At 73.2% G+C, this 115,343-nt stretch carries 97 protein-coding genes, 1 rRNA gene, 2 pseudogenes and 2 riboswitches (1 of these 102 running past the window's edge); of the genes and pseudogenes, 55 read left to right on the top strand and 45 right to left on the bottom strand.

From position 1 onward, the window contains the following. Positions 1-111 (bottom strand): 16S ribosomal RNA (locus B124_RS15965); the annotation flags it as partial. Positions 112-503: 392 nt separating this feature from the next. Further along, on the bottom strand, positions 504-1,082 hold the full coding sequence (locus B124_RS15970; RefSeq protein ID WP_496503504.1) for a MarR family winged helix-turn-helix transcriptional regulator: 579 nt from the start codon (positions 1,080-1,082) through the stop codon (positions 504-506). A 136-nt stretch (positions 1,083-1,218) separates the two neighbouring features. On the opposite strand from B124_RS15970, the gene B124_RS15975 reads away from it, so the two are divergent. Then, on the top strand, positions 1,219-2,529 hold the full coding sequence (locus tag B124_RS15975) for an MFS transporter (RefSeq protein ID WP_496503505.1): 1,311 nt from the start codon (positions 1,219-1,221) through the stop codon (positions 2,527-2,529). 119 nt (positions 2,530-2,648) lie between these two features. Here B124_RS15975 and B124_RS15980 read toward each other — a convergent pair whose 3' ends face one another. Beyond that, on the bottom strand, positions 2,649-4,364 hold the full coding sequence (locus tag B124_RS15980) for an ATP-binding SpoIIE family protein phosphatase (protein WP_496503506.1): 1,716 nt from the start codon (positions 4,362-4,364) through the stop codon (positions 2,649-2,651). A gap of 665 nt (positions 4,365-5,029) precedes the next feature. Here B124_RS15980 and B124_RS15985 point away from each other — a divergent pair. Together B124_RS15985 and B124_RS15990 are read left to right on the top strand one after the other, a co-directional pair. Further along, a complete protein-coding gene (locus B124_RS15985) occupies positions 5,030-5,755 on the top strand; it encodes a TetR/AcrR family transcriptional regulator (RefSeq protein WP_496503507.1) in 726 nt (241 codons plus the stop codon). A 350-nt stretch (positions 5,756-6,105) separates the two neighbouring features. After that, a complete protein-coding gene (locus B124_RS15990; protein WP_496503508.1) occupies positions 6,106-7,986 on the top strand; it encodes a sigma-70 family RNA polymerase sigma factor in 1,881 nt (626 codons plus the stop codon). 163 nt (positions 7,987-8,149) lie between these two features. On the opposite strand, the gene B124_RS15995 is transcribed toward B124_RS15990, so the two are convergent. Beyond that, the gene (locus B124_RS15995) at positions 8,150-9,595 is read right to left on the bottom strand and encodes an NsdA family TPR-like regulatory protein (RefSeq protein WP_496503509.1); all 1,446 of its coding nucleotides are present in this window, start codon (positions 9,593-9,595) and stop codon (positions 8,150-8,152) included. 764 nt (positions 9,596-10,359) lie between these two features. Between B124_RS15995 and B124_RS16000 the strand changes: the two genes are divergently transcribed. From B124_RS16000 to B124_RS16025, 6 genes are all read left to right on the top strand, one after another. Next, positions 10,360-12,462: an asparagine synthase-related protein gene (locus B124_RS16000; RefSeq protein ID WP_496503510.1), complete on the top strand. Its 2,103-nt coding sequence runs from the start codon at positions 10,360-10,362 to the stop codon at positions 12,460-12,462. Positions 12,463-12,601: 139 nt separating this feature from the next. After that, positions 12,602-13,855, top strand: coding sequence for an L-2-hydroxyglutarate oxidase (lhgO, locus tag B124_RS16005; RefSeq protein WP_496503511.1), 1,254 nt, complete (start codon positions 12,602-12,604; stop codon positions 13,853-13,855). A gap of 98 nt (positions 13,856-13,953) precedes the next feature. Then, positions 13,954-14,730 (top strand): tRNA (guanosine(46)-N7)-methyltransferase TrmB, encoded by a 777-nt coding sequence (gene trmB, locus B124_RS16010; protein ID WP_496503512.1) that lies wholly within the window; start codon positions 13,954-13,956, stop codon positions 14,728-14,730. A gap of 63 nt (positions 14,731-14,793) precedes the next feature. Then, entirely contained in the window at positions 14,794-16,146 is a 1,353-nt protein-coding gene (locus B124_RS16015; protein WP_496503602.1) for a PrsW family intramembrane metalloprotease, read from the top strand. 139 nt (positions 16,147-16,285) lie between these two features. Then, positions 16,286-17,287 carry a putative endonuclease domain-containing protein gene (locus B124_RS16020; protein WP_496503513.1) on the top strand — a complete coding sequence of 334 codons (1,002 nt, stop codon included), beginning with the start codon at positions 16,286-16,288 and terminating at the stop codon, positions 17,285-17,287. 40 nt (positions 17,288-17,327) lie between these two features. Then, positions 17,328-17,693 (top strand): VOC family protein, encoded by a 366-nt coding sequence (locus tag B124_RS16025; protein ID WP_496503514.1) that lies wholly within the window; start codon positions 17,328-17,330, stop codon positions 17,691-17,693. 264 nt (positions 17,694-17,957) lie between these two features. On the opposite strand, the gene B124_RS16030 is transcribed toward B124_RS16025, so the two are convergent. From B124_RS16030 to B124_RS16060, 7 genes are all read right to left on the bottom strand, one after another. Beyond that, the gene (locus B124_RS16030; RefSeq protein WP_496503515.1) at positions 17,958-19,088 is read right to left on the bottom strand and encodes a M23 family metallopeptidase; all 1,131 of its coding nucleotides are present in this window, start codon (positions 19,086-19,088) and stop codon (positions 17,958-17,960) included. 11 nt (positions 19,089-19,099) lie between these two features. Beyond that, positions 19,100-19,242: riboswitch (cyclic di-AMP (ydaO/yuaA leader) on the bottom strand. Positions 19,243-19,592: 350 nt separating this feature from the next. Next, positions 19,593-20,864 carry a cytochrome P450 family protein gene (locus tag B124_RS16035; RefSeq protein ID WP_496503516.1) on the bottom strand — a complete coding sequence of 424 codons (1,272 nt, stop codon included), beginning with the start codon at positions 20,862-20,864 and terminating at the stop codon, positions 19,593-19,595. Next, complete coding sequence (locus B124_RS16040; protein ID WP_496503603.1) at positions 20,861-22,219, bottom strand: cytochrome P450 family protein; 1,359 nt, start codon at positions 22,217-22,219, stop codon at positions 20,861-20,863. Before B124_RS16040 ends, B124_RS16035 begins: the two co-directional genes overlap by 4 nt. Positions 22,220-22,536: 317 nt before the next feature. Beyond that, a complete protein-coding gene (locus B124_RS16045) occupies positions 22,537-23,205 on the bottom strand; it encodes a GTP-binding protein (protein ID WP_496503517.1) in 669 nt (222 codons plus the stop codon). Then, positions 23,186-23,554 carry a DUF742 domain-containing protein gene (locus B124_RS16050; protein WP_496503518.1) on the bottom strand — a complete coding sequence of 123 codons (369 nt, stop codon included), beginning with the start codon at positions 23,552-23,554 and terminating at the stop codon, positions 23,186-23,188. Before B124_RS16050 ends, B124_RS16045 begins: the two co-directional genes overlap by 20 nt. Beyond that, positions 23,551-23,988, bottom strand: coding sequence for a roadblock/LC7 domain-containing protein (locus tag B124_RS16055; protein WP_496503519.1), 438 nt, complete (start codon positions 23,986-23,988; stop codon positions 23,551-23,553). The genes B124_RS16050 and B124_RS16055 overlap by 4 nt, the downstream gene beginning before the upstream one ends. Then, positions 23,985-25,898: a sensor histidine kinase gene (locus tag B124_RS16060; RefSeq protein ID WP_496503520.1), complete on the bottom strand. Its 1,914-nt coding sequence runs from the start codon at positions 25,896-25,898 to the stop codon at positions 23,985-23,987. The genes B124_RS16055 and B124_RS16060 overlap by 4 nt, the downstream gene beginning before the upstream one ends. A gap of 507 nt (positions 25,899-26,405) precedes the next feature. On the opposite strand from B124_RS16060, the gene B124_RS16065 reads away from it, so the two are divergent. The 4 genes from B124_RS16065 (at position 26,406) to B124_RS16080 (ending at position 31,098) form a co-directional block, all read left to right on the top strand. Then, positions 26,406-27,884 carry an arylsulfotransferase family protein gene (locus B124_RS16065; protein WP_496503521.1) on the top strand — a complete coding sequence of 493 codons (1,479 nt, stop codon included), beginning with the start codon at positions 26,406-26,408 and terminating at the stop codon, positions 27,882-27,884. 39 nt (positions 27,885-27,923) lie between these two features. Then, positions 27,924-28,997, top strand: coding sequence for a 3-oxoacyl-[acyl-carrier-protein] synthase III C-terminal domain-containing protein (locus tag B124_RS16070; RefSeq protein ID WP_496503522.1), 1,074 nt, complete (start codon positions 27,924-27,926; stop codon positions 28,995-28,997). A 103-nt stretch (positions 28,998-29,100) separates the two neighbouring features. Further along, positions 29,101-29,766 carry a sulfotransferase family protein gene (locus B124_RS16075; RefSeq protein WP_496503523.1) on the top strand — a complete coding sequence of 222 codons (666 nt, stop codon included), beginning with the start codon at positions 29,101-29,103 and terminating at the stop codon, positions 29,764-29,766. 399 nt (positions 29,767-30,165) lie between these two features. Beyond that, positions 30,166-31,098 carry a potassium channel family protein gene (locus B124_RS16080; protein ID WP_496503524.1) on the top strand — a complete coding sequence of 311 codons (933 nt, stop codon included), beginning with the start codon at positions 30,166-30,168 and terminating at the stop codon, positions 31,096-31,098. A gap of 218 nt (positions 31,099-31,316) precedes the next feature. Here the strand turns inward: B124_RS16080 and B124_RS16085 are convergent, their stop codons facing one another. Both B124_RS16085 and B124_RS16090 read right to left on the bottom strand, forming a co-directional pair. Beyond that, entirely contained in the window at positions 31,317-31,520 is a 204-nt protein-coding gene (locus tag B124_RS16085; RefSeq protein WP_496503525.1) for a hypothetical protein, read from the bottom strand. A 93-nt stretch (positions 31,521-31,613) separates the two neighbouring features. Next, complete coding sequence (locus tag B124_RS16090) at positions 31,614-32,114, bottom strand: ATP-binding protein (protein WP_496503526.1); 501 nt, start codon at positions 32,112-32,114, stop codon at positions 31,614-31,616. 152 nt (positions 32,115-32,266) lie between these two features. Here B124_RS16090 and B124_RS16095 point away from each other — a divergent pair, with 152 nt between their 5' ends. Beyond that, positions 32,267-33,100, top strand: coding sequence for a helix-turn-helix domain-containing protein (locus B124_RS16095; RefSeq protein ID WP_496503527.1), 834 nt, complete (start codon positions 32,267-32,269; stop codon positions 33,098-33,100). After that, on the top strand, positions 33,097-33,345 hold the full coding sequence (locus tag B124_RS16100; protein WP_496503528.1) for a DUF397 domain-containing protein: 249 nt from the start codon (positions 33,097-33,099) through the stop codon (positions 33,343-33,345). The genes B124_RS16095 and B124_RS16100 overlap by 4 nt, the downstream gene beginning before the upstream one ends. 1,303 nt (positions 33,346-34,648) lie before the next feature. Here the strand turns inward: B124_RS16100 and B124_RS16105 are convergent. Then, positions 34,649-35,608: a glycoside hydrolase family 43 protein gene (locus tag B124_RS16105; protein WP_496503604.1), complete on the bottom strand. Its 960-nt coding sequence runs from the start codon at positions 35,606-35,608 to the stop codon at positions 34,649-34,651. Between the two features lie 327 nt (positions 35,609-35,935). Here B124_RS16105 and B124_RS16110 point away from each other — a divergent pair, with 327 nt between their 5' ends. Next, positions 35,936-36,448: a GNAT family N-acetyltransferase gene (locus tag B124_RS16110; RefSeq protein ID WP_496503529.1), complete on the top strand. Its 513-nt coding sequence runs from the start codon at positions 35,936-35,938 to the stop codon at positions 36,446-36,448. A gap of 84 nt (positions 36,449-36,532) precedes the next feature. On the opposite strand, the gene B124_RS16115 is transcribed toward B124_RS16110, so the two are convergent. Beyond that, positions 36,533-36,895 carry a hypothetical protein gene (locus tag B124_RS16115; protein ID WP_496503530.1) on the bottom strand — a complete coding sequence of 121 codons (363 nt, stop codon included), beginning with the start codon at positions 36,893-36,895 and terminating at the stop codon, positions 36,533-36,535. Between the two features lie 440 nt (positions 36,896-37,335). On the opposite strand from B124_RS16115, the gene B124_RS16120 reads away from it, so the two are divergent. Both B124_RS16120 and B124_RS16125 read left to right on the top strand, forming a co-directional pair. After that, positions 37,336-39,342 (top strand): HelD family protein, encoded by a 2,007-nt coding sequence (locus B124_RS16120; RefSeq protein WP_496503605.1) that lies wholly within the window; start codon positions 37,336-37,338, stop codon positions 39,340-39,342. 275 nt (positions 39,343-39,617) lie between these two features. Continuing rightward, positions 39,618-41,474: a WD40 repeat domain-containing serine/threonine protein kinase gene (locus B124_RS16125; protein ID WP_496503531.1), complete on the top strand. Its 1,857-nt coding sequence runs from the start codon at positions 39,618-39,620 to the stop codon at positions 41,472-41,474. A gap of 78 nt (positions 41,475-41,552) precedes the next feature. Here the strand turns inward: B124_RS16125 and B124_RS16130 are convergent, their stop codons facing one another. The 8 genes from B124_RS16130 to B124_RS16165 all read right to left on the bottom strand — a co-directional run bounded on the left by B124_RS16130 (position 41,553) and on the right by B124_RS16165 (position 50,675). After that, positions 41,553-42,539, bottom strand: a complete 987-nt coding sequence (locus tag B124_RS16130) for a hypothetical protein (RefSeq protein ID WP_496503532.1) — start codon at positions 42,537-42,539, stop codon at positions 41,553-41,555. Next, positions 42,521-43,168 (bottom strand): hypothetical protein, encoded by a 648-nt coding sequence (locus tag B124_RS16135; protein WP_496503533.1) that lies wholly within the window; start codon positions 43,166-43,168, stop codon positions 42,521-42,523. The genes B124_RS16130 and B124_RS16135 overlap by 19 nt, the downstream gene beginning before the upstream one ends. Before the next feature lie 142 nt (positions 43,169-43,310). After that, on the bottom strand, positions 43,311-44,816 hold the full coding sequence (locus B124_RS16140; RefSeq protein WP_496503534.1) for an FGGY-family carbohydrate kinase: 1,506 nt from the start codon (positions 44,814-44,816) through the stop codon (positions 43,311-43,313). 4 nt (positions 44,817-44,820) lie between these two features. Continuing rightward, complete coding sequence (locus B124_RS16145; RefSeq protein ID WP_496503535.1) at positions 44,821-46,239, bottom strand: L-fucose/L-arabinose isomerase family protein; 1,419 nt, start codon at positions 46,237-46,239, stop codon at positions 44,821-44,823. Positions 46,240-46,296: 57 nt separating this feature from the next. After that, positions 46,297-47,166 carry a carbohydrate ABC transporter permease gene (locus B124_RS16150; protein ID WP_496503536.1) on the bottom strand — a complete coding sequence of 290 codons (870 nt, stop codon included), beginning with the start codon at positions 47,164-47,166 and terminating at the stop codon, positions 46,297-46,299. Further along, the gene (locus tag B124_RS16155) at positions 47,156-48,121 is read right to left on the bottom strand and encodes a carbohydrate ABC transporter permease (RefSeq protein WP_496503537.1); all 966 of its coding nucleotides are present in this window, start codon (positions 48,119-48,121) and stop codon (positions 47,156-47,158) included. Before B124_RS16155 ends, B124_RS16150 begins: the two co-directional genes overlap by 11 nt. Next, a complete protein-coding gene (locus B124_RS16160; RefSeq protein ID WP_496503538.1) occupies positions 48,118-49,488 on the bottom strand; it encodes an ABC transporter substrate-binding protein in 1,371 nt (456 codons plus the stop codon). The genes B124_RS16155 and B124_RS16160 overlap by 4 nt, the downstream gene beginning before the upstream one ends. Before the next feature lie 83 nt (positions 49,489-49,571). Further along, a complete protein-coding gene (locus B124_RS16165; protein ID WP_496503539.1) occupies positions 49,572-50,675 on the bottom strand; it encodes a glycoside hydrolase family 172 protein in 1,104 nt (367 codons plus the stop codon). A 365-nt stretch (positions 50,676-51,040) separates the two neighbouring features. Between B124_RS16165 and B124_RS16170 the strand changes: the two genes are divergently transcribed. After that, positions 51,041-52,054 (top strand): LacI family DNA-binding transcriptional regulator, encoded by a 1,014-nt coding sequence (locus B124_RS16170; RefSeq protein WP_496503540.1) that lies wholly within the window; start codon positions 51,041-51,043, stop codon positions 52,052-52,054. 215 nt (positions 52,055-52,269) lie between these two features. Here B124_RS16170 and B124_RS16175 read toward each other — a convergent pair whose 3' ends face one another. Then, the gene (locus B124_RS16175; RefSeq protein ID WP_496503541.1) at positions 52,270-52,968 is read right to left on the bottom strand and encodes a copper homeostasis protein CutC; all 699 of its coding nucleotides are present in this window, start codon (positions 52,966-52,968) and stop codon (positions 52,270-52,272) included. A 27-nt stretch (positions 52,969-52,995) separates the two neighbouring features. Between B124_RS16175 and B124_RS16180 the strand changes: the two genes are divergently transcribed. Then, positions 52,996-53,691: an HD domain-containing protein gene (locus B124_RS16180; RefSeq protein ID WP_496503542.1), complete on the top strand. Its 696-nt coding sequence runs from the start codon at positions 52,996-52,998 to the stop codon at positions 53,689-53,691. Positions 53,692-53,707: 16 nt separating this feature from the next. On the opposite strand, the gene B124_RS16185 is transcribed toward B124_RS16180, so the two are convergent. Continuing rightward, positions 53,708-56,806, bottom strand: a complete 3,099-nt coding sequence (locus B124_RS16185; protein ID WP_496503543.1) for an NACHT domain-containing protein — start codon at positions 56,804-56,806, stop codon at positions 53,708-53,710. A gap of 68 nt (positions 56,807-56,874) precedes the next feature. After that, the gene (locus B124_RS16190; protein ID WP_496503544.1) at positions 56,875-58,221 is read right to left on the bottom strand and encodes a Cmx/CmrA family chloramphenicol efflux MFS transporter; all 1,347 of its coding nucleotides are present in this window, start codon (positions 58,219-58,221) and stop codon (positions 56,875-56,877) included. Between the two features lie 379 nt (positions 58,222-58,600). Between B124_RS16190 and B124_RS16195 the strand changes: the two genes are divergently transcribed. Genes B124_RS16195 through B124_RS16225 form a run of 7 tightly spaced genes read left to right on the top strand, consistent with a single transcriptional unit; the run spans position 58,601 to position 67,157 of the window. Next, on the top strand, positions 58,601-60,736 hold the full coding sequence (locus B124_RS16195) for a TIGR03986 family type III CRISPR-associated RAMP protein (protein ID WP_496503545.1): 2,136 nt from the start codon (positions 58,601-58,603) through the stop codon (positions 60,734-60,736). Further along, positions 60,733-62,238, top strand: a complete 1,506-nt coding sequence (locus B124_RS16200; protein ID WP_496503546.1) for a Cas10/Cmr2 second palm domain-containing protein — start codon at positions 60,733-60,735, stop codon at positions 62,236-62,238. Before B124_RS16195 ends, B124_RS16200 begins: the two co-directional genes overlap by 4 nt. After that, a complete protein-coding gene (locus B124_RS16205) occupies positions 62,229-62,810 on the top strand; it encodes an RAMP superfamily CRISPR-associated protein (protein WP_496503547.1) in 582 nt (193 codons plus the stop codon). Before B124_RS16200 ends, B124_RS16205 begins: the two co-directional genes overlap by 10 nt. Next, positions 62,803-64,209 (top strand): hypothetical protein, encoded by a 1,407-nt coding sequence (locus B124_RS16210; RefSeq protein WP_496503548.1) that lies wholly within the window; start codon positions 62,803-62,805, stop codon positions 64,207-64,209. The genes B124_RS16205 and B124_RS16210 overlap by 8 nt, the downstream gene beginning before the upstream one ends. Then, complete coding sequence (locus B124_RS16215; RefSeq protein WP_496503549.1) at positions 64,206-65,606, top strand: RAMP superfamily CRISPR-associated protein; 1,401 nt, start codon at positions 64,206-64,208, stop codon at positions 65,604-65,606. The genes B124_RS16210 and B124_RS16215 overlap by 4 nt, the downstream gene beginning before the upstream one ends. Continuing rightward, entirely contained in the window at positions 65,603-66,046 is a 444-nt protein-coding gene (locus tag B124_RS16220; protein WP_496503550.1) for a hypothetical protein, read from the top strand. Before B124_RS16215 ends, B124_RS16220 begins: the two co-directional genes overlap by 4 nt. A 10-nt stretch (positions 66,047-66,056) precedes the next feature. Beyond that, positions 66,057-67,157, top strand: a complete 1,101-nt coding sequence (locus B124_RS16225; protein ID WP_496503551.1) for a hypothetical protein — start codon at positions 66,057-66,059, stop codon at positions 67,155-67,157. Positions 67,158-67,580: 423 nt separating this feature from the next. On the opposite strand, the gene B124_RS16230 is transcribed toward B124_RS16225, so the two are convergent. Together B124_RS16230 and B124_RS16235 are read right to left on the bottom strand one after the other, a co-directional pair. Further along, the gene (locus B124_RS16230) at positions 67,581-67,853 is read right to left on the bottom strand and encodes a DUF4031 domain-containing protein (RefSeq protein ID WP_496503552.1); all 273 of its coding nucleotides are present in this window, start codon (positions 67,851-67,853) and stop codon (positions 67,581-67,583) included. After that, positions 67,850-68,230: a DUF8819 family protein gene (locus tag B124_RS16235; RefSeq protein WP_496503553.1), complete on the bottom strand. Its 381-nt coding sequence runs from the start codon at positions 68,228-68,230 to the stop codon at positions 67,850-67,852. The genes B124_RS16230 and B124_RS16235 overlap by 4 nt, the downstream gene beginning before the upstream one ends. Positions 68,231-68,416: 186 nt before the next feature. Here B124_RS16235 and B124_RS16240 point away from each other — a divergent pair, with 186 nt between their 5' ends. Then, the gene (locus B124_RS16240) at positions 68,417-69,355 is read left to right on the top strand and encodes a MurR/RpiR family transcriptional regulator (protein WP_496503554.1); all 939 of its coding nucleotides are present in this window, start codon (positions 68,417-68,419) and stop codon (positions 69,353-69,355) included. A 639-nt stretch (positions 69,356-69,994) separates the two neighbouring features. Next, positions 69,995-70,930 carry an N-acetylmuramic acid 6-phosphate etherase gene (gene murQ / locus B124_RS16245; protein ID WP_496503555.1) on the top strand — a complete coding sequence of 312 codons (936 nt, stop codon included), beginning with the start codon at positions 69,995-69,997 and terminating at the stop codon, positions 70,928-70,930. A 256-nt stretch (positions 70,931-71,186) separates the two neighbouring features. Here the strand turns inward: murQ and groL are convergent, their stop codons facing one another. The 4 genes from groL to thrC all read right to left on the bottom strand — a co-directional run bounded on the left by groL (position 71,187) and on the right by thrC (position 75,412). Further along, the gene (gene groL / locus B124_RS16250; RefSeq protein ID WP_496503556.1) at positions 71,187-72,809 is read right to left on the bottom strand and encodes a chaperonin GroEL; all 1,623 of its coding nucleotides are present in this window, start codon (positions 72,807-72,809) and stop codon (positions 71,187-71,189) included. 414 nt (positions 72,810-73,223) lie between these two features. Beyond that, complete coding sequence (locus tag B124_RS16255; RefSeq protein WP_018839739.1) at positions 73,224-73,427, bottom strand: cold-shock protein; 204 nt, start codon at positions 73,425-73,427, stop codon at positions 73,224-73,226. Positions 73,428-73,823: 396 nt separating this feature from the next. Then, a complete protein-coding gene (locus B124_RS16260) occupies positions 73,824-74,102 on the bottom strand; it encodes a MoaD/ThiS family protein (protein WP_047017340.1) in 279 nt (92 codons plus the stop codon). Beyond that, positions 74,099-75,412, bottom strand: coding sequence for a threonine synthase (thrC, locus tag B124_RS16265; RefSeq protein ID WP_496503557.1), 1,314 nt, complete (start codon positions 75,410-75,412; stop codon positions 74,099-74,101). Before thrC ends, B124_RS16260 begins: the two co-directional genes overlap by 4 nt. Positions 75,413-75,429: 17 nt before the next feature. Then, positions 75,430-75,569: riboswitch (SAM riboswitch) on the bottom strand. A 181-nt stretch (positions 75,570-75,750) separates the two neighbouring features. Here thrC and B124_RS16270 point away from each other — a divergent pair. The 4 genes and pseudogenes from B124_RS16270 (at position 75,751) to B124_RS16285 (ending at position 78,948) form a co-directional block, all read left to right on the top strand. Next, a complete protein-coding gene (locus B124_RS16270) occupies positions 75,751-76,782 on the top strand; it encodes a glucosyl-3-phosphoglycerate synthase (protein WP_496503558.1) in 1,032 nt (343 codons plus the stop codon). A gap of 234 nt (positions 76,783-77,016) precedes the next feature. Beyond that, positions 77,017-78,477, top strand: coding sequence for an alpha,alpha-trehalose-phosphate synthase (UDP-forming) (locus B124_RS16275; protein ID WP_496503559.1), 1,461 nt, complete (start codon positions 77,017-77,019; stop codon positions 78,475-78,477). A gap of 50 nt (positions 78,478-78,527) precedes the next feature. After that, positions 78,528-78,767 (top strand): annotated as a pseudogene (locus B124_RS16280) (Scr1 family TA system antitoxin-like transcriptional regulator); the annotation flags it as partial. Next, the gene (locus B124_RS16285; RefSeq protein WP_496503560.1) at positions 78,757-78,948 is read left to right on the top strand and encodes a DUF397 domain-containing protein; all 192 of its coding nucleotides are present in this window, start codon (positions 78,757-78,759) and stop codon (positions 78,946-78,948) included. The pseudogene B124_RS16280 and the gene B124_RS16285, both read left to right, overlap by 11 nt. 155 nt (positions 78,949-79,103) lie before the next feature. Here the strand turns inward: B124_RS16285 and otsB are convergent, their stop codons facing one another. After that, positions 79,104-79,964 carry a trehalose-phosphatase gene (gene otsB, locus B124_RS16290; RefSeq protein ID WP_496503561.1) on the bottom strand — a complete coding sequence of 287 codons (861 nt, stop codon included), beginning with the start codon at positions 79,962-79,964 and terminating at the stop codon, positions 79,104-79,106. 37 nt (positions 79,965-80,001) lie between these two features. Here otsB and B124_RS16295 point away from each other — a divergent pair, with 37 nt between their 5' ends. After that, on the top strand, positions 80,002-80,247 hold the full coding sequence (locus B124_RS16295) for a DUF3263 domain-containing protein (RefSeq protein ID WP_496503562.1): 246 nt from the start codon (positions 80,002-80,004) through the stop codon (positions 80,245-80,247). A 48-nt stretch (positions 80,248-80,295) separates the two neighbouring features. Here the strand turns inward: B124_RS16295 and B124_RS16300 are convergent, their stop codons facing one another. Further along, positions 80,296-81,576 (bottom strand): ABC transporter substrate-binding protein, encoded by a 1,281-nt coding sequence (locus B124_RS16300; protein ID WP_496503563.1) that lies wholly within the window; start codon positions 81,574-81,576, stop codon positions 80,296-80,298. Positions 81,577-81,830: 254 nt separating this feature from the next. Here B124_RS16300 and B124_RS16305 point away from each other — a divergent pair, with 254 nt between their 5' ends. The 5 genes from B124_RS16305 (at position 81,831) to B124_RS16325 (ending at position 87,162) form a co-directional block, all read left to right on the top strand. Further along, positions 81,831-82,769, top strand: a complete 939-nt coding sequence (locus B124_RS16305; protein WP_496503564.1) for an SIS domain-containing protein — start codon at positions 81,831-81,833, stop codon at positions 82,767-82,769. Between the two features lie 380 nt (positions 82,770-83,149). Further along, a complete protein-coding gene (locus B124_RS16310) occupies positions 83,150-84,079 on the top strand; it encodes an ROK family protein (protein WP_496503565.1) in 930 nt (309 codons plus the stop codon). Then, entirely contained in the window at positions 84,079-85,263 is a 1,185-nt protein-coding gene (gene nagA, locus B124_RS16315; RefSeq protein WP_496503566.1) for an N-acetylglucosamine-6-phosphate deacetylase, read from the top strand. The genes B124_RS16310 and nagA overlap by 1 nt, the downstream gene beginning before the upstream one ends. A gap of 63 nt (positions 85,264-85,326) precedes the next feature. Continuing rightward, positions 85,327-86,307: a 1-phosphofructokinase family hexose kinase gene (locus tag B124_RS16320; RefSeq protein WP_496503567.1), complete on the top strand. Its 981-nt coding sequence runs from the start codon at positions 85,327-85,329 to the stop codon at positions 86,305-86,307. A 3-nt stretch (positions 86,308-86,310) separates the two neighbouring features. Continuing rightward, on the top strand, positions 86,311-87,162 hold the full coding sequence (locus B124_RS16325; RefSeq protein ID WP_496503568.1) for a class II fructose-bisphosphate aldolase: 852 nt from the start codon (positions 86,311-86,313) through the stop codon (positions 87,160-87,162). 133 nt (positions 87,163-87,295) lie between these two features. Here the strand turns inward: B124_RS16325 and B124_RS16330 are convergent, their stop codons facing one another. Both B124_RS16330 and cdgB read right to left on the bottom strand, forming a co-directional pair. Beyond that, entirely contained in the window at positions 87,296-88,279 is a 984-nt protein-coding gene (locus B124_RS16330; RefSeq protein WP_496503569.1) for a carbohydrate-binding protein, read from the bottom strand. Positions 88,280-88,463: 184 nt separating this feature from the next. Next, on the bottom strand, positions 88,464-90,158 hold the full coding sequence (gene cdgB / locus B124_RS16335; RefSeq protein ID WP_496503570.1) for a diguanylate cyclase CdgB: 1,695 nt from the start codon (positions 90,156-90,158) through the stop codon (positions 88,464-88,466). 393 nt (positions 90,159-90,551) lie between these two features. Here cdgB and B124_RS16340 point away from each other — a divergent pair, with 393 nt between their 5' ends. Next, a complete protein-coding gene (locus B124_RS16340) occupies positions 90,552-91,025 on the top strand; it encodes a flavin reductase family protein (protein WP_496503606.1) in 474 nt (157 codons plus the stop codon). A gap of 149 nt (positions 91,026-91,174) precedes the next feature. On the opposite strand, the gene arfB is transcribed toward B124_RS16340, so the two are convergent. Continuing rightward, complete coding sequence (arfB, locus tag B124_RS16345) at positions 91,175-91,606, bottom strand: alternative ribosome rescue aminoacyl-tRNA hydrolase ArfB (protein WP_496503571.1); 432 nt, start codon at positions 91,604-91,606, stop codon at positions 91,175-91,177. A 170-nt stretch (positions 91,607-91,776) separates the two neighbouring features. Here arfB and B124_RS16350 point away from each other — a divergent pair, with 170 nt between their 5' ends. Then, the gene (locus B124_RS16350; RefSeq protein WP_496503572.1) at positions 91,777-92,352 is read left to right on the top strand and encodes a TerD family protein; all 576 of its coding nucleotides are present in this window, start codon (positions 91,777-91,779) and stop codon (positions 92,350-92,352) included. A 75-nt stretch (positions 92,353-92,427) separates the two neighbouring features. Here the strand turns inward: B124_RS16350 and B124_RS16355 are convergent, their stop codons facing one another. Further along, a complete protein-coding gene (locus B124_RS16355) occupies positions 92,428-93,006 on the bottom strand; it encodes a Uma2 family endonuclease (protein WP_496503573.1) in 579 nt (192 codons plus the stop codon). 84 nt (positions 93,007-93,090) lie between these two features. Then, positions 93,091-93,825, bottom strand: coding sequence for a pentapeptide repeat-containing protein (locus tag B124_RS16360; protein WP_496503574.1), 735 nt, complete (start codon positions 93,823-93,825; stop codon positions 93,091-93,093). Between the two features lie 68 nt (positions 93,826-93,893). Between B124_RS16360 and B124_RS16365 the strand changes: the two genes are divergently transcribed. Beyond that, a complete protein-coding gene (locus tag B124_RS16365) occupies positions 93,894-94,883 on the top strand; it encodes a zinc-binding dehydrogenase (RefSeq protein WP_496503575.1) in 990 nt (329 codons plus the stop codon). Positions 94,884-95,156: 273 nt separating this feature from the next. Here the strand turns inward: B124_RS16365 and B124_RS16370 are convergent, their stop codons facing one another. Together B124_RS16370 and B124_RS16375 are read right to left on the bottom strand one after the other, a co-directional pair. Continuing rightward, positions 95,157-96,581 (bottom strand): MFS transporter, encoded by a 1,425-nt coding sequence (locus B124_RS16370; protein ID WP_496503576.1) that lies wholly within the window; start codon positions 96,579-96,581, stop codon positions 95,157-95,159. Further along, a complete protein-coding gene (locus B124_RS16375; RefSeq protein WP_496503577.1) occupies positions 96,578-98,005 on the bottom strand; it encodes an FAD-binding protein in 1,428 nt (475 codons plus the stop codon). The genes B124_RS16370 and B124_RS16375 overlap by 4 nt, the downstream gene beginning before the upstream one ends. 99 nt (positions 98,006-98,104) lie before the next feature. On the opposite strand from B124_RS16375, the gene B124_RS16380 reads away from it, so the two are divergent. The 3 genes from B124_RS16380 to B124_RS16390 are packed head-to-tail and all read left to right on the top strand — an operon-like array spanning position 98,105 to position 101,575. Then, positions 98,105-99,382, top strand: a complete 1,278-nt coding sequence (locus B124_RS16380; protein WP_496503578.1) for a LuxR C-terminal-related transcriptional regulator — start codon at positions 98,105-98,107, stop codon at positions 99,380-99,382. Between the two features lie 31 nt (positions 99,383-99,413). Beyond that, entirely contained in the window at positions 99,414-99,932 is a 519-nt protein-coding gene (locus tag B124_RS16385) for a PH domain-containing protein (protein WP_496503579.1), read from the top strand. After that, positions 99,929-101,575, top strand: a complete 1,647-nt coding sequence (locus tag B124_RS16390) for a PH domain-containing protein (protein ID WP_496503580.1) — start codon at positions 99,929-99,931, stop codon at positions 101,573-101,575. Before B124_RS16385 ends, B124_RS16390 begins: the two co-directional genes overlap by 4 nt. A gap of 92 nt (positions 101,576-101,667) precedes the next feature. On the opposite strand, the gene B124_RS16395 is transcribed toward B124_RS16390, so the two are convergent. The 3 genes from B124_RS16395 to B124_RS16405 all read right to left on the bottom strand — a co-directional run bounded on the left by B124_RS16395 (position 101,668) and on the right by B124_RS16405 (position 103,720). Beyond that, a complete protein-coding gene (locus tag B124_RS16395; RefSeq protein ID WP_496503581.1) occupies positions 101,668-102,165 on the bottom strand; it encodes a GNAT family N-acetyltransferase in 498 nt (165 codons plus the stop codon). A gap of 9 nt (positions 102,166-102,174) precedes the next feature. Continuing rightward, positions 102,175-102,936, bottom strand: coding sequence for a class I SAM-dependent methyltransferase (locus tag B124_RS16400; RefSeq protein ID WP_496503607.1), 762 nt, complete (start codon positions 102,934-102,936; stop codon positions 102,175-102,177). Between the two features lie 343 nt (positions 102,937-103,279). After that, complete coding sequence (locus tag B124_RS16405) at positions 103,280-103,720, bottom strand: hypothetical protein (RefSeq protein ID WP_496503582.1); 441 nt, start codon at positions 103,718-103,720, stop codon at positions 103,280-103,282. 630 nt (positions 103,721-104,350) lie between these two features. Between B124_RS16405 and B124_RS16410 the strand changes: the two genes are divergently transcribed. Then, a complete protein-coding gene (locus B124_RS16410) occupies positions 104,351-104,881 on the top strand; it encodes a GNAT family N-acetyltransferase (protein ID WP_496503583.1) in 531 nt (176 codons plus the stop codon). Between the two features lie 54 nt (positions 104,882-104,935). On the opposite strand, the gene B124_RS16415 is transcribed toward B124_RS16410, so the two are convergent. Continuing rightward, positions 104,936-105,727, bottom strand: a complete 792-nt coding sequence (locus B124_RS16415) for a class I SAM-dependent methyltransferase (protein WP_496503584.1) — start codon at positions 105,725-105,727, stop codon at positions 104,936-104,938. 191 nt (positions 105,728-105,918) lie between these two features. On the opposite strand from B124_RS16415, the gene B124_RS16420 reads away from it, so the two are divergent. From B124_RS16420 to B124_RS16460, 9 genes and pseudogenes are all read left to right on the top strand, one after another. Next, complete coding sequence (locus B124_RS16420) at positions 105,919-106,701, top strand: class I SAM-dependent methyltransferase (protein WP_496503585.1); 783 nt, start codon at positions 105,919-105,921, stop codon at positions 106,699-106,701. Further along, the gene (locus tag B124_RS16425) at positions 106,698-106,973 is read left to right on the top strand and encodes an FAD-binding oxidoreductase (protein WP_496503586.1); all 276 of its coding nucleotides are present in this window, start codon (positions 106,698-106,700) and stop codon (positions 106,971-106,973) included. The genes B124_RS16420 and B124_RS16425 overlap by 4 nt, the downstream gene beginning before the upstream one ends. An 18-nt stretch (positions 106,974-106,991) precedes the next feature. Then, positions 106,992-107,396: pseudogene (locus B124_RS16430) on the top strand (GNAT family N-acetyltransferase); the annotation flags it as partial. Positions 107,397-107,464: 68 nt separating this feature from the next. Further along, a complete protein-coding gene (locus tag B124_RS16435) occupies positions 107,465-108,256 on the top strand; it encodes a hypothetical protein (RefSeq protein ID WP_496503587.1) in 792 nt (263 codons plus the stop codon). Positions 108,257-108,677: 421 nt separating this feature from the next. Further along, on the top strand, positions 108,678-109,562 hold the full coding sequence (locus B124_RS16440; protein WP_496503588.1) for a hypothetical protein: 885 nt from the start codon (positions 108,678-108,680) through the stop codon (positions 109,560-109,562). Positions 109,563-110,273: 711 nt separating this feature from the next. Continuing rightward, positions 110,274-111,464, top strand: coding sequence for a serine/threonine-protein kinase (locus B124_RS16445; RefSeq protein WP_496503589.1), 1,191 nt, complete (start codon positions 110,274-110,276; stop codon positions 111,462-111,464). Next, complete coding sequence (locus B124_RS16450) at positions 111,461-112,651, top strand: hypothetical protein (RefSeq protein ID WP_496503590.1); 1,191 nt, start codon at positions 111,461-111,463, stop codon at positions 112,649-112,651. Before B124_RS16445 ends, B124_RS16450 begins: the two co-directional genes overlap by 4 nt. 29 nt (positions 112,652-112,680) lie before the next feature. Beyond that, positions 112,681-113,340: a hypothetical protein gene (locus B124_RS16455; protein WP_496503591.1), complete on the top strand. Its 660-nt coding sequence runs from the start codon at positions 112,681-112,683 to the stop codon at positions 113,338-113,340. Beyond that, positions 113,337-115,343, top strand: the 5' portion of a protein-coding gene (locus B124_RS16460; protein WP_496503592.1) for an Hsp70 family protein. It continues 492 nt past the right edge of the window; 2,007 of the gene's 2,499 nt are visible here — the first part of the coding sequence; it begins with the start codon at positions 113,337-113,339; the stop codon falls past the right edge of the window. Before B124_RS16455 ends, B124_RS16460 begins: the two co-directional genes overlap by 4 nt.

Below are 115,343 nucleotides of genomic sequence, written 5' to 3' on the forward strand. Positions count from 1 at the left end.
TACTCACCCGTTCGCCACTAATCCCCGGCCGAAACCGGATCATCGTTCGACTTGCATGTGTTAAGCACGCCGCCAGCGTTCGTCCTGAGCCAGGATCAAACTCTCCGTAAATGCATACAAAAGAATGCAGCACTACAGAACGAGTCTGCCTCGCTACTGCTGTGTCACTACATCAAACACTTGGCATCAATTACTTGGCACACTGTTGAGTTCTCAAAGAACGGACACTACCTTCAAAACCCTCACCGGGCTTCTCCGGGCGTTTCCCTTCGGTGTTCCATAACCGTAGCGGATTGTCCCGGCGGCGCAAAATCCGGCCACCCGCCGAAAAGAACCGGGCATGCCGATTCAACCCCGACGAAAGGGAGTCGATCACACTACGAGTAGATGGGACGAGCCGCCCCTCAGGGACGGCCACCGTCGCACTCCAGAACCGAACCGGCTCCGTGGCAACCCGAAGAACTTTACGGAGCGTTCCGTTTGGTGTCAAGCGCGATCAAGGGCTAGTCCAGGTCGGACAGTCGGCCGCTCGCGTCCGGCTGGGCGTCCTCCACGCGGCGGAGGAGGCGGGTCAGCAGTTCGCCGAGGAGGGTGCGCTCGGTCGGGGTGAGGTCCTGGAGCAGGTCCCCCTCCCAGTCCGTGCCCATGCGCATGCCCGCGAACCACTTGTCCCGGCCGAGCTCGGTGATGCCGACGATGACGCGGACGCGGTTCGTCTCGTCGCGTTCGCGGGTGACCAGGCCGTCGCCGACCATGCGGTCGATGCGGTGGGTCATCGCGGCGGGGGTGAGGCCGAGGCGCTTGGCGAGTTCGCCGGGGCCGAGCTGGTAGGGGGCGCCGGCGAGGACGAGGGCCTTGAGCACCTCCCACTCGGCGCTGCTGATGCCGATGTCGGCGAGGTGGCGGCCGTAGGCGACGGTCATGCGGCGGTTGAGTCGGCTGAGGGCCGAGACGATCTGCTCGACCTGGGGGTCGAGGTCGTGGAACTCCCGCTGGTAGAGGGCGATCTGCTCGTCGAGCGAGCGCAGCTCCTGGGTGGGCGTCCGTTCGGCTTCGGTGGCCGGGACGTCGCTGTCGGACATGACGCGCAGTATTCCACCTATCTCGTTCGCGTCGAAGTTCTCAGTGATGTACTCTTTAGGTCCGAACTTTAGCATCTAAGTCTTCGACCCGGTAGCTCACCGGCTCCGGGTCGCACGTGTGCATGGGTGGTGAGCAGTGACGAGCGAGACCGGCACCGGGGCCCTCCGCCGGATCCAGGTGGGCAACGCGCTGAGTGCCTTCGGCAACGGCTTCACGGTGCCGTACACGTTTCTGTACGTATCGCGGGTGCGGGAGCTGGGTTCGACCACGGCGGGTGTCGCGCTCGCCGGGTTCGCCATGGCCGCGTTGCTCGTGCTGCCCTTCACCGGGCGGGCCATCGACCGGCGCGGGCCGCTGCCCGTGGCGCTCGTCGGTGCGGTTACCGCCGCGACCGGGGCGTTGTCTCTGGGGCTGGCCTCGACGGCGCCGATGGTGCTCGCGTCGACGCTGGTCATGGGCGCCGGGATCGCGGTCATCCAGCCCGCGCTGGCGACGATGATCGTGTGGTGCTCGACGACGGCGACGCGGTCGCGGGCGTTCGCGACGCAGTTCTTCCTGAACAACCTCGGGCTCGGCGTCGGGGGTCTGCTCGGCGGGCTGCTCGTGGACGAGGAGCACGCGGGATCCTTCGTGCGGCTCTTCGCCATCGAATCGGTGATGTTCCTGGTGCTCGGTGCCGTGGTCGCCACGGTGCGGATGCCGGGCGGGGCGCGGGCGGCGGAGCCTGCTTCCGCGGGCGAGGGGGCCCGGGGGCGGTGGCGGGTGCTGCTCGCCGACCGGGCGATGGTGTGGCTCTCTGTGCTGGGCTTCGTGATGTTCTTCGCCTGCTACGGGCAGTTCGAGTCCGGGCTGTCGGCGTTCGCGGTCGAGGTCTCGGGGATATCCCCGTCGACGCTCGGGGTGGCGCTGGCGGCGAACACCGCGGTGATCGTCGTGGCGCAGTTCGCCGTGCTGCGGCTGGTGGAGCGGCGGCGGCGCAGCCGGGTCATCGCCGCGGTCGGGCTCATATGGACGGTCGCCTGGCTGGTGGCCGGGGCCCCGGGGTGGGTTGCCGGCGGGCAGGCGATGGCGACGGCGGCGATCATCTCCACGTACGCGCTCTTCGGGCTCGGCGAGGCGATGCTGTCGCCGACCGTGTCGCCGCTGGTGGCCGATCTGGCGCCGAGTTCACACATCGGGCAGTACAACTCGGTGTTCGCGCTGGTCAAGCAGTTGGCGTTGGCCATCGGGCCGGCGGTCGGCGGGCTGCTTGTCGGGGCCGGGGCGTACGGGGCGTATCTCGCGATGCTCGTCGTGTGCTCGCTGAGCATCACGGTGATGGGGCTGCGGCTGGGCCGGCGGCTGACGCCGGTGCAGGACTGCCCGCGGCTCGCGGGCACCGTGCAGGTGGCGTCTCACAAGCCGGCGGCGGCCGTGGCGGAGCCGGCGCCTGTGCAGGCGGCCTAGCCGGGCGGGCCCACCTGCGCGGGCGGATCTGCCTGCACGGGCGGGCCTGCCTGGCGCGGCTGGCGCGTGGCTGCGTGGGTGGAGCGTGCTGCGCGGGCGGGCGCCTTGCGTACGGAGCTTCAGTGGCCGCGGTCGCCGGGCAGGGCGAACTCGCACCACACCGCCTTGCCGCCGCCCACCGTGCGGCGTGAGCCCCAGGTTGAGGCGATCGTGGCGACGATGGAGATGCCCCGGCCGTTCTCGTCGCCCAGCTTCGCCTGGCGGCGGCGGGGCAGGCGGTCGTCGCCGTCGGTGACCTCGACGATCAGCCTCCGGTCCGTACGCCGCAGCCGCAGCCGCATCGGCGGGGCGCCGTGCTGCAGGGAGTTGGCGACCAGTTCGCTGGCCGCCAGGACTCCCAGCTCGCGCAGCTCCGCCGGGAAGCGCCAGCTCGCCAGGACGCCGTCGGCGAAGGCGCGGGCACGCGGGGCCGCCTCGACGCCTCCGAGGAGGTCCAGCGCCGCGCTGCGGAACAGCTCGGCCTCGCCGTTGTCGCGCAGCGGGTGCTCCAGCACCAGCACGGCCACGTCGTCGTCGTGCTCCGCGGTGACGCCCAGGGAGCGGATGAGGCGGTCGCAGACGACGCCGGGGGCGCCGGTGGCGCCGGCGAACGCGCTCGCGAGCGCGTTGACGCCCTCGTAGATGTCCTGCCCGCGGCGTTCGATGAGGCCGTCGGTGTAGAGGACGGCGGTCGAGCCGGGCGGGAAGGGCAGTTCGGCGGAGCTGTGCATCCAGCCGCCGGTGCCGAGCGGCGGGCCGGTGGGCTCGTCGACGCGGCGTACGGTGCCGTCCGCGTCGCGGATGAGGATCGGCAGGTGGCCGGCGGAGGCGTGCACCAGGCGGCCCTCGTGCGGGTCGTGGACGGCGTACGCGCACGTGGCGATCTGGTTCGGGTCGATCTCCGAGGCGAGGCCGTCGAGGAGTTGCAGCACCTCGTGCGGCGGGAGGTCCAGGCGCGCGTACGCGCGTACCGCGGTGCGCAACTGGCCCATGATGGCGGCGGCGCGGACGCCGCGGCCCATGACGTCGCCGATGACCATCGCCGTACGGCCGGCGCCGAGGGTGATGACGTCGTACCAGTCGCCGCCGACGGCTGCGTCGGTGCCGCCCGGCTGGTACTTGGCCGCGACCCGCAGGTCGTCCGGGTGCTCCAGCTTCTCCGGCAGCAGGCTGCGCTGGAGCGCCACCGCCGCCTCGCGCTGCATGCGCTCGCCGGCGCGCAGCCGCTCGGCCGCCTCCACCTGGTCGGTGACGTCGGCGGCGGAGACGAGGACGCCGCCGCTCTCGCCGACGTCGATGGGGCTGCAAGTGAACGTGTACGAGCGGGTGTCGGGGGCGCGGCGGGCCTTGACGGTGCGCGGAGTGCCGCTGCGCAGCACCTGGTCCATCAGCGGCAGCAGCCCCAGCTCGGCGAGTTCGGGCAGCGCGTCGCGGGCCGGGCGGCCCGGGGAGCGGGCGCCGAAGACGGCGGCGTAGGCGTCGTTGACGTACGCGATGCGGTGGTCGGGGCCGTGGACGACCGCGACGGGTGCGGGCAGCCGGCCGAGGGTGGCGCTGACGGGCAGCTCGATGCCGGGGTCGACGTCGTGTCCTGTGTCGGGTTCCGGGCCCGCGTTGCCGCCGCCCGCCGTACCGCCGGGGTCGGCGTCCGGCTCGACGCCAGGGGGCGGTTCCGCCGCGGCGCGGCGGCTCTGCCGTCCGGGGCGGGCGGAGGGGACGGCACCGCGGATTCCCCGCGCGGCGGCTGTGCGGCGCGGGGATCCGGGGAGCCGGGGGCTCCAGCGCGTGAAGTTCAAGCGTGCCAGTCCCAGGTCCACTCGTTGGTCGTTCGTTTCGCTCCGTGCCGTTTCGTGCCCGTCCATGGTCACATGCCCGCCTCAGTCGCCGTCGGAGCCGTGGCCGGGCCGGGTGGCGGGTGCGCGTTCCACCCCGCGGGCGTGTGGGCCCTGCGGCCCGCGGCGGGGAGATTGCCCGGGTGGTACGCACGGTGCATGAGCCAGGCAGGGTAGCCCTTCAGCCGGTGGCCGTACACAGAGGCGCAGCCGCGTTGCCACGGCCGTCCCGGCGCTGCCGCCACCGACGACGGGCACCCACGTCGGATCCGTCATGGCAACCTCCTGCCTGGGTCCCGCCCCGGGGCCCGGCCTCGCCGCACGCCGCCGGTGGCGGTGCGGGCCCGGGGCGAGGCCGCCGACGGCGGCCTCGGAACACCCATGACGCACCGTGTTCGGACTTTTGTCCACAGGCGGGGAGAGGATTTCCGGTGCCCGAGGTGTCCGACCCGCGGCCCTTCCTTATCCACAGCCCCTTCTCTCTTGACTTCTGCTGAACTATGTTCGTACGAGCCGGAGTGGCCCGACCAGATGCACTCCGGTAAGCAGGGTGGGGAGTCTCCGGGGGGAGACTGTCATAACCGGGGGAAACAGAGATGCAGGTTCAGAGCAGTCGTCTGTCAGCAAACATGACGGGATCGGACACTTCGGGCGAACTGTCGACGAATGGCCGGTCGGCGCTGCGGGTTGATGCGCAGCGCAATCTGGAGCACGTCCTGCGCGCCGCGCGCGAGGTCTTCGGGGAGCTGGGCTACGGCGCCCCGATGGAGGACGTCGCCCGCCGCGCCAGGGTCGGCGTAGGCACGGTGTACCGCCGCTTCCCGAGCAAGGAAGTGCTGGTCAAGCGCATCGCCGAGGCGGAGACCGCGCGGCTGACCGAGCAGGCTCGGGCGGCGTTGCAGCAGGAGGACGAGCCGTGGGCCGCGCTGGCCCGCTTCCTCCGCGCCTCCGTCGACTCCGGCGCCGGGCGGCTGCTGCCGCCGCAGGTGCTCGGGGTGACGGCGAAGGCGCCGGAGGACGAGCCGCGGGTGCCGCAGCAGCGGCCCTCGCCGGAGGGCTCGGAGCCGCAGGTCAGCGGGCACGACGGGGCGGTCACGGGCGCGAGCGGGGACGCGGGTGCGCAGAGCGCGGGCGTCGGCGGTACGGACGCGGCGGCGCTGCTCGGCGTCGTCGGGCAGTTGGTCGCGCGCGCCCGGGACGCGGGGGCGCTGCGCGCGGACGTATCGGTGTCGGACGTGCTGCTGGTGATAGCCACCGCGGCGCCGGCCCTGCCGGACCCGGAGCAGCAGGCGGTCGCGTCCGCGCGGTTGCTGGACATCCTGCTCGACGGGCTGCGACCGCACGCGGAGGGGTGAGCAGGCCGGTCGCCTGACGGGTGTGCCAGGGGGCCTCGGCCGCCCGGCGCAGCATGCCCTGACGGCTTGAGCGGGGTTCCCCTTGACGGGTGGCCTCGTCGGCGGTGGTTCATGTTGACGGGGTCGCCCGTCAGGGTGTCTTTTGGCCGGGAGTCCGGACCCGTGGCCGGCGCGCCGGCCCCTTCGTCAAGCGATTCGGGCGCCTACCCCGAAAGCGTGGCCGCCGGTGCGCTATGCCCGGGAAAACCCTCCAACGGGTGGTTGGCCGTTCAACGCGGACAGCACGCAGGACCCGTTGTGTCACGCTCACCCGGTGATCGGCAGGACGGGCGGCTACGGGGGCTGGCGGCATGGCGGTTGACGATCGGGACGATCGCAGGCGTGCCATGGACGGCGGTGGTTCGGGCGGGTCGTCCGGCGATGCCGGCGAGGCCGTGGGGGCGATTCCGAAGCAGCGTGAGCGGCGGGACGAGGGGGTCACCAGCGCGCTGCCCTCCGACGCCGAACTGGTCGCCCGGATGCGTACCGGCGACGACAGCGCGTACGAGGAGCTGTACCAGCGGCACGCCCCGGCGGTCCGCCGGTACGCGCGCACCTGCTGCCGCGACTCCCACACCGCCGACGACCTCACCGCCGAGGTGTTCGCCCGCACGCTGCAAGCGGTACGCGGCGGCGCCGGGCCCCAGACCGCCGTACGGGCGTATCTGCTGACCACCGTGCGGCGGGCCGCCGCCGCCTGGGCGAAGACCGCCAGGCGCGAGCAACTCGTCGACGACTTCGCCGTCTTCGCCACCCAGGCCGCGGGGCCGGCCTCCGACGACGACACCCTCGACCTCGGCGCCGACGTACGGGCCATGCACGAAGCCGAGCAGTCGATGGCCGTGCAGGCGTTCCGCAGTCTGCCCGAGCGCTGGCAGACCGTGCTGTGGCACACGACGGTGGAGGACGAGTCGCCCAGCCAGGTCGCGCCGCTGCTCGGGCTCAGCGCCAACGCCACCGCCGTGCTCGCGCACCGCGCCCGCGAGGGGCTCAAGCAGGCGTACCTCCAGGCGCACGTCTCCACCGCGCTCACCGTCGGCGGCGACTGCGCCCGGTACGCGGACCGGCTCGGCGCGTACGCCCGCGGGGGGCTGCGGATGCGTGCCGAGCGGGGGCTGCGCAAGCACCTGGACGACTGCGTGCGGTGCCGTATGGCGGCCGTTGAGGTCGCGGACGTCAACTCCCGGCTCAGCGCGGTGCTTCCGATCGCGGTGGTCGGCTGGTTCGCGTCGGCCGCGGCGGGCAAGGGCGCCGGGTTCGCGGGTATCGGCGCGGGCGCGGGGGCGTCGGGTGCCGCAGGGGCGGGGGCCGCGGCGGCGGCGAGCGGCGGGGCCGGGGCGGGTTCGGGTGCGGCCGGTGGTGCCGGGGCGGCTGCGGGTGAGGGCGTCGGGGCGCCGGTCAAGGCCGCTGCCGCGGCGGGTGTGGTCGTAGCGGCGTCGGCTGTGGCGCTGGTGCTCGTGCTGTCCGGCGGCGACGGCGGGAAGGAGCCGGTCGCCAACCCGCCCGCCACCTCGGCCCCGGCGCCGCCTCCGGCGCCTCCGCCGGCGGACAAGCCGGAGCCGGCTCCCCCGCCTCCCGACCCGGAGCCGGCGGAGCCCACGCCGACGCCGAGGCCCACCCCGAGGCCCACTCCGAAGCCGAAGCCGACGCCCACGCCCACGCCGACGCCCACGCCCGAGGCGCCGTCCCCCAGCCCGACCCCCACCCCCACCCCGACTCCGACGCCCACACCGCCGCCGAGCACGCCGCCCCCCACCGAGCCCTACCGCGTCGCCGGACTCGACGCGGACGTCAGGGGCGACGGCACCGAACCGGAGATCGTGATGAACCGCAGCGGCTGGTGGTGGCAACGCGACGAGTTGAGCATCGGCGGCCGGACGTACGACCACGGCGTGACGGTGCACGCGAAGTCGTCGCTGGTGATCGAGCTGAACCGCTCCTGCACGCGGTACCGGGCGGCGGCCGGGATCGACGACATGATGTACCGGCTGGGCGCGGCCAGGTTCAGCGTCTACGGGGACGACTCCCGCCTGTGGCGCTCCGACTGGGTCCGCGCAGGCGAGGAAGCGGTCGCGGTCGACATGCGACTGCCGGCCGGCACGGAGACGATCCGGCTCGAAGCAGAGCCGGAGCACCCGGTGTACACGGCGATGCTGACGGACTGGGCGGACTCGGTCATCGACTGCCGCTGAGCGCCCCGCAACAGCGCCAGGCGCGTACGGCCATTGCCAGGCGCTCAACCCGCACGCACGACCCGCTGCCCGGCGCGTACGAGCTGCGGAGCCGACTCGTACACCGCCCAACCGCCCGTGCGTCCGTGCGTCCGTGCGTCCGGCACAGCCCGGCCGGCGAGGTCTACGCCGGCGCGACCAGCAGCGGACGCGCCCGCTCGCGCAACTCCGCGACCATCGGCTCGTCCCCGTACGGCTCCAGCCGCGCCAGCAGGTCCTTCACGTACTCCGTCGTCCGCGCCGACGAGATCCGCCCCGCGACCTCCACCGCCCGCGTGCCCTGCGCGCACGCCGCGTCCAGGTTGCCCGACTCCAGCTCCGCGACCGCCGCCACGATCAGCCGCAGCCCGTGCGAGCGTACGAACGCCTCCGTCGGCCGCGCCAGCGCCTGCTCCGTGAACCGCCGCACCTGCCGCGGCACCCGCAGGTCGCGGTAGCACTCGGCGGCGTCGGCGGCCAGCCGGTCGTAGGCGTAGAAGTCGAGCCAGGCCGGGTCGGGATCGCCCTCGCGGGCCCGCTCCAGCCAGCTCTCCGCCGCCGCCAGGGCCGTGCCGCAGGACGCCTCGTCCTGTGCGCGGGCGTGCGCCCGCGCCTCGACGAGGTGGAAGAAGCTCATCGCACGCGCCGTCGCCAACCCCCTGTTGCGCTCGATCGCGGCCTGGGCGAGGTCCACGCCCTCGTCGGCGAAGCCGCGGTACGTCGCCTGGAGCGACATCGACGCCAGCACATACCCCCCGAGCGGCACGTCCGCCGCCGCCCGCGCCAGCCGCAGCGCCTGGATGTAGTACCGCTGCGCCGCCTCCTGCTGGCCCGTGTCGAAGGCCATCCACCCGGCGAGCCGGGTCAGTTCCGCGGTCGCGCCGAAGAGGGAGCGCCCGACCTCGTCCGTGTACGCGCCGAGCAGCAGCGGCGTCGCGTCCACGCGCAGGCACTCCGGCACCATCGACGCGCGCCAGTCGCCGCCCCCGTACTTGGAGTCCCAGCGCCGCGCCTCCTCCGCCGCGTCGCGCAGCTTGGCGACGTCACTGTGGCCCACGCGCCGCGGCCCGGGGCCGTCGGCGGCGGGCGCGTGGTGCGGGTCGGCGCCGTCGAGGCCGCGGGCGACCGAGCCGTCGGCCGGGGTGATCAGCCAGCGGGAGGCGGGCGTCGCGTACGCGCTGACGGCGAAGGACCCGGCGAGGCTCTGCCAGATGCCGCCGCTGCCGGCGCGCCGGCCGGCGAGGTCGAGCCGGTACAGCTCGGTGGCCGAGCGCACCGCCTCGCCGACGTCGCGCGGGAAGGCGAGGCCGACTTCGGGCGCCGGGTCGGTGTCGGCGAGCCCTATCTCGTGCAGCGGCACGGGGCGGCCGAGCTTGCCGGCGATGGCGGTGGCGATGAGGTGGGGCGCGGCGCCCTGCGGCACCATCCCCTTCGTCACCCAGCGGGCGACGGACGTCTTGTCGTACCGAAGCGTCATGCCGCGCTGCGCGCCGAGGTCATTGACCCGGCGGGCGAGTCCGGCGTTGCTGATCCCGGCGAGCGCGAGCATGTGGCCCAGCTTCTCGTTCGGCCCGCGTGGCGTCCTGGACATGCACACCCCTCGACCACCGACGGCTCCCGTCCGGCAGGTGGGGTTCCGGCCGGGTCGCATATGCACCCAGCGTAGTTCGCCGGATCCCGACCGTTAAGAGGAATGTTCCCGGATGGCGGGATTACAGCGCGCGTGCTCCGGGGTCGTGTGGCGGTGCGCCGTACGTGCGCTCTGCACCCAACGGACCGCGCACGCTTGGCTGGTTGTCCGTGGGTCGGCTCGCCGTGCCTGGGAAACCGGCGGGCCTGGGGAACTCCGCCGTCATTCATCCCCGCGGGCGGCGGCCCACGGTCCGGGGAGCGCGGGACGCTTCCCGGACCGCACAAGCCCGTGTGACGGGCTCGTTGACCGGTATTGCGCCGTGTACAGAATGGCTGAATGACGCCCCTCGCGACGGGTGCAGATCGGGCGTACGGGACGGCTGTGACGGGGTCCGGGCGCCGCCCGGGCGCGTGCGCCGGGTTCCGGACGGTGCGTGGGGGCCGGTCCGTAAAGGCAGTTGATCCTCTTCCACGGCCGGGGCGCGCTGCTCCCGCGGCCGGCCGCACGGTGGTCCGCGTGGTGATCCGCGGGGGCGCTTCCGGCCGTGCCGGACAGACTCCCGCACGACCGCATCCACTCACATGCGCCCCTCTCGTGGCAGCATTGGTCCTGACGATGCGGCAGTACGCCCTGTGCGTGGCGAAGTTGACGCTGATCGACCGGCTCGCCTGGCTCGCTTGGCATATGCCGATACGTCCCCAGTTGCCCACGAGGAGGCGCGCATGCGGTGGTTGGTGGGATGGAGCAGTTCCGCCGCCGCGCCCTCGTTCCTCGACGGCGCACAGTCCGCCGACGACTACGACCTGCACCCCGTCGGCGCCCAACTCGTCTGGGGCGGCCCCGATCCGCTGTGGGCCGTCGGCGACTGGCGGCCGGACGAGATCCGCGTCGTGGACGTCGCGCCGCTGATCCGGCTGGCGGTCTTCGGCACCTGCGGCGCCAGCGACGACCAGTTGCGCGTGGGCCTGCTGTCCGCCCGCGGCGGCGCCGTACGGCACCTGAGCGCCTGGCCCGGCGGGTACACGGCCGTCGCGCAGGTCGGCCGCCGCACCACCGTGCTCGGCGACCTCGCCGGCGCCCGCCCCGTCTTCCACGCCGCCTGGGACGGCAGCACGGCGTACGCGACCGCCGCGCTGCCGCTCGCCGACCTGATCGAAGCCGAACTGGACGTCTCCCACCTCGCCGCCCAACTCGCCTGCCCCGACGTGCCGGAGGCGCTGGGCGACGGCACGCCGTACGCCGGCGTGCACCGCGTGCCCCCCGGGCACGCGCTCATCCTCCGCGAGGGCGCAAAGGAGATCACCGGCTACGAGCCGCGCGCCTCCCTCGCCGTCGCCGCCCCGTCGCTGGACACCGAACCGGCGGTGGAGGGCGTACGCGACGCGCTGGTGGAGTCCGTACGCGCCCGGCTGGCCGCCCCGCGCCACGCGCCCGAGCCCGGCTACGGCGGCCTCGACCCCGGCCCCGTACCCGGCATGGGCCCGGCCGACCGGCGCGCCTCTCGGGGGCCCGCGCCCGGCATCGGCGCCGACCTGTCCGGAGGCATCGCCTCCGGCACCCTCGCGCTGCTGGCTGCCGGGCTGCCGGGAGCCCCCGGTACGCCGCCGGGTCTTGGGCCCGGGCAGGGCGAGCGGCTGGTCGCCGTGACGTTCAACGACCTGACGGCGCGGGCCGACGAAGAGGAGCTGGAGCGGGCCCGCACCATCGCCGCCAACCCGCGGCTGCACCACGTGGTGGTGGCCGCGGGCGAGACGGCGCTGCCGTACGCGGACCTGGAGAGCATGCCGCTGACGGACGAGCCGGGGCCCTCGCTGGTCGCCGCCGCCCGGCACCGGCGCCGGCTGACCGCGGGCAGCGCCGACCACCTCGTCGGCGTCGGCGCCCGCGAGGTCCTCGACGCGCACCCGGCCCGGCTCGCGGACCTGCTCCTGGACCGCCGGCGGCGCTCGGTGCTGCGGCCCGTCACCGCGCTGGGGCGCGCGGAGGGGTCGGTGCTGGCGCCGCTGACCGTCTACCGCGCGGCCCGCCGGCTGGCCCGTACGCCGTACTGGGAAGGCATCGCCGAGGGCGCCGAGGCGCTGCTGGACGACCCGGCGGGCGTGCTGGGCGCGGCGCCGGGGCGCGGCCGGGGCGCGGTCGACGCGTCACTCGCCGCGCTGAGCTGGTGCCGGCCGGGTCCTGCGGCGCGGTGGCTGACGGGCGAGGCGCTGGCCGAGGTGTCGGTGCGGCTGCGGGGCTCCGCCGGCACGGCGAACGGCGACGGCACCGGCCGCCCCGGCGAGCGCCGCGCCGCCGCGGCGCTGGCGCAACTGGGCGCCGACTACCGCGTCTTCGAGCAGGCCGCGGAGGTCAGGTTCCAGCGGCTGCACGCTCCCTTCCTCGACAACCAGGTCGTACGGGCCTGCCGCGCCCTGCCCGAGGCGCTGCGCGTCCAGCCGGGCGCGCGGGCGGCGGTGCTCGGCGCCGTGCTCGACGGCGCGGGCATCCGCGGCCTGCCGCCGGGCTGGGGCGCGACCACCGGCCCCGCGGCAGCCGCGGCGTCGGCGGAGCGCATCGGCCTGCGCCGCGCCTCGACGGAGCTGGCCGACCTCTTCCACCGCCCGCTGCTGGCGGACGCGGGGCTGGTGGAGGGCCGGGTCGTACGCAAGGCGCTGCGCGCGGCGGCGGCCGGCGAGCCGCTGCCGCTGGGCGGCCTTGCGGAGCTGGTCTCGACGGAGCTGTGGCTGCAGCGGCTGCTGCTGCGGCGCGGGTCGTGCTGGACGGGCGACGCGGCGCCGCGCCAGCGCGCGGTGGCGGGCGGGGTGCCGCCGCGGCTGCCGCTGTAGTGCCGGGGCCCCGGCGCGGCGTCTGGGGGGCTTGGCGGACTTGGCGGCGGGCTTGGCGCGCTTGGCAGCCGGCTTGGCGGACTTGGCGGACGCCCGCCTGCCCGGGGGATGATGGGGCGGGACCCCTGCCGGAGGTGACATGGCCGACGACTGCGACGTGCTCGTGATCGGAGCCGGCATCGTCGGCCTCTCCACGGCGTACGCGCTCACCCGTGCCGCCCCCGGCATCCGCGTCCTCGTCCTGGAGAAGGAGCCCGGCCCCGCGCAGCACCAGACCGGACGCAACAGCGGCGTGATCCACAGCGGGCTGTACTACCGGCCGGGCTCGCTCAAGGCGCGCTACGCGGTGCAGGGCGCCGCCGAGATGACCCGGTTCTGCGCCGCGCACGGCCTGCCGCACGCGGTCACCGGCAAGATCGTCGTCGCCACGGACCGGGACGAGCTGCCGCGCCTGCACGCCCTCGCGCAGCGCGGGCGCGAGAACGGCATCCCGGTGCGGGAGCTGGGGCCGGCGCAGCTCAGCGCGTACGAGCCGCACGTGCGCGGGCTGGCGGGGCTGCACGTGGCGACGACGGGGGTGTGCGACTTCCGGGCGGTGGCGCGGACGCTGGCGGAGCTGGCGCGGGACGCGGGGGCCGAGGTGCGGTACGGGGCGGAGGTACGGGTGATCGCGAGGCGCCCGGACCCGGGCCCTGCCACCGCCCGTACCGCTGGCACCACCGGCACCACCCGCCCCGGTGTCGCCGTCCGCACCGCCGCCGGCGACATCGTCCGCGCCCGCGCCCTCGTCAACTGCGCCGGCCTGCACTCCGACCGCATCGCCCGCCTCGCCGGCGACCGCCCCGGGCTGCGCATCGTCCCGTTCCGCGGCGAGTACTACGAGCTGGCCCCGCGCGCCGCCGACCTCGTCCGCGGCCTCGTCTACCCCGTTCCCGACCCCGCGTTCCCGTTCCTCGGCGTCCACCTCACCCGCGGCATCGACGGCACCGTCCACCTCGGCCCCAACGCCGTCCCCGCCCTGGCCCGGGAGGGCTACACCTGGACGAGCCTCAGCCCCCGCGACGCCGCGGCCACGTTCGCGTACCCCGGCAGTTGGCGCATAGCCCGCCGCCACTGGCGCTACGGCGCCGGGGAACTGCGCCGCTCCCTCTCCCGCAGGGCCTTCACGCAGGCCGTACGGCGCCTGCTGCCGGCGGTCGAGGAGGAGGACATGCGCCCGGCGCAGGCGGGGGTGCGGGCGCAGGCGGTGCTGCCGGACGGGACGCTGGTGGACGACTTCCGCTTCGCGGCGGGGCCGCGCACGGTCCACGTACTGAACGCGCCGTCCCCGGCGGCCACCGCGTCCCTGCCGATCGGCAGGGAGATCGCCCGCAGGACGCTCGCCCTTCTGTGACTCGCTCCTCTGAGACTGACCCTTCTGTGGCTGACCTTCTGTGACCAGCGAGGGACCCCCGGAGACCGGCTCGGGCGCCTCCGTAAAATGGAAGCACTGTGTCCGACCACCCCGATCAGCACGATCGTCCCCAGCCCAGGTTCCCCGACGGCCCCGCCCCGGCGCCCGCAGGGCCGCACAACGAGCGCCGGATCCGCTCCTTCGTGCCGCGCCGCAGCCGCGTGACCCTCGCGCAGGGCGAAGCCCTGAAGCGGCTCTGGCCGAAGTGGGGCTTCGACATCGACGGCGCCTCCGTCCTCGATCTCGACGACCTCTTCGCCGGTCTCCCGGTCGTCCTCGAAATCGGCTTCGGCATGGGTGAGGCGACCGCCGAGATGGCCGCCGCGGACCCCGCCACCGGCATCCTCGCCGTCGATGTCCACACCCCCGGCCAGGGCAACCTGCTGCGGCACATCGAGCGGCGCGGCCTGACGAACGTACGCATCGGCAACGGCGACGCCGTCATCCTGCTCCGCGAGATGCTGCCCCCGGCCGCGCTCGCGGGGATACGGATCTACTTCCCGGACCCGTGGCCCAAGAAGCGGCACCACAAGCGCCGGCTCATCCAGCCGGAGTTCCTGGCGCGGGCCGCCTCGCGGATGGCGCCGGGTGCGGTGCTGCACCTGGCGACGGACTGGGAGCCGTACGCGGAGTGGATGCTGGAGACGCTGGAGGCGTCTCCGTACTTCGAGAACGTCCATCCCGGCGGCTACGCGCCGCGGCCGGCCTTCCGCCCGCGCACGCGCTTCGAGGGGCAGGGGCTCGGAAAGGGGCACATCGTGAACGATCTCCTTTTCCGCCGTATCGACGAGATCGACGAGATCGACGAGATATAGGCCGTCGCGCGTGACGGCGGCACTGGCTAGGGTCGAGGGGTGCAGGACCAAGGCGCTCAGCTCATGACCCGGCCGCGGGAGCCCGAGGGGTTCGGGCCGTGCCCGGTGTTCACGGACGCGCGCCAGAAACCGGTGGAGCCCGCCGCGGACCCGCCTGCCCGCCGGCGGTTCTGGCGCAGGCGGGGCGTGCGCATCGGCGCGGTGGCGACCGTGCTGGCGCTGGCGGGGCTGGCGATCCTGGGGCTGGTGTGGTCGGAGACCGGCACGCGCGGGATGCTCGTGGGCAGCGGTCTTGCGCTGCTGCCGGTGCCGCTGCTGGGCGCGGGCTTCCTGTGGCTGGACCGGGCGGCACCCGGCCCGTGGCGCTACCGCCTCTTCGCCTTCGCCTGGGGTGCCTTCGCCGCGACGCTCGTCGCGATGCTGGCGAACACCTTCGCCGCCCGCTGGATAGCCACGGGCCTGCCCACGGCGTCGTCGCGCGAGGCGGACCTGTGGGGCATGGCGGTCGTGGCGCCGGTGGTGGAGGAGACGGCGAAGGCGGCGGCGATACTGCTGCTGTTCCTCTTCCGCAAGCACTACTTCCACGGCCTGGTCGACGGCCTGGTGCTGGCGGGGCTCGTCGGCACGGGCTTCGCGTTCACCGAGAACATCCTGTACCTGGGCCGGGCGTACACGGAGAACGAGACCTTCGGCGACGCCGGCCCCGTGGCCACGGTGACCGTGACGTTCCTGGCCCGCGTCGTCTTCTCCCCGTTCGCGCACCCGCTGTTCACGGCGATGGCCGGCCTGGGCTTCGGCCTGGCGGCGATGACGCTCGCCCGTCAGCGAATACGCCGCGTGCTCTTCCCGGTGGCCGGCCTGCTGCTGGCGATCTCACTGCACTCGCTGTGGAACGGCTCGGCGGTGATGAACGGCTTCGTCTTCCTCGGCGCGTACGCCTTCGTCATGGCGCCGGTGTTCGGGCTGCTGGTGTGGCTGGCGGTCTGGTCACGCGGCGGCAAGCTCCGCACGATACGGGACCAGCTCCCCGCCTACGCCCACGCCGGCTGGCTGGTCCCCGCGGAACCGGTGGCCCTCTCCTCCCTGCGCACCCGCAAGCTCGCCCGCACCCTGGCCGGCCAGGCACACGGCGACGACGCCCGCCGTGCGGTCGCCGACTACGAACGCTCGGCGACCGCCCTGGCCCTGCTGCGCGCCCAGGCCGCCCGAGGCCGCCCGGCGCCGGACTTCGCGGAACGCGAGCAGGCGCTGCTCGCCGGCATGTGGTCGCACAAGGCCCTGGCCCAGCCCGCCCTCACCAGGGCCGCCTACACCACCGCCCCGCCCCACCACCTCTACCCCAGGCCCGCACCCCTCCCCCACCCCTGGCCCCCGCCTCCCGGCGGCCCTGTCCCCGCGCTTTTCCCGCGCGGCTGACCGAGTCCCGAACGGAACAGCGCGTGGAGGACGCGGCCTCCGGGGTGCTGTGACCGTCTCTGACCTGTGGGAGGACCGCGAGAGCGGGACTTATCCACAGGCGGAAGCGGAATTTGGAAATCCGCGAGAGCATGGCGGCATGACGGGGGAACCGAGGCCGCTGGACGAGTTGGCGGCGATGAATGGCGGCGTGTTGGTGTGTGCCGAGGCTCTGGCGGCGGGGTGGTCGTCCGGGGTGCTCGTGCGGAGGCTGCGGAGGGAGGGGTGGCGGAAGGTCAGGGCCGGGGTATGGGTGGAGCCCGGGCGGGCCGGTGATCTGCGGCTGCGGTTACGGGCGGCGCAGGCCGGCCGGCCCGGGCTGGTGGTGAGTCACAGTGCGGCTGCCCTGTTGTTCGGGATCGAAGTGCTGGCCGTGCGGCCCGAGTTCACCCATGTGCGGGCGCGGGGGCAGGCTCCCGACGGGTGCGTGCTGCACCGGACCGCGGTGAGCGAGGCGGAGATCGTCACCGTGGCGGGGCTGCGGGTGACCAGCGCCGTGCGGACTCTGGTGGACCTGCTGCGCACGGCGGAGCGGGACGCGGCGCTCGTGGCCGTGGAGTCGGCGCTGTCCCAGCGGCCGTTGGCACTCGGGGGCGAGGGGCCGCGGCGGTGGCGGGAGCAGGTGACCGATCTGCACGCGGTCTCCGAAGCCGTCGCCGGTGCCGGGCAGCGGCGGGGCGTGGTCGAGGCGCGGCGGCGGCTGGCGCTCGTCGATCCGCGCTCCGGGTCGCCCGCGGAGACAGTGGCGCGGCTGCGGATGCATGACGCCGGGTTACGGCCGCTGAGCCAAGTGCCCTTCACCGCGCCCAACGGCCGGCGGATACGGGTGGATTTCTTCTTCCCGGCGGTGGGGCTCGTCGTGGAGATCGAGGGGTACGCCTTCCACGGCGGCCGGGCCGCTCATCTGGCGGACGTCGAGCGCTTCAACGACCTGGGGCGCTGTCCCGAGGTCCGGCGCATACTGCGGTTCACCGCGGCCGACGTCTTCGAGCGGCCCCAGCGGATCATCCACACGATCCGCGCCACCCTGGGTGAACTCGCCGCCGGGGACTCCCGTGGCGCTGCTGTTGCGGGTGCGGCTGCCGGCACGGCTGCTGCGTGAGCCTCCGGGGATGTCCGCGGCGCGTGGCAGGGTGGCCGCCATGGACGCCTACGTCAGAAACATCGTGCTCGACTGTGCCGACGCCCGCGAGCTTGCCGACTTCTACACCCGGTTGCTCGGCATGCGCATCCTTCGTGACGACTGGATGGTGATCGCCAAGGACGAAGACAGCTTTCCACGGCTGGCGTTCGAGGAAGTGGCCGGCTATCGGCCGCCGCTCTGGCCCGACCTCGACCGCACGTATCCCCAGCAGATGCACATCTGCTTCGGCGTCGAGGACTCGGCTGCCGCGGGCGAGCTGGCGCTGCGGCTCGGGGCCACGCGGCTTTCCGAAGCGGGCGGCAGTTGCCCGGTGTTCGCCGATCCGGCGGGGCATCCGTTCTGTCTCTGCGGGCCCGGGGAGTAGGTCCCGGGCCCGCAGCTCTCGGGAAGGCAGCTCTTGGGAAGGCAGCTCCGAGGAAGGCAGCTCCCGGGGAAGTGCCGACGGCCCTGGTGTCGGGGGGTCGGCCACCAGGGCCGCCGGCGGTCTCGTTGCGCACTCGGACGCCACGGGGGAAGGTGCGTCCGGGCACGCCGGAGACGTGGGAAAGGGGTGTATGGGGGCGTGCGGTCCGTGGGGCGGGGGCGTGTCCCGGCCGCGGGGCCGGGGCTGCTGGGCCCGCCGCGTCGGTCAGACCGGGGCGCCGTTGTTGCGCAGCCAGGCGAGGGGGTCCACTGCGTCCCCACCGCCGGGTCGTACCTCCAGGTGCAGGTGCGGGCCGGTGACGTTGCCCGTGGCGCCTACGCGCCCGATGACGTCGCCGGTCGTGACCTCGCCGGAAGACTGGATGATGGAGGACAGATGGCAGTACCAGATCTCGGTGCCGTCCTCGAGGGTGAGGACGATGCGGTAGCCGTACGAGCCGGCCCAGCCGGCCTCGGTGATCGTGCCGCCGTGCACGGCCTTGACCGGGGTGCCGGTGGAGGCGGCGAAGTCCTGGCCGGTGTGGCCCGCGGCCCACATGTCGCCGGCCTCGCCGAAGGTCGAGGTGAGCGTGTAGTTGGCGAGCGGGGCGACATAGCTGGCGGCGAGCCTGGCGAGGCGCTCCTCCTCCGCCTTGCGGCGGGCCTCCTCCTCCGCTTTGCGGCGGCGCTCCTCCTCCAGGCGGCGCTGGCGCTCCTCTTCCTCCGCCTTCGCCTCGGCGGCCTCCTCGGCCGCCTGCTCGGCGGCCTCGGCCTCGGCGGCGGCGCGGGCCGAGGCGTCGGCCTCCGCCTGCTGCTGCTCGGCCTGCTCCAGGATGCGCGCGCGCAGGGCCTCACCGGAGTCGGCGGTCGGGGTGGCGGCTTCGGAGCCGGCGTCGCTTGCGTAGCTGACCTGGGTGAGCGGGGCCGTGGTGACGACGGTGACGTCGGTGGCGGGCTCTTCCTGGTCCGGTATCAGCTCGCCGACGCCCGGCAGGCTCTCCGCGTCGGGGAGCTGGGCGCTTATCCCGCTCGCGACGGCGTCGACCTGGTCGGGCATCGATATCGCGACCGGCGGCTTCTCCTGCGCCGTCGCCACGCTGCCCGCGCCGACGGCGGCGAAGACGCCGACGCCGAGTACGGCACCGCTGCGTGCCATGCTGCCGCCGCGCTGCCTGGCGAGGCGGCGGCGACCGCGAGAGGGAAGGTCGTCTTCGGGGAAGACTTCGTCGATCGGCTCTTCGGCGGCGTAGCCGGTGGGCGCATACCCCTCGGGGGCCGGGCCGCCGGACGCATAACCGTCGTAGCCGTAATCGTCATAGCCGTGGCCGTAGCCAGGCTCAGACCTGTAGGACGCCACGAAGGCGTACTCCTTTCCTTCCTTCTCGCCTACCGGGTTAGCTGACGGGTTCGGAGCAGGAAGGTCTCCTACGGGCCGTCTCCTGGCGGAGGTTGGCCCGATTCACCCCAAGGTGGTGGTTCCCCGGTTCCCTAGGTGTTGCCGTTGCTGCAGTTGTTTCACGTTCGGGATTCGGCGACGGCGCACGGTGCCGCCTCTTGCGGCGGCAGTGACGACCGCGCTGCGTTACCGAACGCTAGCGGACGACGGCGTTCGATTCCAAGTCGTTCCGGTTATTCAGTTGCGCTTTACCGCGGATGATCCGGGCATGAGACCGCAGAAACGGACAAGTTGACGCGCTGGTCGCGCGCCGTGCGGTCCGGTCGTTAGCTGATCGTGCATCAGTTGTTATGCGGAGGGGCGCTGTTCCATTACGGAGCGTGTACGTGAGACGGGGCCCGGCGGCGGCCCTCAGCGCGTTCCCCGCCCCGGGCAGGACGGCTGTCAGGCGAGTCAGGCAAGCTGTCAGGCGAGCCGTACCGGGAAGGACTCCAGGTCGTTCTGCGTCAGCACCGGCAGGTTGCGGATCTCCGCCGGCGGCACCGCCGCCCGCAGCCCCGGGAAGCGGGCGAAGAGCGCCGGCAGCGCCACCGCCGCCTCCAGCCGCGACAGCGCCGCGCCGGGGCAGATGTGCGGCCCGTGCCCGAAGGTCATGTGCCGGATCGGGGTCGGCCGCGCCACGTCGAAGGCGTCCACGTCCGCCCCGTGGTGCCCGGCGTCGCGCCCGATCGCGCGGTACGAGATGACGACGCCCTCGCCCTTCTCGATCACCGTGCCGGCGATCTCGATGTCCTCCGTCGCGAACCGCATCAGCAGGTGGGTCACGGGCGGGTCGTAGCGCAGCGCCTCCTCGATCGCCGTCTCCCACGTCACCGTGCCGTCCCGGACCATGGCTAGCTGCCCGGGGTGGGTCAGCAGCCCGCGCACGGTGGTGAGCAGGAGCGTGATCGTGGTCTCGTGCCCGGCCGCGATCATCGACTTCAGATTGCCGACGACCTCTTCCTCGGTCAGCGGCTCGCCGCCCTCGTCGGCGAGGATCAGCGCGCTCGTGAGGTCGTCGGCGGGGGCCGCGGTCTTCTGCCGCACCATGTCCGTGAACACCCGGTCCAGCTCCGCGATGACCGCCAGCCGCTCGTCCTGCGGCGTGAGCATGGAGAAGAAGGCCCTCCACAGCCGCATCTGCCGCGGAATCTCCGACTCCGCCACCCCCATGAGCGCGCACACCACCCGCATCGGCAGCGGCTGCGCGAAGACCTCCTTGAGGTCGACCACCCCGTCGCCTTCGGCTGCCGCGGCCTCCAGGGCGTCCAGCAGTTCGGCCGTCACCCGCTCGACCACCGGGCGCAGCGCGTCGAGCCGCCGCGGCGTGATGGCCTGCGCCGTCTTGGCGCGCAGCCGCCGGTGCTCGGCGCCGTCGACCGTGAACATCGAGCGGCCCGGGTTGACCATCCCGATCAGCGGCCACTCGGCCGTGACCTCGCCCGTCCGCCACAGCCGCCAGGCGCCGATGTCCTTGACCAGCCGGTTGTCGGTGAGCAGTTGCCGCGCCTCCGCGTGCCGCGTGACGGTCCACGCGGGCACGCCCAGCAACTCGATCCGGGTGAGCGGCGCGGCGGCGCACAGGTGCGCGGTCTCGCCCGCGAGGTCGCGTACGAGAGGGTCGATGGCCAGCGGCTCGGGCAGGGCCCCCGGGCCGGTCGGGGTGGCGGCGGCTTCGGCGGCGTGCGGGCAGTTCACGGATGACCTCCTGCAGCGCGTACGGGAGTGAAGGTGACCGGCAGAGCGGTCATTCCGCGCAGGAACGCGGACGGCCGCCGCACCAGCGTCCGGGCGGGCACGGACAGGTCCAGGTCGGGCAGCCGGTCGAGAAGCACCTCAAGGCCCGTCCGGGCGATGATCTCAGCGATCTCCTGGGCCGGGAAGGGGCAGCGGAAGTCCCCGTAGCTGAAGGCGAAGTGGGCGCTGTTGCCCGCCTGCGCGGGTACGCCCATGCCCCCGTAGCCGCCGCCGTAGCCGCCGGAGGCGCCCCCGTGTCCGCCGCCCAGCGCCTGCTGGATCTCCGGGTCGTCGTTGGCGGCGGCGAGGCCGAGGAGCAGCAGGTCGCCCGCGCCGACGTGGCGCCCGCCGAGCCGGGTGTCGCGGGCGGCCCAGCGGCCGACGAGTATCTGCGTCGGGGTGTCCTCCCACAGCACCTCGTTCATCGCCTCGCCGACGCTGTGCCGCCCGCCGCCGAGGGCGGCGGCGAAGCGGTCGTCGGTGAGCATGAGCCGGATGGAGTTGCCGATCCAGTCGGCGGTGGGCAGGAAGCCGGCGGCGGTGGTGTCCTTGAGGTCGAGCATGACCTCTTCGTCGGTGAAGTGCATGGGGTCGGCGAGCATCCGCGAGGCGACGTCCTGGCCCGGCGTGAGCCGCTTCGCGGCCACCAGCCGCGTCATGTGCCAGACGAACGTCTCGTACGCCTTGAGCGCCCCGGGCCCGCCGTCCGCCAGCTCGTTGAGCACCGCCGCGAGCTGCCGTCCCTCGGCGTCGGGGAAGCCGATGAGCCGGGCGAGGACGAGCACGGGCAGGGGGACCGCGTAGTCGCCGACGAGTTCGGCGCTGCCGCGGGAGCAGAAGGAGTCGATGAGCATGTCGGCGAGCTGCTCGCAGTGCCGGCGCAGGTCGAACGGGTCGACGCTCTCCAGCGCGGCGCTGACCATGACGGCGTGCCGGCGGTGGTCGGCGGCGGAGGCGGTGAAGTGGACCGACGGCATCACCTGGCCGACCATCGGCAGCAGCGGCCAGTCGGGCGGGATCTTCTCCCACTGGTTCCACAGGCCGCGATCGCGCGGGAAGAGGTCGGGGTCGGACGTGACCTGGTGCAGCTCGCGGTAGCCGATGACGAGCCAGGCGGGGACGTCACCGGGCAGCTCGACGGGGACGACGGGGCCGTGGTCGCGGCGCATCTCGCGGTAGAGGTCGCGCGGGTCGGTGTGGAAGCGGGGGCCGCTGAGGGGTACGGGGCCGGTGGCGGCACCGGCGTGCGCGGGGCAGCCGGCGGGGGGCTCGTGGCCCGCGGCGGACGCCGGGGTGCCGGCGGGCTCGGCGGACACCGGGGTGCCGGCACGAGCCGGGGCGTCGGCGGGCTCGGAGTCGTCCGCGGACTCGGAGCCGTCCCCGCGCTCAGGGGCGTTCGCGGGCTCGGAGTCGGCGGGCTCCGGACGGAACCAGTCCTCCGGCAGGACGCTCCGCCCGGCCGCCACGCCGGCCGGCTCACCCGGCCCGTCCGCCGGCGCACCGGGCGCGGCGGACGGCTCGTCCGGCGCGGTCAACGGCTCACCCGGCTCATCTGCCGCGCCCGGCACGCCCGTACGCGGTTCCAGCGGACTGCCGCTCCCCTCGCGTGCGGCCTGCTCTTCGGGAGTCGGGGTCATGTAGGTGTCTCCGGTGCGGTGGGGGCGGTGGCGGCGGCGAGGCGCTGCAGGTGCTCGACCAGGGCGATCAGCACGCCCTTGCTGGACTCGCGGGACCGCGCGTCACAGTCGACCAGCGGGACGTGCGGGTCGAGGTCGAGCGCCTCGCGCACCTCGGCGGCGGTGTACGGCGGGCCGCCGAAGTCGTTGCGGGCGACGATGAACGGCGTGCCGTGGTGCTCCAGCCGGTCGATGGCGTACCAGGAGTCGGCGAGCCTGCGGGCGTCGACGAGGACGATCGCGCCGAGCGTCCCGGAGAACAGCCGGTCCCACAGGAACCAGAACCGCTCCTGGCCCGGCGCCCCGAAGAGGTACAGCACGGTGCGCTCGTCGAGGCTGATCCGCCCGAAGTCGAAGGCGACCGTCGTGGCGGTCTTGCCGGGCACGGCGCTGCGGTCGTCGATGCCGCGGCCGGCGAGGGTCATCGTCTCCTCGGTGTTCAGCGGCCTGATGTCGCTGACGGAGCGGACCATGGTGGTCTTGCCGACGCCGAAGCCGCCGACGACGACGATCTTCAGCCCGTTGTCCGTCGTACGGGCCAGGGGAGCGCGCTCGTCCGCGCCGCCCGGCGCGGACGGTGTGGACGGTACGGACGGCGCATGGCTGTCAGAGGTGGCGGAGTCCAACGAGCACCTTCTCCAGAGTCTCGGAATCGGCGAACCGGACGCCGCCCCGCGTACGCGGGGGCGCGTACCGCGGATGGCGCGCGGTGATCTGGTCGCCGGCCAGCAGGTCGGACAGCAGGATCTTGGTGATGCCGACGGGCAGCCCGAGGTCGGCGGACAGCTCCACCACGGCGGTCGGAGTCCGGCAGATGCGCAGGATCGCGGCGTGCTCGGACTGCATGCCCGGCGTCGGCTCGCTCTCGGCGACCACCAGGGTGACGAGGTCGAACTCGTCGCTGGCGGGCCGGCTGCGCCCCCCTGTCAGGGTGTACAGCCGGTCCGGATCGTCGTCCCGGCCGGCGCGGGTCATTCCGCCGCGACCCCCTCGGCCGCGGGCCCCGGCCCGCGGGCCGGCGCGCTCAGGTGTTCGCCGAGCTGCTCGACCAGCTCCAGCATGTTGTGCCCGACGAGCCCGGGGTCGGCCTCCTCCGCGGCGATCACGGCGACGTGGCTGCCGGAGCCGGCCTCGGCGATGAACAGGATGCCGCCGTAGAACTCGGTCATCGACTGCCGTACGCCGCCGCTGCCGTCCCCGAACTCGACGGAGGCGCCGTGCGCCAGGCTCTGGATGCCGGCCGAGATGGCGGCGAGCTGGTCGGCGCTGTCTTCCGAAAGCTCGGGCGTGTGGCAGAGCTTGAGCCCGTCGCGGGAGAGGACGAGGGCGTGCCTGGCGCCGGGCGTGCGCTCCAGCAACCCCTCCAGCAGCCAGGTCAGCCCGGTGGCCTCGGCGTGGGATTGGGTCATCGGTCGTCCTCCGAAGGTGATGCGGCGTTACGTGCGGGGAGCACAGAGGATGGGGCCGAGGGGCCGGGGCCGTCGTCGGGCGCCGGGGGTTCCTCGCGTTCCGCGGGTTGCTCTTCTGGTACGGATGCGCCGGGCTCGTCGGGTACGCCGTCTTCATCCGGTACGCCGCCTGCCTGGCCGGCGGCGTGCTGGCGGCCGTTGACGGCGGCGCCCGCGGCGCCCGTACCGCCCGCGGCACCCGTGCTTTCGGCGGCGCCCGTACCGCCCGCGGCACCCGCACCGTCTGCGGCACCCGCACCGCCCGCGGCACCCGTACCGTCCGTGCTCCGCTCCTGGCCGGTCACCGCGCGCCGGAAGGCGCCGAACCGGGCGGCGGAGCCGGCGGGTTCGAGCCGGCGGTGCGACCCGGTGGCGTCACCTGCGGCACCCGGGCTGCCCGTGCCCGTACCGGCGGCGCCCGTGCCCGTACCGGCGGCGCCCGTACCCGCGACGCCCGTACCGGCAACGCCCGTATCCGCGACGTCCGTACCCGTACCCCCGGCGCCCCGGCCCGTACCGGCAGCCTCGCCGGCCGCGCCGTCCCCCGGCACCCCGCCCGGGTGCGCGCCCGCCAGGGTGCGCCCGCGGCGCCGCCGCGGCAGGGCGGCCAGCGCGAACGGGTCGTGCCCGCCGTCCCCCGCCCGCTCGTCCGCGTCCTCGCCGGCCGCCACGTCCCGCTGCCGCGGCAGCGGCAGGGGCGTGCTGCCGGTGTCCTCCTCGGGCATCGGCAGGCCCGGCGTACGTGTCCGCCCGCCTGTCCGGGCGCGGGAGACCAGCTCCTGCGGGATCATCATCACCACGCCCGTGCCGCCGATGGCCGAGGGCCGGAACGACACGGTCAGCCCGTGCTTCTGCGCCAGGTGCCCGACCACGGGCAGGCCGAGCCGGGTGCCGGTGAGCGTGGACAGGTCGGTGGCGGTGCCCGCGACGGCGCGCTCCGCGCGCCGCTGCGCCGCCTCGCTCATCACCAGCCCGCTGTCCTCGATGGTGACGACGGCGCCGGCCGGCACCTCCGAGACGTACACGTGCACCTCGGTGGTGGGCGGCGAGAAGTTGCAGGCGTTGTCGAGGAGTTCGGCGAGCGCGTGCATGACGCCCTCGGCGGCGTGTCCCGCGACCGCGACCTCGGAGACGGCCTTCAGCCGCACCCGCTGGTAGCCGGCGATCCGGCCCATGGCGCCGCGCAGGATGGACTCCATCGCGATCGGCTTCGCCCAGCGGCGGCCCGAGCGGGCGCCGCTCAGCACCGCGATGCTGTCGGCGACGCGGCCGGCCTGCGCGGTGCGGTGGTCGAGGTGGAGGAGGTCGCCGAGGACGTCGGCGTCGCCGTGGCGGTGCTCCATCTCGCGCAGGTCGGCGAGCATGCTCGTGGTGATCGCCTGCATCCGGCCGGCGGCGTTGGCGCAGGAGGCCATGGCGGCGGCCCGGCGGTTCTCGCTGCGCCGCGCGTCCTCGGCGACCTGCTGGACGACGCGCCGGTACGCCTGGTTGTCCAACTGCGGGGCGGCGGCGAGCGCTTCGTCCACGGGCGCCCCGGCGGCGATCCTCCGCAGCACCTCGGGTACGACGCGGTCGGCGAAGACCGCGGCGGCGCCGGCCGCGGCGGTGGCGCGCTCCTCGGCGCGGGCCGCCTTGGCGCGGTAGCCGGCCGCGGCGGCGACGGCTATGGACAGCAGGACGGCGGCGGCGCCACCGCCGTAGACGATCTGCCCGGTGTGGTCCTCGGGCCCCGCCACCGCCGCCGCCAGCACCGCGACCGCGGTCGCCGGGACGCTGACGAACAGGGCTGACAGGGGGGCGGGCAGCCGGGAACGCGAGGCCCGGGGCCGGGCTGCAAGCTCGTGATCCTGGTGATCCTCGTGCGCGGTCATCGACGGGCTCCTCCGGGCAGGTGGCCTGTCCCAGGTCGGGTGTGTGCGCCGGGTTGAGCGGCGTGCTCCCGCGTCGGGCAACGTGCTCGCGGTCGCACAAGTCGCCGACACTATAGGGAGTTTCCCCACCGCACCAGCGTGCTCAGCCGACCGTTCGCTGCACACCCGTCACAGGGCTGTCCGCCCCTGATCAAAGCTGCTGCCGGGGTCCCGGCGCGTCGATCGTGACGGTCCTGTCACCGCCGGTCGGCTAGAACGTAAGACGCCCAAGATCGCCCGTACGCCCTCTGCGGCAGCCGTGTCCAACTGCGGGGCGGCCCTGGTCAGCAAGCCTCTGCGGCGTCACCACGCTGTCACCGCGCGCTTGTTACAACGTTTGAGCAAGATCGCTGATCAAGCAGCCCGGCGGACCGCGACGTTGCCGTACGACGCCGCTCAGCGCTCCGGACCCGCCACCCGACGGGAGACCTACGGATGACTCGTTTACCGCGTACGTACGCAACGCTCGTGCTCTGCGGAGTCACGGCCGCCGCACTCACGGCGGCGGCCCCCGCGACCCCGGCGTCCGGCCCGGCCGCCGCGAGGGACCAGACCGCTCCCGACCAAACCGCTCCTTACCAGGCCGCCGCCGACCAGGCCGCCGCCGACGGTGAGCCCCCGCCCGGTCTCGACGTGCTCAAGCGGGGCCGCGGCATGGCCGACGGCCTGCTCTTCCTCACCCCCCAGGGCCGCCACCAGACCCCCCGCGGCCCCCAGATCGTGGACGACCGCGGTCGCCCGGTCTGGTACAAGCGGATTCCCGACGGCTTCGTCGCCGCCGACTTCCAGGTCCAGGAGTACCGCGGCAAGAAGGTGCTCACCTGGTGGGAAGGTGAGAGCTCCCCCACCGGCTCCGGCTCCGGCACCGGCTACATCGCCGACGAGGACTACAACGTCATCGCCACCGTCAAGGCCCCGGACCCCGGCGAGCGCACCGACTTCCACGAGTTCCGCCTCACCCCCGACGGCACGGCCCTGATCCTCAGCTACCGCGACGAGCCGTACGACCTCACCCCCGTCGGCGGCCCCGAAAACGGTCAGGTCCTCGACTACGTCGTGCAGGAAATCGACATCGCCACCGGCGAAAAGGTCATGGACTGGCACAGCCTCGACCACATCCCGATCACCGACTCCGACCGCCGCTTCGACCCCGGCATGCCGGGCCCCTTCCCGTACCTGCACCTCAACGCCGTCAGCCTCGACCACGACGGCAATCTGCTCTTCTCCGGCCGCGAAACCAGCACCATCTACAAGGTCGACCGCGAGACCGGCGAGGTCATCTGGCGCCTCGGCGGCAAGCGCAGCGACTTCCGCCTCGGGCCCGGCGCCCGCACCATCGGCCAGCACAACATCGAGCCGGCCGGCGAGGACACGTACCGCGTCTTCGACAACCAGAACATGGGCAGCCCCGGCTACGAGTCCCGCGTCGCGTGGCTGCGTATCGACGAGAAGCGGATGACCGCGGAACTCGTACGCCAGCAGGTCCACCCGGACCGGCTGACGACCGGCCTGGAAGGCAACAGCCAGGCGCTGCCCAACGGCAACACCTTCGTGAGCTGGGGCTCGCCTTCGGGCCGCGTCTCCGAGTTCTCGCCCTCGGGCAGCCTCGTCTTTGACGCCACGCTGCCGAAGGACATCAGCAGTTACCGGGGCTATCGCGCCCCCTGGAAGAGCACGCCCGACACCGCGCCCGAGGCCGAGGTGAACGACGCCGTCACCGCGGTCGACGCCGTCTGGAACGGCGCCACCGAGGCCAGGGGCTGGCGGGTGCTGGGCGGCGAGACGGAGTCGGGGCTGCGGCCCGTAGCGCGCGCGGGGTGGGACGGGCTCGACACCGAGGTGCACCTGCCGCCCGAGGCCCGGGACATCGACTACGTCAAGGTCCAGGCGCTCGACGCCCGCGGCAGGGTCATCGGCTCCTCCCCGGTGGAGGCCGTCGAGCACTGACGCGCGGGCACTGCCGCCTTGCAGAATCAGGAGAACACCATGACCGAAGCGCGGATCGTGGCCGTCACGTTCCGGACCCCACCGCTCGTCAAGATGGAGGAGTTCGCCAACCTCGTCGCCGCCGACCCCGGAGGCGACACCGTCGCCCAGATCATCCGGAACTCGGCGATCACCACCAAGGGCATGGCCGTCAACGCCCTGCTGGAAGACCCCCGCGGCTGGACCACCCGCCGCCGGATGGACCGCAGCCTCACCGAAGCCCGCCGCCTCGGCCGCGACGCCGTCACCGCGGCGCTCACCGAGGCCGGCCTGCGCCCCGCGGACGTGGGGCTGTTCGCCACCGTCACCACCACGACCCACTCCGCCCCCGGCCTCGACTCCCTCGCCGCCGGACTGGGGCTGCGCGCCAACGTCGAGATGCTGTCGCTCGGCCCGATGGGCTGCTACGCCGCCGTGCCGGCGGTCTCCGCGTGCGCGCACTGGGTCGCGGTCAAGCGCCGCCCGGCGGTGCTGCTCGCGGTCGACCTCTTCTCGCCGCACGTACAGCCGCCGCCGTACGACAAGGAGCAGGCCGTTGTCCTCACGCTGTTCGGCGACGGCGCGGCGGCGGTGGTGCTGCTGCCGCCGGAGTACGCGGGCGGTGCGGCAGGCGGTGCGGCGTTCGGCGCGACGGGCGGTGTCGGAATCGTCGACGCCGAGCAGCTCACCGCGCCCGCGTACGCGGACGACCTCCAGGTCCACATGGGCGACAGCGGGCTGCGCATCAGGCTCAAGCCGTCCATGCCGGACGTCGTCGCCGCGTCCGTCGCCGTACCCGCGCGTGCGCTGCTCGCGCGCCACCGGGTGCGCTGGGCCGACGTCGCGTGGTGGGCCGTCCACCCGGGCGGGCGGCGCATTCTCGACCGGGTGGACGAGGCGCTGGACCTGCCGGAGCGGTCGATGGCCACGGCGCGGGAAGTGATGCGGGAGTACGGCAACACCGCGGCCCCGGCGGTGCTGGGCGTGCTGCAACGGCTGCAGGAGAGGCGGCCGTTGGCGGCGGGGGAACACGGGGTGGTGCTGGCGTGCGGGCCGGGGGCGACGGTCTGGGCGCTGCTGCTGCGCGGGTCGTAGGACACGGCAGTACAGGTCGCACAGGGATACACCCACAGGAAGCGGTACAGAAAGGCGCGCAAAGGGAAGCGGTACGCGGGGGACGTAAAGGAAGGGAGAGACGATGCTGGAAGTCATCGGCGCGGGAGTCGGCCGCACCGGAACGCTGTCGCTCAAGACGGCGCTGGAACGGCTCGGCTTCGGCCCGTGCCACCACATGCTGGGCCTCTTCAAGGACCTCGGCCAGGTCCCGATGTGGCAGGCGGCGTCGCGCGGCGAACCCGTGGACTGGCGGCAGGTGTACGCCGACTACCGCTCCACGGTGGACTGGCCGGGCGCCCGCTTCTGGCGGGAGATCGCCGGCGCGTTCCCCGAGGCGAGGGTGGTGCTGACGGTACGGGACCCGGAGAGCTGGTACGCGAGCGCGGCGGGCAGCATCCACGCCGCGGCGGTGGGCCCGACGCCGGCGGACGCGGACGAGGGGTGGCTGCGGCTGCGGGACATGTCGCTGGAGGTGGTGTGGGACGGCGTCTTCGACGGCCGGTTCACCGACAAGGAGCACGCGCTGAAGGTCGTCGCGGAGCACAACGCGGCGGTGCGGGCGGGGATCGCCCCGGAGCGGCTGCTGGTGTTCCAGGTCAGCGAGGGCTGGGAGCCGCTGTGCGAGTTCCTGGGGGTCCCGGTGCCGGACGAGGAGTTCCCGAGGAGCAACGAGCGGGGCCGGTTCATGGAGGAGCTGAGGGAGCGGAGCGCGGCGGGGGGTGAGAGGGGAGAATCCGCCGAGGGGTGACGGGAGAGAGGCAGTCCCCCCTCACACCCGCCCAAGGGTATGCGCCCGCACTGACATCGCGAGGTCACCGGGGCAGCGGGCGGCTCCGCGCCGCGGACGGCGCCGGGCGCGTGCGGCTCGGTCGGCGAAAGTCGGCTCACGTGGACGATTTTACCGGTTTCGAGGGTGGGTTACCGCGAGTTCGTACCGTCTACGTACGCTTCCTCCGCCCCGGCGCGGCGGCGGCCGGCGGAGGGGTTCGTACACCCGTACGCAGGAGGCCGTACGGCCCGTACGGACCGCCATGCGGGCGGCGGGGAGACGTACCGCACTCACCCATCGGGACGCCCGACCGCTCCCACCGGCTGAGACTCCCCCGGCCCGCGGGAGACCGCCGCCCCGGGCGGGAAGGGCCAGGACATGACGTGGTTCGTGACGTTCCTCGGTGCCGCCCTCGTGATGGCCATCGTCCGGGACATGTTTCACACGATCTGGCACCCGACCCGCCGCACCAGCCTGAGCAGGCTGGTGATGACGGGGATGTGGCGCCTCTCCTCGCGCCTGAGCACCCGGCGGCGCGCGGCCGGGCTCGCCGGCCCGCTGGGCATGGTGTGCGTCGTCACGGTGTGGGCGCTGACCGTGGCCGTGGGCTGGGCCCTGGTCTACTGGCCGCACATGCCGGGGAGCTTCTCGTACGCCCCCGACCTCGTCCCCGCCGAGCACGCGGGACCGGTGGACGCGCTGTACCTCTCCCTGGTCACCCTGGCCACCCTCGGCCTCGGGGACATCGCGCCGGCCGCGGGCTGGCTGCGCGTCATCGGCCCGCTGGAAGCGCTCGTCGGCTTCGCGCTGCTGTCGTCGACCGTGGTGTGGATCCTCGGCATCTACCCGGCGCTGGCCCGCCGCCGCACGCTCGCGCTGCGCCTCTCCCACCTGCGCGGCGGCGTGACCTCCCGGGAACTCGACTCGGACGGGGGCGCCACCTTGCTGGACGGCCTGTCCTCGGCCGCTTCGGTCATCACGGTCGACTTCCTCCAGTACGCGGAGTCGTACTACTTCTACGACGGCGACGAGCACACCTCGCTGCCCCGGCAGATCGGCCACGCCGTCGACCTCGCGGAGCTGGCGGGAAGCGCCCGCCACCCCGACGTCCGGCTGGCCGCCAAGGTGCTGCGCAGGGCACTGGACGACCTGGCCGCGATCCTGGACGAACGCTTCCTGCACACGGGGGCGGCCACAGCCGGGGTCTTCGCGTCGTACGCCTACGATCACGGCGACCGTACGGGGTCCGAGGCCGCCGTCCGGAGTGGGGCGGACGGGTCGTACCCAGGCGGCGAGGACCGGCGCACCTGAAGGACCAGCGCCCCGCGCGCCGGCTCCCATGGCGTGGCCGCCCGCCGCGCGGGCGGGCGAAAGTCGGGCCACGTGGGCGATTTGGGGCGATTTGGATGCAGGGTTACCGCGAGTTCGTACCACCTGGGCGCGTAGACCTCGGTGAAGAGGTCATCCGCGCTCGTGCCCGTCGCGGGCCCGGCCTGGCGTGGCGATCGGCGGCAGACTACGGCTCCTGCTCAGCGGTCCGCGTACTCCCCCAGGACCACCACCGAGACGACGGCGCCGCCGAAGGCGGCGACCGCCCGCCACGCCGTGTGGAGGTGGTGCCGCGTCGCACGTGCCGCCACCGTCGCGATGGGCGGGCTGTCGGGCTGCGGGGCGTCGGTGACCCGCCGGGTGTCTGCTGCCCCGCGCGGCGGGGCGATGGAAGCGCTGCTCATACTTCCAGCGTGCCGCGGGTCACCTGCGAAAACCTCGGCCCGCGGGCGGAACCCCACCGACCCCGGTCTACGACCCAAGAGCCAGCCCGACCCCTACGGAAGTCTCAGGGTCCCCCCGACTTCCTCATCTCCCGCCCGCCCCACCGGAGGCAGTGGCGCGGGGGTCGGCGCCAGCGTCGCCCGTACGGTCTTGCCGACGAACTCGCGCCGGAACCACGACAGCTCCGCCCCCAGCCCCCGCGCCAGGAACAGCCCCCTGCCCCGCTCCTCCTCCGGCCCCGGCGGCGATGGATCGGCCAGCCGCGGTGGCAGCGACGCCTGCGGGTCCGACACGTCGATCACCAGCGCCCCGTCCTCCCGTACGGCCAGCCGCACCCACACCCGCCGCCCGACCCGCCGCCCGTACTGGATCGCGTTCGTCACCAGCTCCGACACCACGACCACCGCGTCCTGCACGTCCCCGCCCCACTCCCACAGCGCCAACTGCCGCCGCACGTGCACCCGCACGAGGGGCACGGACCGGTGCCCCATCACGTAGCCCATCGACCACTCGTGCGCTGCCCCCTGTGCGCCGCACGCTCCATGCTCGGCCATCCACACCAACTCCAGAATTACAGTGACACTTTGGGATTTAAGGCTGTAGTGTCGTAGCGCTCGGTTACGCTGCGTGGTGACAGGCTTTCGGAGCGGAGTGGCCGGGAGCAAGGCCAGGCACGTGAGAGAGATCACTTGAACGGGAGGCAGGCATGACCCCACGCAACGCCACCCACCGCGCGACGGGCACGACGGCGGAGATGTTCGGCGACGTCCTGAGGCACTTGCGCGAAGCAGCGGGCATGACGCAGGCGGAGCTGGCGAAGCTCATCCCCTGCGATCGGTCGTATGTCGCGAGGGTCGAGGGTGGCACGAGCGTGCCGCCGGACACGTTCGCGGCGAAGTGCGACGAAGCACTGGGCGGTAACGGGCTGTTAGCGCGGCTGTGGCGGAAAGTCGACTGGTATCCGGACGTCGCGCATCCGAACTGGTTCGAGCGGCGAGCACAGATGGAGGCAGAGTGTGTGTCGTTGCGTGAGTACCAGGAAGGTGTGATTCCCGGCCTGCTGCAGAGCGAGCAGTACGCGCGCACCCTGTTCGCCCGCGTCATCCATGACGAGGAGAAGGTTGAGGAACGAGTACGAGCCAGGCTCAGCCGCCAGCAGAGGTTCCTCTCGTCGGAAGGCCCGTTCTATGTCGGCGTGCTGGACGAGAGCTGCCTGCGCAACGTCGTCGGTGCACCAGAGGTCATGCGCGAGCAGGGTGCACACCTGCTCACCGTAGGAAAGCGCAACAACATCCAGATCCAGGTGGCCCCGGCCGACCGCCCAGAGATCGTCCGCCCACGCGGCTCCGTGTCCCTGATCACCCTGCCCGATGACGAGCAATGGGCCTACGCAGAGGCACTCGACCGCGGTCACTTCAGCGCGAATCCGGCGGTCTACGAGCACCACCTGCGGACCTATGATGTGCTCAGGGCAGACTCTCTGTCTGCCCGCGAATCCGCCGCCCTGATCGGCGAGTTCATGGAGGGATACGGCCAATGATCACGTGGCGTAAGAGCAGCTACAGCCACGACAACGGTGGCAACTGCATCGAGGTGGCCGCGGACTGGCACAAGAGCAGTTACAGCGACGCCAACGGCGGCGACTGCATCGAGGTGGCCGCCACCCCCACCACCGTCCCCGTCCGCGACTCCAAGGACCCCGAAGGCCCCCACCTGGCCTTCACCCCCACCGCCTGGCACGACTTCCTCACCGCCGTCAAGCGCAAGGAGTTCCCCACCACCTGACGCCACCCCACGCAGCCGCGGACAGGACACGTCATGACCCCCACCGCCGACGCGCTGCGCCAGGAACTCGCCGACGCGATCGCCCCCGAGGGCGTCACGCGCGATGCCGCGTGGCGGGCCGCGGGAGGCCGTGCGTCGCGTGCCGCGCTCGGCGTGCGCGTCGGCTGCGCCACGCCGTGGGACGACCGGGCTACGGGGGTATGGGCCCGGGCGGCTCGGGGGCGGGGCGGGCCTACGGGGGTGCGGCGTGGGGGTGCTGCTGCTCGGGTGCGAGCCGTTCGACGTGGGTTGTGAGCATTGGTCCCCCCTCGGACGCGGCCCGGGGACGGAGGGGTGCCGGGCTCCGGCATTGCCGGCGATGCCACGGAGCAGGCGGCGATCGACCCTCGTATCCCGCCCGGACCGCGGAACTGCGCGCACTCCCGGCGCGCCCGGAGCCCGCCGAGTGCGCGTAGGTGGGCGAAAGTCGGCTCCGCTGGGCGATTTGCCCTGGTTTTATGGGCGAGTTACTGCGAGTTTGTCACGGCGAGGCGCATACGGAACGCTCCAGGGGGCGGATGCGGCGCCGACTGGCCTGAGGCTGCGTACTGCGGGGCGAAAGTCGACCCCCGCGGGCGATTTGCCCGAGTCTGGCAGGCGGCTTGCCGCGAGTTCTGCCCTTCCGCCTGCGGGCGGACCCGGCGCTACGGGGCAGAAGTCCGCCCTCCCCAGGCGGTTCGGGCGGAATACGAGAGCGAATCACCGCTTGCTCCGTGACACCGCCGGCGAAGCAGAAGCCCGGCACTCCTGGAGAGCCGAGCGGTGCGGCCCAGGGGGCCAATGCTCACAACCCCCGTCGCCCCAGCGCTCCACGCACAACGCCCACCCCGACACCGCACCCATCCCCCGTGCGTGGGTCACCCGCCGACCGGGGCGACCCCCGGTGCAGCCCCCCTTTGCGCCGTGCCGCCCGCCGGCCCGGCCCACCCCGGCGCTGCTCCCGTCCGCCCTTGCGGGGGTACTCGGTGACCGGGGCAACCCCCGTGGTGCAGGCCCCCGTTGCGTCGTGCTGCCGATGGCGTCTCGCGGGGTGGTGTAGCGGGCCCGGCACCATGACTCCGCGGATCGTGGCCCCCGCCGCTGGGCTCGCCCGCGACCGTAGCCGGCACTTTCGCAGGTCGGCGGGGGTGGTCACGGGCGGTCCTGGGTGGTCACGGGTGGTCGCGGGCGGGCACGCGCGAGTCCGCCGGGCTGTTCCGGGCTCCGCCGCCCGGCGATGCCGCCCGGCGACGACCGTATCGACCCCGCGCCCGCGCCCTGCCGGCTACTCGAAGAACTTCAGGCTGTAGCCCACGTTCGTCGTGCTCCCGGGGACGTTGGCGCGGCGGTAGGTGGTGTTGCTCCACCAGACCGCCGTCCCGGAGTACCAGAAGCGGTTGGACCACGTGTACGGGGTGCCCTTGGCCACCGCGTGGTAGAGGATGGGGAACCGGTTGCCGGACGGCGGGCCCGCGTTGACGTCGCCGCGCGGCAGGATGAACGTGTGGTGGCCGGGGCCGTTGACGTTGATCGTGGGCGTCCAGCCGGACATCATCGAGGGCGAGTACGAGCCGAAGAGGCAGCCGTTGCTCTTGTACCAGTCCCAGACGTAGGTGGGGTCGCCGCCGGCCCTCAGCCGCAGGTCGGCGATGCAGTACTTGTCGCTCCAACTGCCGTTCGCGGAGTAGACGACGTGCAGTTGGCCGCTGGGGTCGACGATCGGCTGGGGTGCCTCGTTGATGTACGGGTTGCCGACGACGCGCTCCCACGGCTCGCGCGGTTGGGAGATGATGTACCGGCCGCCGGTGGCGGCCGTGGGGCTGCTCATCCGGGCGATGTAGAGGTTCTGTTCGACGTTGGTGTCGCCGGCCCAGCCCGACCACACGAACCAGCGCTGCCCGCCGAACGTGAAGGGCGCGCCGTCGATGGCCCACTTGTCGTTGGGCAGCGCCACCTTGACCGCGGCGGAGTATCCGGATGTCGGGTTCGCGGAGCCGATGTGGTACATCCGGTGGGCCGCACCGCGGCCCGCTGCGAAGTAGATGCGGTACTGGCCGTCGTGGTACACGATCTCCGGCGCCCAGACCTCGCCCAGACCCGCGGTGTCCTGCCACACCTGGTGCTTGGGCGCGGTGGCCACGTCCTCCGGGTTGGACGCTGTCCGTACCGCGATCCCGCCGTCCACCGACTTGGCGGCGACGTAGAGGTCGCCCACCTTGATGACGCTCGGGTCGGCGCCGCCCACCAGGGAGCGGCCGAGGGTGGCAGGCTGGTCCTGCGTCGCTGCCGTCACCGCCTCCTCGGCGAGTTGGCTGGTGGGGGTGTCGCCGGGCGGAGCGGCGGCGGCCTGCCCGAGAGCGAATAGGCCGATGAGCCCTAACGAAAGGCCACCGGCGAGCCAGCGGGAAGAGCGCATCAGATCCTCCTCGGCATGTACATGACTCGACTGAGAGCGCTCTCAACTGTCGCGACACCACGGATACCTGTCAAGGGACGGTGGGCGAGGGAAGCGGTCCGAGGTTCCCGGCCCGGCCGAAACAGGGACGTAACGCGGGATTATTACTCTCGCCGCATGCGCACCGGTGACACGCGGATACGGCCAGGCGTCGAAAGCGATCTGGAAGAGCTGACCCGCATCTACAACCACTACGTCGTCGAGACACCGATCACCTTCGACGTCGAACCGCTCACCATCGAGCAGCGCCGGCCGTGGTTGACGGCGCACCCGGACCGGGGGCGGCACCGGCTGCTCGTGGCGGAGGAGGGCGGCAAGATCCTCGGGTACGCGACCAGCAGCCCGTTCCGTCCGAAACCGGCGTATGCGACCTCCGTCGAGACCAGCGTGTATCTGGCGCCCGAGCACGTGGGGCGCGGGGTCGGGGGGATGCTGTACGGCTCGCTCTTCGAGGCCCTGGAGGGGGAGGACGTGCATCTGGCCCTGGCCGGGGTGGCCCTGCCCAACGAGGCGTCGGAGCGGCTTCATCTGCGCTCCGGGTTCCGGCCCGTGGGGGTGTACGAGGAGGTCGGGCGGAAGTTCGGACGGTTCTGGGACGTCGCCTGGTTCCAGAAGACCCTCGGGCGCTGACCGGCTCTGTTTCCAGGCCCACGGCGTCTGGCGCTGTCGTGCCGGCCCCCCACCAGACGCCGCTTCAAGCGATCAGCTCATCGATCAGTCCGTCAGGCAGAAGCCCGAGGACGACGGTGAGACCCGGCTCAGGACGTACGCGACCGGGGGCTCGAAGGTGCCGCCCGGGGCCACGCCCGTGTGGTACGTGCCGGCGAGGCAGTACCCGATCTTCGTGCTGTTGACCACCGCCGTCGTCCGCACGGCCGGGTCGAAGTCGTGGGGACTGCCCTCGGGCACGAGGGTGATGACGCCGTCGTGGTGGACGCAGAGGTAGCCGGTGGCGCAGAGGGGCGCCGCGGCGGGGGTGCCGGGGGCTGCCGGGGCGGCGGCTGCCGTGGCCGTGGTGGCGAGGGCGGTGGCCAGGGTGAGGGTGGCCAGGGTGGCGGATAACCGTCTTCTTCGCATGCTGCGGGCTCCTTCGGGGCCGTAGTGGAGTGGCACGATTTGCCGGCGTACAGACAACTGCGGGCGGCGGCAGGAAGCCAGCGCAGTACCGGCCATTCGACCCCGGTGGAAAAAACCCGTTGGACCTGTCCGCATCCCGCGCGTAAGCTCGCGCGTCTGCCCCCGCCTCACCGGCCGCTTCGCCGTGCCGGGAGTGCCGCCCGCCGGTCGGAAACCGGCGGCCTACGCCACGCCCGTGACCGTACCGCCAGCCGCCGGAGGCTTGTACCACCATGCCCGTGCCCGTGCCCGACCCCGCGACCCGCGCCACCTCCGCCACCTCCGCCACCTCCGCCACCTCCGCCACCTCCGCCACCTCCGCCGAGCCTGCCGCCGCGCCCCCCGCGCCTCTCGCCCGCGAGCAGGCCCACCTCGCCGCCTCCCGTACCGCCCTGCGCGCCATGCGCGCGGACGTCGAGTCGCTTGACCTCACCGACGTGACCGCGAACTGGGTCAACGCCGAGGTGCTCCAGGGCCAGATCAACCTGCGGATCAAGGCGCTCGCCGACCTGGCCGACACCCCGCTGTTCTTCGGGCGGCTCGACTACGCGCACGCGCCCGGGGCCGAGATGGCGGAAGGGGACGACGGGGAGAGCTTCTACATCGGGCGCCGGCACGTGCAGGACGCCGACGGGGACCCGATGGTGATCGACTGGCGGGCCCCGGTGTCGCAGCCGTTCTACCGGGCGTCGAAGAAGGAGCCGATGGACGTCGCGCTGCGGCGCCGCTTCGGGTACGACCGCGGGGAGATCACGGCGTACGAGGACGAGCACCTGTCCGACCCGGCGGAGGCGGCGAAGTCCAGCGCGCTGCTGCAGCAGGAGATCGAGCGCCCGCGCGTCGGGCCGATGCGGGACATCGTCGCGACGATCCAGCCGGAGCAGGACGAGATCGTACGGGCGGAGATCGGCGGCACGGTGTGCGTGCAAGGGGCGCCCGGGACGGGGAAGACGGCGGTCGGCCTGCACCGGGTGGCGTACCTGCTGTATGCGCACCGGGAGCGGCTGGCCCGTACGGGCACGCTGGTGATCGGGCCGAACGACTCCTTCCTGCGCTACATCGAGCAGGTCCTGCCGACGCTGGGCGAGCTGGACGTGAAGCAGGCGACGGTGGCGGAGCTGGTGGCGCACGTCGAGGTGCGGGGGGCGGATCCGGCGCCGGTGGCGCGGCTCAAGGGCGACGCGCGGATGGCGGAGGTGCTGCGGCGGGCGGTGCGGGCCGGGGTGACGATGCCGGTGGAGCCGGTGGTGGTGGTGCGCGGGTCGCGGCGGTGGCGGGTGCCCGCGTACGAGCTGGAGGAGCTGGTACGCGAGCTGCTGGACCGGGACATCCGGTACGGGGCGGCGCGGGAGGCGCTGCCGCAGCGGATCGCGCACGCGGTGCTCGTACGGATGGAGCGTGCCGGCGAGGCGCCGGACGACCGGGTGCAGGACTCGGTGGCGCGCAACGCGGCGGTCAAGGCGGCGGTCAAGGCGATCTGGCCGCCGGTCGACCCGGTGAAGCTGGTGCTGCGGCTGCTGTCGGACCCCGGCTTCCTGGCGGCTGCGGCGGACGGGGTGCTCGACGAGGCGGAGCAGCGGCTGCTGCTGTGGGAGAAGGCGCCGCGGGGGGTGCGCTCGGCACGGTGGTCGGCGGCGGACGCGGTGCTGATCGACGAGGCGCGGGACGTGGTGGAGCGGACGCCGTCGCTGGGGCACGTGGTGCTGGACGAGGCGCAGGACCTGTCGCCGATGCAGTACCGGGCGGTGGGGCGGAGGTGCTCGACGGGGTCGGCGACGGTGCTGGGGGACATCGCGCAGGGGACGACGCCGTGGGCGACGGAGAGCTGGGGGGAGGCGCTGCGCCACCTGGGGAAGCCGGAGGCGGTGGTGGAGGAGCTGACGCAGGGCTTCCGGGTGCCGCGGGAGGTGATCGCCTACGCGTCGCGGCTGCTGCCGTCGATCGCACCGGGTCTTGCGGAGGCGACGTCGATCAGGGAGTCGGCGGGAGACCTGGCGGTACGGGCCGTGCCGGGGGCGGCGGCGGACCGGGCGGCGGACCGTACGGCGCTGGACACGGCGGTGGCGGAGGCGTGCGGTTCGGTGCTGCGGGACCGGGAGGGCTCGGTGGGCCTGATCGCGGCGGACGAACGGGTGGCCGCCTTGGGGGCGGCGCTGGGTTCGGCGGGGCTGCGGTTCCTGTCGCCGGGTGAGGAGACGACGACGGAGGCACGGCTGACGCTGGTGCCGGCGTCGCTGGCGAAGGGCCTGGAGTACGACTACGTGGTACTGGACGACCCGGCGACGATCGTCGCGGCGGAACCGGACGAACGGACGGGGCTGCGGCGGTTGTACGTGTGCCTGACGCGGGCGGTGTCGGGGCTGACGGTGCTGCACGCGGAGGCGCTGCCGGGGGCGTTGGGGGTGTGAGGGGGGCGCCCGCCCGGCAAAACTCGGCCCGCGTGGGCGATTTGGGGTAGTTTTGAGGGTGGGATACCGCGAGTTACGACGGAATTTCTCCACCGGGCGGCAGGAGAGGGCCCACGGACGCCGGCCCGTTGTCAGACCGGCCGCATACCCTTGGGTGGGTGTGAGGGGGTGGTGGTCCTGATGCCGCCGCTCCCCCGTAACCCCCCACCGCCCCAACCTCCCGCAAGCTAGGCTCGGTTCGCGCAGCAGGCTGCAGTAGTGGGGGAGGCGTTGCCGTGCGAGACCAGGTGCTCGGGGGCCGTTACCGGCTGATACGGGAACTGGGCGGCGGTGGCATGGGCCAGGTGTGGGAGGCCGAGGACGAGACGTTGGGGCGGGGCGTCGCCGTCAAGGTGGTCTCCCTGCTCGCCGGGGGCGGGAGCCGGGGTGACCAGGCCCGTGTGCGGTTCCTGCGCGAGGCTCGGATCACCGCGCGGCTCCAGCATCCCCACATCGTGACCCTCCACGACCTCGGCGAGGCCGATGCCGGTGCCGCGGGTGAGAAGGTGCCGTTCCTGGTGATGGAGCTGGTCCGCGGCGAGGGCCTGGACCTGAAGCTCAGGCAGGGCGGCGTCGGGCTGGCGGAGGCCGCGCGGTGGGGGGCGCAGGTGTGTGAGGCGCTTGCCGACGCGCACGCCAACGGGGTCATGCACCGTGACATCAAGCCCTCCAACATCTTCATCACCCCCGCCGGCACCGTGAAGGTCCTCGACTTCGGCATCGCGCGGGCGGTCGACGCCAACCTGACCGCCGACCGCCTCACCCAGACCGGGCTCATCGTCGGCACGCCGCAGTACATCGCCCCCGAGCAGGCCCGCGGCTTCGCCGAGCCGAGCAGTGACCTCTACGCCCTCGGCTGCCTGCTCTTCGAGTTGGTCACCGGGCGGCTGCCCTTCGAGGCCCCCGACGCCATGGGCTACCTCACCGCGCACCTCACCCAGGAGCCGCCCGTCCCCAGTTCCGTACGGGCAGACATCCCCGCCGCCTGGGACGACCTCCTCCTGTCTCTCCTGCACAAGGAGCCCGCCCGGCGGTACGCGGACGCCGCCGGCCTCGCCCGCGCGCTGCGGCGGCTGGACTCCTCCGGTCGTGAGGCGGGTTCGGCGCAGCCCGGCGGGTTTCCGCCGCCCACCGAGCCGGACATGGCCGTCTCGCCTGTGCCGGGGGAATTCCTCTTCGCCACCAGCCTCGGCGAGGCCGGGACGATACGGCTGTGGGACCCGGCCACCGGCCGGCCCGTCTGCCAGCCCCTCACCGGCCACTCCGGCAGCGTGTTCCAGATGGCGTTCTCGCCCGACGGCCGCTTCCTGGCCACCGCCGGTGTGGACGAAACGGCGCGGCTGTGGGACACCGCTACGGGACGGCCCGTCGGCGAACCGTTCACCGGCCACGCCGGCACGGTGGAGGACGTGGCGTTCTCCCCCGACGGCCGCCTTCTCGCCACCGGTGGCCTGGACTCGACCGTACGGCTGTGGGACACCGCCACCGGCAAGCCCGTCTGCGAACCGCTCACCGGCCACACCAACTGCGTCGCGGGGGTGGGGTTCTCTCCCGACGGCCGCGTCCTCGCGACGAGCAGTGTCGACGGCACGGTACGGCTCTGGGACCCCGTCACCGGCCAGCCCGTCGGCGAACCGCTCACCGGGCACACCAGCGCCGCGCTGAGGCTGGAGTTCTCCCCCGACGGCCGCTTCTTCGCCACCGGCAGCCGGGACTGGACAGTACGGCTGTGGGATCCGGCCACCGGACAGCCCGTGGGCGAACCGCTGACCGGCCACACCAACACCGTCTGGGGGATGGCGTTCTCCTCGGACGGCTCCCTGCTGGCAGCGGGCAGCGAGGACGACACGATTCTCACGTGGGACACGGCCACCGGAGAACTCGTCGGCCAGCCCTTCACCGCCTCCGCCGGCAGCGCCGTCGGCGTGACGACGTCACCCGGCGGCCCCGTGCTGGTCTCCGACATCAGCGAGGACGGAACGGTCCGGTTGTGGGACTCCGCCACCAGGCAGCCTTTCGGTGAGCCTCTGCCCACGCACGCCGGCACCCGCGTGTACATCCTGCTCTCCCCGCGCATCGGACACCGCGGGTGAGGTACGCGGGAGCCCCCGCCAGACCGGCGCCCCCGGCCTCTCCGGCCGGGGGCGCCGTGATGAGCATAAAGAACGAGGTCAGCGGACGACCGTCTGGATCTCCTTCACGGTCACGTCCTGCTCGGACGTCGACAGCCCGTCGGGCAGATCGTTCTGCGGCGCCCCGTCCGGGCCCGCCGTCGGGTTCCACGTGACGTTCCAGACGATCTGCGCCTCCATCGGGTACGTACCCCCGCCCGAGGACTTGCGGTACGTGATGTTGCAGTCGGCGCCGTCGCTGTTGACCTGGTAGCCGCCGTCCGCCTCGACCAGGTCGTACGTGCAGGAGGCCGGGTCGGCGTACTCCGTGCCCGCGTCGATGCGCAGCGAGACGGGTTCGGCGACGGTGGTGGCCGCGATGTTGATGCCGGCCCGGGGCTCGGCGAGGCTGGCCGTCGTCCAGACGCGGTCCAGCGGCTCGCTGAACTCGACCTTCGTCGGGAGGTTGACCACGTTGCGGTCGTCGTTGGGCTTCAGGTCGACCGGCGGGGCCGGGAGCTTGGTCCTGTCGTACGCCAGGCCCGCGAGGATCTCCGGGTCGATGGCGTCGGCGGGCGGGTCGGGGTCGCCGCGGTCCACCCAGATCCACAGCTCGCCGATCTCGCAGGAGCGGGGCGACATCATCGGGGTGCGTTCCCACCACATGCCGTCCTTGCCCTTGTGGGCGTCGGTCTCCTCCTCCCGGTTGTCGGCGGTGTCGTGGTCGATGCCCTCCAGCGGACCCTTCTCCTCAAGGTCCTCGTTGTGCTCGTACAGCTCCTGGTTGGTGTACCGGGGCTCGAACCAGCACACCGGCGGCGACCAGTTGCCCGTCGAGCTGGTCATCGGCTGACCGCCGCCGGGGCTGTGGTAGACGTACTCCACCCGCGAGCCGATGTCGCCGTTGCCGGTGTCCGGGGTCGTCTCGGTGGTCCCGGTGTCCCGGTCCGCAGCCGCCTGGCCGGCGGAGGCGAGCAGCAGCCCGCAGGCCAGCACCGCGACCGTGGCGGTGGCGCGGGTCCCGTGTGTCAGGCTTCGTCGCGGCATTCCTTGCTCCCCCTCGTTGCCTGGTAGTCCACGACCTTCCAGTGGCCCCCGCTCTTCTCCATCGTGGCGCGGGCGTCGATGAAGGAGTTCAGCGTGGCCTCGGTCTCGGCGACCTTCCCGGTCTCGGCGTTCTTCAGATACGCCTTGCTCTGGTCCTCGCAGTACGCGACGACGGCGCGGCCGTCCTTCAGCGAGGTGACCTCGCGGAAGTAGAAGACGTCGCTTCCGGTGATGGTGGCGTTGTCCTTGCGGTACTCGGCGAAGTCGGCCTCGAACGTGGCGGCGGCCTCGCCGTCCCAGTACGTGTCGAAGTTCGGCGTGGCCTCCGTAGCCGCGTACGCCTCCTGCTGAGCCATCAGCGCGTAGCCGTGGTCCCGCAGGATCGCGTCCTTCTGCTCGTCGCCCGTCGCGTCGTCGGAGATCTCGACCTGCACGTCGTCCGGGAGGTCGAACTGCGGAGCGCCGGGCTCCGCTTCGGTGGGCTCGGCGGACGGCTCCTTGTCGCCCGACTCCGCGCCCTCGATCCTGTCCCCGGACGAGCCTCCGTCGTCACCGCCGCAACCGGCCAGCAGCAGCACGGCTCCGAGCGCCGCGGCCACCGCCCCCGTACCTGCCCTGTGCGCCTTCATGGTGCCGTCATACCCTCCGTCGAAGCTGGGAGGGGAGCCACCTGCCCCCGTTGTGCCTCAACGAGCGTAGCGACGCCGGGCCGTGTCTTCGATGGCGGGAAAGCAACCGTGATGTCACAGACACGTGATAGTGACCTACGTCTCACTCCGCTCGGGCGTCCGCGTGCTGGCGGGCGGCGAGCGCGTGCGCGACGTCCTTCGTCGCCGGATAGAGGTCCAGGTAGTGGGTGTACAGCTCGGCGTAGACGCCGGCCGCGGCGGGGTCCGGGGTGACCGTCGACTCGACGGGGTTCCAGGCGGCGATGTCCGGCGGGGACGCCGTACCGGCGCCGACCGCGGCCAGGAAGGCGTCACCGTAGGCGGCGCCGATGAGGTGGCGGGGGATCTGCTGCTCCTTTCCGGTCACGTCCGAGACGATCTGCGTCCACAGCTCCCGGGCGCCGCCGCCGACCGCGACGAGGCGGGCCGGTGCGCCGCCGGCCTCGGTCATCGCGGCGAGGTTGTGGCGGACGCCGTACGCGGTGGCCTCCAGCGCGGCGCGGTAGAGGTGGCCGCGGGTGTGGCGCAGGGTGAGGCCGTGGACGAGGCCGCGGGCGTCGGGGTCGAAGAGCGGGGTGCGTTCGCCGGCGAAGTACGGGAGCATCAGCAGCCCTTCGGCGCCCGGCGGGACACCGGCGGCCTCGGCGACGAGGGTCGCGTAGTCGGAGCCGGTGAGGTCGCGCAGCCAGCCGGTGACGGCGCCGGAGGTGGCCATGCCGGCGGCCAGGCAGTACGTGCCGGGGAAGGCGCCGGCCGTGCCCCACAGCTTCGGGCTGGCCACCGGCTGGGCGACGACGTTGACCAGGAACATCGTCGTGCCGTACATCAGCATCAGGTCCCCCGCGGCCGTGGCGCCGACCGCCGTGGACTCCGCCCAGGCGTCGACCGTGCCGGCGACGACGGGGATCCCCGCGGGCAGGCCCGTGGCCCGCGCCGCGGCCGGGGTGACCTCGCCGACGACGTCGGCGGGCCAGACCAGTTCTGGCCACTCCAGGCCCGGCGCGATCTCCTCGCACCGCTCGGCGAGCCAGCGCCGCTCGCGCAGGTCGTACAGCGGCGTGCACTGGCTCGCCGAGTGGTGGTCCAGGACGTACGCGCCGGTGAGCCGGTACGCGAGCAGCGAACTGGCCATGTACCAGCGGCGGGTACGGGCGTAGACCTCCGGCTCGTGCGTGCGCAGCCACTCCAGCTTCGGGCCCACGGCCTGGCTGGTCAGCGGCGAGCCGCACTGCGCGATGACGGCCGCCGCGCCGTAGCGGGCGGTCTGCGCCTCGATCTCGGCGCCGGCGCGGGTGTCGACGCCGTAGAGGATCGCGGGGCGCAGCGGGGTGCCGGCGGCATCGGCGGGCAGCAGGCAGGGGCCGATCCCGCTGACGCCGACGGCGTCGATCCCCTCCCCCGCCACGTCCCGTGCCGCGGCCGTCAGTTCGGCGGTCAGCGCGGTGAAGTCCGCCCACCACACCTCTTCGGCGTCGTGCTCGACCCAGCCGGGCCGGGGGGTGGCGGTGGCGTGTTCCCGTGCGGCCTGGGCGACGAGGGTGCCGTCGCCGCGGACGAGCACGCCCTTGGACGACGAGGTGCCGATGTCGATGCCGAGGAGGAGTCCCATGGTGCTAGGCCGCGTCGCCGAAGCCGTCGTACACGATGCCGAGCTGGTCGCAGACCGCGCGGAGGTCTGCGACGTAGTCGCCGGGGACCGCGTGGATGTGGTTGCTGCCGAAGCGGGTCAGGAACTCCTCCGCGGTGGGGCTCAGCCGCGCGAAGGCGTGCGGCCACTCCCACGTGGAGGCCCGCATCATCCGCTCGTTGGTCTCCCCGTCGTACGTCTCGAACTCGCCGCGCAGCACGTGCATACGGTAATCGCCGCCCAGCCGGGTGAGCCGCGCGAACGTCATCGCGCCGGGCGCGGCGAGGTGCTGCACGGAGGCGCCGCCGGCCGGGAAGTAGAAGACCTCCGGGAGGAAGCTGACGTGCCGCATGTTCTCCGCGGGATCGGCGGAGCGGGCCGCGTACCAGGTGGCGTGCTGGCCGGAGTTGCACAGGTCCCAGACCTGCCGGCCGGTGTGGTAGTGCCGGATGTCGGCGAAGAGCACGGGGTCGCCGGAGAGCAGCTTGAGCACCTGCATCGTCAGCGCCGCGTCCATGTCCGCCTCGGTGGAGGTGACATGGGTGTCCTTGGGGCCCTCCCAGTCGTACGGGTCGTTGAGGAACGCCTCGGCGACGTCCATCGTGCAGAAGTTCGCGGTCAGCTCCGGCTGGCCCTTGATGCCGGAGAAGTCGAGGTGCCACTCCTCGATCAGCTCGCGCATCGCGTAGTACGAGCGGATCTGCCGCTCCAGCAGCTCGGGGGTGAGCCGGTCGCCGTCGTAGTGGACGCCGGCCGCGTGCCGCTCGATCCAGGTGCGGGCGTTCTTCACCCGCGCGGCGTCGGCGTGTTCGCTGCGCCGGACGATCTCCCACTGGTCGATCTCCTCGACGTCCACGCCGAAGACCTTCATCCACTGGTCGGTGTTGGCGGTGGCGGTGTACATGCCCATGGGCCGGCCGCCGATCCGGCCGAAGGTGGAGCCGCGCAGCCGCTGCACGGCGGCGCCCGCGCGGACGTGGGTGAGGATCCGGTCCCGTACCGCCGGGTCGGCCAGGTCGCCCCAGGCGCGGGCGTGGGTGCGGCCGATCTGGTCGAGGCCGCCGGCGCCGGCGAGGAGGCCGACCATGCCGGGGAACCGGGGGTCGAGGTTGGCGACCATCAGGATGGGGCCCGGGGTGGCCTCGGCGGCCAGCATGGTGAAGTGGGGGAAGGTCCACACGGAGTGGTGGAAGACCGTCACGTCCACGTGCCGCTCGGCGAGCCAGCGGGCCTGGGAGGTGGCGAGGACGTTGGACTCCACGTGCTCGGGTGCGGTGATCACCTCGTGCCCGGCGTCGGTGAGCATGGCCGCCAGCTCGCGGGCGGCGCGGGAAACGTGGTCGCGTACGTCCCGCTGGACGTAGTCCCGGCCGTCGGAGATGGACAGCAGACCGATGCGTGCCATGGGGCTGGCCTCCAATTGCGTGCGGTTGTGGCGGTGCTCGTACGTGGGCGGCAGGGGTTACTTGAGGCCGGAGGTCTTGATGGACTCGACCATCTGGCGCTGGAAGAAGAGGAAGAGCATCAGCATCGGGATCACCGCGACCACGGCGGCGGCGAGGATGTAGTTCCAGTTCGCGCCGTACTGGGTGGTGAAGGACGCGATGCCGACCTGGGTGACGGTCAGGTCCTCGCTGCTGGTGGCGACCAGCGGCCAGGCGAAGGCGTTCCAGTTGGCGAGGAAGAAGAACACCGACAGCGCGGCGAGGATGGGCCGGGACAGCGGCAGGATGATGCTCCAGTAGATCCGGAAGTAGCCGGCGCCGTCGGCGATGGCCGCCTCCTCCAGCTCCCGCGGGATGCCGAGGTAGAACTGCCGCAGCAGGAAGATGCCGAAGGCGTTGAAGAGCGGCGGGATGATCAGGGCCGCGTAGCTGTCGAGCATGCCCAGCTCGCGGACGACGATGAACAGCGGGATGAGGATCACCGGCGGGGTGATCAGCAGCGTGGAGAAGATGACGACGAAGATGCCGTCGCGGCCGGGGAAGCGCAGCCGGGCCAGCGCGTAGGCGGCCATCGAGTGGAAGAACAGCGCGAGGACCGTGATGACCGCGGCGGTGAGGAAGCTGTTCCACAGCCAGCGGTCGAAGGCCACTTCGGTGAGGACGTAGCGGAAGTTGCCCCAGGTGATGTCCTCGGGGATGAGCTTGCCGTCGGTGACGGCCTCCCGCGGCTTGAGCGCCGAGGTGATCAGCCACAGCACGGGGAAGACGCTCAGCACCGACAGCACGATGGCCAGCACGGTGAGCCCGGCGCGGGTGCGGCGGCGGCCGGGGCCGCGCAGCGGGGTGGGGCGGGCGGTTCTGCCGCCGGGCAGGGTGTCAGTGCTCATCGTCGAACCTCCCGCCCTTGGTCGCCTTGAAGATCAGCCACGACAGGGCGACCATCACGACCACGAGGAACGAGCCGAGGGCCGCGGCGTAGCCGTACTCGCCGAAGACGAACGCCTGTTGGTAGATGTAGAACATCGCCACGGCGGTGCCGTTGGCGGGACCGCCGTCGGTCAGCACGAAGATGAGGTCGAAGGTGCCGGTGATCGCGGCGACCGTGCTGACGATGAGGACGAAGAAGCTGGTGGGCTTGAGCAGCGGCCAGGTGATCTGGCGGAACGAGGTCCAGGGCCCGGCGCCGTCGATCTTCGCGGCCTCGTACAGCTCCCGGGGGATCTCGTGGAGACCCGCCAGGAAAATGATCATGTAGTAGCCCATGTAATACCAGACGGTGACCGCGATCACCGCGTACAGCGCGACACCGGGGTCGCCGAGCCAGGAGCGCGTGCCCGCGCCCAGCCCGTCGGTGGCCTTGTTCACCACGCCGGTCTGGTCGTCGAGCATGAACTTCCACAGCAGGCCGACGACGACGAGGCTCAGCATGTGGGGCAGGAAGAGCGCGGTGCGGTAGACCGACATGCCGGGCAGCATCTGCTTCATCAGCACGCCGAGGCTGAGGCTGACGACGAACAGCGTCGGCACGAGGATGACGACGTACTTCGCGGTGACCCACATCGAGGACCAGAAGTACGGGTCGTTGACCATCCGCTCGTAGTTGCCGACGCCGATCCAGTCGTACGAGCCGAAGCCCGAGACCTGGAAGAAGCTCAGCACGAACGACAGCAGCATCGGCAGGACCACGAAGATCCCCAGGCCGAGGCCGTCGGGCAGGAGGAACAGCGTCGCGGCCAGCCGCTCACGGCCCTTGCTGCCGAGCCGGCGGCGGCCGGCGGGGGCGGCGGCGCGCTTCGCGGCGGCGCCGGGGGTGCGTTGCTGGTGCGCGGCGATGCTGGTCATATGAGGCTCGCCCCCTGGTAGCTCTTCATGTACGCGTCGATCGTCTGGGCGGCGCGGTCGGCCTCGCTCGCCACGCCCTTGCCGGCGAGCATGGTGGCCTGGATGGCGTCGGAGATCGCCTTGTAGACGATCGGCGGGTAGCGGGGCTCGGCCCGGCCGCCGGGGAAGATGTCCTCCTTGAACTTCTTCATCGCCCAGGAGTCGTAGCCGCCCTGTGCGGCGCCGCGCTCCAGGGCGGAGGTGCGCGGGGAGATGTCGGACTTCACGCCCGTACACCACTCGACGGTGCGGTTGACGGACTCGTCCGACATCCCGCCGAGGGCCCAGCCGCAGAACTCGGCGGCGGCGTCGGGGTTGGCGCCCTGGGTGCTGGCGCAGAACGACCAGCCGCCGAGGGTGGTGGTGTACTCGCCGCCGGGCGGCACGGGCAGCTTGAAGACCCCGTACTCGTGGTCGGGGGCGCCCGCTTTGAACGCCTGGACCTCCCAGATGCCGATCTGCCACATGCCGGCGAGGCCGGAGGTGAAGGCGGTGATGCGGTCGTCGGCGGCGGGGAGCGTACGGGGCGCGATGCCGGCTTCGACGGCGTCCTGCCACAGGGCGAGGGCCTGGCGGGCGCCCCGGGAGTCGAAGACGACGTTGCCGGCCTTGTCGACGACCTCGCCGCCGCCCTGCCACATCCAGCAGTACCAGGTGAAGTTCTGGTAGTAGCCGGGGTCGGTGTGGAAGACGAGGCCGGCGGCTCCCGTCTTGCTGCGGATCTTGTCGCCGGCGTCGAGGAGCTGGTCCCAGGTGACGGGGATGTCGGCCTCGGAGAGGCCGGCCTTCTCCCAGACGGGGACGTTGCAGAACATGGCCAGCGGCTCGACCTCCATGGGCAGGGCGTAGACCCGGCCGTCGACCGTGCGGCTGGTGAGGCTGGTGCCGTAGTCCTCGACGACGCCGTCGTCGAGGTGCGGGGTGAGGTCGGCGAGGATGCCGCCGTTGTAGTAGCGGGTGAAGTCGCCGGGGCTGAGCAGGAAGATGTCGGGTCCGGCGCCGGCGGCGAAGGCGGTGACCATCTTGGAGCCCTGGTAGCTGACGCCGGGGACGAAGAAGGGCTCGATGGTGACGTCGTGGGTGTCGTTCCAGTCCTTGATGAGCTGGTCGAACCACTTGGACTGGGCGGCCATCGCGGGGTCGGACGCCTTGGGGTCGTAGAAGTGCCAGAACTTCAGGGTGCCGCCGTCGGCGCTCGCGGATCTGCCGCAGCCGCTGAGCAGCGGGGCGGCGGCGGTGGCGGCTGCGGCTCCCGCGGCGGTGCCGAGGAAGCGGCGGCGTGCGGGGGCGCCGCGGGCGGGGGCGGCGGCGTTGCCGTGGTGGAGCATGTCGGGCCCCTGTCTGTCGGGTGGGTGCTGTCGCTGTCGGGGGGCCGGTTCGTACCGGCGCTGCGGGGCGCGCGTACGGGAGGTCAGTCGGGGGCGTCGACTTCCAGATCCAGCAGGCCGGGGGTGGCCGGGAGGGACGCGCTCGACGGGGCGTCCAGGTAGAACAGGGAGGTCGAGGCGATGTCGTCGCGGTTCTTGCGGTAGCGGTGCCGGAGTCCGTTGCCCTGGCCGGCGCCGATGCCGAGGCACTGCACGGTCACGCGGAGGTCTTCGCGGAAGCGGACGGGGTCCAGGACGTGCCACCGGTACATCCCGAACCGCTGCTGGCTGGCGTAGCGGCCGTCGGGCCGGAGGATCTGGTTCAGGCCCAGATAGGGTGCGGTGTACGCGGTGTAGCCGTGCGGCTTGACGTCGAAGTTCCAGGCGCCGCCGAAGTAGTCCTCGGTGCCGGTGCCGCAGATGGTGGGCCAGTCCTCGTCGCCGTCGAGGTAGAACTTCAGCTCGCCCTCGCCCCACCAGCCGGGGCTGTTGGTGCCCCAGGCGAGGTACGTGCCGACGTACTGGCCGGCGCCGGTGACGCCGTCGAGGAGGGTATGGACAGAGGACTCGTCGACGGGGTTGCTGCGGCGCCACTGGGCGTGGAAGTAGGCGGCGTCGGCGGGGACGTCGGCGAGTTCGTAGTCGATCTGGTAGTAGAGCGTCATCTGCTCGGGGGCGAGGTTCTCCAGCGTGACGCGGGCGCGGCGGCGGAAGGGCATGGGCCAGTACGCGTTGAAGCCGCCGTTGGGCGCGACGGTGACGGGCACCGAGGAGACCTGGCTGAAGACGCTCCAGCCGTTGCAGAAGAAGTCGCCGAGCGGCACCTCGACGGCGGGGGTTTCCGCCCCGTCCCAGTAGACGCGCAGCAGGGACTGGCGCCAGGCGGCGTGCGGGGCGGTGGTGCACCAGAGGTGGCGCAGGGTGCCCGGTCCGTCGATCTCCGCGAGCACGGCGGTCTCGCCGGCGGCGATGTCGATGCTCGGGGAGATCTTCCACCCCCGGCCGAGCCGGCTGGCGGCCCGCGCGCCGGTGCCCTCGGTGGCGGCGCCGCCGGCGCCCTTGGCCCCGGTGGGGTTCTCCGCGCTGATGGAGCGGGTGACGGCGGGGGTCGTACGGGCGAGGTCATCCAGGCCGAACGTGGTGCTCATGGACGCTCCGTTGTGAAATCGTTTTCGTACGGGGTGCGGGGTGGGACATCCCAAGTGCGCGCGTAGCAACTGAGCGGTCTCCGGCGGCAGATGGCGGCCCCATCGGAAATCCCTTGAAATCCATTTCACGCGAACGTAGAGTTCACGCAAGACGGTGTCAAGAGGTCCGTACGAGACCGTGGAGAACACCGTCCGCGCCGACCCGTCCACGTACCCGACCGGACGCCGGGACCGCGCCGCGGGACGCACGTATCCGATGCCCGGCCGCGGCCCGGCCGGGCCCCGGACTGACGGAGAATGGGCGGCAGGGCACCGGACGCGCGGCCGACTCCCGCGCCTGCGTGAAAGGTTCAGGTAGCGGAGAATTGACGACCATCAACGATGTGGCCCGCGCCGCGGGGGTCTCGCCGGCCACCGTCTCCCGGGTCTTCAACGGGGGCCGGGTCACCCCCGAGCGCGCCGAGCGCGTCCGCAAGACCGCGGCCGAGCTGGGCTTCTCACCGAACCGCGTGGCGCGGTCGCTGCGGATGCAGCGGGCGAGCGTCATCGGGCTGATCATCCCGGACATCGAGAACCCGTTCTTCACGTCGCTCGCGCGCGGCGTGGAGGACGCGGCGCAGCAGACGAACCTGTCGGTGGTGCTGTGCAACACCGACGAGGACGTGGACAAGGAACGGCGCTACCTGGAGATCGCGGCGGCGGAGCAGATGGCCGGCGTGATCGTGGCCGCGGCATCGCGGAACCGGACGGACCTGTCGGTGCTGGAGGGCCGCGGGATGCCGGTGGTCGCGGTGGACCGGCGCCCGCGGGGCGCGTCCGTGGACGCGGTGATGGTCGACAACCAGCACGGCGGCGAGGAGGCCACCGCACACCTGCTGCGCAGCGGCTACCGCCGGATCGCGTGCATCGCGGGCCCGGAGGGCGCGTCCACGTCCGATGACCGGCTGGCGGGCTACCGCGCGGTGCTGCGCGACCACCTGCGGGAGACGGACGGGGGCACGCTGCCGCCGGAGTACGTGCGCCACGCCGACTTCCGGGTCGAGGGCGGCCGGGCGGCGATGGAGGAGCTGCTGGCGCTGCCGTCGCCGCCGGACGCGGTGTTCGTGGCGAACAACCTGATGACGGTGGGCGCGTTGCAGGCGCTCAGGGAGGCCGGCACGGAACCGCCGCGGACGGGGGTGCTGTCGTTCGGCGACGTCCCGTGGGCGTCGCTGGTCCGCCCACCGCTGTCGACGGTGCAGTTGCCGTCGTACGACCTGGGGTGGACGGCGGCGGGGCTGCTGCAGGAGCGGATCGCAGGGACGGAGAAGCCGCTGCAGACGGTGGTGCTGCGCACGGCGCTGCAGGTGCGGGAGTCGACGTCGGGGCCGGGGGCGTAGGGGGACGGGGGGCGGGGCGTAGCGCATCGGCGGCTCGTGCGCGCCACCGGTAGAAACTCGCGGTAACACCCTCGCCAAACCAGGCTAAATCACCCACCGGCGCCGACTTTTGCCGAGCGACACACAACGACACCGCCCACCCCACGGACCCGGCCCACCCCACGGACCCGGGCGCCCCCGGACCCGGACCCGGCCCCGGCCCCGGCCCGCCGCGGTCACGCGTCCAGCAGCGCTCGCCACTCCGCCACCGACTCCGGCGACACCGGCCCCGACCAGCCCTCCGGGCGCACCGCGCCGCCGACGTGGAAGGCGTCCAGGCCCGCCGCGCGCAGGCGCGGGACGTGGGCCGTGGTGAGGCCGCCGCCGGCCATGACCCGGGGCTCGTAGCCGGGTTGGCCCGCCGTCGCGCGGGCGGCCTCGGCGACCAGCACCGCCAGGCCGTCGGCGACACCGTTCGCGGAGCCCGCGGTCAGGTACGTGTCAAGACCCGGCAGGCCCGCGAGCTGCTTGCGCAGCGTGTCGCGGTCCGCCGCCCGGTCGATCGCCCGGTGGAACGTCCACCGGCACCCGTCCCCCACCGCCTCCAGCAGCCGCCCGACCGCCGCCAGATCCGGCCCGCCCGCCTCGTCCAGGAAGCCGAGGACGAACTCCTCCGCCCCCTCCGCGCGCAGCGCCCGCGCCCGCGCCGCCAGCGCCTCCACGTCCCCGGCCGCGAACCCGTCCTCGGCGCGCAGCATGACGCGTACGGGGATCGCGACCGCGGCCCGTACGGCGGCGACGGTCTCGCGCGACGGGGTGAGCCCGTCGGCGGCCATGTCCGTGACCAACTCCAGCCGGTCGGCGCCGCCCGCCTCCGCGGCGGCGGCGTCGGCGGCGTCCAGGGCGATGACCTCAAGCAGCATTGGTCTAGACATGAAGCACAGCCTGCCATATCGCGCAGAATGGTGACCATGCCCGCCCCCGCAGAAAACCAGCCCCCCGGCCCGGACACCGCGCCGCCCGCCCCCGGCCTCCTCGACCGCTGGACGGCCCTCCTCACCCGCTGCCAGTCCGGCGCGGCGCCGCCCGACCCCGTACCGTACGGGAAGAACCTGCTGGAGCGGTGGGGTGAGCCGCAGCGGCGCTACCACACCGCGACGCACCTGGCCGCCGTCCTCGACCGCATCGACGAGCTGGCCGACCACGCCGACGACCCCGACGCCGTACGCCTCGCGGCCTGGTTCCACGACGCCGTCTACCGGCCGGAGCGCAGCGAGAACGAGGAGCGCAGTGCGCGACTCGCGCAGGTCGCCCTCGCGGAGGCGGGGGTGGGCGACGAGCGGGTCGCGGAGGTCGCGCGGCTCGTCCGGCTCACGGCGAGCCACGACCCACGCGCCGGGGACCGCAACGGCGAGGTGCTGTGCGACGCGGACCTCGCGGTGCTGGCGGGCCCCCCGGCGGCGTACGCGGCGTATGCGGCGGCGGTGCGGGAGGAGTACGGCTTCGTGCCGGACGAGGCGTTCCGGGAGGGGCGGGCGGCGGTGCTGCGGCAACTGCTGGGGCTGTCACGGCTGTTCCGTACGGAGACGGGGTACGGGCGGTGGGAGGCGGCGGCGCGGCACAACGTGGGGACGGAGCTGGAGCTGCTGGGGGTGTAGGGGTTCGGGCGGGACGTCAGTAGACGTGGACACTCACCCCCGGGATGTCCATGACGGTGACGGGCGTACCGTCGGGAGTGTGGCATTGATCGAACGTCGCCACTTCGAGGTCGCTGAAGCGCGTGAAGGTCTGGCGGTCGGGCGACACCACGCAGTCACACATAAACAGCTCCGTGAGCGAGGGCGGAACGCTCTTCAGTCCCCGGAGCCATGTATCACCGTCGAGGGAATAGAGGTCCAACTGTTCAAGACCCGTCATTCCCTCAAGCTCATCGAAACCCCGGAGCGTGCCCCGGCCGTGACCGAACAGGGATAGGTATTCCAAGCCGGCAAGGGTGGTCAGCGGAGCGAGGTCCCTCTCCCCCACCTCGGAGAAGCTGACCCCCGTGAGGTCGGGGTAGTGCCGCAGCGTATGCAGGTCCAGACCCTCGGAGAGAGGGAGCGCGATCCATTGCAGCCGTGGCAGGTCCAAGAGAGCCGACACCCCGCGGACCGACCTGGTGCCGAACAGCACGAGGTCCTCCAGGTCGGGATGGGCCTGGAGGACGGACAGATCGGCTTCTTCGCGCAGCATGCTCACCCGGAGTACCCGCAGGGGTGGAAGGTCGGCCACGAACTCAAGTCTGCGCAACGGGTGACGCACATATATGTCCGTCAGCCCACGCAGCCGACTCGCCGCGTGCAGCTGACCGGAATGCCGGATACTCACCAAGCGATCCGTCAACGGCAATCGGCAGAGGACTCGGTCGGCGTAGGCGTCCGCGTCGAAGTAGTCCCATGCGCGGAAGAATTCGTCGATGACGTCCACACGCTGGTCCCCCACGAAACCCTCCAGCATGGCCAGGGCCTTTTCGCCACCGATCAGCGCCACCGTCCGTACCGTCTGGGCCGCCGCCTTTTCCGTCAGCTCCCCCAGCGACGTCGGCAGCCAGCGCAGCAGCGTCGGTCCCACCGCCGCCAGCGCGGGCGGGTCCGTCTTCCGCCTTGCCGGGAGCAGCTTGTGCACGGCCTCGTCCAACCGGCCCCCCAGCCCGACCGACACCGACGGCAGCGTCTCCTGGCAGGCCGCTGCCAGCAGCCGCAGCGTGCGCGCGTGGCGGGGTTCCTCCTCGGCGCGGTTCAGGATGCCGTCGAGCAGTTCCTCCCGCTGGCGCGCGTTCGCGTGGCCGGCGGTCATGGTGATCGTCTCTCGCCACAGGTCCAGATGCGCCCGCTCGACCAGGTTGCCGATGCGGTCCTCCTCCGCCGCCTCCTCGGCGGCCAGGTACTCCTGGAAAGTGCGGTGCACGAAATCGATGCGCCCCACGGCGGGCGTACGGAGGATGCCCGAGCGTTGCCGTAGCTGGCCCAACACCCGTTCGCCGTCCAGGACATCCAGGTGGCGCATCCCTCGCAGCTTCGCGGCCACGTAATCGGCGGCCCTGTCCACGTCGATCTCGCTCCGGTTGTTGTCCGACAACCGCCATGCGAGATCCCTGAGTATGACGAGCTTGTCGCGCAGAACGAGCTTGCTGTCCGCCGCGCTCGGTACATTCCTGTCCGCGTCCCGGTTGTGGACCAGGGTGTGCAGGGCGTTGCGGTACAGCTCCATCCGGTCGCGCGGCAGTTGGCGGCCCCTGTTCAGGTGCATCGCGCAGAGCATCGCCGCCAGCAGCGGAGTGCTCGCCAGCGACTGGAGGTGCGCGCGGTCCTTGAGGCTGCTGAGGAGGGACTGCTCGTACTGCGGGATGTCGTCCACCGCGCAGGGCAGTTCACCGCCCAGTTCCCGTACGGCCTGGTGCCACTGCCGTACGAAGGCCGCCAGGTCGGGCGGTGTCATCCGGTCCAGGTGGAGCGCGGTGAAGTCCTCGCGCCGGAGCCAGTCCGCGCCCGCCGCGGCAGGGCGGGACGTGACGACGACCCGTGCGTCCTCGTACTGGCCGAGGAGCCTGCGCAGCCAGTCGCGGACCGCCTGGCGCTCGCGGTGCAGCAGTTCGTCGACGCCGTCGATGAGGAGCAGCGCCTTGCCCGCGTCGAGCTGGCGTTCCACCCACCCCTTCGGCATGACTCCGGTGATCGGCCCCGCCACCCCGTCGAGCATCGCCTCCGGGTTCGGGGGCTTGCGTCCGCTGTAGTCGCGGAGCTTGACGAAGACGGGCGTGAGGCCGTTCCACGCGGCCAGGTCGCCCGTGAAGCCCCCGCGGGCGGCCGTGATCGCCAGCCAGCGCAGGAGCGTCGTCTTGCCGGAGCCCGCCTCGCCGCGCAGCAGCGCGCGGTTGGCACCGCTCAGCGCGGCCTCGACCCGCATGCCGGAGGAGGTGTGCCCGCCTTCCTCCCAGTTGCTCATGTCGGGCCTGAGCCGCGGTACGGCCCTCCGCGTGGCGCGGCGGATATCGGCGTCGTCCCTGGTCGTACGCAGGCTGACGTACGCGACCGACAGCCGTACGCGCTGCGGAGTCGCCCGGTCGGACGTGGCGCGGAACAGTTCCACCTCGTCAAGGTCCCGGCTGACCAGCTCCAGGTATGTCCGCCGGAAGTCCGTGTCCAGGTCCGAGCCGTCCGGCGCGAACAGCGAGCGGTCCGGGAGGCGTGCCAGGATCCGCGCCACCTCCGCGCCCAGCGTGGACGTACGGGCCAGCAGTTCGGCGGCGGCGCGCTCCTCGAAGACCGGCAGGCTGCGCACGATCCGTACGTAGTACGCGACGCACTCGGCGAACAGCGTCTCGTACAGCCGCGTCTCCGTCTCGCCCAGCCCGGCCGGCGGGGGCACCGAGGCGGTGATGCGGCGGACCAGCTCGGCGGGCTGGGCGTCGGCGGCGAGGAGGGCGTCGTCGGAGAGGTCCGCGCGGGCGAAGGTGTCGGCCACGGCGTCGATGACCGCCTGCCGGCCGCCGGGGTCCAGGCGGTCGAAGGCGTGGGTCAGGTAGGGATCGAGGCGGTCGTACACCGCGTTGGTGATCTGCTCGAACTGCTGGTGGACCTCGCGCTGGAGGCGCACGCCCGGGACCCGTACCCGTACCAGCTCCTCCATGGGCAGCAGGCGTTCCTGGTCCCGCTGCCTGCCGCGCAGCCACAGCCGCGCCGCGGCGTTCGCGACGATCGTCCCGAGCCGTAATGCCGCCGTCTCCGCGAGCATGTGCACCCCTCCCTGCCCCTGCACAGCAGGGAACCACACGGGAGTGACAGTCCGTGCCTGTCCCGCCCTTATCCCGTCGCTTTCACCGCTCCCCCGGCCCGCTCCGCCGCGGGCTCGCCGCGCGCCACCAGCCGCGTACGCCGCGCCGCCGACCGCCCGGCGACCACCGCCAGCGTGAGCGCGCCCGTCGCCAGCACGGCGCCGGTCCACGCGGTGGCCGCGTAGCCGAGGCCGGCGCTGATGACGAGGCCGCCGAGCCAGGGGCCAACGGTGTTGCCGATGTTGAACGAGGACGTGGCGGTCGCGCCGGCGAGGCCCTGCGCGTCGCCCGCGATGTCGAAGATCCGGGCGTTGAGAGCGGGCCCGTTGGTGAAGGCCGTGGCGCCGAGGAGTACGGACAGGGGCACGATCGCCACCGGGTACGAGGCCAGCAGCGCGCACGCCACCAGCACGGCGGCGGTCGAGGACAGCCCGACGTACAAGGTGCCGAACCGGTACCGGTCCGCCATCCGCCCGCCGACGACGGTGCCGACGAACGCCCCGACGCCGAAGAGCGCGAGCACGGTCGGCACCCAGCCGTCACCGAGGCCGGCGACGTCGGTGAGGAGGGGGGCGAGGTAGGAGAAGAAGGAGAACGTCGCGCCCGCGAAGAGCGCGATCGTCGCCATGGCGAGCCACACCTGGCGGTCGCGGTAGATACGCAACTCCTCGCGGAGCCGCGGCTGGGCACCCTCGGCGGGCCCGCCGCCGGGTACGAGCGCCACCACCCCGACGAGGGCGACGGCGGTCATCAGCGTCACGGCCCAGAACGCGGACCGCCAGCCGAAGTACTGCCCGAGCACCGCCCCGCCGGGCACCCCGGCGGCGTTCGCGACGCTGAGCCCGCCGAGCATGATGGCCATCGCCCGCGCGCGTGCCCCGACCGGGACGGTGGCAACGACGACGGCGGCACCGACGGCCCAGAACCCGGCGCAGGCGAGGGCGCTGACGACGCGGGTGGCGAAGAGGACCCCGTAGGAGGTGGAGACGGCCCCCACGATGTGCCCGGCCCCGAAGACGACGAGCAGGCCGACGAGGGTGGTCCGGCGGGGAAGCCGGAGGGTGGCGGCGGCGAGGGTCGGCGCGCCGACGACCATGCCGACGGCGAACGCGGAGATGAGGAGCCCGGCGCGGGGGATGGAGACGTCGAGGTCGTCGGCTATCTCGGGGAGGAGACCGGAGAGCATGAACTCCGAGGTGCCAAGCGCAAAGACAGCGACGCCGAGGACGTGCACAGAGGCGGGGAGGCGGGCTCCGGCCTGGGGAGGGGGCGGGGGCATGACTGAGGAAACGCGGATGCGGGCGGGGAACATTCCTGGCGAGTGCAGCCTACGGCGTGCTGCGGCGCAGCCGACGGTAGGCCGAATGCCGGCCATAGCCCGAAATGCCCGAGTCGGAACTAGTGTTGAAACTAGACCAAGAGAGTGGGTAAGACTGCAGGTCGTAAAGAGTGCTCCCCGCACACGCGGGGATGGACCCACGAGGTCGGTCCCGGTGAGATTGATGATCAAGTGCTCCCCGCACACGCGGGGATAGACCCCGGTCCATCCGGCGGCCCCCGCCCTGGCCCGGTGCTCCCCGCACACCGCGGGGGTCGCCCCGAACGACGTCGGTGGCGGAAATCCAGCCGAGCGGGGGCTGCCGCACCATCGCCAAAATGGCTGGCCTTGCACCGATCAGCTTGCGGTCGGCGCACTCAACCGGCTTGATTGGTCGCCGAGTTACCCACCACCAATCCATCCAGCAGGGGGGCCTGTGGCAGCCGCATCGGTCGGGCGGGACGAGTTCGTCAATCCGTACACCTTCGTCCCCTTACCGAAGGGCGGGCCCGGCGCCGAATGGCGGAGCGATCCCGCCGGACACGGTCAGCTGGTGCGCGGCCGGCTGAGCGGCGTCCTCGATGTGGAGATCACCGCGCGCAGTCCCCTCCTGCTGCGGAACGTCTACGACGGCGAGGAAGGTAGGTTCCCGCGCCGTCGGGTGCCCGGATTCGAAGAGCCGCAGCCGTATATCCCCGGTTCTTCACTGGCGGGCACGATCCGGTCGTTGCACGAAACGATCGCCGGTGGCTGCCTGCGGGTGTTCAACGACTCGTTCCGGCCCGGCTACCGGAATCACGTCAGAGTGCAGGACACCGCATGGCGACTGGCGTTGATCACCGAGGTCGACGAGAAGGGTGCTCCCGTACGGTTGCACCTTTGCCGGGAGAAAACGGTGTGGGTCGATTCCGAGATTCTGCACCGTGGGCTCGGCGGTCCGGAGCAGCTCCGTTCCGGGGTGCGGGTGGAGCTGGTCGGCGAAGTGGAGAAATCCGGCCTGGGGCGGTGGGAGCTCGGCAATCGAGGTGCCCAGGTGAGGAAGGCGGAGGACGGTGACGTGGTGGTGCTGGTCACCCACGCCGGTACCCGTAAGAAGACCCGGAAGAACCCCGACGCCGACGGCCCGAGAAAGCTCCGGGGGCGCTACTTCTGCGCCACGGGGGAGTTGGCGGGACCGGTCCGCGACGCGGTCGTCGACGGTGAGACCTGGCAGAACTACCTGGCCGCCGTGGACGGCACGCGCGACGTCCAGGAGGCCCGGCAGAACCCCGGGAATCCCGCGAAAGCCGTGAAAGATCAGATCCCGGTCTCCCACCCGGGAGACGGGACTGTGCTGCTCGGCTACCGCGACCGGTCGGCGCGCGAGCTCCGCAAGGGCCAGGTGGTGTGGGTACGGGCGGAGCTCACGGGCGAGAAAGCCGTCGTCAAGGAGATCTCACTGGCGGTCGTCTGGCGTCACCAGGGCGCAGGCGATGCCCGGGAACGGGTGCCGGAACACCTGAGGGCCGCCTGCTCCGATTCCCGGGCCCTGTGCCCTAGCTGCCGCCTCTTCGGGTCGGTAGACGCCGGCGACGGAAACCAGAAGGACGGCCAAGGCGCAGCGCATCAGGACGCCTATCGCGGTCATGTCCGGTTCTCCGACGCCGTCCCACGGTCGGCCCTGAAGCCGGATGTCCGCCACCTGCCCCCCATGGGATCGCCACGGCCGGGCGCCGGGCAGTTCTATCTGGCGCGCGGCGAGAAGCTGGAGAACAAGACCGCGGAGACGGGAAACGACTCGCCGCTGCGCGAATGGGGCGCGCGGGACGAGAACGGCCGGCGCCAGCTCCGGGGGCGTAAGCACTACTGGCTGACCGGTCGACCGGAAGATCGCCCGTACTTCCACGCCGAACGGGAGCGGGGAGGGATCTTCCGCAAGCTGTACGGTGCGGACAACAAGCTGATCTCCACCGCCGAGTCCGTTCCGCAGGGTTCTGTGTTCACGGCACGGGTGTTCTTCGAGAACCTGCTCCCGGCCGAGCTGGGCGGTCTGCTGAGCGGGCTGGACCCCGGCCTGTTGCTGCACACCGATGACGCCCAGGAGAAGGAGAAGGACAAGCGTGATCCGGTCCACTACGGCTGGGCGGTCGGCGGTGGACGCCCGTTGGGGTTCGGCACCTGCACCTCGCGGGTCACGATCACCTCGCTCGACAGCGCGGAGAGCCGCTATCTGGGAGCCGGCCCGCCGGAGGCGAATGCCGATACCGGAACCATGGTGGCAGCCTTCCGCCAGTCGGCGTCCAGGGAACTGGGCCAGGTGTGGAAACGGCTCGCCCCGGTGTTACGACTGGACTGGGCCCCGGCTGACCGCGTGTGGTACCCGCCCGCGGGATGGCTTCCCGGACCGGAGGAACACTTCGGCAACCCCAAGGTGCTGAAGGCGAGTTTCGCCTTCTGGAAGGAGTCCGCGGGCGCCTACGGAAAGACGGGCGGCACCCCCTACAAGCAACTCCCGGCCCCCAACTCGCCCGCCATCGGCATGAAGGTCGTCAAGGATCCGAATGCCCTCAACGGCAACGGCGGTGAAGCGTGACCGCCACCGCCCCGGAACCCGGGCGCGCACCGGTACCCGAGCACATCTACCTCGACGTCGGCATCGTCCGCATCCAGTCCTACCTCTCCCGCACGCCCAGCCTGCGCGGCCACCGGGCCGCCTCCCACACCCTGGCCGCCGCCACCAGACGCGAGGCCGTGGAGCGCACCGTCGACGGGCTGGCCGAGGTCAACACGGAAGCCGGTGAGGTGGACGGGGTGGTCAGTATGCGGTTTTCCGTCGCGCCGGACGAGGATCCGGCGCCACGGGTGCGGCGCGTACAGGACGCGGTCTTCGCTCACCTTCGCCGTGCCCTTCCGGGAGCGGAGTTCACTTCGGTCTGGGGCAGGGGCGCGTCGTATGTGGAGGTCTACCAGCGGCAGATGAAGCCGCGCATCGGACGCGGTGAGGTGCGGTACGACATGCCGCCGCCGGCGGAGTTCCCGCTGGCCGCACCGTGCCGTACGTGCCACACGGGCCCGGCCGCCGTGGCAGCGCCGGTCACCGGCGTCCGGCGACCGCTGTGTCCCGACTGCCTGCAACGCAACGTCCCGCGCGACACGATGCTCGACGACGACCGGACCCCGGAAGGCCGCCTCGTACGTGACCTGGGGCTGGACCGGCCGCCCGAGATGTTCCCGGCCCTTGCCGCACTCGGCGGCGGAGAGGGCAACCACCTGGCGACCGTCGCCGCCGACGGCAACGCCTTCGGCGAGTTCTTCGGCGAACTCGCCAGGCAGGGGAGCCGGGACCCCGGACTCCGGCAGGCCAAGGAGGAGCTGTCCGCGAAGCTGTCGCAGGCGACCCGTGACGCGCTGCAGGAGACGGTGTACGACCTGCACATCGAGCACGACTACGCGCAGTTGTGCGTGATCCCGCACGTCGTCGGCGGTGACGACGTACTGCTGAGCATGCCCGCCGACTGGGCGTGGAAGTTCACGATCACGTTCCTGCAGCGGTTCCACACGGCGGTGCACGAGGCAGCCGCGGACCTCATCACCAGGCTGAACGGCAGCCGCGACGGCCGTCCCGCGCTCGTGCCGCCCACGGCGTCTGCCGGCGTGGTCTTCTCGCATCACAAGGAGCCGCTGAACCTGCTGCGCGAGTCGGCCTATGACCGGATGGCGGAGGCCAAGAGGGAAGCGAAAGGAAAGAGGTCGTCCATCCAGTGGCTGGACATCACGGCCGACGGGCCCGACGCGCCCCGCCATCGCCCGGTACTCCTGGAGGTGCTGCGCACCCCGGCGGGCGACCCCGCCGCCGCCGACCGGGCGCTGACACGGCTGGCCGCGGTTCCGGCCGCCCACCGGGCGCGCCTTGCGGGCATCCTGCGCGACCGGGGTCCCCTCACCGCCGCAGCGGTGGAGAGCCGCCGTGTCGGGCACTGGGAAGCCATCCGTCCGTTCCTGCCGCCGCTCGGCGGCCCACCCGACGGCGATCCGCCCTGCGGGATTCCCCTGGAGGCCGCGCTGGGGATGGCGAGGTGGTGGCCGTGCGCGTGACGATCGCCTTCCACGGGCCCTTCCGCGTGGCCACCGGCAGGGGCCGCCCAGGTATCGACGCCGCCGTCGACCCGGACGAGTTGCTCCCCGCATCCTCGCTGAAGGGCCTGATGCGCGACTCCGCCGAACGGCTCCTGCCCGGCGCGAAGGGTCTCGCCGACGCGGTTTTCGGCACCGCCCGGCATCCGTCGGCCTGGGCCTGGGAGGCCGCCTCCTTCCCGTCCCCTCCGGACCGACGGCCACGAGTCCGCGTACGCGCGCAGGTGTCGCTGGACGAGGAGACCGGCGCGGCGAAGCAAGGCCATCTGCTGTACGGGGAGGAAGTGTGGGCCGCCTCCGCGGAGTTCACCGTCTCCCGCCATACCCGCCTGCCACGGACGGCCGGACCCGAGCTGACCGAGGCGGACCACGTGGTGGTGCTGGCCTGCGCCGCCGCCGGCGTGCACAGCCTGGGCGGCAGCCGGCGGCGCGGCCTCGGCTGGGTGACCCTGACTCCGCGGGAACCCGCGGTGGACCCGGAGCTGATCGACCGCTTCCGCCTGCTCGCCACCCGCTGGAGGGAGCATGCCTGAGATGCCCGACATGCTGGACGTGACCGTCACCGCGCACCAGCCGCTGGCCCTCGGAGTACGTCCGGCCGGCACCGCACCAACGCAGACCCTGTCCCACATCCCCGGCTCGGTGCTGCGCGGCGCCCTGGCAACGGTGTGGATTCGCGATCACGGGTTTCCGATGGAGGTCTCCCCTCAGCTACGGGAGCAGTTCACCGCCCTGTTCGAAGCGGACGTACGCTACGGTCCGCTGTTCTGCGCGGGGTCCGGGATCGTGCCGCTGTCGGTCAAGCGCTGCAAGTACCGCTGCTCCCCGGACGCCTACGTAGACACGGCGTTCGCCGACGACGAAGAACCCGAGCACTGCGGGCTGTGCCACCAGGCCGCACCGCTGACGGGCGGACGGGGCGAGGTGGAGTTCTTCGGCGGCCGTGCCGGCAGACTGCACGTACAGCGCACCCATCTGGAGATCGACGACGACAGCCAGGTCGCCAAGGACAAGGAGTTGTTCACCCGCCGGGCGCTGTCCCACCGCGACTCCGAAGGGAGACACCGCACCTTTCACGGTCGGATCGTGCCCCGCGGCCTGCCCCAGCCGGCGGCGGACTGGCTTGTGCAGCCAAGGAAGCTGAGGATGGGCGGAGGCCGCAGCACCGGCGGCGGGGTCGCGTTCGCCACGGCCCCCGCACACCCGGAACTGCCGGCGACTGCGACGACCGTCGTCCTCCGGCTGCTCTCTCCCGCGGCTCTGACCTGCCCCAGCGGCCTGCCGCTGGACATCGGCGACCAGGATGCGATGCGGGACGCCCTCAACGACGAACTCACCGACCTGCTCGGCACACCGATCGCCGAGGTGAGCCGGGTATGGGCCAGGCGTGAGCACGTCGGCGGCTGGCACGCCGCCTCCCGCCTGCCCAAGGCGACCGAGCTGGCGCTGAGCCCCGGATCGGTGCTGCGGCTGGCCTTCGCCGAGCGGCCCCTGCCGGAGGCGCTCCAGGCGCTGACCGCACGCGGGATCGGCCTGCGCCGCAACGAAGGTTTCGGCGCCGTGGAGGCCGCCGTCTCGGCCTGGCGGGCACCTGCCCGCGCCGGATCCGAAGGCGCCGGCCCCGGCAGGCAGGCGGCGGCACCCGATGAAGCGGCGGCACCCGATGAAGCCGAGAGCCACGCCCGCGCGCTGTACCGTACGGGCCACGGCAGGTGGTTCGCCGACCAGCTCCGCCCCTACGCCGCCGGCCGCGCGGCGGGCGAGCCGCCGAGCACCGCCGTACTCTCCCGCTTCCGACTGCGTGAACTGCCCGACAGCGACCGGGACGACATCGAGCGCATGCTGCTGGACGCTTCACCGCACGTCCTCGATCGCACCCTCGCGGCCCTGCGCTTCCTGAACATGCCGGACGAGGAGGCACAGCAGCCATGACCGCCGTCATCCATCTCCTGCGGGCGGACCTTGAGTTCACCTCGCCCGGCGGCGTGGCCGCGCCCGAGTCACTGACCGTCGGCTCCGTCCTCACCCCCGGCCTGCCGGTTGCCCGTGACGGCGACGGCCTGCCGTACGTGCCGGGCAGCTCCGTGGCCGGCGCCTTGCGCGGCGCCGCCCTCGAAGAGGAACGCAAGGTCCGGCTCTTCGGCGAGGTGCGGAAGGAGCAGGGCGACGACGACAAGACCGTGGCCGTCGCGTCCCCCGTCCGCGTGCTGGGGACCCGTCTTGAGCTGCCTGAAGACGGGCCGTCGGAGCCGGCCGTACGCCGCCGCACCGCCATCGACCGGCATCGCGCCGCGGCTGAGGCGAACACCCTCCACGAACGCGAGGTCGTCCCGCCCGGCACCCGGCTCACCGTCTGGTTCCGGCTGGACGCCGACGCGGGGGACACCGCCGCCGGGGACACCGACCGGCTGGACGACCTGCTGGCACTCCTGCGCACCTGGCGCCCCTGCTTCGGCGGCGGGCGCACCACGGGTCTCGGCCAGGCCCGGCTGCTGACCATCCACCACCGCCCCATCGACCTGTCCACCCTCGAAGGACTGCGGCACTGGCTGCTGAACGGCGGGCCCGGCCTCATCGACGACCAAGCCGAGCTGCGCTACGACGCCACCCGCCCCGGCGATGCCCGCGGCGCGGCGGAGATCCCGCTGGTCTTCGGCCGCGAACTGCACTTCCGCATCGTCGACGCGATCCACCTCGGCACCGGCGAGCACCGCGAGCGGGGACACGGCAGCACCGGTTACGCCCCGGTCCTTCTCGACCACCACGACGTCCCCGTGATCCCCGGCAGCAGTTGGAAGGGGCTGCTGCGTGCCCGCGTGGAGTTCATCCTCCGTTCCGTGGGCATCCCCGCCTGCGGCTCGGTCGGCGGCGGCGGGGCCTGCGGTGAATGCGCCGCCTGCGCGGAGTTCGGGTTCTCCGGCACGCGGAAGCACAGTGACGAACCGGCTGGCAGCGTTGGTGTGCGCGGAACGCTGATCTTCAACGACTCCGCCGTCCGCGACGGCCGTCGCCGGCTGCGCAACCACGTCGCCATCGACCGCGTCTTCGGCGGCGCCCGCGACAACCTGCTGTTCACCGAGGAAGTCGTCGAGGACGGAACCCTCTCCTTGCGCATCCAGCGCCAAGGCGACCTGCCCGACCCCGTACGCGCCGCTCTCGTACTCGCCCTGTACGACATCCACGAGGGACGGACCGGCATCGGCGGCGGCACCACCCGCGGCCTCGGGACCCTGACCGCCACCGAGAACACCGCCCGCTGGCTGGCGGCCGAACGTCCTGCCGCCATGGCCGCACTGAACGCCCACGCCCCTAAGGAGATGCCCGCGTGAATACCGGCACCGCGAGCGTCGTGACGCCCGCCCCGGCCCGTCTGGAGCGCCGCGGCCGACTGCCCTGGCCCGATGCCCGCGCTCTCCTGTCCGGCACCACGTGCGCCTGGGCAGACCTGGACGGCTTCCACATCGCCCCCGCCGCCGACCTGCCCGGGCCCGCCCTCCACGCCACCACCCACCTGTGGGCCTGGGACGAAGACGGTGCGCGCTGTCTTCGACTGCGCTTCGACGGCGTGCAGGCACTGGTCGCCGTCCTGCACGTCGGGGACACCGGCGGCGGACTGCGGGTCCACGTACGCCCTGGTCGTCCCTGGGACGAGGACGACCATCAGGTGGGCCCGCTGCGGCCGGAGGCGTACAGGCTGGGCTTCGAACTGCTGGAGCTGGCCGGGCCCACACCGGCGACCTTCGTCCGCGCCGTCTCGCCGTCCTCGTGAGGTGCTGAGAATGATCCCCTGGTATCGCCAGCTATGGCACTTCGTCACCAGCCGTGAGGGGTTCGGTGCCATCACGGTCGCCACCTCTTTCGGCGTCGCCGTCGGCGTCGTACCGAACATCCTCCAGGAGTTCGCCGGTGGTGGCCTGTGGAGCTACCTTGTCGTCTTCGCCGTCGCCATCGCCGCCGTCATCGGCGGCTGGGTGTTGGGCCGCCAGCGAGGCGTCGGAGTGGTGGCCTGTCTCTACCCCGAGCCGGACCCGATCCGCCTCGGCCGAATGGAGAAAGCCTCGACAAGCAGCCACAGCAGCACGCTGAAGCTTCACCCCGACATGCTCAGCCCGGGCGGCACCACGCTCGATCCTGCTGTCCGTGCCGACCTGGCGGCCAGGCTCATCAGCGCCCGAATCACAGAAAACTGGGACAGCGACCCGGACAGCTCCGTCACCCTGTACCCCCTGGCGCCCCTGAGCGACGGCTACCTCCTGGGCCGACGCCTGCGTGACACCCAGTTCCACGCGCTCCACGTCATGCACCTGCCCTACAACAGCACCGAGAACGCCGTCCCCGCCATCACCCTCGGCCCGCACCTCAACGATCCGCTCACCGCGGCACAACGCGGGCTCGTCACGCGCCACATGGCCACCCCCGCCGAGGCGACCGGAGCACCGGCCCCCGAAGCCAACCCCAACTGCCCGGCGCAGTACCGGCACCGGCTGGCGCTGATTGTCCGGCTCACCCCGCCGAGTTCAATGATCGAGGACGCCCAGTTCGTCGCCACCAGCGGCGAAACCCGGCGATCCGCAGACCACCGCCACACCGGGTACGTCCCTCCCGACAACCACCCCTGCGGCGCCCACACCGTCGTCGAGGCCGCGGGGACCCTCACGGAGACCCGCGAGGTCTTCGAGACGGTCGCCGCCCACATCCACCAGACCTGGCAGGCCGCCCGTACCGCGTGGGCCGAGGAAATTGGCCAATCCGGCATCGTCACCAGGCTGTTCATCAGCGCGCCGCTGCCGATCGTGCTCGCCCTCGGCTGGCTGACGGCCCGTGAGGACGTCACGTTGGTACCGCACTATCGTCAACTGAGCGGTCAGGGGGTGGTCTGACGGTGTCTCGCATCGAGGCGCAGCGGGGATGTGTGGGCGTTCGCGCTGCGAGGTGCCCGGGTGAGTAGGCGCATGCGTATGCCGGCTGGGTGGGCCGCTGTGCGCCAAATTCACGCACCTCATCACGAATTCGCCATCTTCGCCCCGCATGCCGGAATCCGTGAAAGTGGTAAGTTCCAGGGGCGGCACAGGACAAACACCCTGGTCAGCAAGAGTGCTCCCCGCACACGCGGGGATGGTCCCGACTCGGGCTGCCCGGGGTGGAGCACGGACTTGTGCTCCCCGCACACGCGGGGATGGTCCCACAAGATCCGAACACGCGAAAGCCCCCACCAGGTGCTCCCCGCACACGCGGGGATGGTCCCTGGCTCAGACCTCTCAGCATCCCCATTTCCATGTGCTCCCCGCACACGCGGGGATATCTCAACCCGCCCCCGTCCCCCTCCCCCGCCTCCGCAAGCCTCCCTCCACCAGCCGCCGGAGCAGCTCCTTCGACCCCACCTCCACCGCTCCCCGCCGCACCGCGTCCTCGTACCGCGTCGACGGGATGTCGTAGTGGTCGCCGTCGAACGCCCTCCGCGGTACCCCCATCGCCTCCGCGAAGGCGTGCAGTTCCTCGTACGACTCGTCGCTCACCAGGTGCGACCAGAGCCGCCCGTGCCCCGGCCAGGTCGGTGGGTCTACGTAGATCGTCACCCCGCGCCGCCGCCCGCGCGCAGGCGGCCCACCGGGGCCACCGCCGTGCCCGTTCTGCCGCACACCCACCGCGGGTCCGGGCCCAGCTCCGGTTCGATGTCCAGCGCGTGGGGGCCCGCGGAGTCGACGTCGTGGCAGACGGGGCACAGCGGCCACCTGCCGTACTTCTCCAGGAGCGCGTCCTGGACGTCCTGGGCCACCAGGCCGTCGAGGTACGCCGCCCCCTCCGGCCACTGCTCCACCCACCAGCGGCGGTGCACCACGGCGTCTTCGACGAAGGTGACCACGTCCGGTTCGGCCACGTCGGCGGCGCTGAGGTCGGCGAGGATCAGCGCGCGTGCGCGGTGCAGCGCCTGCTCCAGCCCTTGGTGCTCCATGCGCCCATTGTCCCGCAGCCGGCACCCGGTCTGCCGGGCCCGCAGCCGGGTCCGCGGCCGGGTCCGCGGCCGGGTCCACAGCCGGGGCCGCCGCCGGGGCGGCGGGCGCACCGCACCGGAGGGGGTTTTCCACAGGGCCGCCACGGGGGGTTGACTCACACTCCGCCGCGAAAATATCTTTCGGATGTGAGCTACAGCGTGAAGGAAACTTTCACCCCCGACACCCCGACCGGGCCCACGCCGCCCGCGCCCGCCGCTCTCGCGGCCAAGGTGCGCACGGTCGCGCCGTCCATGACGCGCTCCATGCAGCGCGTCGCCGAGGCCGTCGCCGGGGACCCGGCCGGCTGCGCCGCGCTCACCGTCACCGGCCTCGCGGAGCGCACCGGCACGTCGGAGGCCACGGTCGTGCGAACGGCGCGGCTGCTCGGCTATCCCGGGTATCGCGACCTGCGGCTGGCCCTCGCCGCGGCGGCGGCTCAGCAGGAGGCCGGGCGGGCGCCGGCGGTCACCGCGGACATAGCGGTGGACGATTCGATGGCCGACGTCGTCGCCAAGCTCGCGCGGGACGAGCAGCAGGCGCTGGCGGACACCGCGGCCGGGCTCGACCCCGTGCAGTTGGAGGCGGCGATCGCCGCCATGGCCGCCGCCCGGCGTATCGACGTGTACGGCATCGGGGCCTCCAACCTCGTGGGGCAGGACCTGGTCCAGAAGCTGCTGCGGATCGGCGTCGTGGCGCACGCCTCGCCCGACCCGCACCTGGCCGTGACCAACGCCGTCCAACTGCGCGCGGGCGACGTGGCCATCGCGATCACGCACTCGGGCCGCACGGTCGACGTGATCGAGCCGCTGCGGGTCGCCTTCGACCACGGGGCGACCACAGTGGCGATCACCGGCCGCCCGGACGGCCCCGTCGCGTCGTATGCCGATCACATACTCACCACGTCCACGGGCCGCGAGAGCGAGCTGCGGCCGGCGGCCATGTCCAGCAGGACGGGCCAACTGCTGGTCGTGGACTGCCTGTTCATAGGCGTGGCCCAGCGGACGTACGAACGGGCCGCCCCGGCGCTCGCCGCCTCGTACGAGGCGCTGGCCCACCGGCACAGCCCGCTCCGCCCGCGGTCCTGACACCGCCCGGCGACACCCGACGACGACCGATGCACCGGCGACCCGCCCTCCGCCCAGGCGGCGCGGCCCCCACCCGCGGCACCGGACGCGCCGGAGGTCCCGGACGGGCCGAATGCGCCGGACGGGTCGAGCATGCCGGACGGGTCGGATGTTCCGGGCGTACGGGACGTGTCCCGGGCGCCGGAGGCGTCCACCGCACCACCCGCACCACCCGCACCACGCACCGCCCATGCGCCACCCACCGCTCGCGCACCACGTATCCCTTACGCACCACGTACCCCTTACGCACCACAGACCGCTCACGCACCGCAGACCGCTCACGCACCACGCACCGCACACGGACCACCCGCGGGCATCACCCGCCCGCGGGTACGCACCACCCCGCACCACCCCAGGCACCACCCCCCGCACCGGCCTGCCCGACGACGTCCCCGCGGGCGTCCGACGGCCGGCGTCCCACCGCACCGCCGTACGACGCCGGCGCCGCCCGGCGGCCGGGCGCGCATCGCGCGCCGGTCGCCCGCGACGGCAGTCCGACCGCCGGCGACCGCACCAGGCAAGCCGCCGTGACCGACCCACCTCCGCGTGCGCGCACCGCCCACCGCGCGCCACGCACCGTATGGAAAGAGCCGCCCCGACATGCCCTCTCCCTCAGCCGACATCCGCCGGGAGCTGGAAAACCTGACCACCGAGGCGTTCCGTCCTGAGCTGGCAGAGATCGATCGTCTCTCCAGCCTGGAGATCGCCAGAATCATGAACGAGGAGGACAGCGGGGTACCGGGCGCGGTCGCCACCCAACTGCCGCAGATCGCCGCCGCCATCGACGCCACCGCCGAGCGCATGTCCCGCGGCGGCCGGCTGTTCTACCTGGGCGCCGGCACCGCGGGCAGACTCGGGGTGCTGGACGCCAGCGAGTGCCCGCCGACGTTCAACACCGATCCCGCACAGGTCGTCGGCTTGATCGCCGGCGGGGACACGGCGCTCCGCACCTCCACGGAAGGCGCGGAGGACAGCAGGGAGCTGGCCGCGGCCGACCTTCGGGCGGCGGAGCTGGGGTCCGACGACACGGTCGTCGGCATCTCCGCCTCCGGCCGCACGCCGTACGCCGTCGGCGCAGTGACGTACGCGCGCGGGCAGGGGGCGCTGACGATCGGGCTGTCCTGCAACGCGGGTTCGCCGCTGTGCGCGGCGGCGCACCACCGCATCGAGGTCGTCGTGGGCCCCGAGCTGATCGCCGGCTCCACGCGGCTGAAGGCGGGCACGGCGCAGAAGCTCGTGCTCAACATGCTGTCGACGATCACGATGATCCGCCTCGGCAAGACGTACGGGAACCTGATGGTCGACGTGCGCGCGTCCAACGAGAAGCTGCAGGCCCGTTCGCGGCGCATCGTCGCGCTGGCGACGGGCGCGGGCGACGAGGAGGTGGAGGCCGCCCTCGCCGAGACCCACGGCGAGGTGAAGAACGCGATCCTCGCCATCCTCGGCGGTGTGGACGGCAGCACGGCGGAGCGGCTGCTCGACGCCTCACACGGCCACCTGCGGGTGGCTCTGAAGGCCGCCACCGACGTGAGCTGACCTGCCTCCCCGCGGGACTGACCCGCCCGCGGAGCCGACACGCCCCGCAGGGCTGACACGCGCCAGCGCCACGCTCCCGCGGAGCTGACCCGTCCCGCGGAGCCGACGCGCCCCAGCGCCACGCCCCGCGGAGCCGACCCGCAGCCCGGAGCGACAGGTCCCACGCGCCCGAGGGCACACGCCTCACGCGCCCGAAGGCGGCACCCCGTTCGGGGTGCCGCCCTCGGTTCGTCGGTTCGTCCGCGGACGACCCGGATCAGAAGTCCATGTCGCCGCCGGGCATACCGCCCCCGGCCGCGGCCTTCTCCTTCTCCGGCTTGTCGGCGACGACGGCCTCGGTGGTGAGGAACAGGCCCGCGATCGACGCCGCGTTCTGCAGCGCGGAGCGGGTCACCTTGGCCGGGTCGAGGATGCCCTCGGCGATCATGTCGACGTACTCGCCGCTGGCGGCGTTGAGCCCGTGACCGGCGGTCAGGTTGCGCACCTTCTCCACCACGACGCCGCCCTCGAGGCCGGCGTTGACCGCGATCTGCTTCAGCGGGGCCTCCAGGGCCAGCTTCACCGCGGAGGCGCCGGTGGCCTCGTCGCCCTGGAGCTCCAGCTTCTCGAAGACGTGGCCGGCCTGCAGCAGGGCCACGCCGCCGCCGGCGACGATGCCCTCCTCGACGGCCGCCTTCGCGTTGCGCACGGCGTCCTCGATGCGGTGCTTGCGCTCCTTCAGCTCGACCTCGGTCGCGGCGCCGGCCTTGATGACGGCCACGCCGCCGGCCAGCTTGGCGAGCCGCTCCTGCAGCTTCTCGCGGTCGTAGTCGGAGTCGCTGGCGTCGATCTCGGCACGGATCTGGTTGACCCGGCCCTGGACCTGGTCGCTGTCGCCGGCACCGTCGACGATGGTGGTCTCGTCCTTGGTGATGACGACCTTGCGGGCGCGGCCCAGCAGGTCGAGGGTGGCGCTCTCCAGCTTGAGCCCGACCTCCTCGGAGATGACCTGGCCACCGGTGAGGATGGCGATGTCACCGAGCATGGCCTTGCGGCGGTCGCCGAAGCCCGGGGCCTTGACGGCGACGGACTTGAAGGTGCCGCGGATCTTGTTCACCACGAGGGTGGACAGGGCCTCGCCCTCGACGTCCTCGGCGATGATCAGCAGCGGCTTGCCCGACTGCATGACCTTCTCCAGGAGCGGCAGCAGGTCCTTGACCGCGCTGATCTTGGAGTTGGCGATGAGGATGTACGGGTCCTCGAGCTCCGCCTCCATGCGCTCCATGTCGGTGGCGAAGTAGGCCGAGATGTAGCCCTTGTCGAAGCGCATGCCCTCGGTGAGCTCCAGCTCAAGACCGAAGGTCTGCGATTCCTCGACGGTGATGACGCCTTCCTTGCCGACCTTGTCCATGGCCTCGGCGATCAGCTCGCCGATCTGGGTGTCGCCGGCGGAGATGGAGGCGGTGGAGGCGATCTGCTCCTTGGTCTCCACGTCCTTGGCCTGCTCCAGCAGGGCGGCGGAGACGGCCTCGGTGGCCTTCTCGATGCCGCGCTTCAGCGCCATCGGGTTGGCGCCGGCGGCCACGTTGCGCAGACCCTCCTTGACCAGGGCCTGGGCCAGGACGGTCGCGGTCGTCGTGCCGTCACCGGCGACGTCGTCCGTCTTCTTCGCGACCTCCTTGACCAGCTCGGCGCCGATCTTCTCGTACGGGTCCTCGAGCTCGATCTCCTTGGCGATGGAGACACCGTCGTTCGTGATCGTGGGGGCGCCCCACTTCTTCTCGAGGACGACGTTCCGGCCCTTGGGGCCGAGGGTGACGCGGACGGCGTCGGCGAGCTGGTTCATGCCGCGCTCAAGGCCGCGCCGCGCCTCCTCGTCGAACGCGATGGTCTTGGCCATTGTGTTGAGTCCTCCCGGACAGGGGGGTGGTCTGTGTCCGGACCGCGCTGGCGCCCGCGACGGACGGTCCGCGATCCGTGTGGTTCCCTCCCACCCGGCGTACGGACCTCACCGAACCGGTCCCTTCTGTCACTCTCACACGGAGAGTGCTAACGCCAATGATTAGCACTCGCCCCCTGTGAGTGCAAGCGGCATCGGGGTACTTACCTCACGACCAGAGCGGAACCGGAGCAGGGAGGAGCGGGGAGGAGCGGGGAGGAGCAGACACGCGAGAGGCACGGACGGGCGCGAGGCACGGACAGGCGCGAGGCGCGGGCACGCGGGCGGAGCGGGCCGGCACGCGGACAGCAGAGGGCCCGCACCCCCGGGGGAGTGCGGGCCTCTCGCGAGTCGTCCGTGGTCGATGCCCGGCGCTCAGCCGCTGACGCGGACCATGTCTGCCTGCGGCCCCTTCTGGCCCTGCGAGATCTCGAACTCGACCCGCTGGCCTTCCTCGAGGGTGCGGTATCCGTCCATCTGAATCGCGCTGTAGTGGACGAAGACATCCGCACCACCGTCGACCGCGATGAAGCCGTACCCCTTCTCCGCGTTGAACCACTTGACGGTGCCCTGAGCCATTCCAAACTCCCCTATTGCTGGCCCTTACACAGGACCGCACTCCGCGGACCCGGGTCAGACCTCACCCCCGGATACACGCCGGGGCGTGTGCCGGAACGCGTCGACCGCGGCTGAATGTATCCGCACAGATGCCCAGTGCAACAGGTCAATCGGACGAGAATTCTGCGGACGCTCGATCGGCATTTTTCCCATCAATATCCGCCATTCCCTGACAACTCGGGCAGGGCATAACTCACCATCACGACAATTAACTCTCCGCATTTGCAGGGAACTTGTCGCGTTCTCATATGCATGGAGCATGGGCCACGAGGGGGGAACGCCCCAACCCTATCGCGTGTACGGACATGCGAACGGCCCCACTCCGGATCGGTGGGGCCGCGCACACGACAGCAGGGTTCAACAGCCCCCGGCGACCGCCGGGATGATCGAGATGCCGGCCCCCTCCGGAGTGGGAGTCTGCAGGCCATCGGCGAAGCGGACGTCGTCATCGTTCACGTAGACGTTCACGAACCGGCGCAGCTTGCCTTGATCATCCAGCACCCGGCCGGCGATGCCGCGGTGGTTCTTCTCCAGGTCTTCGATCACCTCGGCCAGAGTCGCGCCCTCGGCGCTCACCTCTGCCCGCCCGTCGGTATACGTACGGAGGATGGTCGGAATTCGGACGTTCACGCTCATGATGCGAGGCCGGCCTCTCGGAAGGAGTCGAGTGTGGGACGAATGATCGCGCTCGGCCCCGTGGACGGGGCGACCGCGTCGAGGGTCTTCAGACCGTCGCCGGTGTTGATCGCGACGGTGGTCTCGGCCGGGTCGATCCGGCCGTCCGCGACGAGCTTCGCCAGCACGCCGAACGTCACCCCGCCCGCCGTCTCCGCGAAGACCCCCTCGGTACGGGCCAGCAGCTTGACCGCGTCGACGACCTCGGCGTCCGTGACGTCCGCCACCGCGCCGCCGGTACGGCGCGCGATGTCCAGCACGTACGGACCGTCGGCCGGATTGCCGATGGCCAGGGACTTGGCGATGGTGTCGGGCCGGACCGGGCGCACCACGTCGTGCCCGTCCCGGAAGGCCTGCGAGACCGGGGAGCAGCCGGCGGCCTGCGCGCCGAAGATCTTGTACGGGCGCTCCTCGACCAGCCCCGTCGCGATCAGCTCCTTCAGCCCCTTGTCGATCTTCGTGAGCTGGGAGCCGGAGGCGACCGGGATGACGATGTTGTCCGGGATCCGCCAGCCGAGCTGCTCGCAGATCTCGAAGGCGAGGGTCTTGGAACCCTCCGCGTAGTACGGGCGCAGATTGACGTTCGTGAACCCCCAGCCCTCGCCGATCGGGTCGCCGATCAGCTCCGAGCAGAAGCGGTTCACGTCGTCGTACGTGCCCTCGATGCCGACGACGTCCCCGCCGTATACCGCCGCCATGACGACCTTCGCGTGCTCCAGGTCGTACGGGATGAACACGCACGAACGCAGCCCCGCCCGCGCGGCGGCGGCGCCGACCGCGCCGGCCAGGTTGCCCGTGGACGAGCACGACAGCGTGGTGAAGCCGAAGGCGCGGGCCGCCTCCACGGCGATGGCGACGACCCGGTCCTTGAACGAGTGCGTCGGATTGCCCGAGTCGTCCTTGACGTGCAGCGCGCCCGTCACGCCCAGCTCGGCGGCCAGCCGGTCGGCACGGTGCAGCCGGGTGAAGCCCGGATTCAGGTTCGGCTTGGACGCCACGTCCGCCGGGACCGGCAGCAGCGGCGCGTACCGCCAGATGCTCCGCGGCCCCGCCTCGATGCTGCTGCGCAGCTTCGCGGCGGACTCGGCGTCACCGCCGGGAAGCTCGTACGCCGCCTCCAGCGGCCCGAAACACGACTGGCACGCGAACACCGGACCCAGCGGCACCCGCTCCCCGCACTCCCGGCAGGAGAGCGCCACGGCAGGGCCCAGGTCGGGGCCGCCATCGACGGCGATCGGGGTGGGAGCTGTGTCTGCAGCGTCTACAGCCATACTGGCGAGGCCCTCTCTCCTCATCTTCCCCGCGACGCATCTCGCCGCAGGACGGAATTGGCACCATCACCGCCCGGGGCCTCGCAGCGTCGCGAGTACCGGACGGAGGGTTGCCGGGGCTTCAACGGGCCGTTCCCTCTGCCCCTCTGGATGAGCTCTGTATGGCGCCGGTCGGGCGGAGCCGCCCGGCGCTTTTGTGAGACGCGCGGACCCCGACATAGGGACGTCACGCACGTTGTTCAAGACTGTAACCGACGACCAGGACAGTTGTGAGGGCCGTCCGATACGCGAGACGGCCCCCACACCGCACAGGACCACCAGTAAGGGGAGGCCCGCAGGTGCTCGATGACGTGGAGCAGTGGCTGAGAACACGGTCCTGGTCCGCGGCGGACCGGCCGCACGCCCGGCTGCTGGCGGCCAAACGCGCGCTGGGCCCCCGCGGGACGGTGAGCGTCGTACTCCCCGCGCTCAACGAGGAGGCCACCGTCGGGGCGATCGTCACCGCGATCCGGACCGGGCTGATGACCGGCGGCGGTGCCCTCGTGGACGAGCTGGTCGTGATGGACTCCGGCTCCACGGACCGCACCGCGGAGGCCGCCGCCGCGGCCGGCGCCCGCGTCGTACACCGCGACGACGTGCTGCCGCGGCTGCCAGCGGCACCCGGCAAGGGCGAGGTGCTGTGGCGGTCCCTGCTGGTGACCCGCGGCGAGATCGTCTGCTTCGTGGACGCGGACCTGCGCGACTTCGACACCGCGCTCGTGAGCGGAACCGTCGGCCCGCTGCTGACCGAGCCCGACGTGGAGTTCGTGAAAGCGGTATACGACAGGCCGGTGGCCGGCTCGGCGGTCGCCCAGGGCGGACGGGTCACGGAGCTGGTGGCCCGGCCGCTGCTGAACCTCCACTGGCCGCTGCTGGCCGGCTTCGTCCAGCCGCTGGGCGGCGAGTACGCGGCCCGGCGCTCGCTGCTGGAACGGCTGCCGTTCCCGGTGGGGTACGGGGTGGAGCTGGGCCTGCTCGTCGACGCGCTGCACACCGTGGGGCTGAACGCGCTCGCCCAGGTCGACGTCGGCGCCCGGCACCACCGCCACCAGGACGACCGCGCGCTGGGCCGCATGGCGGCGGCGATCTACCGCACGGCGCAGCTGCGGCTGGCGCGGGGGCACCTGGTACGGCCGCGGCTGACGCAGTTCGAGCGGGGGGCGGACGGGGAGTTCGCACCGCGGACGTACGGGGTGGACACGGAGGAACGGCCGCCGATGCGGGAGATCCCGGAGTACGGAAGCCCTCGCCGGGCGGGCCACGGCGGGGCCCGGGGGCAGGGGGGCGGGGCGGGGCACGGGGGTGCGGAGCCGGGCACGACGGTGGCGTAGCGGGGGGGATCCCCCCGTACCCTCCCCCTACGCCCTGCGGGCGTGGGCGGTACCCCCACTTCCCGAAACTCAGGGCTGCGCCCCGAGACCCCCGGGGGCGCAGCCCCCCGAACCCCCGAGGGGCTCCGCCCCGGAACCCGGCGCGGCTTTGCTCCGGACCCAGGTGGGGGCTCCCTCTCAGCCACACCCCCGCGGGTGCGTTTCGGGGCGCCCCTCCCTGGCTAGGCTCGGCCCATGGCCGCATCCCCCCGTGCCTCCCTCCTCGTCGCCTCGAACCGCGGGCCCGTCTCCTACGCCGTCGGCGACGACGGCGCCCTCGCCGCCAAGCGCGGCGGCGGCGGGCTCGTCTCCGGGCTCAGCGCCGTGGGGCCCGACGCCGGGGCGTTGTGGGTGTGCGCCGCGTTGGGTGACGGGGACCGGGAAGCCGTGCGGCGTGGGGTGAGCGAGCCCGGGGTGCGGATGCTCGGCATCGATCCCGGTGTCTTCCACGCCGCGTACAACGGCGTCGCGAACTCCGTCCTGTGGTTCGTCCACCACATGCTCTACGACATCCCCGTCTCCCCCGTCTTCGACGCCGAGTTCCGCCGGCAGTGGGCCGACTACGAGACGTACAACCGCGCCTTCGCCGACGCCCTCGCCGACGGTGCCGCCGAGGGCGCCGCGGTGCTCGTGCAGGACTACCACCTGTGCCTCGTGCCCGGCATGCTCCGCGAACGCCGTCCCGACCTGCGTATCTCGCACTTCTCGCACACCCCCTGGGCACCGCCGGAGTACTTCCGGCTCCTCCCCGACGACATCGCCGCCGCCCTGCTGCGCGGGCTGCTCGGCGCCGACCGCGTCGGCTTCCACACCCGCCGGTGGGCCGGCGCGTTCGTCTCCTGCTGCCACGACGTGCTGGGCAACGACACCGACGCCTTCTGGGCGGGGGACACCGCGCACGTCGACACCCCCCTGCCGGACCGGCGCGGGAAGCGGACCACGTACGTCGACGTGCACGCCCTCGGCGCCGACGCCGACTTCCTCCGCGAGCGGTCCCGGCGGCCCGACGTGGCCGAGCGGATGGCGGCCCTGCGCGCGCAGATCGGCGGCGCGGACCGCCACGTCATCGTGCGGGTCGACCGCACGGAGCTGTCGAAGAACATCGTCCGCGGGCTGCTGGCCTACCGGCGGCTGCTCCAGCAGCACCCGCAGTGGCGCGAGCGGGTCGTGAAGCTGGCGTTCGCGTACCCGTCGCGGCAGGACCTGGCCGTGTACCGGGACTACACCGCCGAGGTGCGCCGCCTCGCCGCCGACATCAACGAGGAGTACGGGACCGACGGCTGGCAGCCCGTCGTGCTGCACGTCGAGGACGACTTCGCCCGCTCGCTCGCCGCATACCGCCTCGCCGACGTCGCGCTGGTCAACCCGCTGCGCGACGGGATGAACCTGGTCGCGAAGGAGATCCCCGTGGTCTCCGACGACGGCTGCGCGCTGGTGCTGTCCCGGGAGGCCGGCGCGTACGCGGACCTCGGCGCGGACGCGCTGGTGGTGCACCCGTACGACGTGGAGGCCACGGCGGAGGCGCTGCACACGGCGCTGTCCATGCCCCGCGACGAACGCGCCCGCCGGACGAAGCGGCTGGCGGAGGCGGCCACGGCACTGCCGCCGCAGGCGTGGTTCCTGGCGCAGTTGGATGCGCTGCGGGCGGAGGGGTAGGGCGGGGGCGCGGGGCGCGGCAGGCACGTTCGCGCGGGGGGCCGAGAACCCCGGCCGACCGGCCGGAACTCATCCGCCCCAACGCCTCGATGTCGCTGATCACGCTGCCCGACGACTACAGGTGCGTCTACTCCGAGTCCCTTGACCGCGGGCACTTCAGCGAGGATCCGGCAGTCTACGAGCGCCACTTGCGCGCCTATGATTTGCTCAGGGCTGACGCTCTGTCGGCCCGCGATTCCGCCGCTCTGATCGGTGAGTTCATGGAGGGATACCGGCAGCATGGCCATGACGTGGCGTAAGAGCAGCTACAGCGGAGACAACGGCGGCGACTGCATCGAGGTGGCCGCCACCGCGACCACCGTCCCCGTGCGCGACTCCAAGGACCCCGACGGGCCCCACCTGGCCTTCACCCCCACCGCCTGGGACGCCTTCGTCGCCGCCGTCAAACGCGAGGAGTTCCCCACCACCTGACGCCACCCCGCCCCGGAACCGGTCGCCCAGGCCCGCTACGGGCCCCGGCAGCGCGCGGTGCCGGGGCGGACCGGGCTTACGGGCGACTGCGGCCCCCACGGGGGCCGCAGTCCGGCAGCCCCGCCCGCACCCGCCCCGCCGACGCGGGTGCGGGGCTACGCGCCGAGCGCCGCCGCCAGCGCCGCCAGCAGCTCCACCACGCCCCCCGGCCCCTCGACCGTCAGGTCCGCCCGGTCCGCCAGCGCCTCCGCGCCCTCGCCCGCCGCCGCCGCGCTGCACACCAGCAGGCCCGGCACCCCCTCCGCGCGCGCCGCGTCCACCGCGTCGTACGCGGCGAGGTCGCCGAGGTCGTCGCCGGCGTACAGGACCGTGCGGGCACCCGTCTCCCGGACCAGGGCCGCCAGCGCGCGGCCCTTGTCCATGCCCGGGGGGCGGAGTTCGAGGACGAAGCGGCCCGGCTCGACCACCAGGCCGTGCGCCGCCGCCAGGTCCTCCAGCGGCCGGCGCAGCGCGTCGGCGGCCTCGGCGGGGTGGTCGGCACGGCGGGTGTGGACCGCGACGGCGCGGCCCTTGTCCTCGATCCACGTGCCCCGCCAGGAGCCCGCCGCCTGCAGCACCCCGGGCAGCTCGGCCCGCACCGCCGCCACGCCCGGGTGCGGCTCGGGGGCGCGCAGGGTGCCGGTGGCGGCGTCCCACTGCTCGGCTCCGTAGAGCCCGAGGACGCGCAGGTGGGCCAGGCCCGCCGCGCCGTCGAAGCCGCCGTACCGCACGGCCACCGCGGCGGGCCGGCCGGTGACGACCGCGACGGTCCCGACGCGCGGCCCGAGCCGGGCCAGCGCCGGAACGGCGCCGGGGTGGGCGCGCGCGGCGTCGGGGTCGGGGACGATCGGGGCAAGGGTGCCGTCGAAGTCGAAGGCGACGAGGGCCTGTTCCGGGTCGGCGAGGAGCGCGGCGAGGCCGGCGCGGCCCGCCTCCGTACGCGGAAGGGGGAGCTGTGCTGCCGAGTTGCTGCCCATGCCCGGGACCCTACCGGCCCGCGGTACCGTGCACCGTATGTCTGCGGATGACCCGGCGCTGACCGAGCGGGATCTGGCCGTCCTGGCGCTGGAGAAGCGCGCGTGGCCGGCCCCCGGCGCGAAGGAGCGGGCGATCCGCGAGCGCCTGGGGCTCTCCCCGACGCGCTACTACCAACTGCTCAACGCGCTCCTCGACGACCCCCGGGCGCAGGAGCACGACCCGGTGACCGTCAAGCGGCTGCGGCGCGTCCGGCAGGCCCGCCGCGACGCCCGGGAGGGCTGAGCACCCGGTGAGTGCTGCCGGGGGCTGGGAGGGCGGAATGCGCCGCCGTCACTCCTCCGTCGAGGAAGCCGACTCCGCGATGCTCTGCAGGTTGGTCAGCACCCGCTCCGCCGGCTCGCCGCCCGCCTCGGCCGCCTTGCCCATCTCCTTCTTCAGCTCCGCGTTCACCCGCGCCCACGACGTCTTGTTGTCCGGGTAGAAGACGGCGGTCTGGAGCTGGTCCAGGAACGGCTGCAGGTCCTTGCGGCCCCGGCTCAGCTTCTCCACCCCGGAGACCGTCGTCGGCAGCAGGTCGTAGCGCTGCGCGAACTTCAGCACGTGGGTGTCGTCGAAGAGGGTGTCGAGGAACCGGCCGATCTCGGAGCGGTGGCCGTTGGCCTTGAACGCCATGATCCAGTCGGCGACGCCCATCGTCGACTCCGAGGGCCCGTCCCGTCCCGGCAGCTTCTGGGCGATGCCCAGGTCGACCTTCTCCCGCCGCGCGTCCTGCATCAGCGTCGGGTGGCCGAAGATCATGCCGACGTCGCCCTTGACGAAGTCGGCGAAGGCCGTGCGTCTGTTGGTCTCGGACGGCGCGGCGTAGGTGAGGCCGCCGCCGACGAGGTTGTCGCGTATCCAGTTGAACGTGTGGATGTTCTGCTCGGAGTCGATCGTGTAGCTGCCGACATCGTCCGTGTACGCGCCCCCACCGCTGATCATCCACATCAGCGTCTCGCCCTGGGCCTCCTCGGGGCCGAGCGGGAGCGCGTACGGGATCGGCACGCCGGCGTCCTTGAGCGCCTGCGCGGCGTCGAGCAGCTCGTCCCAGTTCTTGGGTGCGTCCTCGGGGTCCGTCTCCAGGCCCGCGGCCTCGAAGAGCGACTTGTTGTAGAACAGCAGCCGCGAGCTGGAGACGAACGGCATGCCGTACTGGACGCGGTTGACCTCGCCGGCCGCGGCGAGGCTGGGCACGAAGTTGGCCTGGGTGGGGATGGAGAGCAGTTCGTCGGTGCTGTAGAGCAGATCGCGGGAGCTGTACTCGGCGTACGGGCCCATCTGCGCGATGTCCGGCGGGTTGCCGTCCTCGACCATCTTGTCGACCTTGGCGTCGATGTCCTCCCACGGGATGATCTCGATGTCGACCGAGACGCCCGGGGTGTCGTTGGAGAACTTCGCCGCCAGTTGCTCCCAGTAGCGCCGGGCGGTGTCGGACTCGCCCGTGCCGTACTCGGCGGCCACCAGCTTCAGCGTGACATCGCCGCCGCCGCTGCCGTCCCCGCACGCGCTCAGCGGCAGCGCCGCCGCACCCGCGGTACCGGCCGCCGCCTTCAGAAATCTTCGCCGCTGCACAGCTTTAGCCCACCTCGTACAGAATCCGCTAAGGGGGCGAGTCTGGCCGGAACGCCCCTCCCAGGTCTACACCAGGGGGATATCACTTCCGTAACCCCCTCCCCCTTTCACCATTGCTGCACCAGGTACCGAGCTGATAGGGAGACGGCGAGCTGAACCTCACGCCAACGGCCGCGGAACGGCTCGAACGCGCGCCTGCGCAACGGCGCGCGTGACGACGTACGTCCGCCAGCGCAACCAGGGAGCCGCACCTCATGGCAGCCGCCGAACCGTCCCGCACCGCCGCCGAGATCGCCACCCAGCCGAGCTGCTGGCGCCGGGCCCGGCAGGAGGCCCCGACCGTCCCCGGGCTGCCGCGGCCCGGGGAGAGGGTCGCGGTGGTCGGCTGCGGCACGTCGTGGTTCATGGCGCAGGCGTACGCCGGGCTGCGCGAGGCGGCGGGGCAGGGGCACACGGACGCCTACGCCGCCTCGGAGTTCCCGGCCGGGCGGACGTACGACCGGATGGTGGCGATCACGCGGTCCGGGACGACGACGGAGGTGCTGGACCTGCTGGCGGCGGTACGGGCCGGGGAGGCCGGGACCGCGACCACCGCGCTCACGGCGGACGCGGACACGCCCGTCGGCACGGCCGCGGACGAGCTGGTCACGCTGGCGTACGCGGACGAGGAGTCGGTGGTGCAGACCCGGTTCGCGACGACGGCGCTGGCGCTGCTGCGCGCCGGCCTCGAATTGCACGGGGCGCCGGCGGCGGGGGTGAAGTCCGTCACGGACGCGGCGGTCGACGCGGAGCTGGCGGTGACGCAGCCGCTGCCGGAGGAGCTGGCGGCGGCGGCGCAGTGGACGTTCCTGGGCCGCGGCTGGACCGTCGGGCTCGCCGCGGAGGCGGCGTTGAAGATGCGCGAGGCGGCGGGGGCGTGGACGGAGAGCTACCCGGCGATGGAGTACCGGCACGGCCCGATGGCCATCACCGGCCCCGGGCGCGCGGTGTGGCACTTCGGCGAGCTGCCGGAGGGGCTGGCGGCGGACGTGGGCCGGGTCGGCGGCCACCTGAGCGCTCAGTCGACGGCGCGGGGGCTCGACCCGCTGGCGGACCTGGTACGGGCCCAGCGGCTGGCGGTGGCCGTGGCGGAGGCGAAGGGCTACGACCCGGACCGGCCACGGAACCTGACGCGCAGCGTCGTCCTGCGGTAAGCCCGGCGGGCGGCGAGGCGGGGTGCGGTGAGCCCGCAGGCGGCGGCGCGCCGGGGCGGCCCCGGCGGGGGTGCGGCCAGTGCACCCTCGGCCGTGCACCTCCGGCGCCGGCTGCGCGGTCCGCGGTCCGCGTACAGCGGGCGCCCGCGGCGGGCCGCAGGCGGGCGGCGCGCGCCCGGGCGGCCCGGCGGGGGTGCGGCCAATCCGCCGGCAGCGGCAAACGGGCGGGGCGGCTCCCCGGCTGCGTACGGCCGGTGCGGCAGCGGCGTGCTCCGCGGTCGGCGCCCGAGGCGCTCAGTTGACCGGATACCGGTGAAAACCGGTCCCGTCATCGCGACTGGACTAGACCTCTCGCCGGTTCTCGGGCGAGACTGTCCCCCGTGAGACACGTCATCGCCCTTGATGTGGGCGGCACCGGCATGAAGGCCGCCCTCGTCGGGGCGGACGGCGCGCTGCTCCACGAGACGCGCCGGGCGACCCCCCGCGCGGAGGGCCCCGAGGCCGTCGTCGCCGCCGTGCTGGACTTCGCCGCCGAGCTGCGGGCAGCGGGAACGGAGAAGTACGGGGAACCGGCCGTCGCCGCCGGTGTCGCGGTGCCCGGGATCGTGGACGACGCGGAGGGTGTCGCGGTGTTCGCGGCGAACCTCGGCTGGCGTGACGTACCGTTTCGCCGGCTCCTGGGCGAGCGGCTGGCCTGCCCCGTCGCCGTCGGCCACGACCTGCGCACCGGCGGGCTCGCCGAGGGCCGGCTCGGGGCGGCGCGCGGCGTGGACCGGTTCCTGTTCGTCGCGCTCGGCACCGGCATCGCCGCCGCCATCGGCATCGACGGCCGTATCGAGCCCGGCGCGCACGGCGGCTCCGGCGAGATCGGCCACGTCGTCGTACGCCCCGACGGGCCGCCCTGCGGCTGCGGGCAGCGCGGCTGCCTGGAGCGGCTGGCGTCCGCCTCCGCGGTCGGCGAGGCGTGGGCCACCGCCTGCGGCGACCCGGCCGCGACCGCCGCGGACTGCGCCAAGGCCGTCGAGGCCGGCGACCCGGTGGCCGAAGCCGTCTGGCAGGACGCCGTCGACGCCCTCGCCGGCGGCCTGATCACCGGCATCACCCTGCTCGACCCCCGCCGGATCGTCATCGGCGGCGGCCTCGCCGAGGCCGGCGACACCCTCTTCACCCCCCTGATACGCGCCGTCAGGGCGCGTATCACCTTCCAGACATTCCCCCAGATCGTCCCGGCGGAGCTGGGAGACGCCGCCGCCTGCCTGGGCGCCGGGCAGCTCGCCTGGGACCTACTCGCCACGGAGGTAACCGCCTGATGCGGGATTCGATGCGGGAGCGCGCCACGGTGCTCACCGGCGCCCGTGTGGTCCAGCCGGCCGGCACCGTCGAGGACGCCCGGCTCACCGTCGCGGACGGCCGGATCGCCTCGGTGGCGCCGCAGGCCGCCGGCCAGCCGCGGGACGACGGCGGGCCCGCGGCCACCGACCTGACCGGGCACTGGATCGTCCCCGGCTTCGTCGACATCCACGTGCACGGCGGCGGCGGCGCCTCCTTCTCCGGCGGCATCCACGAGCAGGCCCGCACCGTCATCGACACCCACCGCGGCCACGGCACCACGACCATGCTCGCCTCCACCGTCACCGGCGACCTGGACGACCTCGCCCGGCAGGCCGGCGTCCTCGCCGAGCTGGCCGAGGACGGCGAGCTGGCCGGCATCCACTTCGAGGGCCCGTTCATCTCTGCGCACCGCTGCGGCGCGCACCAGCCGGCGCTGCTGCGAGACCCCGCGCCCGCCGACGTCCGCAAGCTCGTGGAGGCCGGCCGCGGGCAGACCCGCATGCTCACCCTGGCGCCGGAGCTGCCGGGCGGGCTCGACTCCGTACGCCTCCTCGCCGACAGCGGCGTCATCGCCGCCGTGGGCCACACCGACTCCTCGTACGACGTGGTGCAGGAGGCCGTCGCGGCGGGCGCCACCGTCGCCACCCACCTGTTCAACGCCATGCCCGCGCTCGGGCACCGCTCGCCGGGTCCTGTCGCCGCGCTGCTGGAGGACGAGCGGGTCACCGTCGAGCTGATCAACGACGGCGTGCATCTGCACCCGGCGGTGCTGCAGTTGGCGTTCCGGAGCGCCGGGGGCGGCCGGGTCGCGTTCATCACCGACGCGATGGGCGCCGCCGGCATGGGCGACGGCCGCTACCCGCTCGGCCCGATGGAGGTCGACGTGCAGGACGGCGTGGCCCGGCTGGTCGACGGCGGGTCGATCGCCGGCTCCACGCTGACGCTGGACACCGCGTTCCGCCGGGCGGTCACCGTCGACCGGCTGCCGGTGGCGGACGTCGTGGCGGCGCTGTCGGCGACGCCGGCGAAGCTGGTGGGCGCGTACGACCGCATCGGCTCGCTGGAGGCCGGGAAGGACGCGGACCTCGTCGTGCTCGACGAGGAGTTCACACTCGTCGGGGTCATGCGCAAGGGTGCGTGGATCGTCGAACCGGGCAGCTAAGACGCGCCGACGGCGGCGCGCGGTCGACGGCCCGTAAGCACCGTGGCAGGATCTTTCGCGCATATGTTCCTCACTGTGACACTCAATCTCGCACTCGACGTCACGTACCGGGTGCCGCGTCTGCGTGCCCACGCGTCGCACCGGGTCACCGACGTCACCGAACGGCCCGGCGGCAAGGGCCTGAACGTGGCCCGGGTGCTCGCCGCCCTCGGGCACCCGGTGACCGTCACCGGCCTCGCCGGCGGCCCCACGGGCGCGCACGTGCGCGCGCTGCTGGCCGCCGAAGCCGGGCCGGGGACGAACGCGCCGGTGACCGACGCGCTGGTGTCCTTCGCCGGCAACACCCGGCGCACGGTCGCGGTGGTGGACGGCAGTACGGGCGACACCACCCAGCTCAACGAGGCGGGGCCCGAGGTGAGCGCCGCGGAGTGGGCGGCCTTCCGCGACGCGTACGCGGCGCTGCTCGGCACCGCCGGCGCGGGCACCGCGCCCGTCCGGGCCGTGGCGCTGTGCGGCAGCCTGCCGCCCGGCGTGCCGGAGGGCGCGTACGCTGAGCTGGTACGCGCCGCGCACGCCGCCGGCGTGCCCGTACTCCTCGACACCAGCGGCGCACCGCTGCGCCACGGTGTCGCCGCAGGCCCCGACCTCGTCAAGCCCAACGCCGAGGAGCTGCACCAGCTCACCGGCGTCGCCGAGCCGCCGGTCGCGGCCGACGACGCCCGCCGCCGTGGCGCGCACGCCGTCGTCGCCTCGCTGGGCGCCGCCGGGCTGCTCGCCGTCACCGCCGACGGCACCTGGCACGCCGCACCGCCGCGGCACGTGCCGGGCAACCCCACCGGCGCCGGCGACTCCGCCGTCGCCGGGCTGCTGTCCGGGCTCGCCGAGGGCCTGGACTGGCCCGCCCGGCTCGCCCGCGCGGTGGCGCTGTCCGCGGCGACCGTCGCCGCGCCCGTGGCGGGCGAGTTCGACACCGCCGTCTACGCGGAGACGCTGCCGCTTATCGAGATCACGTCGGGCCGGGGGACGGCCCGGGAGGGGGCTTGAAAGATGTCACTGACGACCACCGGAGAACTCGTCGCCGCCGCCCGCGCCGCGGGCCACGGCGTGGCCGCCTTCAACGTCATCACCCTGGAGCACGCCGAGGCCATCGCCGCCGGCGCGGAGGCCGCGGGCGCGCCCGCCGTGCTCCAGATCTCGGAGAACGCCGTACGGTTCCACGGCGGCCGGCTCACGCCGCTGGCCGCCGCGACGGCGGCCGTGGCGCACGCCTCGTCCGCGCAGTTGTCGCTGCACCTGGACCACGTCGTCTCCGCCGACCTGCTGCACTCCGCGCACGGGCTGGGCTTCAGCTCGGTGATGTTCGACGCCTCGAAGCTGCCGTACGCGGCGAACGTCAAGGCCACCGCGGAGGCGGTGCGCTGGGCGCACGAGCACGCGATGTGGATGGAGGCAGAGCTGGGGCAAGTGGGCGGTAAGGAGGGCGAGGCGCCGCTCGACGCGCACGCGCCGGGGGTGCGTACGGACCCGGAGGAGGCGGTGGCGTACGTGACGGACACCGGGGTCGACGCGCTGGCCGTCGCGGTGGGCAGCTCGCACGCGATGACCGAGCGCACGGCGGCGCTGGACCACGAGCTGATCGGCCGGCTGCGGGCGACGGTCGCGGTGCCGCTGGTGCTGCACGGCTCGTCCGGCGTGCCGGACGAGGAGCTGCGGCGGGCGGTGGCGGCGGGCATGGTGAAGATCAACGTCGGTACGGCGCTGAACACCGCGTTCACCGGCGCCGTCCGCGGTCATCTGGAGGCGGACGCCGCCGTGGTCGACCCGCGCAAGTACCTGGCGCCGGGGCGGGACGCGATGGCGGCGACGGTGCGCCGGTTCCTGGAGGTCGTGGGCGGCTGAGTCGGGGCGGCCGGGCCGTCGAGGGCTGAGCCGCCGGGGCCGAGTCGTCTGCGGCTGACCGCCGCGGAGACGGCGTCGGGCCCGGCGCGCGGCGCGTACGCCGGCGGCGGGCCCGTACGGACCGGTGCACGCCCTACGACGTGACCTGGCCCTTCTTGAGCCACACCTGGCTGATCGCGGTCTGGCACTCCTTGTTGGACGACTCGCAGGACAGCGTGATCTCGTTCTCGCCCTCGTCCAGGGAGATCCACGAGTAGGTCCGGGTCCAGCCGGCCAGCCAGTCGTCCTTCTTCGCCCTCGCGAAGTTCTCCATGTTCAACGACCGGCCTTCCGCCTCGCCGTTGATCGTGAGGGTGAGGTCGGCGTTCTTGCCGGGGACGCTGTAGCCGACGAAGAGCGTGTACTCCCCCGCCTCGTCGACCTCGGGCTTCCAGGTGGCGGACGCGCCTTCGTTGTACATCCCGTGGACGTAACTGCCGTCCTCGGAGACCTTCGGGTCGTTCCCCACGACCGCGCCGCCGGCCAGATCCAGCTTCGTGCCGTCCTCGGTGGGCGGGTCGGCCGGGTCCTTCTCCGGCTTGTCGTCGCCGTTCTTCGGGCCGTCGTCGCCCTTGCCGTCGGGGCTGGGGGCGACGGTCTCCGAGTCGCCGCCGTTGGCCTCCGCCTTCTCGCCGTCGCCGCTGAAGAGCACCGCGGCGACGATGGCGATCACGACCGTGGCGACCACGGCGATGGCGCCGAGCATCAGCCCGTTCCGCCCGCCGCCCCGCCGCGGGCCCTCACCGGGGCCGCCGGGCGCGAAGGCCGGGGGCGGCGGCGGGGCGCCGCCGTAGGTCTCGGGGGCGGCGTAGTGCGGGCTGGGGCTGGACTGCCCGTACGGATACGCCTGCTGGGACGGCACCGCGCCCTGCTGGCCGCCGTACGTCTGCTGGCCGCCGTACGTCCGCTCGCCGACGGCCCTGACCTGGGTGTACGACGTGCGCGGCACACCCGGGGCGGGGCCCGCGCCCTCACCCGGGCCGGGAACCGGCGCGGCACCGCCCTCGGGGCGGTACAGGTGGGCGAAGGGGTCGTCGTCCTCGGGCGGTGTGCCCGCGCCGTGGTTGCCGGCCGTCATCTCCCTCTCACTCCCTGGTGGGCGTTGCGTCCGTGCCGGTGATTCGCCGGCCAGGGGGCGAGCCTACCCCGTCCGGAGCAGTGCTCGACCGTTCCTTCGACCGACTGTGGACGAAGCCACGACGGCCGCCTGTGGACAACCCGCTGCCCGGGGCCGGCGGCGCCCCCTGCCCGTACCCCCGCCACTAGCCCGCCCTGCGGTGCGAGCGGCCCTGCGAACGGGCCCGCTTCTCGCGGTACATGAGCTGGTCCGCCGAGCTGAGGATCTCCTCCGTCGACATCCCGCACATCGCCCAGCCGGTGCCGATGCTCGCGCCGACGCGCACCGACCGGCCGTCGACCCGGATCGGCGGGATGATCGCGTTCCGCAGCCGCACCGCCAGGTCCTCGGCGCCGCCGGGTGTCAGCCCGTCGGCCAGCACCACGAACTCGTCGCCGCCGAGCCGCGCGACGGTGTCGCCGTCGCGGACCGCGCCGGTCAGCCGCTGCGCGACGGCGATGAGGACGGCGTCGCCGGTGTTGTGCCCGAAGCGGTCGTTGATGAGTTTGAAGCCGTCGAGGTCGCAGAAGAGCACCGCGAGCCCCTTGCCGTCGGACTCCCGGCCGCCCTCGGGGACCATCGCGTGCACATGGTGCTCGTACGGACCGGCGCCGGCCCACTGCGGCTCCTCGGCGCCGTCGGTCCCGAAGCCGTGCCCGTTGCTGTCGACCTCGCCGGGGACAGGACCGGCGCCGACGATGGCGCGCCCGCGCGGCCCGGGCAGCCCGGCGGCGGAGTGGCTGACGGCGCCGGTGTACAGCTCCGGCGGCCGGTCGCAGAGCCGGGCGGTGAGCCGCGCGCGCAGCTCGGCGGCGTTGGGCAGGCCGGTGAGCGAGTCGTGGCTGGCGCGGTGCGCGAGCTGCGCCTCGTGGCGCTTGCGCTCCTCGATGTCCTCGACGTGGGTGAGGAGGTAGCGCGGGCCGTCGGCGGCGTCGGCGACCACCGAGTTGCGCAGGCTCACCCACACGTACGTGCCGTCGCGGCGGGCGAGGCGCAGCTCGGCCTTGCCGCCCTCGGCGAAGGTGCGCAGCAGGGTGCCGACGTCCTCGGGGTGGACGAGGTCGGAGAACGACAGCCGGCGCAGGGTGGAGAGCTGGCGGCCCAGCAGCCGGCACAGCGCGTCGTTCGTACGGATCAGCCGCCCGTGGTCGTCGCCGCCCATCTCGGCGACGGCCATGCCGCTGGGCGCGTACTCGAACGCCTGGCGGAAGCTCTCCTCGCTGGCGCGCAGCGCCTGCTGCTCGCGCTCCAGGCGCACCAGCGCGCGCTGCATGTTGGCCCGCAGCCGGGCGTTGGTGATGGCTATGGCGGCCTGCGAGGCGTACATCTGCAGCGCCTCGCGCCCCCAGGGGGTCGGCACCCGGCCGTTGGCCGGCTTGTCGACGGACAGCACGCCGAGCAGCTCGCGGCCGGCGTCGTAGATCGGCGCGAGGAGCCGGTCGCCGGTGACCCAGTCACCGGGGACGGAGGGCGGCGGGACGACGGCGTGCGTCTGCGGCACCTCGTCGCCGTCGAGCACCCAGCCTTCGCTGTGGGGTATGTACCGCAGCTCGCCCCACTCCACCCCCATGTGGAGCCGGCGCTCCCACGCCTCGCGCGGGCCGATCCGGCCGGCCATGATCGCCTCGGCGGTGGGATCGCCCCCGACGGCGGCGACGACGAGGTCGCCGTCGGCCCGTACGAGGTTCACCGCGGAGACCTCGTACCCGAGGGCGACGAGCCCGTCCGCAACGCTCTGGAGTGTGTCGGCAAGGCTGCGCGTCTGATTGAGGTCCGCGAGGACCTGATGCAGCCGGCGCAGGCTCGCCAGCCGTACGTAAGGTTCTGCCTCCGTCTCCATACCTGCCCTCCCGTCTCGCCCCAACCTCGGCGGGAGACCCCCGCGTGGAATTTCACCAACGACACGGCCACTGAATCACAGCCAGCTCTACGGCAGGTACACAGGGTCAACATTCGATGCTCTCTGTGACTCAAGTCACAGGGCGGGGAGGTGTTAACCGGCGTGCGACCAGGGGTCGCGCGCTGGCCCGCGGGGACTTCGCGCCGGGTGGGGCGGAAGGGGCCCGGCGCCGGGTCCCGCACCAGGTGGGAGGGACGGGGGGCCTAGGACCCCGCTCCGCCTTCGGCCCGATACGCGAGGTCCGTTCGTCCCGTTACGGTGCAAGGCGTGCTGCAAGAGACGCGAGCGGTGCCCCATCCTGTCGGGGTGAGCGAGGAGAAGTTCCGGGCGGCCATGAGCCGGCTGGCCGCGGGAGTGGTGCTGGTCACGGCGTACGACCCGGACCCGGGGCTGAACGGCGAGGACGTGGGGATGACGGCGACCGCGTTCCTGTCGGTGTCCCTGGACCCCCCGCTGGTGATGGTCAGCGTCCGCAACGGCTCCCGCATGGACGAGCTGCTGACGGAGCGCGAGGAGTGGGCGGCGTCGGTGCTCTCGGAGAGCCAGCGGCACATCGCCGGGCGGTTCGCGATGAAGGGCCGGATCAGCGACCGGCTGCTGTTCGACGACATCCCGTACACGCGCGGCGAGGTGACGGGGTGCGCACTGGTGGGCGGGGCGCTGGCGACGGTGGAGTGCCGGACGGAGCAGCGCGTGGTCGCGGGGGACCACACGCTGGTCATCGGGCGGGTGCTGAGCGCGGCGCAGCCGAGCGCGGAGGGGAGCCCGCTGACGTACTTCCGCGGGCGGTACCGGACGCTGGGCTGAGGATTCCGGGCCGAGGATTCCGGGCTGAGGATTCGCACGTTCGCGGAGGCGACGGGCGGGGTCGAGCCGGGGGTGAGAGCGCGGTGCTGTACGACGGGGGCTGCGCGGCGGGTGCCCTACGGGCTGCGCGGCTGGTTGCCCAGCCGGTGTCACTGGCCCCAGCCGCGGCCCGTACGGCCGCGCTTGACGTCGGACCGCTGCTTCTTCTCCCGCAGCCGGCGCTCGTTGACACCCCGCGGCACCTTCCGCTTCCGCCGCGGCGCCGGCGGCGGCGCGGTGGCCTCCGCGAGCAGCGCGGCGAGCCGTACGGCGGCGGTCTCGCGGTTACGCCACTGCGAACGGTGCTCGCTCGCCCGCACCACGACGTGCCCGTCGACAAGCCGGTCCGCGAGCCGCTCCAGGGCCCGCTCCTGCCACACCGGGGGCAGCGACCGCGTACCCGCGAGGTCGAAGCGGACCTCCGCCTGGGTGTCGCTGGTGTTCACGTGCTGACCGCCCGGCCCGGAGGAGCGCGAGAAACGCCACAGCAGCTCGGCCTCCGGGAGGACGACCGAGCCGCGGATGCGGTAGGGACCGGACATGTCTTCCATGATCTCGCGCGGGCGTTCGACCTGTCACGCCGTTTGCGGCACTCAGAAGTGGTGGGCATGCGGTGGGCATACGGTGTCTGGAACCGGGTAAGGCACCCCGGCGTTGTGGTCCGTAGACGAGGCTCCGGCACGTGGAGCCAGAACCAGGAGGGGACTCTCCCATGCCCGTAAGCCTGTCCAAGGGCGGCAACGTCTCGCTCACCAAGGAAGCCCCCGGGCTGACCGCCGTCACGGTCGGACTCGGCTGGGACGTCCGCACCACCACCGGGGTGGACTTCGACCTCGACGCGAGCGCCATCGCGGTGAACGCCGAGGGCCGGGTCTTCTCCGACCAGCACTTCATCTTCTTCAACAACCGGCAGTCGCCGGACCAGACGATCGTGCACTCCGGTGACAATGTCACCGGTGAGGGCGGCGGCGACGACGAGCAGATCAACGTCAACCTCGCCGGCCTGCCGGCGGAGATCGACAAGATCGTCTTCCCGGTCTCGATCTACGACGCCGAGACCCGCAGCCAGAACTTCGGCCAGGTGCGGAACGCGTTCATCCGCGTCGTGAACCAGGCCGGGGGCACGGAGATCGCCCGCTACGACCTCACCGAGGACGCGGCGACGGAGACGGCGATGGTCTTCGGCGAGCTGTACCGCAACGGCGCGGAGTGGAAGTTCCGCGCGGTGGGCCAGGGCTACGCCTCGGGCCTGGCGGGCATCGCGCAGGACTTCGGCGTCAGCGTCTGAGGGCGGCTGCTCCCGTAGCACGTACGACGAGGGCCCGGCGGCGCGGCAACGCGCGGCCGGGCCCTCGGGGTGCGGTCAGAACTCGGAGGTGTCCAGCTCGAAGCCGAAGGGCTCGGGCAGCATGATCTTCAAGCCCAGCTTGGCCTCAGCGGCCCGGGTGTAGTGGTCACCCTCCGGTTTGCTGTGAATCGAGACGACGTCCGCTTCGCGATCGATGAGCAGATACAGGGGAATCCCGGCGCGGGCATAACCGCGCAACTTCTTCAAGCGGTCGTTGCGGGCCGTGGACTTCGAGGTGACTTCGACGACGAGCATGACGGGGTCGGGGTCGTGCCACTCATGGTCGTTCTGAAAGCTCCTCTTGGGACCCACGACCACATCGGGAATGACCCTGCCCTTCGGGTCTGTACCCGGGAGCGCCAAGCCGATCCCCGTATACATCCTGAGATCCCTGCGGCGGTCGCGGATCTGTTCGTTCACCTCGGAGACGATCTCTTCGTGCTCACCGTTTGCCGGAGGCGTCACGTAGATTTGCCCTTCGATCAGTTCCACGCGCCGCCCCTGGGGGGCAGCCGCGCTGGCTGCGAAGAAGACTTCCTCGACTGCGTCGTCTGCAGGCACGAGCACCTCGCGCTCGGGAATTGTCAATGCCATATTGACCTCCTTCGTGGGAAGGACACTCTCAGCGTAGGCGAGATTGTGTGACCGCATCGACGACACCTTCACCCGAACGGGTGTTCAGTGACGTTTCTGCAGGTCCCCACCGTCATCCACCGCCCGGACCGTCACCCCCACCTGGGCTGCGAAGACCGGGGCCAGGGCGAGGAGTTGGTCCGGGGTGATGACGGCGCCCGACAGGCGGTCCACGCCGCGTTCGATGGACAGGTCCGTCGCGCCGCGGAGGTCCACGTCCGTCAGGCGCGCGCCGGAGAGGTCCGCGCGCTCGATCGTGCAGCCCTCGAACGCCACCCGTTCCAGGCGGGCGTCGCCGAAGTCCGGGTCCACCAGGACGCAGTCCTCGAAGACGACGTCCGTCAGGCGCGCTCCGCGCAGGTTCAGGAAGTCCGCCTTGCCGCCCCGCACCACCACCCGCTCCAGCGTCGCCCCGTGCAACTGCACGCCGCCCAGGCGGGTGTCCGCCAGCTCCACGTCCCGCAGCGTCGCCCCCGCCAGGTCCGTGCCCGCGCCGCGCACCTCCTCCAGCACCGAGTCGATCAGCCGCGCGCTCGGCAGCCGCGCCTCGTCCAGCACGCAGCGGCGCAGCGCGCAGTCCATGAAGCGCGCGCCCGCGCCGTCTGCCCCGGTCAGGTCGAGGCCGGAGAACTCCAGCGCGTCGTAGTCCCCGTCGGGCTCCAGGGCCGCCGCCCGGTACGCCCCCGCGTCGGCCGCGTCGCCCGCCCCGTACCGCTCCAGGGACTCCGGCAGCCGCACCGCCGGCCGCCGCGGTGCCTTGATCGTCTTCCGCCTCGCCATGCGCCCCATCGTGACGTACGGCACTGACAGCTTGACCTGAAGGTCTGTTCAAGTTGTCTGCTGGGCTCATGTACGCCATTCGACTTCACGCCTTCGGCCCGGCCGAGAACCTCGTCCACGAGAAGACCGACGACCCCGTGCCCGGCCCCGGCCAGGTCCGCATCGCCGTCGCCGCCGCCGGGGTCCACCTTCTCGACACCGCCCTGCGCGCCGGCCGGACCGGCGGCCCCATGCCGCCCCCCGACCTGCCCACCATCCCCGGCCGCGAGGTCGCCGGCACCGTCGAGTCCGTGGGCGACGGCGTCGAGAAGGACTGGCTGGGCCGGCGCGTCGTCGCCCACATCGGGCTCGTTCCCGGCGGCTACGCGGAGTTGACCGTCACCGAGGCCGAGCGGCTGCACGCGCTGCCCGACTCCCTCGACGACGCGGAGGCCGTCGCGATGATCGGCACGGGGCGGACGACGATGGCCTTCCTCCACTTCGCCGCGCTGACGGCGGACGACGTGGTGGTCGTCACGGCGGCGGCGGGCGGCGTCGGCTCGCTGCTGGTCCAGTCCGCCCGCAACCTCGGCGCGTACGTCGTGGGCCTGGCCGGCGGTCCGGAGAAGGTCGCGCGCGTACGGGACCTCGGGGCGGACGCCGCCGCCGACTACACCGCCCCGGCCTGGCCCGACCGCGTACGCACCGCCCTCGGCGACCGCCGGCCCACGGTGCTCCTCGACACCGTCGGCGGCGCCACGGCGCGCGCGGCGGCCGACCTCCTCGCGCCCGGCGGGCGCCACCTGGTGCTGGGCTGGTCGTCGGGGGCGCCCCTGGAGTTCACCGAGGCGGAGCTGGCGGAGCGGTCCATCACGTCGGTCAACGTCCTCGGCCCCGACTGGCTCAGCCGCATCGGCGGCGAGAACCCCCTGCGGCGGATGGAGGAGGCGGCGCTGACGGAGGCGGCGACTGGGCGCTGGACACCGCTGGTGCAGCGCTACCCGCTGGCGCGGGCGGCGGAGGCGCACCGGGCGCTGGAGACGCGGGGGACGGTGGGGAAGGTGGTGCTGGAGCCGTAGGGCGGGGTGTCGGATGGGCGTGAAACCGGCCGCGGAGCAGCCGGGGGGTCTGCGGACGAGCGGAACGGCCCGTGGACGTGGTCCACGGGCCGTTACCGATCCGACTTACCGGGTCAGTAGGGGATGCAGACCGCCGCCGCGTTGGTGACGGTCGCACCGAGGACCAGCACGGTGGCGACAGCGGTGGTGAGGGCGATCCGGGTCTTTCGCATAAGGGTTCCTTTGCCTCGATTGGCTATCAACTCCCGGCCCGCCGACCGGAGTTGCGTGGTTTCACTCTGCCTGAGCACGCCCTCGGGAAGGCCCCCCTGTCGCGGGACCGGGACTGTCTTGAGACGGCCCTGACACGCTGCGCCGCAGGCCAGCCGCCGCCGCCACCGCCGCCAGCGGGAACGCCGCCACCACCGCCAGCGCCACCGCCAGCGACTCCGCGTCCGCCAGCGCCCCCGCGACCGCCGATCCCGCACCGCCGCCCACGAAGAACGCCAGGTTCAGCAGCGACAGCGCACCCCCGCGGCGCTCCGGCGCCAGGTGCCCCGACAGCAGCCCCGTCAGCGCCACCTGCGTCACCGCGAACGCCGCCAGCGCCGCCGACGTACCCACCACCAGCACCGCCGGCTCCTCGGTCACCGCCGCCGCCCCCAGCAGCAGCGCCGCGAGCGCCCCCACCGCCGCGGGCAGCCGCGCGCCGCGCGGCCCGAGGCGGCTCGCCGCCCGCGAGAGACCCGCACCCGCCACCGCGCCCGGCAGCAGCCAGCCGCCGACGGCGAAGACGCTCCAGCCGTGGTCGCGTACGAGCATCTGCGGCACCGCGTACATCGCGCCGAACAGCCCCGCGTACACCCCCGCGCCCGTCGCCGCCGCCCGCCGGAACAGCGGGTCGCGCACCAGGTCGTACGGGACGAAGCCGGCCGGCCGCCGTACGGTACGGACCGCGCAGCCCGTGCCCGCGACGAGCAGCACGGCGGCGGTGCCGGCGACGGCGGCGGGCGGCAGGTCGAGCGTCGTCGACTGGATGAGGATGAGCAGGCCGGAGGCCGTGAGCGTGAGGAGCACGGCGCCGGGCAGGTCGGGCGTCCGGCCCGAGCCGCCGCCCGGGGGCGCCAGGCGCAGGCAGAACGGGAGGGCGAGCAGGGAGAGCGCGGGCAGGACGAGCGTCGGCCGCCAGCCGGCCCACTCCGTGACCACGCCGCCCGCGAGCGTCGCGGCGGCCGAGCAGACGGCCATCACGGCGCCGAACACGGCGAGCACCTGCGCGCGCCGCTCGGGCGCGGTGGCGGCGGTGAGCGCCAGCGCGCCTGACGTCATCGCCCCGGACCCGGCGGCAAGCAGGAACCGCCCGGCTACCAGCACCCCGAGGGACGGCGCGAGCAGGCACACCACGGCACCGGCCGCGAGCACCACGGCGCCGGCGGCCAGGATGCGACGTACGCCGAGGGCGTCGGAGAGCCGCCCGGCGAGGGCGGTGCCGACGCCGAGGGCGAGGGCGTGGGCGGTGAGCACCCAGGTGGCGGCGGCCGGTGAGGCGTCGAGCCCCCGCGCCACGTCGGGCAGGGCGACACCGGCGGCGGTGACGCCGAACACGGCGGGCCCGAAGAGGGCCCCGAGCCGCAGCCCGACGGAACGGACCGCAGGTCCGGAGGAAGCGGAGGAAGCAGCGGGTGAGGGGGAAGCGGCGGAGGCCGCGGGGGCGGTCATGAGGCCCTCCGGGGGCAGCGGGTGCGGATCGCCGCGGCAGCGGTCCCGGCGGGATCGGACGCGGCAGACCCCGCCGACGCGGCACCGGGCACCGCGTGGCCGTGGCGGAAGAGGTTCTGCGGGTCGTACGCCCTCTTCGCCGCCCTCAGGCGCGCGTACGTCTCCGCGTCGTACGCCTCCGCCGCCAGCCGCTCCGTTCCCGGGCCGGCGAGGAAGTTGACGTACCGGCCGCCCGTCGACCAGGCGTCCAGCGCCGTCCGTACGCGGCTGTCCGTGCCCGGTGCCGTCAGCGTCGTCAGCGTGAACGCCGCCGCCCGGCTGCCGACCGCGTTCGGCGGCGCGGCGGGGCGGCCCGCGGCACCGCCGAGGTGGCGCAGCTCCACCGCCCAGTCCGCGCACTGCGCCCCCGGGCCGGCCGCCGCCAGCAGCGCGGCCTCGGTGTCGGCGCCGAACTCCCGCAGCAGGATGCCGCGTTCGTGGTACGGCATCGGCTCCACCGGGTCCTCGTGGATCTCCGCGACCGTGCCGTACGGGCGTATCCGTACCGTGTCCGCGACCACCGGCGCCGCCTCGCGCAGCGGACGTATCAGCCTCTCCCCCAGCGTCTCCAACTCCGCCTCCGATCCCGGCTCCGCTCCCGGCCCCGGCTCAGACCCCGCCCCCGGCCCCGCGACCAGCGCCACCCGCACGTGCACCGTCAGCCCTCGCTCCCCCGGCACCCGCAGCAGCGCCGCCGACGTCGTCAGCTCCTCCGGCGCCGCCGCGGTCACCCGCCGCCACGCGCCCAGCACCGCCGCCGCGTCCGCGCCCGCGAACCGCAGCCCGCCCCCGTACAGCCGCGCCACCGGCAGCAGCCGGAACGTCAGCGCCGTCACCACCCCGAACCCGCTCTTCCCGCCGCCGCGCAGCGCCCAGAACAGCTCCGGCTCCCGCTCCGCGGTGACCTCCCGCAGCCGCCCGTCCGCGGTCACCAGCGACGCCGCCGTGACGTGGTCGGCCGCGTAGCCGTAGCGGCGGGCCAGCGGGCCGAGGCCGCCGCCGAGGGTGTAGCCGACGACGCCGACGAGCGGCGACGAGCCGCACAGCGGGGCGAGGCCGTGCGGGGCGGCGGCGTCGATGACCTCCTGCCAGCGGGTGCCGGCGGCGACCAGCGCGGTACGGGCCGCGGGGTCGACGTGCACGCCCCGCAGCCGCCGTACCGACAGCAGCAGGGTGTCCGCGCCGACCGCCGCCGCCGGCCCGTGGCCGGTCGACTGCACGGCCACCGGCATGCCGCGCTCCGCGGCGTACCACACGGCGTACCGCACCTCCGCCGCCGACCGCACGGCGGCGACCAGCGCGGGCCGGTGGGACACGATCCGGTTGAAGCCGGCCAACTCCGTCTCGTAGCCGGGTTCACCCGGCCTGAACTGCATGAACTCCATGACCGCGACTCTGCGCCCGCCGCCCGTGCCAACCCATCCCCCAATTGAGGGGAATCGCGGACGCGCCCCCGGCCGTTGACCGTGGCGGAGGTGGCCACCGTGCCGGAACCCGCTGTCCTCACCCCGGCCGCGCGCGGCGCCGTGCGCGGCGAGCTGCTCGCGCGCGCCGACCACGCGCCCGACGCGCTCGCGCTCTTCGCCGAGGTGTCGGCGCAGTTGCGCCGGCTGCTGCCGTACGACGCCGCCGTCTGGCGCGCCACCGACCCGGCGACCGGGCTGATGACCGCGCCCGTACGCACCGAGAACACCGACAAGCGCGGCTGCTGGGACTACTGGGAGTGCGAGCTGTTCGACGAGCGCGTCAACCGCTTCGCGGATCTCGCGCGGGCCCCGGTGCCGGTCGCCGCGCTGCGCGCGTCCACCGGCGGGGAGCCGGAACGGGCGGCGATCTACCGGCAGTTCCTCCGGCCGCGGGGGCTGCACGACGAGCTGCGGGCGGTGCTGCGGGTGGGCGGCCGGCCGCAGGGGCACGTCAGCCTGTTCCGGGCGCGCGGGCGGGCGCCGTTCAGCGCCGCGGAGGAGCGGGTGGTGGCGGGGCTGACGACGCCGCTGGCGCGGCGGCTGCGCTCGTACGCGGAGCCGGCGGCGGCGGCAGCGGGTGCGGGTGCGGGTGCGGAAAGGGCTGCGGGCCAGGCAGAGGGCCGGGCGGAGGACCGGGCCGAGGACGGGGAGTCCGTACGGGACGGAGGCTTCCCCGGCAGCGGCGACGAGCCCGGACTGCTGCTCTTCGACGCCGCCGCCCGCCCCGTCTCCGCCAACGCCGCCGCCCGCCGCCACCTCGCCGCGCTCCCGCCCGGGCCCGCGCGGGCCTCGGCGCTGGGTCTCGCGGTGCCGGCGTGGCTGCACGGGGTGGTGCTCCAGGCCCGCGCGGCGACGGCAGCGGCGGCAGCGGCGGCCGGGGAGGCGGGGGAAGGCCCAGCCGGAGCAGCCGGGGCCGCCGCGCCCCGCATCCGGCTGCGTACCGCCGCCGGACGCTGGCTCACCTGCCACGCCACCTGCCTCCACGGCGCCGACGGCGCCCCCCAGTCCACCGCCGTCGTCATCGAATCCGCAGCCGCCGCCGAGATCGCCCCGCTGCTCGCCGACGCGTACGAGCTGACCGCCCGCGAGCAGGAGATCACCCGGCTCCTCGCCCGCGGCCTGGCCACCGAGGGCATCGCCGCCGAGCTGTACCTCTCCCCGCACACCGTGCGCGACCACATCAAGGCCGTCTTCGACAAGACCGGCGTCTCCACCCGCGGCGCGCTGGTCGGCAAGCTCTTCCTGGAGCAGTACGAGCCGGCCGCCGCGGCCGGGACGGTGCGCACCGCGCGGTGACGGCGGCGGGGCAGGACGTACGGTTCGAGGTGTGGGCATAGATCGAGAGGGCCCGGGCCCGGCGGGGCCGCGGCTGCGGCCACCGCGGCACCGGGTGGACCGCCGGGCCGTCGCCTGGTGGCGTACGCGGCTGCTGCTGGCGGCGGCCGTGCCGGTCGCGGCGCTGGGGGTGCTGGGCGCGCTGGTCGGGCCGGCCCGGTTCTGGCTGCTGGCGGCGGGCGCGGGGGTGGCCGCGGCGGGTCTGGGGGCGGGGCTCTGGCTGCCGGCGTGGTACTACCGCGTGCACCGGTGGGAGGTCACGGACGACGCGGTGTACGTGCGTACCGGCTACTTCTGGGTCGACTCCCGGATCGCGCCGATGTCGCGGATCCAGACGGTGGACACCGAACGGGGGCCGCTCCAGCGGGCGTTCGGGCTGGCGGCGGTGACGGTGACGACCGCGTCGGCGAAGGGTGCGCTGCGGATCGAGGCGCTGGACCACGAGGAGGCGGCGGAGCTGGCGGAGCAGTTGGCGCTGGCGACGCAGCAGACCCCGGGGGACGCGACGTGACGGACGCGGGAGCGGGCACGGGCGCTGCCGCCGGGCGTCCCGCGGCACCCGCCACCGCCCCGGCTCCGCCGGGCCCCGGCGCCTCCTGGCGGCGGCTCGACCGCCGGTCCCTCCTCGTCACCGCCGCACTCCTCCTCGGCGCCGCCTTCGGCGCCGGCGTCCCCGTCGGCGCCGGGCTCGCCGCCCGCATCGACGTCCGCGCCGCCGTGGCCTGGGTGCTGGCCGGATCCGTGCTGTTCGTCGGCGGCGGGGTCGCCGTGGACGCGCTGCGGCTGCGCCACACCCGCTACCGCGTCGGCGCCGAGCGCGTCGAGCTGCGTACCGGCGTGCTGTTCACCACCCGCCGCTCCCTCCCCCGCGACCGGATCCGCACCGTCGACCTCACCGCCCACCCCCTCCTGCGCCTCCTCGGGCTGGTCAAGGTCCGTATCGGCACCGGCGACCAGGGGGCCGCCGGCGAGTCCGCGCTGCAACTGACGCCGGTGCGGCGCGCGGAGGGCGAGTCGCTGCGCCGCGCACTCCTGCACCGGGCCACGACCGCAGGACCCGCCGCCGACGACGACCCGCGGCTCGCCGTCCTCTCCCCCGGCTGGATCCGCTACGCACCCCTGTCCTTCCTCACCCCCCTCCTCGCGCTGACGGGCTGGGGTGCGGTGATGCAGGTCAGCCAGTGGTTCGGCGCGGAGGAGACGGTCGTCGACTGGGTACGGGACACCTTCAGCCCGCTGCCGGCGCTGTGGACGGTGCTGGTCCTGGGGTCGATCGCGCTGGTGTCGGGGTTCGTGGGCGCGCTCGGGCTGTGGACCGAGATGTGGTGGAGCTACCGGCTGGAGCGCGAGCCCGACGGCACGCTGCGCGTGCGCCGCGGGCTGCTGACGACCCGGTCGATATCGCTGGAGGAGGCGCGGCTGCGCGGCGTGGACGTCGTCGAGCCGCTGGGCGTACGGCTGTCGGGCGCGGCCCGGGTGGAGGCGATCGCGACCGGCCTGTCCCGCAAGGACAGCGAGGACGAGCTCAACACGCTGCTGCCCGCCGCCCCGCGCGCCGTCGCCGACGAGGTGACGGCCCGGGTGCTGCGCACCCCCGTCGCCCTGACCCGGCCGGAGCTGACCGCGCACCCGCGGGCCGCGCTGGCGCGCCGGCTGCGGTGGTCGCTGGGCGCGGCGCTGGTGCCGGTGGCGGTGCTGGTTTCGCTGGGGGCGGCGCTGTCGGTACGGGCGCTGGGGTACGCGGGGGCGGCGCTTGCGGCGGTGCTGCTGCCGGCGGCGGCGCTGCTGGCGCGGGACGCGTACCGGAGCCTGGGGCACGGGCTCGCGGGGCCGTATCTGGTCGTACGCAGCGGCACCCTGCGGCGCTCCACGGTGGCGCTGCGGCGGGACGGGGTGGTGGGCTGGACGGTGCGGCAGTCACTGTTCCAGCGGCGGGCGGGGCTGGTGACGCTGCGGGCGACGACGGCGGCGGGGGCGCAGGCGTACGCGGCGTACGACGTGGGGGAGGCGCAGGGGCTGCGGTTCGCCGAGGAGGCGGTGCCGGACCTGCTGACGCCGTTCCTGGCCCCGGCGGACGCGCCCGTACACCCCGCGCGTCCCGTACGCCCCGCGCGCCCCGCGCGTCCCGAGCGCGACGGGGAAGACGTGCGGTGAGCGGTCTTGTCCAGACCAGTGGAGTCGCGTGCGGACTTGGTGGGCCACGGCCCCCCCGGTGGCGGGACGCACCACCGCGCCGGCCGGCGCGGTCAGGCCCGGGGCGGGGCGTCCACGACGTGGACCGTCACCCTGTTGCCCATGAACATCTCCTCTCGCCGCGGCGCGAACCCCAGGCGCTCCGCCACCCGGGCCGACGCCGTGTTCGCCGGGTGGATCAGCGCGATGAAGTACTCGTCGTCCAGCGTCGCGAAGCCCCAGTCCAGGCAGGCGCGGGCCGCCTCCGTCGCGTAGCCGTGGCCCCAGGACTCCGCCGCGAGGGTCCAGCCGAGTTCGACCTCGTCCAGCTCCGCCCAGTAGTTCAGCCCCACCCGGCCGATGAACCGGCCGTCGGCCTTCAACTCGACGGCACACAGCCCATGGCCCCGCTCCGCCCACTGCCGCTCGATCTCGGCCAGCCGCACCCGCGCCTGCTCGGGCGTGTACGCGCCGACGAACCTGTTCACCCGCTCATCGGCGTGGAGCGCCACGAACGCGTCGACGTCGTCGGTCGCCAGCGGTCGCAGCAGGAGCCGTTCGGTCTCGATCACCCCGCCAGGCTAACTCCGCCGCCGCCCCGCCACGGCGGTCACCGCCAGCGCCTCGTACCCCATCGTGAGCCTCCCGCCCAGGCCGTCGACCGCCGCCGCCGTGGCGTCGAGCAGGGCGGTCCGCTGGGCGGGGCTGAGGACCGCCATGCCGCCGCCGGTGGGGAGTTGGTCCAGCCACTCGTCGCGCGTGTACGTGCACTCCCACCCGTACCGCCACTCCCCCGGCTCGCCGAAGGCGCCCGCGGCCCGGATGCCGTCCACCGTCCGGTCGACGATCGCCGAATAGCCGTCCAGGGCCGTGCGGCTCCACGGGTTGAGGGGCGCGCCGGGCAGGGCGTCGCGGAAGGCGGCGGCGAGGGCTTCGGCCACGTCGGGGGCGGGCTGGGAGACGTTCCAGAACACGGCGAGCCGGCCCCCGGGGCGCAGCACCCCGGCCGCCTTGGCGGCGCCCGCGACCGGGTCGATCCAGTGCCAGGTCTGGCCCGCGACGACGGTGTCGAAGCGGCGGCCCGCCGCGTCCCACTCCTCGAACGGGGCGACCTCGACGTCCAGTCCGCCCTCGCGCGCGTACGCGGCCATCCGGGCGTCCACGTCCAGGCCGAGCACCCGGCAGCCGGCCGCCCGGAGTTGGCGGGCGACGATGCCGGTGCCCGTGCCCACGTCGAGGACGGCACCGCCGCCGCCCCCCGCGATCCGGGCGATCAGCGCGGCCGGGTAGCGCGGGCGCGTGCGGTCGTAGCGGGCCGGGTCGGCGCCGAACGACTCCGCCATGGCGCGGGCCCGGTGCGGCTCCGCCGCCGGGGAGCCGCGGTCCTCGCCTTCCGATACTGTAGTGGGCATGCGCCCACCTTAGTGGGCGTCCGCCCACTGCCGCCAGCCGCAGCCGCCTCGCCGCCCGTTGCGCGGCGATGGGCAAAGTTCGAGTCGCGTGGGCGATATGCCCCGGTTCGCTGGGGGTGTTACCGCGAGTTTCCACCGACTTTCTCCGCCTGCCCGCTGCGGCAGTTCACCCCGGCCAACGCCCACCACCGCAGCCGCAGTAGTGACCAACCCGGCGAACTACCAGCCACAGCGCGAGTAGGCAACCGTCAGGGATTGCCGCGTTCGAAGACACTCACTCGGCTTCGAAGAGCTCCGGGTCAGCATCTCTGACCAGGTCGCCCAGGCGTTCGGGGGTGCGGTACAGGTCGGCCAGCAGCATTCCGAGCCTGCGCAGCGCGCCCACATCTGCCTCGTCCGCCATCACAGCGAACCAGTTGTCCCACGTCCCGTCCCACTGGTTGAAGCCGCCCAGCTCGAACGTGAGGTGGTTCGCCTCCATCAAGGCTGCGATGTCGGGTGCTTCTGCCTCGGCCACGAGGGTAGCGATCACTGTCCAGTCATGAGCTCTTCCTGACTGCCCCTGCGTGGCAAACACCCCTTCCACGGCCTCCACCGCATCCTCTGCGAGCTCCAGGATGTACTGGGGCGGATCGGGATGACCCAGAAAGAGCGAGAACGGGTCGATCCGGCACTCAGGAACTCGACCTTCAGGGACTCGACGCTGCTCCGACATGATCTGCACGTTAAAGGTACGTGAGTCTCCTCGGTGAACGTTCCCGGTCAGAGCACTAGACGGGCTCGCCGCCTCGGCGGACCAGCTTCACCACCGTGGTTCTCGCTGATCGGGTGGCGCTGCTCGGGGGCTGCTCGGTTCGCAGGAGTGCGGCACTCCTGGGGAACCGAGCAGAGCGGCCCAGGGCAGCCAATGCTCAGAACCCCCGTCGCAGCAGCCCCACACGCACGCCGCCCACCCGACACCGCACCCGTCCACCGCGCAGGGTCACCCGGCGACCGGGGCAACTCCCGTGGTACAGGCCCCCGTTGGGCCGCACCGCCCCCAGCTCGGCCCACCCCGGCACTGCTCCACCGAGCTCGACGCCGCCCTCCCACCAACCACCTGGGCGCATGCCCGCTCCATCACCCTGTAAAGTGGGTTCCCGTGTTCGTACGGGAGGGATCCCGGCGGAAGAGGAAAGAAAAGGTGAGATTGATGATCGCGCTCAAGGCCACCGCGCCCGGCGTCCGGATCTCTCTCACGTTCCGGGCCGTGGCCTGACCTCTCCCGCATCTCCGCCCGCGCCGGGAGCGTGACCCCGCGGGGCGTCCACACGAACACGACCATCGAAACGGATCCCTATCCATCATGGGCAACACCTGGATCACGCGTGCCGAAACGCACGCCGACATCCCCGTCATCCGCGAGATCACCCGCGCCGCCTTCGGCCGGGAAGAGGAAGCCGGCATCGTCGACAAGCTGCGCGCCGACGAGTCCGCGTGGATCGAGGGCCTGTCCCTCGTCGTCGCGGACCCCGACGCCGACGGCGCCGGCGGTGAGGCGGTCCTCGGGCACGTCCTGCTCACCCGCGGCCACATCGGCGACACCCCCGCGCTCTGCCTCGGCCCCGTCTCCGTACGGCCGGAGCGGCAGCGCGACGGGCTGGGCTCCGTGGTCATACGGGCCGCGCTCGACATCGCCGCGGCGCGGGGCGAGCGGTACGTCGTCCTGGTCGGACACCCGGAGTACTACCCGAGGTTCGGCTTCACGAAGGCGTCCGCGTACGGCATCACGCTCAGCGTCGAGGCCCCGGACGAGGCGGTGATGGCCCTCGCGCTCGACGAGGCCCACCCGCTGCCCAGCGGCCGGATCCACTGGCCGGCGGCGTTCGGTATCTGATCACCACCGGTATGGGGCGCGCGCAGTCCGCGCGCGCCCCGTACCACCCATCGCTCAGGCCGGCTTGCGCGCCTCGACGAGCGTCCGCGAGCTGTGCGCGACGAACGGGCCTTCGGCCTCGATCAGTTCGTGCATCTCGCGCAGCCGCGGCCGGTACTCCGCCACCGTGAAGCCCGGCACCATCCAGATCACCTTCCGCAGGAAGTACGCCACCGCCCCCACGTCGTAGAACTCCATCCGCAGCCGCTCCGTACGCAGTTGGACGATCTCCAGCCCGGCCTCCTCCGCCGCCGCGCGCTCGCGCTCCGGGTCGCGGGCCTGCCGCGCCTGGTCGGGCAGCGGCCCGAGAAAGTACTCGACCAGCTCGAAGACGCTCGCGGGACCGACGTGCTGCGCGAAGTACGTCCCGCCGGGCCGCAGGACGCGGGCGATCTCGTCGAAGTACGGCTTCACGGGGTGCCGGCTGACGACGAGGTCGAACGCGCCGTCCGCGAACGGCAGCGGCGGCTCCTCCGGGGCGGCGACGACGACGGTGCCGAGAGGGTGCAGCACGGCCGTGGCCTTGGCGACGTTCGGCGGCCATGCCTCGGTGGCCACGGACAGCGCCGGCCGCACCGGCACCCCGGCGAGCACCTCGCCGCCGCCGGTCTGGATGTCCAGCGACGCGCTCGCGCCGGCCATGCGCGCGCCCATGGACCGCTGGTACCCCCAGGAGGGCCGGGCCTCGGTGGCGCGGCCGTCGAACCAGGAGAAGTCCCAGCCTTCGGTGGGGGTCGCGGCGGCCTCGTCGAGGAGGCGGTCGAATGCGAAGCCGGAGCCGGAGGGGGAGGCGGGGTCGGAGGTCATGGGAGTGATCGTCGCAAACGGAAGGGGACGGGAGCGACCGGATAAGGGCGTCACCGCAGGCGGGGCGTGGACCGGGTAGTGCGCGGCGCACAACAGACAGGGCAAGAACGTCAAGCGCCTGCCGAATACGCCTGCTCAAGCCCCCGGGGCTTGAACGATCATTTCCTCCCGACCGATCTGTGGAGGGGGAGATGGGCAGTCAGTTTGATGGCCTGGCGCTCGCCTACGAGAGCTGCGCGGCGGAGCTGCCGGTGCGCCGTTTCCTGGAGTATCCGAGCTACTTCGAGGCGCTCGGGGACGTCACGGGCCTGAACGTCCTCGACCTCGGCTGCGGCAACGGTGTCTACACCCGGCGGCTGCGTTCCCACGGAGCCCGGCGGGCCGTCGGGGCGGACGTCTCCGACGGCATGCTGGCCTACGCCCGGCACCGGGAAGAAGGGGAACGGCTGGGCGTCGAATATCTGAGCCGTGACGTCATGGGCCCTGCCGATGCCGCCGACCCCGCGCTGGACGGCGCGTTCGACCTGGTCGCCGGGGTGTACGTGACCCCGCACGCACCGACCGCCGACGCCCTGCGGGGCTTCTTCCGTACCGCGCGGCGGGCGCTCCCGAAGGCGGGCGGGCGTTTCGTCACCTACGTGCTCAGCCCCGACGCGGTCGTGATGCCCGGCTACTACGCCGGATACGGCTTCGACCTGGTGGCCCTCGACGCGGACGGGGCTGGGCAGGACGGGGCCCCGCTGACGCTGACCGTCGCTCCCCCCGGGTTCGACGCCTTCTCCGTCGCCGCCTGGCGCTGGTCCCGTACCACCCAGGAGGACGCGGCGCGGGCCGCGGGCTTCGACGATCTGCGCTGGACCTGGCCGCAGGTCACCGACGAGGGGCTTGCCCTGCACGACGCGGCGTACTGGAAACGCTATCTGGACCAGCCGCACGCGCTGATCCTCACCTGCGTGGCAGGGCCGGCCAGTTGAGGGCGGCCGGGAACGCGCGCGCCGGCGCGCAGGACGGGGTCATCGACCGCCGTCCCCGGCTCATCGCCCGCCCCCGTACCCTCGCCGAGGTCCAGTCGGGCATCCGCTACGCGCTGGACCACCGGCTTCCGCTCGCGGTACGCGGCAGCGGGCACAACGTCACCGGCAGCGGCACCTGCGACGACGGCCTGGTCCTCGACCTCTCCCTGCTGCGCGCCGCCGAGGTACGCGCCGACGAGCGCACCATCCGGGTGCAAGGGGGCGCGACCTGAGGGGACTTCGACGGCTTCGTCGCCCTGGCCCGCGCCACCGCCGCCAAGTACGACAACTCCGACTACTACCGCCCGGGCCTCTTCCAGGACTTCGTCCTGGCCCTGGGTGAGGACGTCCGCTTCCTGGAACTGCGCATCGACGGCGCGCTGGTCTGCTCCGGCCTGATCCTCACCGACGACACCCGCTTCCACTTCTGGGCCTGCGGCTTCGCCCCCATGGAGACCTTCAGCGGCTTCTACGTCGCCTTCGACCACATCATGCGCGGCGCCTTCGGCTCCGGCCGCGCCTGGGTCGAACCCGGCCGCCGGAACCCCACCTTCAAGCGGCGCTACGGCCTCACCCCCCCGCACCCTGCGGGCGTGGCTCGCCGAAACCGCGTAACCCCGGGGCGATCGGGGGCAGACGCTCCACCGTGCGCGTGAATACGGCGTTATGCACGAATATGCATCATTTGTGGTGGCTAGTGAGCGGATGGACCAAGAGGAGGGTCATGATGAGGTACATCCACAGCGCGGCGCTTGCCGCCGGCATCGCGTTCTGCGCCGTCGCCGCCCCCGCCTGGGCGGACGGCGAGCAGGAGGCACCGGCGGTCACGGTCTCCAGGGTGAACGGCCCGCCCGTCACCCTGGGCGCGAACCAGGAGGTGAGCCTGCCGCGGGTGGTCTGCCCGTCGGGCTCGACGTCCACCGGCGGCGGTGTGACGGTCTCCCCCGACAACGGGGTCTTCATCCGCGAGTCGCTTCCCGGGGGCAGCGGCTGGGACGTGACCGTCGACAACAGGAGCGACGGTACGCGCACCGCGACGCCCACGGTGATCTGCTCGACGGACACGACGCTCACGCACCAGTTCGGAGCCGCCGCCGGCGGCGACGAGGGCGTCAGCACGGCGAACTGCCCCTCCGGGCAGACGCCGGCCGGCGGCGGGGGCTCGGCCGCGCAGGGCAACTACCTCACCATGTCGTCGCCCAACCTGGTCTCCTGGATGGCACGGGCCAAGAACACGGGCAGCATCGTCTCCGGCGTGAACGCCTTCGCCCGGTGCTCCAGCCGGGCGCATTCCCAGGCGAGCGGCAACGGCGTCCTGGTGCAAGCGGGGCAGGTGGGCTCGTCCCACGCGGAGTGCCCCGCCGGCCAAGTGCCGACCGGCGGCGGCGGACTCGGCCAATTCAACCTCGTCCACACGGCCTCGTTCCCCACGGCGACCGGCTGGACCGTGCGCTCCACCAACATGGACAACGTGCAGCACACCGTGTTCGCCGACGTGGTCTGCACCACTCCCTGACGGTCCGCCGCGAACAGGCGTCCGCCGCGGCAGGCGCCGGTTCCGGTTTTCTGCACGCGTTGAATTCGCCGGTGCCGCCCGGGAATTCGGAGATCATGAACTCCCGCGGCGCTCACCCCTGGCCTTCCACGGTTTTCCTCAGGTATGCATGCCGCAGCGGACTTCGGCGTGACAAATTGTCGTCACGCCGAAGTCCACCCTGCCGCGGCGCCGGCGCGGAACCATGGGGCCGACGACCGCCGGCCCCTCGTGGCACACCGCTCAAAGCAGGAGGCTCGCCGTGCACACCAATGAGATGGGCGTTTTCGGGGTCTCCCCCGCGGAAGAGCGGCTTTACCGGCATTTCCTCCGCCACCCCGACTCCAGTTCAGCAGGCGTCCACGTGAAGCTCGGCCTCTCCCGGCAGGAAAAGGAACGGGCCATGACCCGCCTGGTCCGGCTGCGGCTGCTCAGACCCGGGGATCGGCCGGAATTCTTCATTCCCGTCGATCCGGAGCAGGTCGTGGCACGGCTCACCGAGATGCGGCTGCGTGAGATGTACCAGGAGATCCAACGCCTCACCCAGAGCCGGCAGGTACTGACCGCGCTGCGCGCGGAGTGCACGGCGACCCCGGCGGACGGCGGCCCCGCAGGCGGCGCCTACGGCGGGGAGCACGGGGTGGAGGAAATAGACGACCGCGCGGTCCTGAGCAACCGGCTGGAGGAGCTGGTCTTCTTCGCGCGGGAGGAGATCGCCTCCGTCGAGCCCGGGTACCACCTGATGAACGAAGAGATTCTGAACCGGCGCACCTTGGAGTGGCGGGCGCTCAAGCGCGGGGTGCGGCGGCGGCTGGTGCTGCCCGCGGCCACGCTGCGGCATCAGCGGGTCGCCGGGCACGTGCGGGAGTTGCTGGCCCGGGGCGGCGAGGTGCGGGTGGTCGAGAAGATCACGGACCAGCTCGCCGTGTACGACAGGCGGGTCGCCCTCATGCCCAAGGACCCGGAGCACCACGGCGCCGGCACGCTGATGGTACGGGGACAGGGGCTGGTCAGCACGCTGTCGGGGCTCTTCGAGAAGGTGTGGGAGGAGGCGGAGGACGTCTCCGTCGAGCTGTGCAAGCCCGGGGAGCCGGAAGCGGAGCTGTCGGAGGCGGAGCTGCGGGTGCTGCGGATGATGTGCGAGGTGGGCAAGGACGAGACCGGGGCGCGGGATCTGGGTGTCTCCGTACGCACGTACCGCCGGCACGTCGCCGACGTGCTGCGGGTACTCGGCGCCTCCACACGGGCGCAGGGCGCGCTGCTCGCCCGTGAACGCGGGTGGGTGTGACCGCGGTCGGCTCTCCACCGGCCGGCCCGCACAGCCGTGGTGCGGCACCGGCCGCAGCCTGATCCGCTCCGGTTCCCCCGCAGGCGGGCCGCGGTGCGGGCGGTCCGCCTGCCGGCCGGGTGAGTGCGGTCCGGCGCTCCCCGGGACCGGCGAGCGGGATGACCCGGTCCGGGTCCTTCCCCGCCCGCTGCGCGCGGACCGGAGTAGCCCCGTGTCCACCCCGAACCGCGCGCAGCAGTCCCTCGTGCGCCGGCTACGGCGGCAGCGCGTACCCCGCCGCCTCACCCGCGCTCACCGGCGCCGCCGGGGGCGGGGGGAGCCGCACGCGGGGGCTGTCTGCGGGGGTGGGGGCGGGAGCGGGGTCGGCATGCGAGCCACCTGTGTCCTGAAGGGGGTCGTAAGGACGCCCGCGACGCTATCCCCGTACACCGCGGCCGGGGAGGCCCGAAGCTGTCATAAACCTGCATCTGCACGCGCAGCAAGCGGCCAGATCCCCCCGAAGCGGTGCCGCCGGCCACTCGCCGGCAGGTGTTCCACCGTGCCTCCGCCCCGCCTCCGCCACACCCCGCCCCCCTGCCCCCTCCGCCCCGGCGCGGGAGGGGTCCCGGGCCCCCGGGGATACAACGATTCCGATGGGCCGCCCGGCACCGGCCGCACCGTGGCCGGGGCCCACGGCCGCAACCGGACAGGGGGAGAGGGGGGAGCGCGCCGATGGCGGAGAACCGGACGGCGGGCGGCGCGGCCGGCGCGCGGGAACCCCTGCTCGCGCAGGGGCAGCGGGTCCACGACGGCCTGGTGGTGGACCGCAGGCTGGGCGAGGGCGCGTTCGCCGAGGTGTACCGCGTACGCCACCACGTGCTCGGCTGGCAGGCCCTCAAGCTCTTCAAGCACGGCGCCTCCCTCGGCGCCAACTTCAGCAGGCTCGACGAGGCGCGGATCCTCTCCACCCTCGGCCACCCCAGCATCATCCGGGTGTTCGACGCCGGCACGGTGGACACCGCCCAGGGCATGCGCGGCTACTTCACCATGGAGTACGTGGCCGGGGGCAGCCTGCAGCGGCTGGTCGAGAGCCACGGCGGCGTCGTCCCCGTCCCCCAGGTCACCGCCGTGCTGCGGCAGGCGGCCGACGGGCTGTCCGTCGCCCACGAGCGGCAGCAGCCGGTCGTGCACCGGGACTTGACGCTGGCCAACGTGCTCGTCGCGTACGACGAGTCCGGACTGCGCGTCAAGGTGAGCGACTTCGGCCTGGCGCGGGAGACCGACCCGGTGACGCGGGCGGCGAGCGCTCAGGGCACGGTCGCGTACATGCCGCCCGAGGTGCTGATCCGCGGGCGCGGCTACTCGTCCGCCGGAGACGTGTGGGCGCTGGGCACGATCGTGTACTACCTGCTCACGAACCGCTTCCCGTACGACGCGGACGACCCGGCGCGGGCGTTCTCGCCGGAGCGGTTCGAGCACCCGCTGCGCCCGCCGGGCGACTTCAACGACGACGCGGACGCCGGGCTGGAGTGGCTGATCGCGGACATGCTGCGCGTCGACCCGGCCGAGCGGCCGGCGATGCGCGAGGTGGCGGAACGCGCTCTGGCCCCGGACCAGCCGGTGCCCCTGCCCACGGCACCGCCGCCCGCGGCACCCCCGCCCGCCGCACCGCCGAACGCGGACGCACCGCCCGCGGACGCGCCGCGCACCGCGCCTCCGGCCGCGCCCGAAGCGCACGAAGCGCACGAAGCGCCCGTCCCGCCCGCCGACGAACTCGTCCGCACCGCCCTCGCACTCTCCCGCGTCCCCGGCCGCCTGGCGGACGCGGCCGACCGACTCGAAGAAGCCCTCAGCCGCCACCCCCGCCTGCGGGAACGGCATCTGACCCGGCTCACGACCTGGCGCAGAGGAGTCATCCAGTGAAGGAGTCCCCGGCCCGCTTCGCGGACCTGGCGGGTCTGCGGCTGTACCGCAGGAACATCTTCGCCGTCACCGGACTGCCCGTGGACGCCCAGGGCCGTGCGGTACGGCGGCACCGGCAGCGCCTGGACGCCCGGCTGGCAGTCGAGGAGACCTGGCCGGGCGACGCCGACTCGCCCGTGCGCGGCGGGCACCGCAAGGAGGAGGTCCGGCTCGCCTTCGAGGAGTTCCAGGACCCGCGGCGCCGGCTCGTGGACGAGCTGCTGTGGTACTGGCGGGACGCCGACCTCGGCTGCGACTGCACCCCCTTGATGCACGACCGGCACGACGAGGCCGTACGCGCGCACAGCCAGGCCATCGAGGCGGAGGCCGCCGGCCCGCGCCCGCTGACCGGGGGCGAGCACGCCCGGCTCTGGCGCGCCGCCGCGACGCGCTGGGCGGCGCTGCTGGACAACCCCCGCCTGCGCGGCCACATCGCCCACCGCATGTCCGCCCTGGCCGACCCGCGGCTCGACGACTACTCCCCGGACGACTTCCTGGACGGCGTCCCCCGGCTGCTGCTCTCCCCGTTCGCCGAACTCGCCGGCGACCGGTCCGTCCGGCCGCGGCTGGCGGAGGTCTGCGCCGAGTGGACGGGCCACCCGGTCTTCGCGGGGCCGCTGCCCGACGTCTTCGAGGACACCGTCGACGAGGCGGTCGAGCGGGTGAACGACGCCGTGCGGACCGCCGGTGAGCGGCAGGAGGCGGGCCGGCACGCGGACGCCCTCGCGACCCTGGAGGACCGGCTGCTGCCCGCGTACGCGGAGTTCGAGTCGCTGGAGACGTTCGTCTCCGAGTCGCGGTCCGAGGAGATGGCGCACACGGTCACCGTGGCGCTGAACAACGTCGCGCTCGGGATCTGCGAGGCGGGCCAGCACCGGCCGTTCCGGACCAGGCTCATCGAGGTGATGGAGACCGCGAGCAGGATCGCCCCCGACCGGGACCAGGCGCAGATCGACCAGAACCTGACGTCCGTCCGGCTCGGCCGCCCGGCGGGGGACGTGAAGATGAAGCCCAGTGAGTGCCTGTCCTGCGTATGGATCCTGGCGGTGATCGCCGGCGGCATCGTCGCGGGGCTGACGGCGGGCGCGGCCTGGGCGGTCGGGATCATCGTCGGCGGGTTCGTCCTCGCGGGGATGTTCGCGTCATGAATCCGTACGCCACCCAGGGAAGGGCTCCGATGACACAGCACGCCCGCCACCGGGCGAGAGGGCGCCTGCGCGCCGCGCTCGGACAGTGGCGCCAGCCGCCTGAGTTCCGCGTACCGCCGCCGCTGCTCGGCCCGGCCCAGACGGCGTGGGCCGCGGACGTCCTGGCGGAGGTCGAGGCGGCGGAGGCGCTGGCGCGGGCCGCTCTCCCGGCGGCGGCCGGCACCGAAGCAGCCGACACGGCCGACACAGCCGAAGCAGCCAACGCCGCCGGATCCGGCGGGGACGCCGGGGCGGGCGGGGCCGACACCGCGGCCACCGGCGCCGGTTCCGGAGCCCTGGTGGGCGCGGCCACCGGCCTCTGGCGCGCGCTGCGCAAGCTCGACCAGGACGCCGGTTCGCTGTCCCCTGCCGACCTGCGGCAGGTCCGGCTCCAGGTGCGCGCGAGCCGCCAGGCGCTCGCCGACGACGGGCTGGAGATCCAGGAGCACGACGGCGAGCCGTTCGACTCCGGGCTCTCCCTGGAGGCGCTGGTCTTCCAGGACGAGCCGGAGCTGACCCGCGAGGTCGTGCTGGAGACCGTACGGCCGTCCGTCTACTTCCGCGGCCGGCGCATCCAGATGGGCCAGGTCATCGTCGGCAGGCCCCCGCAGACCCCCGGTGCAGAGACGACCAAGGAGACCCCGGCGTGAGCGAGACCATCGACTACGGCATCGACCTCGGCACCACCAACAGCGCGATCGCGGTGGCGGAGGACGGCGGCGTGCGCGTCGTCAAGAACAACGACGGCTGGGACACCACCCCCTCCGCGGTGTGGATCCCCAAGAGCGACATCGTGCACGTCGGCAGGCGCGCGCGGGAGCGTACGGAGTCCGATCCGGCCGACGCACACGCCGAGTTCAAGCTGGAGATGGGGGTGGCGGGGGCGGCGCGCCGGTTCCAGCGCGCCGGTCTTTCGCTGACGCCCGAGCAGTTGTCCGCGGAGGTGCTGAAGTCGCTGCGGCAGGACGCCGCGCACGACTCCGAGACCGAGCTTGAGGCCGCGGTGATCACCGTGCCCGCGGCCTTCGCCCTCAACCAGAACAACGCCACCTCCGAGGCCGCCGCCCTGGCCGGCCTCAGCGAGCACTGCCCGCTGGTGCAGGAGCCGACCGCCGCGGCCATCGCGTACGGCGTGCAGGACACCGCGGAGTCCGCCCACTGGATGGTCTTCGACCTCGGCGGCGGGACGTTCGACGCCGCGGTGATGAGCAAGCGCGACGGCGAGCTGCAACTGATCCAGCACGCGGGCGACCCGTACCTGGGCGGGAAGCTCATCGACTGGGCGATCGTCGACGACCTGCTGGCGCCCGCCGTCCGCCGCGAGCTGGGGCTGCCGGACTTCACCCGCGGCAACGACCGCTGGCTGGGCAACTTCGCCAAGCTCAAGGTGGAGGCGGAGGACGCGAAGATCGCGCTGTCCCGTACGACCAAGGTCGAGCTGGGCTTCGACCTGCTGGACGCCGACGGGAACAAGCAGCCCTTCGAGTACACGCTGACCCGCGACGCGCTCGACGACCTCGCGCTGCCCTTCTACACCCGCGCGATCAAACTCTGCCGGGACGCGCTGGCCGAGAGCGCGCTGCGCCCCGACCACATCGACCGGCTGCTCCTGGCCGGCGGCTCGACGCTCAGCCCCGGGCTGCGCGCCCTGCTCACCGACCCGGACACGGGGCTCGGCATCGCCGTGGACCACAGCCAGGACCCGACGACCGTGGTGGCCCGCGGCGCGGCGGCGTTCGCCCGTACCGTACGGCGCCCGCGGAAGGTGCGGGCCGCGGCCCCGGGCGAGTTCGCGGTCGAGCTGAACTACCCCACCCAGACCGTCGACACCACGGACATCCCGGTGTCCGGCAGGGTGACCAGCGGCAGCGCCGTGGACCTCACCCGGTACGCGGTCGTGCTCAGCAACCCCGACGGCCGGCCGGCGTTCCGCGGGCCCCGTACCGCGCTCACCCGGGACGGCACCTTCTACACCGAGGTCGCCCTCACCGCCGGGACCACGTCCCGCTTCACCGTCGAGCTGACCGGCGCCTCCGGTACGCGCCAGCGGCTCGCCGGCGACAGCCTGTCGATCACGCACGCGAAGGTCGTCCCCGGCGAGGCGGTGCTGACGGGCACCCTCGGCATCGGCAGGGCCGACGGCTCGTTCGACCCGCTGCTGCGCAAGGGCACGACGCTGCCGGCCATGGTGACGAAGATCTACCGCACCACGATCCCGCTGCACCGCTCCGAGCCGGACGCGGTGATCCGCATCCCGCTGCTGGAGGGCGAACGGCCGCGCGCCGAACGCAACACGCGCGTGGGGCAGTTGGAGATCCGGCCCGGTGACGTCCGTATCGACCTGCCGGCGGAGAGCGAGGTGGAGGTGACGTTCGAGATCGAGGCGAGCAGCAGGGAGGCGCTGGCGACCGCCCACATCCCGCTGGTCCAGCAGCAGTTCGAGGCGACCATCAACCGCACCGAACTCCTCGCGCCGGACCAGCAGGAGCTGGCCGGCCGGCTGCGCCGCCTGGAGCAGCGCGTACGCGGTCTGAAGGACGACGCGGAGTCCGAGCACGCCGAACAGGCCAGGACCCGGCTGGAGAAGCTGGAGGAGCACCGCCCGCTCACGCAGCTCGGCAGGGAGGTGGACGCCGCGGGCGTCGACACGGGC

The organism is Streptomyces sp. CNP082 (assembly GCF_059570535.1).

Coding starts and splice junctions, on each gene's coding strand:
- B124_RS16075 (WP_496503523.1), top strand. CDS start 29,101: ATGCTGGAAGTCATCGGCGCGGGAGTCGGCCGCACCGGAACGCTGTCG.
- B124_RS16405 (WP_496503582.1), bottom strand. CDS start 103,720: ATGTCGGAGCAGCGTCGAGTCCCTGAAGGTCGAGTTCCTGAGTGCCGG.
- B124_RS16090 (WP_496503526.1), bottom strand. CDS start 32,114: ATGGCCGAGCATGGAGCGTGCGGCGCACAGGGGGCAGCGCACGAGTGG.
- B124_RS16110 (WP_496503529.1), top strand. CDS start 35,936: ATGCGCACCGGTGACACGCGGATACGGCCAGGCGTCGAAAGCGATCTG.
- B124_RS16415 (WP_496503584.1), bottom strand. CDS start 105,727: ATGACCTCCGACCCCGCCTCCCCCTCCGGCTCCGGCTTCGCATTCGAC.
- B124_RS16440 (WP_496503588.1), top strand. CDS start 108,678: ATGACCCGCCTGGTCCGGCTGCGGCTGCTCAGACCCGGGGATCGGCCG.
- B124_RS16165 (WP_496503539.1), bottom strand. CDS start 50,675: ATGAGCACCACGTTCGGCCTGGATGACCTCGCCCGTACGACCCCCGCC.
- B124_RS16190 (WP_496503544.1), bottom strand. CDS start 58,221: ATGGCCGGCATTCGGCCTACCGTCGGCTGCGCCGCAGCACGCCGTAGG.
- B124_RS16120 (WP_496503605.1), top strand. CDS start 37,336: ATGCGCGCGGACGTCGAGTCGCTTGACCTCACCGACGTGACCGCGAAC.
- B124_RS16115 (WP_496503530.1), bottom strand. CDS start 36,895: ATGCGAAGAAGACGGTTATCCGCCACCCTGGCCACCCTCACCCTGGCC.
- B124_RS16355 (WP_496503573.1), bottom strand. CDS start 93,006: ATGGCATTGACAATTCCCGAGCGCGAGGTGCTCGTGCCTGCAGACGAC.
- groL (WP_496503556.1), bottom strand. CDS start 72,809: ATGGCCAAGACCATCGCGTTCGACGAGGAGGCGCGGCGCGGCCTTGAG.
- B124_RS16080 (WP_496503524.1), top strand. CDS start 30,166: ATGACGTGGTTCGTGACGTTCCTCGGTGCCGCCCTCGTGATGGCCATC.
- B124_RS16160 (WP_496503538.1), bottom strand. CDS start 49,488: ATGCTCCACCACGGCAACGCCGCCGCCCCCGCCCGCGGCGCCCCCGCA.
- B124_RS16260 (WP_047017340.1), bottom strand. CDS start 74,102: ATGAGCGTGAACGTCCGAATTCCGACCATCCTCCGTACGTATACCGAC.
- B124_RS16135 (WP_496503533.1), bottom strand. CDS start 43,168: ATGAAGGCGCACAGGGCAGGTACGGGGGCGGTGGCCGCGGCGCTCGGA.
- B124_RS16365 (WP_496503575.1), top strand. CDS start 93,894: ATGTACGCCATTCGACTTCACGCCTTCGGCCCGGCCGAGAACCTCGTC.
- B124_RS16445 (WP_496503589.1), top strand. CDS start 110,274: ATGGCGGAGAACCGGACGGCGGGCGGCGCGGCCGGCGCGCGGGAACCC.
- B124_RS16215 (WP_496503549.1), top strand. CDS start 64,206: ATGACCGCCGTCATCCATCTCCTGCGGGCGGACCTTGAGTTCACCTCG.
- B124_RS16050 (WP_496503518.1), bottom strand. CDS start 23,554: ATGACCCGCGCCGGCCGGGACGACGATCCGGACCGGCTGTACACCCTG.
- B124_RS16140 (WP_496503534.1), bottom strand. CDS start 44,816: ATGGGACTCCTCCTCGGCATCGACATCGGCACCTCGTCGTCCAAGGGC.
- B124_RS16180 (WP_496503542.1), top strand. CDS start 52,996: ATGGTGACCATGCCCGCCCCCGCAGAAAACCAGCCCCCCGGCCCGGAC.
- B124_RS16400 (WP_496503607.1), bottom strand. CDS start 102,936: ATGGCGGAGTCGTTCGGCGCCGACCCGGCCCGCTACGACCGCACGCGC.
- B124_RS16340 (WP_496503606.1), top strand. CDS start 90,552: ATGAGCCGGCTGGCCGCGGGAGTGGTGCTGGTCACGGCGTACGACCCG.
- B124_RS16360 (WP_496503574.1), bottom strand. CDS start 93,825: ATGGCGAGGCGGAAGACGATCAAGGCACCGCGGCGGCCGGCGGTGCGG.
- B124_RS16100 (WP_496503528.1), top strand. CDS start 33,097: ATGATCACGTGGCGTAAGAGCAGCTACAGCCACGACAACGGTGGCAAC.
- arfB (WP_496503571.1), bottom strand. CDS start 91,606: ATGTCCGGTCCCTACCGCATCCGCGGCTCGGTCGTCCTCCCGGAGGCC.
- B124_RS16145 (WP_496503535.1), bottom strand. CDS start 46,239: ATGGCACGCATCGGTCTGCTGTCCATCTCCGACGGCCGGGACTACGTC.
- murQ (WP_496503555.1), top strand. CDS start 69,995: ATGCCCTCTCCCTCAGCCGACATCCGCCGGGAGCTGGAAAACCTGACC.
- B124_RS15970 (WP_496503504.1), bottom strand. CDS start 1,082: ATGTCCGACAGCGACGTCCCGGCCACCGAAGCCGAACGGACGCCCACC.
- B124_RS16285 (WP_496503560.1), top strand. CDS start 78,757: ATGGCCATGACGTGGCGTAAGAGCAGCTACAGCGGAGACAACGGCGGC.
- B124_RS16095 (WP_496503527.1), top strand. CDS start 32,267: ATGACCCCACGCAACGCCACCCACCGCGCGACGGGCACGACGGCGGAG.
- B124_RS16210 (WP_496503548.1), top strand. CDS start 62,803: ATGCCTGAGATGCCCGACATGCTGGACGTGACCGTCACCGCGCACCAG.
- B124_RS16410 (WP_496503583.1), top strand. CDS start 104,351: ATGGGCAACACCTGGATCACGCGTGCCGAAACGCACGCCGACATCCCC.
- B124_RS16350 (WP_496503572.1), top strand. CDS start 91,777: ATGCCCGTAAGCCTGTCCAAGGGCGGCAACGTCTCGCTCACCAAGGAA.
- B124_RS15990 (WP_496503508.1), top strand. CDS start 6,106: ATGGCGGTTGACGATCGGGACGATCGCAGGCGTGCCATGGACGGCGGT.
- B124_RS16185 (WP_496503543.1), bottom strand. CDS start 56,806: ATGCTCGCGGAGACGGCGGCATTACGGCTCGGGACGATCGTCGCGAAC.
- otsB (WP_496503561.1), bottom strand. CDS start 79,964: ATGGGCAGCAACTCGGCAGCACAGCTCCCCCTTCCGCGTACGGAGGCG.
- B124_RS16435 (WP_496503587.1), top strand. CDS start 107,465: ATGATGAGGTACATCCACAGCGCGGCGCTTGCCGCCGGCATCGCGTTC.
- thrC (WP_496503557.1), bottom strand. CDS start 75,412: ATGGCTGTAGACGCTGCAGACACAGCTCCCACCCCGATCGCCGTCGAT.
- B124_RS16025 (WP_496503514.1), top strand. CDS start 17,328: ATGGACGCCTACGTCAGAAACATCGTGCTCGACTGTGCCGACGCCCGC.
- B124_RS16150 (WP_496503536.1), bottom strand. CDS start 47,166: ATGAGCACTGACACCCTGCCCGGCGGCAGAACCGCCCGCCCCACCCCG.
- B124_RS16375 (WP_496503577.1), bottom strand. CDS start 98,005: ATGGAGTTCATGCAGTTCAGGCCGGGTGAACCCGGCTACGAGACGGAG.
- B124_RS16370 (WP_496503576.1), bottom strand. CDS start 96,581: ATGACCGCCCCCGCGGCCTCCGCCGCTTCCCCCTCACCCGCTGCTTCC.
- B124_RS16325 (WP_496503568.1), top strand. CDS start 86,311: ATGTCACTGACGACCACCGGAGAACTCGTCGCCGCCGCCCGCGCCGCG.
- B124_RS16255 (WP_018839739.1), bottom strand. CDS start 73,427: ATGGCTCAGGGCACCGTCAAGTGGTTCAACGCGGAGAAGGGGTACGGC.
- B124_RS16455 (WP_496503591.1), top strand. CDS start 112,681: ATGACACAGCACGCCCGCCACCGGGCGAGAGGGCGCCTGCGCGCCGCG.
- B124_RS16305 (WP_496503564.1), top strand. CDS start 81,831: ATGGCAGCCGCCGAACCGTCCCGCACCGCCGCCGAGATCGCCACCCAG.
- B124_RS16020 (WP_496503513.1), top strand. CDS start 16,286: ATGACGGGGGAACCGAGGCCGCTGGACGAGTTGGCGGCGATGAATGGC.
- B124_RS16420 (WP_496503585.1), top strand. CDS start 105,919: ATGGGCAGTCAGTTTGATGGCCTGGCGCTCGCCTACGAGAGCTGCGCG.
- B124_RS16000 (WP_496503510.1), top strand. CDS start 10,360: ATGCGGTGGTTGGTGGGATGGAGCAGTTCCGCCGCCGCGCCCTCGTTC.
- nagA (WP_496503566.1), top strand. CDS start 84,079: ATGCGGGATTCGATGCGGGAGCGCGCCACGGTGCTCACCGGCGCCCGT.
- B124_RS16320 (WP_496503567.1), top strand. CDS start 85,327: ATGTTCCTCACTGTGACACTCAATCTCGCACTCGACGTCACGTACCGG.
- lhgO (WP_496503511.1), top strand. CDS start 12,602: ATGGCCGACGACTGCGACGTGCTCGTGATCGGAGCCGGCATCGTCGGC.
- B124_RS16130 (WP_496503532.1), bottom strand. CDS start 42,539: ATGCCGCGACGAAGCCTGACACACGGGACCCGCGCCACCGCCACGGTC.
- B124_RS16295 (WP_496503562.1), top strand. CDS start 80,002: ATGTCTGCGGATGACCCGGCGCTGACCGAGCGGGATCTGGCCGTCCTG.
- B124_RS16085 (WP_496503525.1), bottom strand. CDS start 31,520: ATGAGCAGCGCTTCCATCGCCCCGCCGCGCGGGGCAGCAGACACCCGG.
- B124_RS16055 (WP_496503519.1), bottom strand. CDS start 23,988: ATGACCCAATCCCACGCCGAGGCCACCGGGCTGACCTGGCTGCTGGAG.
- B124_RS16235 (WP_496503553.1), bottom strand. CDS start 68,230: ATGGAGCACCAAGGGCTGGAGCAGGCGCTGCACCGCGCACGCGCGCTG.
- B124_RS16175 (WP_496503541.1), bottom strand. CDS start 52,968: ATGTCTAGACCAATGCTGCTTGAGGTCATCGCCCTGGACGCCGCCGAC.
- B124_RS16155 (WP_496503537.1), bottom strand. CDS start 48,121: ATGACCAGCATCGCCGCGCACCAGCAACGCACCCCCGGCGCCGCCGCG.
- B124_RS16225 (WP_496503551.1), top strand. CDS start 66,057: ATGATCCCCTGGTATCGCCAGCTATGGCACTTCGTCACCAGCCGTGAG.
- B124_RS16330 (WP_496503569.1), bottom strand. CDS start 88,279: ATGACGGCCGGCAACCACGGCGCGGGCACACCGCCCGAGGACGACGAC.
- B124_RS16015 (WP_496503602.1), top strand. CDS start 14,794: ATGACCCGGCCGCGGGAGCCCGAGGGGTTCGGGCCGTGCCCGGTGTTC.
- B124_RS15985 (WP_496503507.1), top strand. CDS start 5,030: ATGACGGGATCGGACACTTCGGGCGAACTGTCGACGAATGGCCGGTCG.
- B124_RS16060 (WP_496503520.1), bottom strand. CDS start 25,898: ATGACCGCGCACGAGGATCACCAGGATCACGAGCTTGCAGCCCGGCCC.
- cdgB (WP_496503570.1), bottom strand. CDS start 90,158: ATGGAGACGGAGGCAGAACCTTACGTACGGCTGGCGAGCCTGCGCCGG.
- B124_RS16070 (WP_496503522.1), top strand. CDS start 27,924: ATGACCGAAGCGCGGATCGTGGCCGTCACGTTCCGGACCCCACCGCTC.
- B124_RS16275 (WP_496503559.1), top strand. CDS start 77,017: ATGGCCGCATCCCCCCGTGCCTCCCTCCTCGTCGCCTCGAACCGCGGG.
- B124_RS15995 (WP_496503509.1), bottom strand. CDS start 9,595: ATGTCCAGGACGCCACGCGGGCCGAACGAGAAGCTGGGCCACATGCTC.